Here is a 115,343-nt window from a genome sequence, read left to right on the forward strand (position 1 = left end):
TCCGGACGGAAAGACGCAGGTAACGGTCGAATACGAAGACGGCAAGCCCGTCCGCATCGACACCATCGTCATTTCGGCTCAGCACAGCCCGGAAGTTACGCGCGAACAGATTGAAAAAGATTTGCTCGAATACGTCATCAAGCCGGAACTTCCCGAAGGGTTGTTCGACGACCAGACGAAGCTGTTCATCAACCCGACAGGCCGCTTCGTCATCGGCGGTCCTCAGGGTGACTCCGGCCTTACGGGCCGCAAGATCATCGTCGACACCTACGGCGGCATGGCTCGTCACGGCGGCGGCGCTTTCTCCGGCAAGGACCCCACAAAGGTAGACCGCTCGGCAGCTTATGCAGCCCGCTATGTGGCGAAGAACATCGTAGCCGCAGGCTTGGCGGATAAATGCGAAATCCAGCTGGCCTATGCCATCGGCGTAGCCCATCCCGTTTCTATCCACGTAGAAACCTTCGGCACGGGCAAAGTCGAAAACGAAAAGATTGTCGAATTGATCCGCAAACACTTCGACCTCCGTCCGGCCGGCATCATCGAAATGCTCGACTTGCAGCGCCCGATTTACAAACAGACGGCCGCTTACGGTCATTTCGGCCGCAACGATCTGAACCTGCCTTGGGAACAGCTTGATAAAGCCGACGTTCTCCGTCAGGAAGCCGGCTTATAAGACTGGACCATCTCAGAGGAATCATGCCTTCCAGGTGGCATGGCTGAATTAAATATGATACAATGTATAGGGGCTTGCTTCGTCAAGTCCCTATCTTTATGTTATACAAACGCAGGAGCAGGGCTATGGTAGCAGACATCATCATCAATACGACGGCCAAACGGCTGCAGCAGACCTTTTCCTATATCGTCCCGGACGGCATGGCTGTGCACGTCGGCAGCCGCGTGCAGGTTCCCTTTGGACGACGGCAGGAAGAAGGAATCGTCGTCGCCGTCAGCGAGAGAAATGCAGGCGAATATGCATACGAGCTCAAGCCGATCAGCGCCGTGCTGTCGGCGCAGGCGGGGTTTCAGGAAGAAATGATCGAAACGGCTTCCTGGATCAGCCGGTATTATCTCTGCAACCTTGCCGACGCCCTCCGCCTGTTCATGATAGAAAAGAAAGGGCTGGAAGTCCGTCTGTATGTTACGGTTGGAACGAAGGCCCCCACGTCGGCGGAAGACGCCGATGTCGCCGCGTACGTCCAAGCGAAGGGCCAGGTGGAAAAAGCGGCGCTGGCGCGGAAATTCGGCGCCAGGCGAGTAGACGCTCTGCTTGAGGCAGGCGTACTGCAGGTAGAGAAGGGCTGGAAAAATAAAATATCCGATAAAACGGAAAAGTGGCTGTCCTTTGTGCGGGACGACGCCGACGGCCTGCTGGCGAACCGGCGGCGGCAGGCGGCCTTGCTGGCTGAATTGAAGCAAGCAGGCAGCGCGCCCGTATCTGCTTTTATTGGAAAAGGATACAGTGCCGACGTCATCCGCCGCCTCTGCGGCACGGGACTGGCGGCTATCAGTGAAAGAAATGTCCGGACGAGGCAGCTGCTGCCGACGTTGGAACAGAGCCGTCCTCTGACGCTGACAGACGAGCAGGCCCGGGCCGTACAGGCTGTCCGCGGCGACACGACGGGACGCACTTATGTGCTGCACGGCGTTACGGGGAGCGGCAAGACCGAAGTGTATATGCAGCTGGCCGAAGACGTATTGCGGCAGGGAAAGCAGGTCATCGTCCTCGTGCCGGAAATCGCCCTGACCGGCCAAATCGTAAGGCAGTTTGTCCGCCGCTTTGGAAACGACGTCGTCGTCATGCACAGCCAGCTCTCGAAGGGCGAACGGAAAAACAACTGGCTCCGCATGCTCCGCGGCGAAAGCCACATCTGCATCGGAGCCCGCTCGGCCGTCTTTACGGCGGCGCAGCATCTCGGCCTCGTCATCGTCGATGAAGCTCACGACAGCTCGTACAAGCAGGAAGAATCGCCGCGCTATCATGCCGTCGCCGTAGCGCAGAAGCGCGCCGCCTATTACTGCTGCCCGGTCATATTGGGCACCGCCACGCCGTCGGTCAGCGATTACTACGCAGCCCTGCAGGGAGAATATACGCTGCTGGAGCTGAAAGAACGCATCCACGGCCGGCCTTTGCCGACTGTAACCATTGCCGACATGCGCGACGAACTGGCCAGGGGCAACTACCGCGTCGTGTCGGACGCCATGGTTTCCCTGCTGGAAGAAACGCTGGTAGCCGGTCAGCAGGCTATAATCCTGCTGAACCGCCGCGGATTTGCCACCTTCGTCATGTGCCGCAAGTGCGGCTACGTCGTCAAATGCGACACCTGCGACGTGCCCATGGTCTACCACAAGCAGAGCGACCACCTGCAGTGCCACTACTGCGAGGCGTCCCAGCCGATTCCGACGGTATGTCCGGCCTGCGGCAGCAAGTATATCAAGTTTTTCGGAACGGGAACAGAAAAGGTCGAAGAACAGCTGGGCGAGCTGTTTCCCAGCAGCCGCGTCGTCCGCCTGGACCAGGATACGGCCAGCCGCAAGTACAGCGGCGAGCAGATATTGGAACGGTTCCGGCGGCATGAATATGATATCCTCTTAGGGACGCAGATGGTAGCGAAAGGCCATGACTTTGCCAACGTCAGCGCCGTCGGCATTTTATCTGCCGACAGCCTGCTCAACCTGCCGGCCTATTGGGCTGGCGAACGGACCTTTCAGCTCCTGACGCAGGCCGCCGGACGGGCCGGACGGGGAGACGCGCCGGGCAGGGTCGTCATGCAGACCTATGCGCCGGAGCACTACGTCATTCAGTGCGCCCAGAAGCAGGATTATCACGCCTTCTACGAGCAGGAAATCGAATTTCGCCGCGCCCTGCAGTACCCGCCCTTCCATCGCATCATAAAAATCATCCTCACAGACGAAGAGGAGCAGCCCCTGTGGCGGCGGGGAAACGATTTGGCGGCGTCACTGCAAAGCTGGGCGCGCCGGGAACACAGTCCCGTCGAAGTCATTGGCCCCTTTGCCGACATCATCAAGAGGATACGCGGCAAATACCGCCTGGTCATCTTGATAAAAGGCGAATCCTTGGATGATATCAAAGACTATATGCGTCGTGAGCCCCAGTGCTGGGCCTCCGGCGTCGTCATCGACGTGGACCCGTCCTTCTAAAACGGAAAAGGCCATATCTGTAGAGATATGAAAAAATATGATATAATAAAGAGAAAAATGTAAATATACTATAGTAAGCTATGAGGTGAGAGAATGGCAACGCTAAAAATCATTGAAGCCGGCGCGCCTATTTTGAAAGAAACAGCAAAACCGGTTGAACATATTACGAAACACATTAAAAAACTGCTCGATGACATGGCTGAAACCATGTACGCTGCCGAAGGCGTCGGCCTCGCAGGCCCGCAGGTCAACGAATCGTTGCAGCTCGTCGTCCTCGACGACGGCAACGGCTTAATCGAGCTGATCAATCCGGAAATCATCGAGCGTTCGGAAGAAACGGACGACGGAGATGAAGGCTGCCTGAGCGTTCCCGGCTATTACGGCACGGTAAAACGGCATCACCGCATCAAGGTCAAGGCCCTGAACCGCCGCGGCAAAACGGTGATCTACGAGCCTGAAGGATTCCTGGCTCGTATTTTCCAGCATGAAATCGATCATTTATACGGTACGCTTTTTATTGAAAAAGCAGAAAATTTACGGAGAATAGGCTAATGGCATCGTTACGAATCGTATTTATGGGGACGCCCGATTTTTCCGTGCCGTCCCTGCAAGCACTGCACGATCAGGGCTTTGACATCGCCGCAGTGTACAGCCAGCCCGATAAGCAGCGGGGCCGCGGGAAAAAGGTTTCCTTTTCACCCGTAAAGGAAAAGGCTCTGGAATTGGGGATTCCCGTGCTGCAGCCGGATACGCTGCGGGACGAACAGGTCGTAGCCGAATTGGCGGCATTTCAGCCCGATGTCATCATCGTCATTGCCTACGGCAAGATTTTGCCCAAGGCCGTACTGGATATTCCTAAGTACGGTTGCCTGAACGTGCATGGCTCGCTCCTTCCGAAGTATCGGGGAGCCGCGCCGATCCAGTATGCCGTCAAGGACGGCGAGGCCGTAAGCGGCGTGACGATCATGCTTCTCGACGAAGGCATGGATACGGGGGCTATCCTGAAGAAAGCGGAAATAAAGCTGGACCCGAAGGAAACGACGGGATCGCTCTTCGATAAGCTGTCCGTATTGGGCGCACAGGCGCTGACGGACGTATTGGCCCATATTGAAGAGTATGAACGAAATGCCTGCCCCCAAGACGAATCTCAGGCTACGTATACGGCAAAAATCGACAAGGAAACGGCGCAAATCGACTGGACGCAGGACGCTATTGTCATCGAGCGGCTTATCCGCACCCTTGATCCTCATCCCGGCGCTTATACATGGCTCGACGGCAAACGCCTCAAGGTGTGGAGCGCCGACGTCGTTGACGGAGCCGACGCTGAACCGGGGACGATCATCGCCGTTACTAAGAAGACCTTTACGGTACAAACCGGCAGCGGCGCGCTGTGCGTGCGTGAAGTACAGCCGGAAAGCCGGAAGCGCATGCAGACGGCCCAGTTTCTCCAAGGCATTTCCTTGCAGCCTGGCGACGTCTTAACGAGGGAGTAAACTCGTGAAGGCAGCGTGCAGGCAGACGATTTTATTTTTTAGCGGCGGCGGTATCGCTGCCGCCGTCTTTTTAGCTGGATTTGCCGCCGTCTGCGCGCTGGTCAAACCGGGACTGTCCCTGTATGTGCCGTCCGCAGCGGCTTGGTGGGACTGGGCCGTCCGGCTGTGCTTGGCGGCGGCCGCTGCAGCTTATGGGTTTACGTGGGTCTGTGTACTGGCCGGAACGCCTTCAAACAAGCGGCTTCGCCAGTTGTTATTTGCCTGCCTTCGCGTCCTCTTTTCCCTCGTGCGCTGTATCGGCAGGATGCTGCATGCGGAAAGCGCTATAAGCCGGGCCTATATCCAGGTCCTGAATCACTTGGTTTTGCGCCGTCCGCTCTGCCTGCCGCCGCGGCAAGTCCTGCTGCTGGCGCCGCACTGTCTGCAGTGGGACCAATGCCCGCATAAAATCACGCGGAACGTGCAGAACTGCCGGCGGTGCGGCCGCTGTCCCATCGGCGAGATGACAGCCCTGTCGGAACGCTTGGGCATTTCTTTCGCTGTCGTTCCCGGCGGAACGCTGGCCCGGCAAGTCGTCGCGGCCTGTCATCCGAAAGCGGTAGTAGCCGTCGCCTGCGAGCGCGACTTGATCAGCGGCATGCAGGACGTAGCGCCTTTGCCGACTGTCGGCTTGCTGAACAAGCGGCCGAACGGCCCTTGCTTCAATACTGACGTCGATATACGGGCCTTAACAGAAATTTTATCTGCAATGATAGGAGAAGATGCATGAACGTACGTGAAATAGCCCTGCGCAGCCTGCTGGCTATCTGCAAAGACGAAGGATACAGCAATATCGTTGTGTCGCAGGCTATCCAAAAATATAAAATGGAAGACCGGGACCGCCGGTTTTACACGGAATTAGTATACGGCACGCTGCGGTATATCAATTACTTAGACTGGATCGTATCAAAAATCAGCACGCGCAAGCTCAATAAGCTCGATCCCCTGTGTCTGGCCATCGTCCGCTTAGGCTTGTACCAGATATTCGGCATGACCAAGGTGCCCGAGTCGGCGGCATGCAACGAATCGGTCAAGCTGGCGACGCGCCTCGGCAATAAAGGCATGGCCGGTTTCGTCAACGCCATGCTGCGCAGCAGCCTTCGCCGCCGGCAGGAATTTTCTATTCCGACGATGGAAGAAAATCCGCTGCTACATCTGACGATGACGTATCATCAGCAGGATTGGCTGGTAAAAGCGTGGATTAAAGAGTACGGCCTGGCTGAGACAGAAGCGCTGTGCCGGTATTTCGACAGTATACCAGTACTTTGCCTGCGGACAAATACGGCCCGCGTCAGCCGCGACGAGCTCATTGCCCAACTGGCGGAAGAAGGAATTCAGGCTGAAAAAGCCGCCTATGCGCCTGAAGGCGTATATTTGCCGGAAATCCCTAACATCGGCAGCGTTAAAGCCCTGAAAAAAGGACTGGCTATCATTCAGGATGAGCCGTCTCAGCTCGTCGCCCATGTGCTGGACCCTCAGCCTCACGAACTCATTTTCGACGTCTGCGCCGCGCCGGGAGGAAAGACGACGCACATCGCCGCCCTGGGCGGATCGACCTGTACGGTCTACGGCGGAGATATTTACGAGCATAAGCTGCGCCTCATCGAAAGCAACGCCAAGCATCTGGGCTTGGCCAACGTGCGCACGATTTTGCAGAACGCCTGCACTATCGGCCAGTCCTACGCCGGCCGTGCCGACCGGGTACTCGTCGACGCGCCGTGCTCCGGCTTGGGCGTGCTGCGTCATAAAATCGACTTGCGGTGGCGCAAGAAGCCCAGCGACTTACGGACCCTGCCGGTACTGCAGAAGCGCATCCTGGACAGCGCATCCCAATGCGTCAAGCCCGGCGGCGTCCTCGTGTACAGCACCTGCACGATGCACGATGAAGAAAATATCCAGATCGTACGGCAATTTTTGCAGGATCACGGCGACTTCCACTTGGAAAACGCCGCAGATTTCTGCCGCCTGCCGAATCACGACGGGCCGTGCATCCAGCTGCTGCCGCAGCGCGACCACCTGGACGGCTTTTTCATCGCCCGCATGAGAAGAGGAGAGTAATATGGCCGATATATTCGATATGACCAAAACGGAGCTGCAGGAGTTCCTCGTAGCCCGGGGCATGAAAAAATTCCGGGCAGACCAAATCTTTCACTACATCTATAAGCAGCATATTTTTTCCTGGGACGACATGGTCCTGCTGCCCAAGGGCGACAGGGAGAAGCTAAAGGCCGAGCTGCCCATCTGTTTCCCCGAAATCCTGTCTAAGCTGGAGTCGCCGGACGGTCAGACGGTCAAGCTGCTTTTGAGCCTGCACGACGGCAACACCGTCGAAACAGTCCTCATGATGCACGACTACGGCAATTCTATCTGCTTGTCGTCGCAAGTGGGCTGCGCCGTAAACTGCGCCTTCTGCGCTTCGGCTAAAAACGGCTTCGTCCGCAATTTGACAGCCGGCGAAATGGTAGCCCAGCTCATGGCGTTCCGCAAATACGTAACGCCGGAGCTTCACTCTATCGTCATCATGGGGACAGGCGAACCCCTGCTGAACTATGACAACGTCGTCCGTTTTATGAAGATGATCCATGAAAAGGACACGCTGTATCTGGGATACCGCAACATGGCCCTGTCGACGTCGGGCATCGTGCCGCGCATGTATGACCTAGCCGACGAAGGCATCCCTATTACGCTGGCCGTGTCGCTCCACGCGCCGAACGACGAGCTGCGCCGCCGCATCATGCCGATTACGGACACCTATCCCGTCGCCGACGTGCTGAAGGCGGCAGACCATTATTTTCAGAAAACAGGCCGCAAGGTGACTTTTGAATACATCCTGATACAGGGCGTAAACTGCAGCACGGCCTGCGCCCGCGAGCTCGCAGAGCTGTTTGGCGGAAAAAATATCCTGATTAACGCCATTCCCATAAATGATAATTACGACGTCGGCCTGTATCGTCCGTCAGCAGGAGAAATCAATTCCTTTATTGCGTATTTGCAGAAACGCGGCATAAACGTCACGCTGCGCCGCGAAATGGGAAGCCAGATCCAGGCCGCCTGCGGGCAGCTGCGTATCAAGCGTGAAAACATTTGACATGTCCTAGGGAATATGATATGAATTATGTGTATGTAATAACAACGCACCGCGAGAGGACGTGAGACTTTGGGCACATACGGCGAATCACGAATCGGTCTGGTGCGCAAGGTAAATGAAGATTCTTTTTATATAAGCCGCGAACGAAACGTCTTGGCCGTCGCCGACGGCATGGGCGGGTACGTCGGCGGCGAAATAGCCAGCAAGACGGCCGTAGAAGCCATCGCCTATTATTTTAAGAACTTTACCTTTGCCGCGCCGGTACAACTGGAAAAAGCTATTCAATACGCAAATTCCTGCATTATCAGCAAGACGATGATCGACCCGTCGCTGGAAGGCATGGGAACGACTATATCTCTCGTAACCCTGGCCAAGCAGCACGCCTTTTGGGGTCACGTCGGCGACAGCCGCATTTACTTGTACCGCGGCGGCCGGCTGCAGCAAATATCCGTAGACCATACGATCGTCCAGGAGCTGCTGGAACGGCATAAAATCACGTCAGAAGAGCTGCAGAACCACCCGCAGCGCCACGTCCTGACCCGCGCCGTCGGCGTCGATAAGACGCTGCTTGTAGACAGCGGCGCCTTTGCCGTAGAGCGGGGAGACCGGATACTCATTTGCTCCGACGGCCTGACGTCGTTTTTGGACGAGCAGGTCCTGCGCGACGCCGTCGGCGATTACAGCCGCAGTGAACGCGATATTATCAACGATCTTTTTGCCCAGGTATACGATAACGGCGCAAAAGACAATGTTACTGCAATTTTAACAACCATATAATCGGGATTGACTACTATGAAAGTGGTGGAGAATCTAAAAATGATTGGTCATATATTAGACAACAGATACAAGATATTGGAGGAAGTAGGCACCGGCGGCATGGCCGTCGTCTACAAGGCCCAGGATATTTTGCTGGACCGTATCGTCGCCGTCAAGATCCTTCTCGCAAAATACGGAGACGACCACGATTTCGTCGTCCGGTTCCGTCAGGAAGCGCAGGCGGCGGCCAAGCTGTCCCATCCCAATATCGTAAATATATATGATGTTGGTTATGACGAAAATGTGCATTACATCGTCATGGAATACGTCCGCGGCGAAACGCTGAAGGAATATATTGAAAAGCACGGCCATCTGCCGATCAATACGTCCATACAGATTACCTTCGATATCGGCGAGGCTTTGGAAAATGCCCATAAAAACGGCATCGTCCACTGCGACATCAAGCCCCATAACATCCTGGTGACTGAAACGGGACGCATCAAAGTCGCCGACTTTGGCATCGCCAGAGCTATAAATTCCAGCGCGACCAACAAGGATGACCACGCCGTGCTGGGCTCCGTCCATTATTTTTCGCCGGAACAGGCCAGCGGCGGCCCCGTAGACGAACGGACGGATATCTATTCCTTGGGCGTCGTCATGTACGAGATGATGACCGGCGTCGTGCCCTTCGAAGGCGAGACGGCAATCAGCGTCGCCCTGCAGCACGTGCAGGATGATATTCCCTTGCCGACGAAGTATAACCGCCGCATTCCCCGACTGGTGGAACAGTGTATTTTAAAGGCCATGGCCAAGAATCCCGACGACCGGTTCCAGTCGATTGCCGAAATGATGTCGGAGCTTCGCTTGTCCCAAGGATTCGTCAATACCAATAAAGGAGCCATGCCGATTATCAAAAATAATTTTGCGACTCAGAAGATTCCGCCGCTGAAATCGCCGGAAGAGGAGCAGAAGAAAAATATCTTTTCCCGCATGCTCGATTCCATCAGCAGCCATTCGAAAAAATCCATTATCATCGGTATGCTCGGCGTCTTTGTCGTCGCGTTTATGTGGGCATTCTTTTCCTTCGGCAATTTCTGGAGCACTCAGGATATTACCGTTCCCGACGTAACAGGCAAGCAGGTGGAAATCGCCAAGGAAATACTGTCCAAGGAACACCTCAACGTTTCGGTCAACGAAATAGAAAGCGATGAAGTGCCTGTCGGCGAGGTCATTACCCAGACGCCGTCGGGAGGGGCCGTCGTCAAGGAAAACCGGACTATTTACCTGACCGTCAGCAAGGGCAATCAAGGCTCGGAAGTCCTCATGCCCGACCTGCGGGACCTGACGCTGGATGAAGCGAAGAAAAAGCTGTCTGAAATCGGCCTGACCATCGGCTCCGTCCATTACGCCGAAAGCGAAAAATATGAAAACGGCAAGATCATCAGCCAGAGCCCGGCCTCGCCGCGCAAAGTAGCGAAGGGCTCGTCGGTCGACGTCATTATCTGCCGCAAGGCCGAAAAGAAGAATGACGCTAAAAACGGACAGGATGCGCCGACCGTCAGCGGCATGACCTTGGATACGGCCATGAAGACCTTGGAAAACGCCGGATATATCGTCGGCAACGTGACCAATCTGGATGCGTCCAAGGACAACGCCCTGGCTAAGGTTGTCAAACAAAGTCCGCGCAGCGGCAACGTCGTCGATTTGACTGTCGAATACGGCGCAGCGGCGGCTGTTCCCGACGGCAGCGCCAATAATCAGGAACCGGCCGGCACGCCTCATTACGGCACGGTGAATATCAGCGTTCCTTCCGGCGCGTCGAGTCAGCACGTGCAGATCGTCGTGACGGACGACAACGGCACCCGTGTCGTCTATGACAAGAACCAGTCCGGCGGCGACAGCATTACTAAAAATATCAGCGGCGTAGGCAAGACCCGCGTCAAGGTATATATCAACAATTCGTTAGTACAGGATCAGTACATTTAATTGAAGGAGGATCATGACTACAGGCCGCGTTATAAAAAATTACAACGGATATTACTACGTAGATATCGGCGCCGGACAGCTCGTCGAATGCCGTCGCCGGGGAAAGGTCAAGGCGAAGATACTCGTCGGAGATGAGCTGGAAATTACGGAATTAGGCGGCGGAAAGGGCGTTGTCGAAAAGCAGCTGCCGCGGCGGAACAGCCTCCGCCGCCCGGCCGTAGCCAACATCGATCAGATGTTTGTCATCATGGCGGCGCAATCGCCGGACCCCAATCAGTTTCTCGTCGACAAGCTGCTCATGACCTGCGAATACGGCGGCGTTCATCCGAAGCTGTGCTTTAACAAGTGCGATTTAGACCGTGAGACGGCGGAAGCCTATAAAGCCTTTTATGAAACCTGCGGCTATGATGTCTATCTTGTGTCTGCCGTTACCGGCGAAGGGCTGGACGCCATCAAGGCTTTGCTTCCTCATAAGATGACCGTATTTGCCGGGCCGTCCGGCGTCGGGAAGTCGAGCCTGTTGTCCCAGATTTTAGGGCGGGACCTGTCTGTCGGCTCGGTCAGCGAAAAAATAAAACGGGGCCGCCATACGACGAGGCACTCGGAAATCATGCAGCTGGAAGGCGATACGTATGTCATCGATACGCCGGGATTCAGCTCACTGGAATTCGAGCACCTCGACAAAGGGGAAGTCTTCGCCTTATTTCCCGACATGACGCCTTACGGCGGACGCTGCCGCTTTTCGTCGTGCCTCCACTTGTCGGAGCCAGACTGCCCCGTAAAGGATGCCGTTGCCGAAGGCAAGATACAGAAAGAACGGTATGAAACGTACTGCAAAATCGTCAATTCTATTCTCGAAAGGAACCGATAGGTATGATACACATTTGTCCTTCTATTTTGTCCGCCGATTTTTCCCGGCTGGCTGAAGAAATTAAAGACGTAGAATCAAAGGGAGCAGACTGCATCCATCTCGATATGATGGACGGCCATTTCGTGCCGAACCTGACGTTCGGCGTGCCGATCATCGCCGCCTTGCGGAAGCACGTTTCCATTCCCTTCGACGCCCATTTGATGGTCGAACATCCCGACGTATACGTAGACGGCCTGGCAAAAGCCGGCGTGCAGTACGTTACAGTCCATCAGGAAGCGTGTCCTCACCTGGACAGCACGCTGCAGCATATCCGCAGCGCCGGCATGAACTGCGGTGTCGCCTTGAATCCGGCTACGCCTGTATCGTCTTTATCCTGCGTGGCGGCGCAGCTCGATATGATCCTCATCATGAGCGTCAATCCCGGCTTCGGCGGTCAGAAATTCATTCCCTATTCGCCGGATAAAATCCGCGAAGCCAGGGCGCTGCTCGATTCCGTCGGCAACACGGAAGCCGTCGTAGAAGTAGACGGCGGCGTCAACGCCGATACAGTACAGTCCGTCAAGGAAGCCGGCGCTACCTTCCTCGTCGCCGGCAGCGCCGTATTTGGAGCGGCAGACCGGGCTGCAGCCATCGCCGCGCTGCGGTAAGAAGTCTGTACTTGTATTTCTATCCCTTATGTGCTAAAATCATAGGTGGATATGAATAATAGTCTTTGGGGCAAGGTGAGAAAGGGCAGCTTTCAATTCCTGACCGGCGGTATAGTCCGCTAGCCTGGCGTAAGCGGGGCTGAACCGATGCGATTTCGGTACCGACAGTATAGTCTGGATGGGAAAAGACGACATTTCGTTTATTTTTGTTGTGCGCAAAAGGCTATTGGGTTTCCATACCCGTAGCCTTTTTATTTTTTATAATAAAATCTATCAGGAAAGGAATGACAGATTTGGAACCGGTAGATTATATGAGAAAAGCCCTGGAGCTGGCAAAGCTGGCTTTAGGGTATACAACGCCGAATCCGGCCGTCGGCTGCGTCATCGTAAAAGACGGCGAAATCGTCGGCACGGGCTATCATCGCCAGGCCGGCACGCCCCATGCGGAAGTATGGGCCCTGCGCGAAGCCGGCGACAAGGCGAAGGGCGCGACGGTATACGTTACGCTGGAACCCTGCGCGCATTACGGGCGGACGCCGCCCTGCGCCCGCACGCTCGTGGAAAAGGGAGTCGGCAAGGTCGTCATCGCCATGCTGGACCCCAACCCCCTCGTAGCGGGAAAGGGAGCGGCCATCCTCCGGCAGGCCGGCATACCTGTCGAAATCGGGCTGCTTTCCAAGGAAGCCGCTCAGCTGAACGAAGTATTCATTAAAAATATGATGGTGCAGAAGCCGTTTATCGCCGTCAAAATAGCGCAGAGCCTCGACGGCTGCATCGCCTCGCGGACGGGAAAATCCCAGTGGATTACAAATCAATGGGCCCGCAATTACGGCCACTACCTGCGCTCTATCTACGACGGCATCCTCGTCGGCATCAATACGGTCAAGCTTGACAATCCGCTGCTGACCTGCCGCATCCGCCGCGAAGCCCATGACGAGCCTCACCAGCCGGTGCGCATCATCATGGATTCGCAGGGCCACATTCCCCTCAATTCCCTCGTCCTGACGGATAAGACGTCGCCGACCATCGTCGTGACGACGTCCCTCTGCCCGGTAGAAAAAATGAGAGAATTGAAAAACATGGGCGTCACCGTCCTGCTGGCTCCGCTGAACAAGGATCGTCACATCGATTTGCCGGCTGCTCTGGACTTGCTGTACAAGCAGGGCCTGCAGAGCATCCTCGTCGAAGGGGGCAGCAAGATTCAGGGGACCTTCTTCGACCACAAGCTCGTCGATAAGATATACGCCTTTATCGGCGACAAAGTCATCGGCGGCGAACAGGCCCTGTCGTCAGTCGGCGGCCACGGCGTCGATTCCCTCGACGAATGCCTGCCCCTGGCTTACGATTCGGTCGAGCTGCACGACGGCAATATTTTGATTACAGCGTATAATGCGAACAGGGAGGGAGCTTATGTTCACTGGCATCATTGAGGAACTGGGCACCGTCGGCCAGATGGACCGCCGTCCCGACTCGATAAAGCTGACGATTCAGGCCCGTAAGGTACTGGAAGGGACGCAGCTCGGAGACAGCATCGCCGTCAACGGCGTCTGCCTGACGGTGACCTCCATGACGGATTCGTCCTTCACGGCCGACGTCATGCACGAAACGATGCGCCGTTCGTCCCTGAGCGATATCAAGAGCGGCTCTAAGGTCAACCTGGAACGGGCTATGCAGGTCGGCGGCAGGCTGGGCGGCCACATTGTCAGCGGTCATATCGACGGCGTCGGCCATATTGCCCGCATCGCCGCCGACGGCATCGCCCGGGTCATTACGATTTCCATTCCCAAGGACATGGAGCCGTTCATCGTCGAAAAAGGTTCTATCGCTATCGACGGCATCAGCCTGACCGTCGTTTCCGTAGGCAACAGCCAATTTTCCGTTTCCATCATTCCCCATACGATGGCCAATACGACGCTCATCGACAAGCATCCCGGCGCCGTCGTCAATTTGGAAACCGACGTAATTGGGAAATATGTCCATAGCTTTACAACAGCCCATACGGGCAAACGTTCCGGCATCACAATGGAAACGCTGTTGGAAAATGGATTTTAAAATACTATTTCAGAATAGGAGAGTGTTCTACTATGGCACACATTAAAGAAGGTCAATTAATTGGTTCTGGTTCTAAGTTTGGTATCGTCGTAGCGCGTTTCAACGAATTTATCTGCAGCAAGCTCCTCGGCGGCGCATACGACGCCCTCCATCGTCACGGCGTAAGCGACGACGACATCACGACGGCCTGGGTTCCCGGCTCCTTTGAAATTCCCCTCATCGCCCAGAAAATGGCCGAATCGGGCAAATACGACGCCGTTATCTGCCTCGGCGCAGTCATCCGCGGCGCGACGAGCCACTACGACCTGGTCTGCAATGAAGCAGCCAAGGGCATTGCTCAGGCGTCCCTGAAGACAGGCGTGCCTATCATGTTCGGCGTCATTACGACGGAAAATATCGAACAGGCTATCGAACGGGCCGGCACGAAAGCGGGCAACAAGGGCTTCGACGTAGCGACAGCGGCTATCGAAATGGTCAACCTCATAAAAGAACTGTAAGAAAACGCAAGAGGCTGATGCCGAAGAATTTCTTCGCGCACCAGCCTCTTTTATACGCCGTATGCAGTTATTCTGCCGCAGGCTCCGTATCAGGCTCGTCTTTCGTCGTAAAGCCGATAATCCGCCGCGGCTTATCCGTATCGTCGGTCCGCTTGACGGCGACGAGAAGCAGGTTCAGCTGAGACAAGTGCTGAACCAATTCGACATGAGAGCCGTCAGATAGTTCGCCGTAGAAGACGATCATGTTCGGGTCCCAAAAGCCTACGTCCTGAATGCTGAAGGTAATGTTGCCGGCCGATACGAGGCGGCCGCCGGCCTGCATGTCGTCGGGCATGTCCGATTCAAAATTGTTGATGAGCGCGACGATGCGCCGGTACATATCCGAAGCCAGGTAGGGCGTTTCCGGATCTTCGTCTTCTGCCGTATCCAGCGGTGCCGACGGCGGAATGATCAGGATATCCCGGCCGTCTGCCGCCGTATATTCCTTCTTTTCGTCTGCCATAGTAATGCCCCCTTTTTCCGTTTCTTATATACATAATTCCATGCGGAAGGGAGAAATCCTGCCGGCACGGCGAAAGAGTCCGGCAGCGGGCAGCACAGTTTTTCCGACCTGCCAAATTAGTAGTGAAAAATACTCGCAGGTGTAGTATAATTAGATTCAGATTTTATGTAGAAAGGATATCAGAACAGGATGCATATTGAAGACCAGATCGTCCATTATACATCAGACGAGTTAATTCGCGTTTCTATCGCCCAGACGCGCCGCATAACAGAAACGGCGCGGCAGCGGCATCATTTGTCGCCTGTGGCCTGCGCCGCCTTGGGCCGGGCCATGACGGGAGCGCTCCTCCTGGCCGGAGACTATAAAAATCATGAAGGCGTTTCCCTTAAATTTGCCGGCGACGGCCCATTAGGAGCCGTTCACGTCGACGCCTTCGATTCCAATAAAGTACGGGGCTATATCGACAATCCCACAGTTGATTTGCCCCTCAAAGCAAACGGAAAATTAGATGTAGGAGCCGCTGTAGGCCAGCACGGCCAGCTGACGGTAACGCGCTTTACGCCGGAGCAGATGACCTATACGAGCCAAGCCGACCTCGTATCCGGCGAAATTGCCGAAGATTTGGCTTATTACTTATACACGTCGGAGCAGATTCCCTCGACGATCAGCTTAGGCGTCCTCGTCGACCGGGACTATACGATTGCCGCGTCAGGCGGCTTTCTCGTCCAGGCGCTGCCGGGAGCGAAAGAAGAAGACTTAGCGCGGGTCGAGGCCAACATTACGCAGATCGGGCCGATTACGACGTATTTGAAGAATCATCCCGATGGAGAAGGGCTGATCGACATTATTTTAAGCGGCATGCATTTTAAAGAATTATTCCGCAAGCCTGCCTGGTGGCAGTGCACGTGCTCGCGCCAGCGCATTGAAAACGTCCTCCTGTCCCTGAGAGCCCAGGATAAGGAGGAACTGCTGCAGGACCCGCAGGTAGAGATGACCTGCCATTACTGCGGTGAAAAATACGTCATCAGCCACGACGAATTAGTTACTTTATTCGAAAACGCACATAAGGAGTGATAGTATGGGCTTAATTGCCATCATCGGCGGTACGGGCGTCTGCGATATCAAGATGCTGAAAAACGCCAAAGAGCATCACATGGACACCTTTTATGGTACGATCCATTATGTCCGCGGCACGTATGAGGGAAAAGAACTGATTTTCCTTCCCCGTCATGGTAAAACCCATTCCATACCGCCTCATCTGATCAACTACCGGGGCAACATGCTGGGCTTAAAGCGGTTAGGCGTTACAGCCGTTATTTCGACGACGGCCGTCGGATCCCTGAACCGCGACTTTAAGCCGAACGAATTTGTCCTGCCCGACCAGTTCCTCGATTTTACGAAGTCGCGCCATACGTCTTTCTTTGACGGCGGGGAAAACGGCGTCGTCCACGTCGATATGACCGAGCCGTACTGCCCGACCCTGCGCCGTACTCTCATGGCAGCGGCTGACGAACTGGGAGGATACGCCCTGCACAACGGCGGCACCTACGTATGCACGGAAGGACCGCGGTTTGAGACGCCGGCGGAAATCAAGATGTACGAAAAGCTGGGCGGCGACCTCGTCGGCATGACCAACGTGCCGGAAGTCTGCCTGGCCCGGGAAGCTGAAATCTGCTACGCTACGGTTTCCATGGTTACGAACTTCGCCGCCGGCATTTCTCCGTCCGCCCTGACTCATTCGGAAGTCGTAGACTGCATGGCGGAAAACTCCCTCCGCCTGCGTACCCTGATCATGAAAGCCGTCGAACTGTACGGCGACGACGATTGCCTGTGCCGCCACGCCCTGCAGGAATACGGCGGCTTTACGGTGTAATATGGATACGCTGCGCTGGCAGAACGGCCAGCTGGTCCTGCTGGACCAAACGAAGCTTCCCATGGAAGAAGCCTATATTACCTGTACAAAATGGCAGGACGTATACGACGCCATTTCCATCCTCGCCGTACGGGGCGCGCCGGCTATCGGCGTAGCTGCGGCTTACGGCTCGGTCCTGGCGGCCCGCATGCTGGCCGATACGCGCGACTATGAGTCGACTGCGGAGTTCCTTGCCGATTTCTCCGAATGCTGCCGCCGCCTCGACGAAGCCCGGCCTACGGCGGTCAACCTGCACTGGGCCCTGGAAACGATGAAAGCCGCGGCGTATGGAGCAGAGGAACAGCCGGTCTCGTCTATTCTCCAGCTGCTGGAAGACAAGGCGAAATCCATGCAGGCCGAAGACGTGGCAATCAACACGGCCATGTCGGAATACGGCGCCGAAGAATTATCCGCGGCAGGTAAGCCTCTGACGATATTGACGCACTGCAACGCCGGGGCGCTGGCTACGGCCGGCATCGGCACGGCCCTGGGCGTCATCCGCTCCCTTCACAAGCGGGGGCTGATCCGCATGGTTTATGCCGATGAAACGCGGCCTCTCCTGCAGGGAGCGCGCCTTACCGTATCGGAGCTCATGGCCGACGGCATTCCCGTGACGCTCATTACGGACAACATGGCCGCCTGGGTCATGAAGACGAAGGGCGTCGACGCCGTCATCGTCGGGGCCGACCGCATTACGGCCAATGGCGACACGGCCAACAAAATCGGCACCTACGGCGTGTCGATTTTGGCGAAGGAACACGGCGTTCCCTTTTACGTCGCCGCCCCGATTTCGACCTTCGACCTGTCCCTGGACAAGGGGGAACAAATTCCCATTGAGGAGCGAAATCATGGCGAAGTGCGTTCCATTCAGGGAGTACCGACGGCGCTGCCAGAAGCCGCCGTCTTTAATCCGGCCTTCGACGTAACGCCTCACGAGAATATCGCGGCTATTTTTACGGAAAAAGGGGTTATCCGCAAGCCTGACACTGCGCAGGTTCATGCATTTTTCAATATATAGAAAGGAAGTCTTATCGTATGGAATCTATTATTCGCGACATCAAATTGGCTAAGAGCGGTCATGAAAAAATCAGCTGGGTCGACCACTACATGCCGGCGCTGAACGCTATCGGCGACGAATTAGCTAAGGAACAGACCTTTAAAGGCAAGACGGTCTGCGTCAGCGTCCATTTGGAAGCTAAAACGGCGTACTTGGCCGAAGTCCTGCACCGGGCCGGCGCCAACGTCATCGTCACGGGAAGCAATCCCCTGTCGACGCAGGACGACGTCGCCGCAGCTCTCGTAGAAGACGGCCTGACAGTCTATGCCTGGTATGGCGCGATAGAGGAAGAATATTTCAATTTCCTCAACAAATCGCTGGACCATCATCCGGATATCATCATCGACGACGGCGGCGATCAGGTTCATCTGCTCCATACGACGCGGACCGACGCCCTGGAAAACCTTCTCGGCGGCACGGAAGAAACGACGACAGGCGTCAACCGCCTTCATGGCCTCGATAAAGCGGGCCAGCTGAAATTCCCCATGATTGCGGCAAACGATTCGTACTGCAAATACCTTTTCGATAACCGCTACGGCACAGGCCAGTCCACGTGGGACGGCATCATGCGCACGACGAACCTCACCGTCGTCGGCAAGAAAGTCGTCATCGCCGGCTACGGCTGGTGCGGCCGCGGCTGCGCTATGCGGGCTAAGGGCCTGGGCGCTCACGTCATCGTCACGGAAGTAGACCCCATCAAGGCTATCGAAGCCGTATTCGACGGCTTTGAAGTGCTGCCGATGGCCGAAGCCGCCAAGGTAGGCGATATCTTCGTCACCCTGACAGGGGACAAGGACGTCATCCGCGGCGAACACATGAAAAACATGAAGGACGGCGTCATCTTGGCCAACGCCGGTCATTTTGACGTAGAAATCAACCGTCCCGAACTGGAAGCATTGGCCGTACGCCATTTTGAAGCCCGTCATAATATCGAAGGCTACGAGCTGCCCGACGGACGCATTATCAATTTGCTGGCTGAAGGCCGCCTGGTAAACCTCGCTGCCGGCGACGGCCATCCGGCGGAAATCATGGACTTGTCCTTCGCCGTACAGGCATTGGCAGCTAAATATATTCTGGAACATCACGCTGAACTGGGAAATCACGTATACGTCCTGCCCCGCGATATCGACATGGAAATCGCTAAGATCAAGCTGCGCTCCATGGGCTACAGCATTGACACCCTGACGGAAGAACAGCGCAAATACTTAAATCTGGACTGATTGGGCAGGGAGGACAGCCGATGAAAACGTTGATCAAAGACGTGGCCTTATACAAAGACCACGTCATTACAGAGCATCAGAACATTGAAGTGACGGACAGCGTCATTACGGGATTTCCGACGTCGCCCCAGGCAGGGGATTACGATGAAGTCCTCGAAGGCCGTTCCATGCTGGCCCTGCCTGGTTTCGTCAATACGCATACGCACATCGCCATGACGGTATTCCGCAGCTATGCCGACGACATGCAGCTTATGGACTGGCTGGAAAAGAAGATCTGGCCGGCAGAGGACAAGCTGGACAGCGACGTCGTATACGCCCAGACGATGCTAGGCATCGCCGAAATGATCCGCTGCGGCACGACGAGCTTCGCCGACATGTATTTCTTCATGGACGACGTAGCCAGAGCCGTAGAAGCCTCAGGCATCCGGGCCGCCCTGAGCCGCGGCTTGACGGGCGTGACGCCCAACGCCCAGCAGGCGCTGCAGGAAAATAAGGAATTTTACAAGACGTGGCATGGAAAGGCGGACGGACGCATTACGGTCATGTTCGGCCCCCACGCCCCTTATACGTGCCCGCCCGACTACATCCGCCAGGTCGTCGAAGCCGCTGGCGAATTGGGAGCGGAAGTGCACACGCATTTGTGCGAAACGAAGGGCGAAGTAGACAATATTGTCAAACAGTACGGCAAATCGCCTATCGCCCTGATGGACGAACTGGGATTGTTTGACTGCGGCTGTTTGGCGGCTCACTGCGTGTGGGTCGACGACGCCGACATGGATATTATGGCCAAGAAGGGCGTCCGCGTCGCTCACAATCCGGGCAGCAACTTAAAGCTGGCCAGCGGCATCGCTCCCGTACAGGACATGCTGAGAAAAGGTATTGTCGTAGGACTTGGCACGGACGGAGCATCGAGCAACAACAACCTGGACATTATGGAAGAAATGCATTTGGCCGCATTTATCCATAAGGCCCATACGCTGGACCCCTTAGTCGTCCCGGCTGAATCGGCCGTCAACATGATGACCGAAGCCGGCGCAGCATGCCTCGGATATACGGATATCGGCAAATTAGAAACAGGGTATAAAGCCGATATTACCCTTGTCGACAGAGAAGGGCTCCATTGGTATCCGAAAAACGATTCCATGTCCTTGCTGGCATACTCAGCCAACAGCTTTGACGTCGATACGGTCATGGTAAACGGTAAGGTGTTGCTGAAAGGCAAGGAATTTACGACACTGGATATTGAAAAAATCAAAGCGGAAGCAGAGCGGACCAAAGAAAAGCTCTTTTCCGCTTTATAATCCCATCTCAAGACGGCCGTTCCCTGAAAGGGGGAGCGGCCGTTTTTGCATGCCTCCGGTGACAGAGGAGATAGGGCGCAGTAGTTTTTTACATATATTTCACATAATCGCCTGCATTTCTTTACACAAAAGGCCTAAAGTAAAAGCAGTTAGTATACCTTTGCTAGTTTATAGCTCAATAGGAGATGTTGCAATTATGTGTCCATTTCATGTCAAAAAGAGTAAGAAAGTTGCTGCTGCGTATGTGGCAGCAGTATTATGTATGGCTTCTTTCGGCGTATTTGCTGCGACCGAGCATTGGAACGATGCGTCCCTTACGCCGCAAGTGACGACGAGAACGACCGTTTCAGAAAATACGGATTGGCAGCAGTGGAAAGACAATTGGGATGCCATTAAGACCAATTACGAACAAGTATCCATCGCTCCCGGCGCAGACGCCTCTCAGCTGAATTTCGGCTGGTACTCCAAGGAAAAAGCCGACCGCGCGCAGGTCCGCATCGCCGATAACCAGGCAATGAAACACGCCGTAACCTTCGACGGCTCATGCCAGGATGGTACGGTAATCAGCGGCGTACCCTATTACACCAACAAGGTTACGGTAAAAGATCTGAAGCCGGAAACGACATACTGGTACCAGGTAAAACTCAATGGCAAATGGCAGGAAGCCCACCAGATAAAGACGGGCAATCCCGATGATTTCACAATCATGTACGTCGGAGACCGCAGATCGGCGCGTCGTCCGGCCAGATTCCATCAGAAGGAACGGCAAAACAGAACGGCGACATCGCGGCCCGGAACGACTCGTATAACTGGGCAAAAACCTTGAATTACGCCTTGGCTCAGCATCCGGAAATCAACTTCCTCGTATCGCCTGGCGACCAGATTAACGAACCAGCAGAAGACCAGAGCGCCGCTAAGATTCAGATGCAGGAATATCAATATGCCGGCTACTTGTCTCCTGCCGCGCTGCGCAGCCTGCCTGCCGCTACGAGCATCGGCAACCACGACTGCATGACGTCGGGCTATCAGAATCACTTCAACGTTCCGAATCCCTTTACGGAAGAAACGAATTCGACTAAAGCCGGCTACGGTTACTACTATACCTACGGCAGCGCGCTGTTCATCGTCATCAACGCCAATAACTACAACGCCGCCGACCATCAGGCCTTGATCGAAAAGGCCATCAAAGCCCATCCGGATACGAAATGGCGCATCGTCGTCATGCACCAGGATATTTACGGCAGCGGCAAAGACCATTCCGATTCGGACGGCATCCTGCTCCGCACGCAGCTCACGCCGATTTTCGACGCCAACAAGATCGACGTCGTCCTTCAGGGCCATGACCATACCTACGCCCGCACGTACCAGCTGAGCAGCGACGGCAAGGATCATGCAACCTTTGACCAGTTCAAAGTAGCCGGCCAGTGCGGCCAGAAGCATAATCTGCTAGATGCAGCCCTGAAAAATCAGGAATTTAAAAACAATTACGTATCTCAGAACATGTGCTATACCATTGCCGACATGAGCCAGGGCGTGCTCCGCAACCCGAAGGGCGTATTCTACATGTCGTCCAACTCTGCGACAGGCTCTAAGTTCTACGAACTCATTCCGCAGCAGCAGGATTACATCGCCGCCCGCAGCCAGACATGGCGTCCGACCTATTCGGTTATCCGCATTACAAACAACAGCTTTACCATCAATACCTATGACGCTGAAACAGGAACGCCCATCGACAGCTCGTACAGCATCATAAAGGACTAAGCACAGATGATACATTCTAAATGGTTTCGTTTGCTGCTCGTCATCGTCTGTATCGTCGCCGGAGGGTACTTCCTTCAATCGTACAATCAGGTCGATAAACCGCAGATGGTTAACACAGACGGCCGTACCTTTGAAAAGGCTCAGGTCATAGAAATCATTCAGGATAACGTGCAGGAAAATGGAAGCCGCGTCGGCGACCAAATCGTGTCGCTGCGCATTGAAAGCGGCGTCCATGCTGGGAAAACCGTTCAGGCAAATTGCCCGAACGGTCTTCTCTTTGGCACGGTCTGCGAACCGGGGATGGAAGTCGTCGTCATATCCAGTACGATCGGCCAGCTCGATCTGCACACGGTATATAACATCGACCGTTCCCTGCCGATTTACCTGTACATTGCAGCTTTCCTGATTTTACTGAGCGTCGTCGGCGGCAAAAAGGGCGTCAAATCAGCCGTCGCCTTAGTATTTACCTTTATCTGCTTTGTATTTCTCTTTTTCCCCATGATCTTGCGGGGCACAGGGCCTGTTGCTGCTTCGATCCTCACGTCGGGCATCGTCCTGGCGGCGACGATGTACCTCATCAACGGCTGGTCTAAAAAGAGCGTTACAGCCTTTTTAGCGACGCTGGGAGGCATTCTGACTGCCGGCATTTCAGCTATTATCTTTGGCCAGGCCGTCAATCTGTCCGGCTACAACGTATCGAATATTGAAAGCCTCATGTTTGTCGCTCAGAATACGATGATCGACATCGGCCAGATTCTCTTTGCCGGCATCTTATTCGCCAGCTTAGGAGCCGTCATGGATATTGCCATGGACGTGACGTCGGCCTGTGCGGAAATCGAAAGGCATAATCCTCAAATCAGCCGCAAGGCCCTGTTTCAGGCGGGAATGAACGTAGGCCGCGACGTCATGGGAACCATGTCGACGACGCTCATCCTGGCGTTTTTCGGCGGTTCTCTGGGAACGTGGGTATTAGATTACGTCTATGACTTGCCGTACTTGCAGCTCATCAACTCCAACTCGATCGGCATCGAAATTATGAAGGGCTTCTCAGCCAGCTTCGGCGTCATATTTACCGTGCCTATTGCAGCGGCTCTGAGCGCCTTTACCTGGCGTAAGGAAAAGGGCAAAAAACAGTTGTAAAGCTATAAAAACCAGCATCATATGTATTAAAGGCCTCATTTCAATAGGATTACAAGCCTGTGAAATGAGGCCTTTCTTCATATATACTGCAAATAATTTGCAAGTATCTTTCTACAAATATCATTCTAAAAGAAAGATATCTCCTTATGAAAAACAGGGCATGAACCTATGGCAGAGCTTTTTAAAATACGGACAAAACCGACTGGTCAGGAAGATAGTAGTCAACGCCGAAAAAATAAATGTCTTTCCGGCTCAAAGGCAAGCTGGGCCTCGTAAAATCCGTTGACTTTTACTTAGGGATGCAGTATATATAAAGAGGGGAGAAATCGCTTGTTTTAGCGGTTTATTTAATCTAATCTATATTAATTTATGTTTATTTACGTTTATTTAGGCTAAAAAATAGAGAAGGAGAAATGAAATATGCAATTTGAAGAGGTTCCAAAAAGAATCATTGACTTTTTCCCCGAAGAAAAGGAAGTGCCTCAAAAAAAGAAGAGAGGCGCCGCTAAAAAAGACGATGAGAAAAAGAAACGCCATCGAATTTCTACCTATTTGACAGATAAACAATATAAGCAATTTATGGCGTACTGCGAAGAACAAGATCTGTCTCCGGCCGAAGCCGTCAGGATGGCCATTCGCGAAACGATTGGCAAAGCTAATAAATAGATTGTTATTCTCAATTTATAAAATTCACACCAGCAGCCAGCTGTAAAACCAATTCTGATATAGTTTGTCGGGCTTATAGATATATTGCCGTTTCACGAAACGGCTGAAATGAGTTTTAGTAAAATTTACAGATACGCACGTAAATCCGTATGGAACTACATGTTTATTATAGGATAATTGCCGCGCATATGCTGTATGCCGTGCCTAAGGACTAATCACGGCAGCCGAAATACTATGTATGGATGTATATGTATGGATGTATTAGATAAAAAATTTAGGAAGGGTAATCATCCCGGGATATTGCTTCATGTATTGCTGCATAAATTTATTGCTGGTACACATTATAGCAATCAGGACATCGACGGCCGTATCGGGGGATATATTTAGTTCCGATAACGTTAAATTATCGGAACTAATTAAAAAGAGAAAAATCCGGCAAGTTATAGCTCTTTTAATTGCTTAGTATCTGTCTGCCAAGTCTGTACCTCTCTTCAAATGCAGTGCTTTTCGGCATTCTATTGTCGTTTAGTAAATTCGTTACTGATTGATATACAAACAAGCTGGATTACATGATATACATACAGATGTCGCTGCACATCAGATTCAAACTTTCAACTTGACATGATATTTCTATCATACCGGTGCTAATTTATACTTCTGTAAAATTCTCTTTGCAGTTTTCTGCAGACAATCTTCATATTTTGGCTTTTAAGCCCCGTTTTGCCCCTTCTATATAAGTTTTATAAGTTTATATATGACTTTGTCGTTTTTGCATGTAAAAACGCTTTTATAAAGGCAAAACTGTCAGGTGCTGCTGATAATTTCATAAGCAAAGACCGAAGCCTTCTTATGAGAGAAAGGCTTCGGTCTTTTGTAATCAGGTGATTTTTTTGTTGTTCAGCAATTAGAAAGTAAATACGAACTGTGCCCGTGTCTGTTCTTCCGGATCGGCATCAGGACCATCTTTCGTCTGGCTGCCAAAGGACTGCATAACGCTGAACATAGCATTTTTAGCGAATACGTAGTCGATGCCGGCACCCCAGGATTTGATATTATCCATCTGGCCAAAGCGCCAGCTGTTCGTGGAGCCGCCTAAGAACGCGCCGTCTTCAGCGTCGAGGTATTCAACCCAGAGATCCCAGGACTTCGGAGTAGCCATGCTGGTTTTGCCGTATGTAACGCGGCCAATCCATACGTTGGCATTGTCATCGCCATTAATATTTTCTTCGCCGTTGACGAAGTTTACGTTTTCATAGTTAGCGAGGACATTCCATTTGGAGCCGAAGTTTACGCTGGCATATGCGCCCCAAAGGTCATCGGCAAAGAAGTCGCCGCCTTCGACAGCCGAATTGCCGCCGCCGACGAAGTTATTGTAATAGACGCCTACAGCCGTATTGTTGCCGAAGAATCCTTCGACTTCGCCATATGCCGTTTTTACGCCTTCCATTTCAACTTCTTCGCCGTCCCATTTTTCCAAGCCGCCGGCGATATCGCCTTCTTTAAATTTACCATAGCCGCCTGTTACAGCAAATTTGCCGTTGTTAAACTGCAGCTGAGCGCGGTCGAATACATCGCCGTACTGGTAGCCATAAGAACGGGGGCCGCCGAGAATGTATGCAGAAGTACGGCCGGCGCTGACTTTCCAGTTGGAACCGAAGGCGTAGTCTACATTGATGATGTCGGCAAACACATCGTTGCTTCCGTCATGAGCCTGACCGTTAGCGCCAAAGTTCTGATTGTCTGTGCTGAGACCGACCGTAGCCGTTACGCGGTCGTTAACCTGGGCCGTGCCGCGGAGGCGAATACGGTAATCCCAGGAGTTGTCGTCTTCTTTAGATTTATTGTCGTTCTGATAACGGTAACGAAGACGAGCGTCGCCAGTAAACTTAATATTGCCGACTTTATTTTCCAAGTTCGATACGCGGACACCGAGATTGTTCAATTCATCAGCATATTCGTCAGCTAATTTGTTGATCAGGGCGCGCTGTTCTACCGTAGCGCGATCCATGTGAGCCATGGCTTTAGCTACCATTTCAGCAGCTTCGTAACGAGTAATGTTGCGGTTACCTTCGAAATATTTGCCGTCTACGCCCTGAACAATGCCCGAGTCGGCCAGTTCTACAACGGATTTGTAGGCCCAGCTGTCGGTCGGTACGTCTACAAACGGGTTGGCTGCAAACGCGCACGTTGCGCCTACAGCCATCGTTGCTGCTAATGCTGCTAATACTTTTGCTTTCATCATTAACTACCTCTCTTCTTGAATAAAATAGAAAACATCTTGCTTTGTTACAGGCAGATAGTCTATTTTCTCAAAGAGCATTTGGCGAGTCTCCCTAGTTTCCTCTCTTTTGCTGCGTTGAGAAATTCACATAGTCTATCTTAATTTCGTTGTGCCTGCGGCACTGGTTTCGATGCCGCACCTCAACTTGATGTTCATTGTACAGTATAATATATTCTAATGTCAATAAAGGCTTGCTTTGTAATTTATTAAACTTATATAGTTATAACAAATAATTATATTATGTGTTATTTGTTAATTATTTTCTAGTAAAAATAAAGATATTTCAAAATAATTATGATGTATTTTCGAGATATTTATAAAGTATTTAAGAATAGCGAGAAACCCAATTCTATTTCCTGCGTCGATATCTGAGAATTCATCCTTGTACTTACTCAATTATTTAATAATATATAATTATATATTATTAGGTGATGGCATAAACGACCCTTTTCTGCTGATTCCAGCGAAAAAGGGTCGTTTATGCGTATGTTTTTTTAGTCAGCCCTATTCAATAACCGCTATGTGTCATTACGTATCCATATCCCGATCATACAGGCGACTGTTCTCTAAAAATTCTTCGACTGTTGAAAAGCCCAATTCCTTCAGCAGCTCGATGACATAAGGATTCTCTGCCGGCGTTTTATACAGAGCTTCCTTTCCATAAGCCTGGACCTGCTTTTTGCCTTCTTCTTTAGAAATAATAGCTCGCGGGCCGCCGACACAGCCGCCCTTACAGCCCATTCCTTCGAAGAAATTGCCGCCGTGGTTTCCTGCCAGAATATCGTTGATCATGGCTTTACATTCCGGCACGCCATCGGCGCGACGGGTCTGAATGGTCACGCTGCGGTGCGGATTTAGTTGCCCTACCATTCGGGAAACGGCTTCCGATACGCCGCCGGCATAGGCGTATCCGATTCCCGCTTCAGATGCATGAGGAACCTTGTCCTCTGGCAGAGACGCCAGATCTATGTTGGAAACGGAAAATAAATCGGACAATTCCTGATAGGTCAGTACGTAATCAATAGCGCCAACTAAATCTGACTCTTTCTTTTCTGCCTTTTTAGCTAGGCAGGGGCCGATAAAGACGGTTTTCGCCGTCGGATGCAGCCTTTTAACCGTGCGGCCGCCGGCAATCATAGGCGACACTGAGCCGGGAACGTTAGGAAGCAGCTGATGATATAATTTTTTTATCATGGCAATCCACATAGGACAGCAGCAGCTCGTCAGCTGGAATTGGGTTTCGTCGCGGATATTTTTGTCAAATTCCAGCGCTTCTTTTAACGTCAGGATATCGGCAAACACGGCCACTTCCAGCATTCCCGTGAACCCAAGGCATTTTAAAGCGGTGCGCAGCTTGCCCATCGTTACATCCTTTCCGAATTGGCCCGATATGGCCGGCGCAACCAGCGCATAGACCGGTCCGTCATATTCGCGCAGTTCTTGAACGACAGGGATGATTTCTTTACTTGTTTTCAGCGCATCTAATTTGCAGGCGTCGACGCAAGCCTGACAGCCTACACATTTTTCATCGTCAATCACAACGCCCTCGTCTCCGAGCGCTACAGCGTCCCACTCGCAGGCGGTCTGACAATCCCTTGGGCTGTCTGGCGGACAGAGACAAGGCTTCACGCGCCAAATCAGCGGCTTGTCCTCAGGATGGATCAGGCAACCGATCAGTTTCGGGTCTGCATCGCCGCCGACTGCTAAGGGTTTGCCGTCGGCCCCTTGTTTCAGCAAGTGCCAGTATAGTTCTTCTAACGTCTGCATAGTCAACCTCCTTATAGCTCACAGTCAAGCATAATCTATTTTTATGTATATCATAGCAAATTTTATTGATATTGGCATCTGTTTTTTATATTTTCTTCGTATATATTCCGGCGTCGCCATGATAGCTCTATTCGTATGAACATGATACAAAATGTTTGTTCGGCTAGAAAGAAATACATCGTCCAAACAAATGTTTACGGAAGAAGCCCTTCGGGCCGCCGTTCATATGTTTGACTTTTCTATTATTTCATGATAAGGTTATCATGAACCTGTATATTTCATGCAAAGGAGGACTGCGGCTTTGAAAAAAGAATTGAAGCATTTCTACATTGGCCGGGCCGACATCATCGCCAATAATGATAAGCTGACCGATAAAGCGCGGCAAAGCATTTACACGGCGCGGGCCGACAATACGATCGACGCCTATGAGTCGGACTGGAATGATTTCTGCGATTGGTGCGAATATCATCAGCTGTCGTCCTTCCCTGCCCAGCCGGAGACGATCGTCAACTATATCAACGATTTAGCCGACAATGCCAAGGCCAATACAGTCGCCCGGCGTATCAGCGCCCTGACGGAAAATTTCGATGCCGCCGGCATAAAGGATAATCCCTGCCGATTCCCTATCGTCCGAAACGCCCTGCGCGGTATCAAGCGCATGAAAGGTACGATACAGCGCGGCAAGCTGCCGATTTTATTTGACGATATCAAGGAAATGCTGACCTATCTCGAAGGAGATGAATTGCAGCAGGCCCGCGATAAGGCCATCTTGCTTATCGGATTTTACGGAGCTATGCGCCGCTCAGAAATCGCCAATCTGGAAGTAGACGACTTGCAGTTTACCCGCCTTGGGCTCCTGCTTACACTGCGCAAATCCAAGACCGACCAGTTTGACCGCGGCCAGATGATCGCCATTCCCCTGGTACAGGATGAAGAAATCTGCGCCGTACGTGCTTTAAAGCATTGGCTGAAGCTCAGCGGCATCTCGTCGGGTCCCGTATTCCGGGGCTTTACGCGCAATCATACAATCCGCAAGACGAAGATCTCCGATAAAACCATCGCTCTCATCGTCAAGCATTATGTCGGACTCATGGGCATGGACCCGAAGGATTACGGAGCTCACAGCCTGCGGCACGGTTTTGCCACGTCGGCAGCCCAGCACCAGGTCGATGAACGGCAAATCATGAGACAAACCCGTCATAAATCGCAGGCTATCGTGCGGCGGTATATTGACGAAGCAGACCGGCTCATCGACAATCCCATTTTCAAGATAACGGAAACTAAGTGACCATACATACAAAAGAGCGGCGAATAAAGCCGCTCTTTTGTATGTATTCCTTGGCCTCAGTCGTCTCCAGACGGAACGGGGACGTTGAGAATTTGTCCGGGATAGATATCCTGCGTATCTGATAAATGGTTCGTTTCCATAATATCGCTGACGACGTAGCGAATATCCGTTTCGGCGTTCGTACTGCGAGAAGCGATTTCCCACACGGTATCGCCTTTCTCCACGCGAACCGGCGTATATTCTGTTTCTCCGCGATATACCCAGCCCAGCTGAGTGCTGGCGATGGCCAGCAGTCCGAGAAGCAATATATAGCCAAACAGGCGCTGTCTAATATTCTTTTTCTTTTTCATATGGCGTCACTCCTATGCATGCAAAAACAAATGTTTTTACAAACGTTCGTTCGTCGATGGTTATATTATATCGCCAAACAGTTGTTCTTGTCAAGATAATTATGGAACAATCGTTCTAAATCATTCTGTTGAAACGGGCTTGAACAAACGTTTGAATTACGGTATAATATAGACAAACTACTCTGGAGTGATGAAACCATGCTGATGAATGATAAAATGCTGACGACGCGTCAAAAACAAATTTTGGAATATATTCGGGAATGCGTGCATAAATTTGGCTATCCCCCGTCGGTACGGGAAATCTGCAAGGAAGTCGGATTGAGTTCTACGTCTACGGTCCACGGGTATTTAAACCGCTTGGAAGAACAGGGCTTTATTCGCCGCGACCCTTCCAAGAACCGGACGATCGAGCTTCTCGACGAAGGCTCCTGGCGTTCTAAAAAGATCATCCCCCTGCCGCTCGTAGGCCAGGTTCGGGCCGCGCGCCGGTTTTGGCAGAAGAATGCGTAGAAGACGTATACCCCTTTTCCGCAGAATTTATCGGCAGCGACGAAGATTGCTTCTTATTGACGGTAAAGGGCGACAGCATGAAAAACGCCGGCATTTTTGAAGGCGATATTCTTGTCGTACGCCAGCAGCACACGGCAGAAAACGGCGAAATCGTCGTAGCCCTTTTGGACGATGAAGCTACGGTCAAGCGGTATTTCCGCGAAGCCGACGCCATTCGCCTGCAGCCGGAAAACGACGACTATGCGCCAATTTATACGCAGAACTGCACGATTTTGGGAAAAGTAACGGGCTTATTCCGTAAATACTAGGGAAGGCGTTTTTTTCCTGATTACATACTCACTTTTAATATCCTAAAAAATTACATCCCCGCTTTACAGCAGAAATCTTCTGTCGTAAAGCGGGGATGTATTTTGTCCTGATATTCTTATTTTTTGCTGCGGACCATCGACGGAAGTATTCCGACGATGCAGAGAATCGTAAAAATGATAAAGGCGAGTTGAATATTATCGGTCAGCATAGCTTCTCCGCCCTCCCCGGTCCGCGACATGACCAGCGTAACGATGGCCACGCTGAGGACCTGGCCGACGAGCCGTACCGTGCCGATCATAGAAGAGGCCATACCGACGTATTCTTTCGGAACCGATTCCATGATAGCGTTGTTGTTGGGCGCGGTGAACAGGGAAAAACCGATGCCGATGATAATCAGGCAGGCCAGCAGAACCCACACGGACTGCAAGGGCACGTCATAAGCCAAGAATGCCAGCCCGACGGCAATGCAGCCCATGCCGGCCGAAGACAACAAGGCGGCCGATACATGGTCGGACAGCGAACCCGTGACCGGCGACAGGACGGCCATCAGTATGGGCTGAAGTAGCAGTACCAATCCGGCGTCGCGGGACGTAAAGCCCAAAATACGCTGCAGATACATGGACAGCAGAAAGCTGATAGCAAAGGTCGCACTGTAGTTCAGCATCGCCGCAAAGGATGAACAGGAAAAGGTCCTGTTGCGGAGAAACAGCTGTATGGGTATGATGGGATTGGTCTGCCTTTTTTCCCAGCAGAGAAACAGGGCGAACAGCGCCATGCCGCCTAACAGGACGTATTTGGCATATCCTAAATTCAGGATTTCCGACAGGCCGAACATCATAAGAACCAAGGCGATGGAATAGGCAATCGCTCCTGCCGTATCGAATTTTCCCTTGGCGTCGGCAATCCACTCCTCTTTCATGAAGGCTATCGTCGAAAGGACGGCGACGGCGCAGAAAAAGGCGATAAAGTAGAAAATGCTCTTCCAGCCGCAGTAGTAATTCAGGAAGCCGCCGATGACTGGCCCCAGGGACAAGCCGCAGTATACGGCGCTGACCGTAAAGCCCATGGCTTTTCCACGACGCTCCGGCGGATAGACCAGCGTGATGATAGCGAAGCTCGTAGCGAAGATACAAGCGCTGCCTATGCCCTGCAGCACGCGCAGGGCGATGAGGCCGTAAATGGACGAAATAAGGGAAACGCCTAAGGATGATATCATGAAGATAGATGCGCCCCAGAGAAATACGCGCCGCTTGCCGAACTTATCGGCTAGCTTGCCGATCGGCATGATGCATATCGTCGAGGCGATGAGAAATACTTCGATAACCCATCCCAAGTGGGATTCTGTTACCTTATACGTCAGGCCGATATCCGGCAGGGCTAAATTCAAGGCGCTGCTCGTAAAGGGATTGATAAAAGAAACAATCATGACAATTGCTAAAATGCGGTTTTCATATGAAAGATGAGGAACCATATGCTATCATCGATCCTTTGCTGTCGTTTTTTTTATTATAGCATAGGTTTGCCGCAACGCGTAAGTTTTTATCCCCTGCACAGAGACATATACGGTTCCTGCCGGCTGATTTTATCTAGCTGCTGCATCTGAAACGGCTTATATATCCCCTGTAATCCGGTTGTACTGCCGCTGATGGCTACCTGAACCATGTCCTGCAGGACGACAGCTCGCCGTACAACGCTATGACTCCACTGCCTCTCCTGCAGCTGCGCCGCCAGGTAATGCCGGGCTGCCTCGTATTCCTTGCGGATGATGAGCCAGCGAGCCTGCGATAAAAAGTGAAACTCGGCGGAAAAACCGACGAGCGGATGGTATTGCTCCCATGCGGCGTAAAACTGGTCTTCCCGGCGATGACGCTGATAAAAGGTCAGCAATGCCGTATACATGTGCTGAAAGCCGGGGACCCGTTGCTGAGCCCGGCGTCGGGCTGCGTCTATTTCACAGGCATAGCTGTAATAACGTTCTGCCAGGCGACGGGCGCTTTCTTTGTTATGGCAGAGGGAAAATTGGCCGGCGCAGTCGAACAGCTTACCTAAGAGGTAGTATATATCCCACGATTTCTCGTAGGCCTGCTTGGCCTGTATGACGGCGGCCATGTCTTCGATATGGCGCGGCAAGCCTTCTATTTCCAGCACCCGTTCCAAGCAGTCATAGATGCGGCGAAGCCGGGCCAGATGGCCGCCGCGGCTGCCGTATACGCTGCTCGGTACGGAAAATACGAGCATCAGCTCTTCCAGTACGAAGGAGTTAAGGGAAAACGATTCCAGGCCGCAGCGGGACAAGCCGTAGCAGGCGCGGCAGTACAGCCCTTTATCGGCTGGGCCCCATTTTTCCAGCAAGGATACCGTTTCGTCATACACCCTATAGGCTTGCTCCTTTTGCCGGCAGAGAGCGGCAAAATCGCCTTGTCCTTGTCCATCTTTGGCGTTTCTGTATAATATCTGCGCATAGCGGTACAGCTGCTCCGGCTGCCGCCCCTTTTCCAGCAAGAGTTCCAACGTATCCCTAGCCTTCTGAAAGCACTCTTGTTTGTCATAGGGCAAGGCGCCGAAAGGCCGGCTCGTAAATCGTACCATATAATCCCGATAGTATAACGAGGCCAATCCTTGGAGCGCGCATCTGTCGTCCCGACGGGCCGGATCTGCCAATACGGCGCAGTAGGCCTGTTCTGCCAGCTGAAGCAGACGTTTCTCTCCGCTTTCTTTACGCAGCTGCTCCGCCAGCTGCAAGCACTCATTCCAGCGCTTCTGCCGGATGTGCTGCATCAGCTGTTGTTCCTGCCGTTCTATCTTGTTCATGCTTGTCGCCTCCTTGTCGATGAAAGGTTATTCTTATCTATAGTATGACGAATAATGATTAAACTTTGACAAGAAAGGCATTAAAGTTATATTAAATTGGATTGGCCTTATCATTTTGCATTTGTCAAGAGGCAACAGAAAAGAGACGATATGCGGTAGTATCCGTTTATCGTCTCTTAGTATGTACAGGTATTACATATTGTTAGCGCGGAGTTCGTTTAAAATAGCTTGCACGCGGGCGGCGCTGTCGGCGATGGCGGCGACTTCTTCATGGCCCGTACGGCGCACCTTAATTTCTACGGTCTGATCGGCGGCGCTCTTCTTGCCTACGGTGATGCGGACGGGATATCCAATGAGGTCGGCGTCGTTGAATTTTACGCCGGCCCGTTCGTTCCTGTCGTCAAAGAGGACGTCGACGCCCATGCCTTTCAGCTGCGTATACAGCCCTTCGGCAATCTTCATCTGTTCTTCGTCCTTGCTGCTGACGGGTACGACGACGACTTCGTACGGCGCGATGGCTACGGGCCACATGATGCCCTTGTCGTCGTGGAACTGTTCGATAGCCGCGGCAATCGTCCGGGTTACGCCGATGCCGTAGCAGCCCATGACATAGGGCTTGGCCTTGCCGTTCTGGTCGAGGAAAGTCGCATTCAGGGCTTCGGAGTATTTCGTGCCCAGTTCAAATACCTGGCCGACTTCAATGCCCCGGACGATGTCGATAGGCGCGCCGCAGTGCGGGCAGACGTCGTCTTTAGTCATGAGGCGGATCGTAGCAACCGTGACGTTTTGGAAATCCCGTTTGGGATTGACGTTCTTATAATGATAGCCGTGCTTATTAGCGCCGGTCACGCCGTTCGGTACATTCATTGCCGTCGGGTCTACGATGACATAAAAGCTTTCATTATCCGGCGTATCTGCGCCCATGGGGCTCATATAGCCGGGCTGGAGGCCGTGAGCCTTCAGTTCTTCGTCTGTCGCCGGTTCAATCGTATTGCCGCCGACAAGATTCTGTACGGCTACGTCGTTTACTTCATGGTCGCCGCGAACCATGCAGAGGACCGTTTTTCCGTCTACGTCGAAGGCTACGGCTTTAATCGTCTTTTCTACGGGAATTTGCAGGAAGTTGGCCAGATCTTCGATGGTCGAGCAGTTCGGCGTTTCGATGAGCTCTACGTCGGCTGCGTCTTCAGCTGCCATGTCCAGCGTATTGGGGACGGCCTTTTCAATATCGGCGGCATACTGGCACTTCGAGCAGGAGACGACTTCGGCTTCGCCGGCTGCGGCCAGGGCCATGAATTCATGGGTGTGGCTGCCGCCAATCTGGCCGCTGTCTGCTTCTACAGGCTTGAAATTCAAGCCGCAGCGCGTAAATACACGGTCGTAAGCGTCATACATAATCTGATAGGTCTTATGGAGGCCTTCTTCGTCAACATCGAAAGAATAGGCATCCTTCATGACGAATTCGCGGCTGCGCATGAGGCCGAAGCGGGGACGGATTTCGTCGCGGTATTTATTCTGCATCTGCCAAAGGATCAGGGGCATCTGCTTATACGAACGCAGTTCGTTGCGGAGAAGCGTCGTAATCAATTCTTCATGAGTCGGCCCGAGGCAGTAGCCGTTGTCGTGGCGGTCCTGCAGCTTGAACATTTCCGGCCCGTAAGCGCTCCACCGGCCCGATTCATGCCAGATTTCGGCAGGCTGCATGATGGGCATCATGATTTCTTGGGCGCCTGTAGCGTCCATTTCTTCGCGGACGATCTGTTCTACCTTCAGCGTCACGCGGCGGCCCAAGGGCAGGAAGCTGTACAAGCCGCTGCCGTTTTTCCGCAGCATGCCCGCTTTCAGCATATATTGATGGCTAGCAATCTCAGCGTCTGCCGGAATCTCCCGCAGCGTCGGACTATATAATTTTGATGCTAACATAGACTTAAGACTCCTTTGTAATAGATTTATGTATTTCTTCCAGCAAAGCCGGTACGAGCTGATTTTCAGGCACGCTCTTCAACACCTTGCCGTGGGAAAAGACGATGCCCATTCCCTTGCCGCCGGCGATGCCGAAATCGGCTTCCCGCGCTTCGCCGGGACCGTTGACGACGCAGCCCATGACGGCGACCTTAATCGGCGCAGTGATGCCGGATAAGGCTTCCTGTACTTCCTGAGCCAGGCCGATTAAATCGACTTGCGTACGGCCGCAGGTCGGGCAAGAAATCAGCGTCGGTCCGAAGGTCCTGAGGCCCAGGGCTGTGAGAATCGTCTGCCCGGCCGCGATTTCTTCCGCCGGATCGCCCGTCAGGGACACGCGGATCGTATCGCCGATGCCGTTGTACAAGAGATGGCCGATGCCGATGGCCGACTTAATGCTGCCCTCACGGACCAGACCGGCTTCCGTCACGCCTAAATGCAGGGCGTAAGGAACCTTTTCGGCCAGGGCCGTGTAGGCTTCGATCATCAGCGGTACGTCGGACGCCTTCAGGGAAATGACCATATTGCGGTAATCCAGCCGTTCCAGAATACGGATATGGCGCAAGGCCCCTTCCACCATGGCTTCGGCCGTAGGATGGCCGCCGTTGGCTTCCAGCAGGTCTTCCGGCAGCGATCCGGCGTTGATGCCGATACGGATGGGAATCTGGCGCGAACGCACCTTTTCCACCACCTTTACGACGTTTTCATCGGCGCCGATATTGCCGGGATTGATGCGCAGGGCATGGACGCCGCTGTCTACGGCCTCCAAAGCCAGCCGATAGTCAAAGTGGATATCGGCGACGATCGGTACGGGAGACGCGGCGGTTACGGCCTTCAAGCCCTTAGCGGCAGCCATATCAGGAACAGCAAACCGCACGATTTCCGCGCCGTAAGAGGCCAGACGGCGCACGTCGGCGACGGCCCGCTCCTCATCGGCAGGAGTAATCGTCGACATCGTCTGTACCGAAATGGGAGCGTCGCCCCCTATCGTAAGATTCCCGACAGTTACGGGAAGTGAATGTCTTCGTTTCATAGTAATCCGGCCTTTCTAAAAACGGCTGATGTCCTGGAACATGGCGAATAAGAACAGCGCTCCCAGAATTACCATGCCTGTCGCCTGGATGTACTGCAACGCCTTTTTAGGCATGCGCCGGCCAGAAATTCCTTCTAAAATCAGCAGGATAATATATCCGCCGTCTAACAGCGGGATGGGCAGCAGATTTAAGATACCCAGGTTGATGCTCAGGAAGGCCGTAAAGACGAGAAGGTTTACAAAGCCTACGGACGCTACCTGCCCGGCCAGCTGGGCTACGCCGATGGGTCCGGCCAGGTCAGCCTTCGTTTCGCCGGTAATCATTTCATAAATGCCGACGAGCATGAGCTGGCAAAGCTGCCCCGTACGCTGAACGGCCATGCCGGCCGATTCAAAAAATCCATGGGACTGTTTCGTTATGACCGGCATGATGCCGAGGGTAGCGCGCTGCGACTGGCTGTCTACCTGAGGGATCATGTCCAGGCTCAGCTCCTTGCCGTCCCGTTCAACGACGACGGTGACGACAGATCGGCTGTGTTCGGCTACGGCCTGAGAAATATCGCTCCACTGCGTAATAGCCGTGCCGCCGATAGATACGATGCGGTCGCCCTCCTGCATGTCGGCCTGGCTGGCTGCGGAGTTTTCAATGACCGAGCCGACGACGGCCTGAGGCGATACGGTCATCGTGCCTACGGCAAAGGTAACGCCCCACAAGATGAGAATCGCCAGCAGAAAGTTCATGATGCCGCCGGCGGCAATGACCAGCAGCCGGGACGGAACGGGCTTATTCAAAAACGACCGTTCGTTCAGCGGCTCGTCTTCGGTCATGCCGGCGATGCGGTTAAAGCCGCCCAAGGGCACGGCCCGCAGGGAATACAGCGTCGAACCATAGGTGCAGCTGTAAATCTTGGGGCCAAAGCCGATGGCAAATTCGTCGACCTGCATGCCCGTTAATTTTGCTGTAATGAAATGTCCAAATTCATGGACAAATACGATGAGACTGAATACAAATACAGTCGCTGCAATGGTAATACCCAATGTCCCAACACCTTTCTACAGTAAAGACGCCGCGCAGCGACGGGCCCAGGCGTCGGCGCTGCGAATCGCGTCTAAGGAAACGTCGCGGCATACCGTATGGCGTTCCATGACGGTGCGTACGACGTCAAATATGCGTGTAAAAGAAATTTCCCGCCGCAAAAAGGCGTATACGGCGACTTCGTTCGCCCCGTTCAGCACGCAGGGCATCGTGCCTCCCGCCTTCCCTGCTTCATAGGCCAGGGGCAGGGATGGAAATTTTTCAGGATCCGGCGCGAAGAATTCCAGGCTGCCCAACGTTTTCCAGTCAATATCCTTAGCTCCGCGCACGGGATAGCGCTGCGGATAGGTAAAGGCATATTGAATCGGCAGCCTCATATCGGGCATTCCCAGCTGGGCCAGGACGGAGCCGTCCGTAAATTGTATCATCGAGTGGATGATGCTTTGGGGCTGGACGACGACTTCGATGCGGTCGTAGGGCATATCGAACAGCCAGTGCGCTTCGATGACTTCCAGGCCCTTATTGAACATCGTCGCCGAGTCAATCGTAATCTTGCCGCCCATATTCCACGTCGGATGCTTGAGGCACTGCTCTACCGTAATGGACGGGAATTCTTCCAATGGCCGGTGAAAATGGGGGCCGCCTGAGGCCGTAATCAGCAGCTTGTCGACTTCACTGCCGCTGCGTCCTTCCAGACATTGGAAAATCGCTCCATGCTCGCTGTCGACAGGCAGGATGCGGACGCCGCGGCGCGCAGCCTCGGCCATGACCAGCTCGCCTGCCGCCACGAGGGTTTCCTTGTTGGCCAGGGCAATATCCAGCCCCTTCTCGATGGCATGGAGCGTCGGCTCAATGCCGGCAGCCCCGACTAAGGACGTCAGCACCATATCGGCTTCGCATTCGTCAATGAGTTTGAGCAGACCTTCAGGCCCGGAAAAAACCGTGCACCTTTCGCCTACTTCCTGCCGCAGCTTTTCGGCTGCCGGCTCGTCGGTCATGCAGGCAAAGGCTGCGCCGTGGGCCTGAATCTGGCGAGCTGCCAGCTCCCAGTTCGAATGAGCGGCAACGGCGGCGAGGGTAAACAGCTGCGGATGAGCTTCAATGACGTCGACGGCCTGGGTGCCGATCGACCCCGTACTGCCGAGGATGATAATTTTCTTCAATGCAGGGCCTCCTCTCAGGCGATGAGCGTGAGATATACATATACGGCCGGAGCGGCGAACAGCAGGCTGTCAAAGCGATCCAGCACGCCGCCGTGCCCCGGAATCAGCGTCCCCGAATCCTTTACCTGGCAGACTCGTTTCAGTATCGATTCTACCAAGTCGCCGAGAGGAGCCGCCACGGCGACGATGATGCCGATAGCTAAGGCGTGGATGAGGGAAAACTGGAAAATAAGCGAAAAGACGAGAGCCGTGACGACGGTGCCGATAAAGCCTCCCAAAGCCCCTTCCTGCGTTTTGCCGGGGCTGATGGACGGGCACAATTTATTTTTCCCCTTAACTTTTCCTACGACAAAGGCAAAGGTATCGCTGGCCCACGTGGAAAAAATCAGGAGAAACATGAAAAAGCGCGCCGGCTCCAGCATGACGGACGAAAAAGCGTCGGTCATATACGATGCAATCTGCCCGTTTCGCAGCGCCAGCATAGCTAAAAAGCCTCCGCTTACGTACAGCAGGCCGTACAGCGTATAGGCGCTGTCTACAGGCTTTATCTTCCCATGAAACAGGACGGTCTGCAGCAGCAGCCACAGCATGGCGGCTACGGCCAGCAGCATCATCACCTTTACGCTGCCGAACCAATAGGCGGCAAAAAAGCAGACGATCCATCCCGCTCCCATCCGTTCCGACAGATTCGCGCCCAGTTTGCGGACTAAATTACAATACTCATGCCATCCCAAAATAGCCAGCAGGATTATCATGAAAAAAAACAGCCAGTCCCCTTCATAGATAATCCCTATCGTCAGGGCGCCGCCTATGACGCCGGTTATAATTCGTTTTGCCAACATATGTTTCGTTTACCTACCTTATTTCAAACCGCCAAAGCGGCGTTCTCTGCCCTGAAAGGCGAGAATCGCCTCTATGAGCGTCTCTTTTGTAAAATCAGGCCAGCACAAATCGGTATACCAGAATTCGGCGTAAGCCATCTGCCACAACAGGAAATTGCTGACCCGTTTGTCCGCGCCGGGCCGGATGAGCAGGTCCACGTCGTTTTCCGGCGCCGTATACAAATACGAAGCCAGGGAGTCTTCCGTAATATCCTCCGGCTCCAGACGGCCGGCCTTGGCGTCGGACGCCAGCTTCTGCATGGCCTGGGTCAGTTCCAGGCGGCCGCCGTAATTGACGGCGACGTTTAAAATCAATCCCGTGTTTCCGGCCATGTTCCGTTCCGCTTCGTCAAAGGCCTGGCGGAGCGACGGGGAAAGGCGGCTCAAATCGCCGATAAAGTGCAGGCGCACATTATGCTCGTTCAGTTCCAGAAGGTTTTTGCTCAGGTACTCCTTCATGAGCTTCATAATATAGGAAACTTCCTCGTCAGGCCGTTTCCAGTTTTCCGTCGAAAAGGCGTATACCGTCAGCACCTTGATTCCTAATTCCCCGGCGGCGGCGACAATTTTCTTCAGCGTGTCCGCGCCGGCCCTGTGGCCGTAGCTGCGCGGCATGCTCCGCCGTTTAGCCCAGCGGCCGTTGCCGTCCATGATGATGGCGACGTGGCGGGGAATGTTGTTCGTATCGAGCAGTTCTATTCCTGTATGCCGTTCTTCCTTCTTCTTTTTTCCTAAAAAGTTAATCATTCTTGCACTTCTCCACCTTGCAGCATGCGAGTTACGCTTTCGCTTTTCTTCAAATTCGCGTTTACCAGAAGATATACGACGCCGTCCCGCTCGCGGGCCCGGACGACGTAGGGATCTTCTTCATCGCGGGGAAAAAAGCGGCTTCGCGCCGTCGTGCGCTCTACTTCATACGGCACGTTTTTTTCCTGTAATACAGATATGGCATACCGTAACGGCATGCCAATAAAATTTCGTATATCCATTATACTTCCATGACTTCTTTTTCTTTTTTCGCTTTGATTTCGTCGATCAGCTTGATCTTCTTGTCCGTCAGCTTCTGGATATTTTCCTGGGCTTCCTTGCTGTCGTCTTCCGTGATTTCCTTCTTCTTTTCCATCTTCTTGATGGCGTCGTTCGCGTCACGGCGGATATTGCGGATGACGACCTTAGAGTCTTCGGCGTCCTTGCTGACCTTCTTGCTTAATTCTTTACGGCGTTCTTCCGTCAGCTGGGGGATTTCCAGGCGGATCATCGTGCCGTCGTTGTTCGGGTTTAAGCCCAGATCGGATTTCAAAATAGCCCGTTCGATGTCGCCGAGCATTTTCCGTTCCCAGGGAACAATCGTAATGAGGCGCGGTTCCGGGGCGGATACGTTTGCAACCTGCTTGACCGGCGTAGGCGTACCATAGTAATCAACGCTGATACGGTCCAGGAGCGTCGTACTGGCCCGGCCAGTGCGAATCGAAGCCAAATCGCGCTTCAATGCTTCTATGGTCTTATCCATCTTTTCTTCGTTCTGCGTTAATAAGGTCTTTACGTCCATACTATTCACTTCCTTAATCGTAATAATGGTATATATGTATATAATACAGCTTTTAGCCTTCTTTGTCGACTAATGTCCCCAAATCTTTTCCGCTGGCGGCGGCGATGATATTGCCTTCGACGTCGATGTTGAATACGACGATGGGAATGTTATTGTTCATGCACAGCGTCGTAGCCGTCGCGTCCATGACTTTGAGCTCTTTATTGATGACATCCATGTAGGACAAGCGGCGGAACATCTTCGCGTCGGGATTGAGCTTCGGGTCGCTGTCGTATACGCCGTCTACGCCGTTCTTTGCCATGAGGATTGCGTCGGCTTCGATTTCTGCAGCCCGCAGTGCCGCCGTCGTATCCGTAGAGAAATAGGGATTGCCCGTACCAGCGCCGAAGATGACGACGCGGCCCTTTTCCATGTGGCGGATCGCCCGGCGGCGGATGTACGGTTCTGCAACCTGCTGCATGTTGATAGCCGTCTGTACGCGCGTCGCAACGCCGTTCTTTTCCATAGCGTCCTGCAGCGCCAGGGCGTTCATGACCGTTGCCAGCATGCCCATGTAGTCAGCTGATACGCGGTCCATGCCTTTTGCGCTGCCCGACAGGCCGCGCCAGATATTACCGCCACCTACGACGATAGCTACCTGAATGCCCAGCTTATTTACTTCTACGACTTGCTTGGCAATCGTTTCGACCGTTTCCGGGTCGATGCCGTATCCCTGGGCTCCCGCCAACGCTTCGCCGCTCAATTTCAATACAATGCGATTATATTTTTTCGTTTCCATACCAAGGCCTCCTGCTCCCGGCGCTGCCGCGCCGTATAAAGTCACATTAGAAAATAAGAGAACACGAAAATGGTGTTCTCTTATATGCAATCTTATTTAGCTTGTGCCATAACTTCGGAAACGAAATCGTCGTTGCGCTTCTGGAGGCCTTCGCCCAATTCGTAGCGGGTGTAACGGCGGATGTCGATTTTTTCACCGATTTTAGCGATATTTTCAGTAATAACCTGCTGAATCGTCTTGTCGGAATCTTTGATGAATTCCTGGTCGAGCAAGCAGTTTTCTTTGTAGAATTTTTCGATACGGCCGACGATCATCTTTTCGACGATTTTTTCCGGTTTGCCTTCGTTCAGAGCCTGCTGGCGGAGAACTTCTTTTTCATGTTCGAGAACGTCTTCCGGAACGTCTTCTCTCTTGAGGTATGCCGGGTTAGCTGCGGCAATCTGCATTGCAATGTCTTTGCAGAGGTCTTTGAAGTTGTCCGTCTGGGCTACGAAGTCCGTTTCGCAGTTGATTTCTACGAGAACGCCGATGCGGCCGTTGCCGTGGATATAGGAGTAAACCAAGCCTTCAGCTGCGATGCGGTCTGCTTTTTTAGCAGCGGCTGCCAAGCCTTTTTCGCGAAGGAAGTCGATTGCTTTTTCCATATCTCCATCCGTAGCTGCGAGCGCTTTTTTGCAGTCCATCATGCCAGCGCCAGTTTTTGTTCTTAAATCTTTTACCATGCTTGCTGTAATAGCCATCTTAGATATTCCTCCTAAACATAATATACAGTTTGAATAAAGGTAAGGAATGAAGCACTCCTTACCTTTATATAATGAGCCATGTAGTTCTCAAAGGGCCGATGTCTTAGTTTTCTTCAGCGACAGCTTCCGTTTCAACGGCTGCTTCTTCAGCGGCGCCTTCTTCAACCTGTTCGCCCTGGTTGCCTTCCAAAACGGCGTCGGCGATTTTGCCGGTCAGCAGTTTTACGGCGCGGATAGCGTCGTCGTTTGCCGGAATCGGGTAGTCGATGAGGTCGGGATCGCAGTTCGTGTCAACCGTAGCGATGATGGGGATGTTCAATTTGCGGGCTTCCGATACGGCGATTTCTTCTTTTTTCGGGTCGATAACGAAGAGAGCGTCCGGAAGTTTCTTCATGTCTTTGATGCCGCCGAGGTATTTCTGGAGTTTTTCCATTTCGTGTTTCAAAATGGTAACTTCCTTCTTCGGCAATACGTCGAACGTGCCGTCTTCAGCCTGTTTTTCCAGCGTCTTCAAGCGTTTTACGCGTTTTTCAATCGTCTGGAAGTTGGTCAGCATGCCGCCGAGCCAGCGTTCGTTTACATAGAACTGATTGCAGCGTTCGGCTTCGTTTTTAATAGATTCCTGAGCCTGTTTTTTCGTTCCGACGAAAAGGATCTTGCCGCCTTCAGCAGCCAGGTCGCGTACGAAATTGTAAGCTTCGTCCATTTTCTTTACGGTTTTCTGCAAGTCGATGATGTAGATGCCGTTGCGTTCCGTGAAGATGAAACGAGCCATTTTAGGGTTCCAGCGGCGAGTCTGGTGACCGAAGTGAACGCCTGCTTCCAATAATTGTTTCATAGATACTACTGCCATAATTGTTACTCCTCCTGTTGTTCCTCCGCCCGGTCATCGCCTGCCGTCACTGCCGAGCAGCACAGCTGCAGGCTCACCAAGCGTGCGTATTTTTAAGCATAGTACTTAAACCTTTGCTATTATATCACATTGTCTTCGACTGCACAAGCCGTTTTTACGCAAAAAAAGCCGCTCCTGCATGTACTGCCCGGAGCGGCTCCGCCTCTATTCCAAAATATATACCGGCACGGTGCGCCGTCCGAAGACCATGCAGGAATTGTAATCTTCCATGCACAAGTCGATGCGGTTTCCTAAAATATCTCCGCCCGTATCTTCGGCAATGGCTACGCCGTATCCCGGGATATACACCCGCGTTCCCAGCGGAATGACGTTGGGGTCTACGGCGACGACGCCGTAACGGGCGACGGTACCCATCTTGGTAATGCCCGCGCCGTTGCCGTCCGACGGCAGGTACGCTGTCGCTTCCATCGTAAAGACTTCCTTATACTTGGACACGTCGCCCGTATTGAGCGTTACGGTCTCCTGCGTGCCTACGCGGCGGATCAGGGGCTGCATTTCCGTCACCAGCGTCGTAGAGACGACTTCCTTCCCGACGACCTGGCCGTCGAGGCTGATGATATGAACAGTGACCTTCTTGCGGCCGTTCATCCCTTCCTGGACGATTTCTTCCTGACCCTGGCTCAGATTTTCATCAGGGATGCTTTCAATGGCAAAGGGAACGACTTCGTCTTCCGTGATGGCCTTGCGGGAAATATTCCCAATGCGTATCGTCATATCAGGAACGACCGGCGCGGACGTATCGCCGTAGGGACGATAATTCTCCGCGTCGTATCCATATTGTTCGGCTACTTCCTGTACGGTCTTTTTGGCGGACATAACAGTTTGTTGTTTACCCTTATGTTCCAATATGACGGGAACGGCCCGGCGAACCGTAACGGCAGTTCCTTCTAATAATTCGGATGTGGACATTTCAATTTCATCATATGACCCGAGCGCAATATTATTTTCGCGCATCAGCGCGTCAGCATTGACGGCGTGCGTATAGACAGAACGAGTCGCGCCGTCGGTCTGGATTGTGACGGATTTTCCTTTGTCAATAAATCCAGCTAAGGAAACTATGATTAATAAAGCGACTAAGGTTGCATACATGCGAGTAATGGGCCCTTGATATCGTTTGTTCATCAAATCCCTCCTAACTGGAAATCATTCTATCAAAGGCCTGTTACCCTGTCAATTTTTATCGGTTAACAATAACAGCAAAAATGAGGTAAATATCATATCTTCAGCACGATTGTCAACATTAAAGGGCCTGCGAAAAGGCTGTTTATACTGCGTGATAAGGGCGATTTTGAGAGAGCTTTACATGGTTTCCCACATTAAAGTAAAATTTTTTCAAAAAAGTATATTTTTGTGGTGAAAAAATCCTGTTTTTCTTGCAAAATATATCCTGTCCCCCACTTTCCTCATATGCCGTCCCTTTTATATTGGTTTTCTGCTCCATGAAAGCGCAAAAAACGTCCCCTCCGCAGGGAGGGGACGTCGAAGGCACGGCGCTTAACGGCGCTTGCTTTTCTTATGCTTTTTGTGTTTTTCTTCTGCTTCATGCTGGAGCATCATCTGGGCGTGAATCGGCGCTGCATCGGTCGGCCGTTCGTCGGCAATGTAGCGATACGTGCCGTCGGAATTCATGGCGTAGGCTTTTACATTGTCGTTGAAATACAGCGACAGGATTCCCTTGATGCGTTCCTTATGGGGACCGTATTCGACGGGAATCATCAGTTCCACCCGTTCGTTCAGGTTGCGGGGCATCCAGTCGGCCGACGAGATGAATACGTCTTCTTCCCCGTTATTGTAGAAGTAGAATAAACGGCTGTGTTCGAGGAACCGGCCGACGACGCTGTGCACTTCGATGTTTTCGCTGATTCCCGGCAGTCCCGGCCGCAGGACGCAGATCCCGCGGACGATGAGATGGATTTTAACGCCGGCAGCCGACGCTTCGTACAATTTAGCGATGACCTCCTTGTCAAGGAGGGAATTCATCTTGGCGACGATGAAGGCTTTCTTGCCCTTTTTAGCCCAGGCCGTTTCCTGTTCTATCTTTTCATAAATCCGTTCGCGCAGATTCAGCGGCGCGACGGCCAGCTTGTTCCACTGCGGCGGGTCAGAATATCCCGACAGGAGATTGAAAAAGGCTGAGGCGTCGACGCCGATGAGCGTATTGGCCGTCAGGATGCCTACGTCCGTGTAAATGCGGGCCGTCTTGCCGTTGTAGTTGCCCGTCGCCAAATGGACGTAACGGCGGATGCCTTCTTCTTCTCGGCGGACTACCAGGGTGATTTTCGAATGGGTCTTTAATCCCATGATGCCGTAAATAACGTGGCAGCCGGCCTTTTCCAGCTTGCGGGCCATGAAGATGTTGTTTTCTTCGTCAAACCGGGCCTTAACTTCCATGAGGACCGTGACCTGTTTGCCGTTTTCTGCAGCTTCCGCCAATGCGGCGATGATGGGAGACCGGCTGCTGACGCGGTACAGGGTCTGCTTGATAGCCAGCACATCCGGGTCTGTAGCAGCTAATTTGATAAAGTTCTCTACAGTATCAAAGGTTTCGTACGGATGATGTACCATAATATCCTGCTTAGCAATGGCCGTCCACATATCAGGTGCGCCAAGTTCTTCCAATTCATACGACGGCTGAGGCGACGCGGCAGGATAACGGAGATGATCATACCCCTCGATTCCCGTAAAGGAGAAAAATACCTTGCAGTCCAAGGGGCCGGGTATCATATACAAGTCCTTGTCTTCCAGCTGCAGCTCGCCGCGCAGGAATTCCCGGACCATACGGCTCGCCGACTGGGCCAGTTCCAAGCGGACGGCTGCGCCCTTGCGGCGTTTTTTCAGGGATTTTTCCACTTCTACGAGCAAATCTTCCGCTTCGTCGTCAATATCTAGGTCGGCGTCGCGGGTTATGCGGAATGGCACGGCTTCGAGGATATCGCAGCCCAGGAAGAAACGGTTGGCATAGGCGCCGAGGATGTCCTCCAGAAAGAGGAACTGCTTCGCGTCGCCGGCAGCTACGGGCACCTTGATGATGCGGGGAATGATCGGCGACGGCACGGGCAAAATGGCCGTCTTTACCGACGTATCGCCCTGTTTCTTGCGCAGCAGGACGGCCAGATTCAGATTCAGGCTGGCGAGGAAGGGAAAGGGATGGCTCGAGTCGACGGCCATAGGCGTGACGACGGGGTAAATTTCCCGCTCGAAATAGCTGTCCAGCCAGATGCGCTGCTCTTCATTCAGCTCGTCGACGCTGACAAAATGAAGGCCTTCCTGCTGCAGCTTGTCCTGAATGACCGAATAATATTCGTACTGCTGGTCCACCAGCGTGTGTACCATAGACTGGATGGCTTCAAACTGCTCTTGCGGCGTCATGCCGGCAATGTCGATATGCTTAACGCCGCTTTCGATGAGGTGTTTGACGCCGGCCACGCGGATCATAAAGAATTCGTCCAGATTTGACGCGGCAATAGCTACGAAATTCAGCTGTTCCAGCAAGGGATTGGACGGCACGATGGCTTCCCGCAGAACCCGTTCGTTAAACTTGATCCACGTACATTCCCGGTTTAAATAATTTTCTGGTTCTGTATACTTCAAAATAGTCACTTATCCTTTCAGTAATTTAGGCGAAATGCCGAAGACTTCGGCGAAATTGACGGCCGTCTTCATGAACGTCCACCGTTCCAGGGAAATATCCAAATCGGAATGGTAGCGGACGATGAGTTCGTTGCCGACCAATTCGGCCTGTATGCGCTTTATCTTTCCTAAATGGCTCTTGTCGAGGGAGTCGGCCAGGCTGAAAATCGCCGCGAGCTTGGCCGCCGTAATCTTCTGCTCCGGCGACAGGACGTCGTACATGTCCGACGAATCCTGTATCACGCCGCCGTCGGCGTAATAGGCAATGTTGGCCAGCACTTCCTTTTCTTCGTCTGTAATGCCGAATAAGTCCGTTTCCATGATAAGGTGATACGTGCAGAGATTGTGCTTGCGGATGTTGACGTATTTGCCCGTTTCATGAAGGATCGACGCCAGCTGCAGCAAGTAGCCGCACGAGAATTTCAAGCCGATTTCCTTATACACGGCGTTGAACAAAATACCGCAGAACTCGCCTACGCAGGCGGCATGTTCCGGCGCGTACCAATACTTGCCGGCAATGCGGCGCGTCAAGTTGAGCAGCAGCCCCCGCTGATGGGCTACGTAAGAATTATCGGTCTGCTCGGCTACGTAATGCATGGAATAGCCCTCCGTAAAGGTCGTGCTCATCATGACCAGCAGGTCGACGTCGATGATGCGCAGGAGCTCGTAATACAGGAGCAGCGTCGGCATGATGACGTTGGCCAGATTTTCCGAAAGCTTGCAGCGCTGCATGAGCTTAAAGGGCGTAATGCCGTGGAAGGAATTGACGAACTGGCGCAGCTCGTCGGCCTTGATGAGGCGGACGCCGTTCGTTTCTTCCTTATGCATGAGCTTGCCGATGAGCGTTGCCGCCCGGCCCGACAGGACGATGTATTTAATATCGTGATGGCGCACGCTGGCCCACAGGGGGGACAAGGCGCCGTAGATGTATTCGCGGGCTGCCGTCGGAAAGGTCAGCTCTTCCCGCTGCTTAGGCGTGAAGTTTTCCAAAATGCGCAGCGAGCCGATGTGGACGTTTTGCTGAAACAGGAGCTCGTCCGATTTCCAGCAGGTCAGCCCTACGCCGCCGGACGTAATATCCAGCAGGAGGACGGCCTTGTCGGCAAAGTTGAATTTCCCCTTCAGCACGTGATAATACAAGCCGAAGAATTTATAGTAAATTTCCTTGGCCATGCGCACGACAGTGACGCGGAAGCCCGTGCGGAAATAAATTTGATCGATGACATTGAGCAGGTTGTCGGCTTCGCGGATAGCCGTCGTCGACAAGACGCGCACGTCCGTGACGTCGTAGTCCCGCAGGAGCTGCTTGAATTTATTTAAAATCGTGCAGATTTCGTTGAGAGACTGGAAGCTGACGTGATGGCGCGTAAAGACTTCCCCGCCATACTGGACTTCCCGCGATACATTTTCAATGACCTCCATATCGTCCAGCGACGAATACGCGATGATTTTCAAGGTCATATTGACCGTGCCGATATGTATGATGCCAAATTGCCGCTTGGCCTGATATTCCATAGTAGTTCCTCGCCTTCCTTGCTGATGACGCGAAGACTCTCTCCCCGCCGTCTCTTCATATATTATACATGAAATACCGGCGATGGTGGCGACCTTTTTTGTATAATTTGTGTAAAAAATGAAAAAAGCTTGTATAATAGGCGGCTCTGCAAAAAATACGGAAGAATCCTCCCCATTTTCTTTAGTCATACGAATTATTTCCATTTCGTTTTAACGGCAAATTTTGCAAAATCGTTTCATCGTCTCGGCAAGATGTAGTATAATAACAGAAGATTATGGATTACAAAGAAAAGAGGTATACAATGGAAAAATTAGCCATCATCGATATGGGCTCCAACTCCATCCGGTTTGTCGTCCTCCAGATAAACGACAACAAATCGTATTCCTTCCTGTATCAGGAAAAAGAATCCATACGCCTCGGACAAGGCCTTACCCAGACGGGCGAACTGAGCGACGCCGGCATGGAACGGGCCATGAAATGCTTAAAGGTATATAAGCACATCATGGAGGTTATGGAAATCCAAAACTGCATCGCCGTCGCCACCGCCGCCGTGCGCAACGCCTCGAACGGCGACGAGTTCCTGAAGCGGATTTACGCGGAAACGGGCGTAGCCATGACTGTCATTACAGGCGAACGGGAAGCCTATCTCGGCTATTTGGGTGTCATCAACACCATCGCCATGAAGGACTTTCTCCTGTTCGACTTGGGCGGCGCCAGCGTCGAGCTGACCCTGGTGCAAGAAGGCGAACCAGTTCATTCCGTTTCCATCCCCATCGGCGCCGTAACGGTTACGGAAAAATTCAATCTCCAGGGCAACGTAGACGCAATCGCCCTGCAGGACTGCCTGAAATTCGTACGGAAAAAGCTCCTCGCTGCCGACTGGATTAAAAATCTGCGCCTCCCCCTCGTCGGCATTGGCGGCACGGCCCGTACTTTTGCCAAGATGGATCAGCGGACAACGAATTACGAGCTGACGAAGGTACATAACTACATCCTGCCGGCAGAGCACTTCGACGCCCTGTATACGGAAATTACGACGCGGACCAGCGCCAACCGCAAGAAGATCCCCGGCCTGTCGAGCGAACGGGCCGACCTCATCGTCGCCGGCGCCGCCGTCATTAAGACCCTGTTCGATACGGCAGGCAGCCCGGAACTGGTCGTCAGTGGCTGCGGCCTGCGTGAAGGGCTGTTCTTTGAATACTATACCTCTTACTTCCACCTGCCTGCGCCTCGCTTCGACGATATCCTGAAATTCAGCATCCGCAACTTCGTCGGCACCCTAGGCGGCATCGTCAACGAATCCCACTGCCAGCAGGTCACCCATACGGCAGGCCTTCTCTTCGACCAGCTGAAAGACCTGCACGGCTACGGCGAGCGGGAACGGCTGTACCTCACGACGGCGGCCCAGCTTCACGACGTAGGCAAAATCATCAATTTCTACGATCACGCCCGCCATTCGGCCTTCATGATCGGCCACGCGCCCCTGTACGGCCTGACGCAGCGCGAGCAGCTCATCGTCAGCTTCATCGCCGGCTTCCACCACGGCATCAGCCGCAAGACCCTGCGGGCCTACCGCTACGCCAACATGGTCACGGCAGAAGACTGGGCGATGGTCCGCAAGCTCTCCACCTTCCTGGCCTTGGCCGAAGCATCGGACATTACGTACGAGCAAGTCGTCCAGGATATTCACGTCACCACTGCGGAAAACGTCGCCGTCGCCGTCATTACGACGGCTCCCGGCGTAGCCTACAACGCGGCGGACTACGAAATGAACCAGCTGACCAAGCAATTCAAAAAGGAATTCGGCATCTCCCTGCTCCTCGTCTGGAAGTGAGCCTGTAAGGAGGCCATGTAATAGTATAAAGAAAGACACTTTCCAACGACATGTCAGAAAGTGTCTTTTTTTATGTCTGTATATCAGATAGTTTCAGGTTAGCGGATCGATACGTCTTCTCCGGCGAGGATTTTCTTCATCGTCCGGGCCGGGCACATTTTGCCGCACATCGTGCAGGTGCCTTCGCATTCGGGCTTGCTCGATTCATAGTAGCGGCGAGCCTTTTCCGGGTCGATGGACAAGGAAATCATCGTTTCAAAATCTACTTCCACGCGGGCCTTGCTCATAGCGTCGTCCCATTCCTGCGCGCCGGGGATGCCCTTGGCCAGGTCGGCGGCGTGCGCAGCGATGCGGGCGGCGATGATGCCTTCCTTAACGTCGTTTACGTCGGGCAGGCGAAGGTGTTCGGCTGGCGTAACATAGCACAGGAAGTCGGCTCCGGATGCGCCGGCAATGGCCCCGCCGATAGCGCTTGTAATGTGGTCGTAGCCCGGAGCGATATCCGTGACGATGGGGCCCAATACGTAGAAGGGCGCGCCGTGGCACAGGCGTTTTTCAATCTTCATGTTGGCGGCGATTTCCGTCAGGACCATGTGGCCCGGGCCTTCGATCATGACCTGGACGTTGTGTTCCCAAGCCCGTTTCGTCAATTCGCCGAGGGTAATGAGTTCTTCGATCTGGGCTGCGTCCGTCGCGTCGTGGGTGCAGCCGGGACGGCAGGCGTCGCCCAAGCTCAGGGTAACGTCGTATTTTTCACAGATGTCGAGGAGACGATCATAGTATTCATAGAAGGGGTTTTCCTGATTGTTCATTTCCATCCAGGCAAACAGCAGCGAGCCGCCGCGGGATACGATATTGGTCAGGCGGGGGTTCTTCTTGATACGTTCAGCCGTCTTGCGGTTCATGCCGCAGTGGATGGTCATGAAGTCTACGCCGTCTTCTGCGTGCTGTTCGACGACGGAGAAGAATTCATCTACAGTAATATCCTTCAAGTCTTTTTCCAGCATGCCGACGGCGTCATACATGGGAACGGTACCGATCATAGCCGTAGACATATCGACGAGCTTGCGGCGGAATTCGCGGGTCTTGCCGAAGTTGCTCAAGTCCATGATGGCTTCAGCCTTCATGTTGATGGCATTCTGGACCTTCTGCAGCTCCAATTCATGATCGTTGTGTTCCGGCGATACGCCGAGGTTGACGTTGATTTTCGTGCGGCAGTCCTGGCCGACGGCTTCCGGCGAAAGGCTGGTGTGAAGCTTATTGGCCGGGATAGCGACCTTGCCTTCAGCTACGAGCTTCATGAGCTTTTCCATCGGCATTTTTTCTTTTTCCGCAACGATTTTCATCTGCGGCGTAACGATGCCTTTGCGGGCTGCGTCCATCTGAGTTGTGTAAGTCATAAAACGTACCTCCTGCTAATGAGTTTAACCTAAATATAGAAAGAAATGATAGAAACAGGTAAATAAAAAAGCTCACCTCCGCAGGTGAGCTTTATAATCCCGTAAAGCTTCCCTACGTCGGCATTATCCGAATCAGGTACATGAGGGACAAGCGCGAATCCAAACGCTTTCTCAGCCTTGCGGCGCCCCTAGCTTTTTTAGTTATCTCGTCTTATTATAATATACTTGCGCAGGGAATGCAAATATAAATTGCCATACCCCCATTTCGATAGGCCCTGAGCTTTCCGGCACATCTATTTAATGAATCCTGTTTCTTTTCCCGCAAGGAGGATGCACAGCCGGCCACAGGCTGTCGCCTTTTATCTTCGTCTTGACCTTATCGACTGCCTGTCCGACGATTTTGCACGCCTGAGACGTTGACAGGCCGTGAAGCGCGCCGATCGTGTCGAAGGTATAGTCCTTTACGTACCGCAAATACAAGAAGCGCCGTTCCTGTTCGGTCAGACACTGCAAATAAGGCGCCAACTCGTCTTGCAGCTCTATACGCTGTACAGCCGTCTCAAATGCGCAGACCGAATGACGGAATAAAGCAATCTCTGCCCTCTCCTCCTGCGGGAACAGCATCCGTTCGACAGCCTGCCAATAAGCCTTGAAATGCCGGTTTTCCCGCCGAAACGCCGTCTGTACGGCTCGCCGCAACGCCGCTGGCCCTTCCTCCTTTCCGTCCAGCTCAAAGGAATAAATACATTCCAGTACGGCCAGATGGGCCGTCGAAAGAGCCTCGTCCAGCGAATCGTAGCAATAGCGGTATTTCCGGGCATATTTGTACAGCAAGGGCCGGAAGACCTGCAGAATGGCCAACACAGCCTCTCCGTCTCCTGTCTGCGCCTGCCGTATCCACTGCCGAATGATGTTGTTCATGGGTGTCGCCTCCTTAAAATATATGTTCTGTTATAAAACATAAAGAGCCGAAGGAACTCCCCCTCGGCTCTTCTTGCCATACTTATATGTATATATTATACTTTCCAGTTCATCCCGACATTAAATTGGTACGTGTCTTCATTGTCGTTGCCGAAAGATTTTTCCACATCGAAGAACATATACGTCCCCTTGCTGAATTCATGGGAAAATCCAAGGCCGACGTCGTACCACGTGCCTTCGTTCTCATACGTCGTGTGCAAAAGCCCGGTGTTATCTTTGGCGCTGATATCTTGATCGCCTAAGAATTCATGCAGGATATCCGCTTTGATGTAGAAATTATTGTTTTCGCCTATATCCCGTCCCAGCCGGAAGCCTACGCGGCCGATAAGGCTGTCGATAGCGTCGAGATCAACCTGCGTATCCTGACTCGTCGTATAATCAGCATCGGTAACATGAGCGTACTGAATCTGCGCCTGCGGTTCGATATACCAGTCGTTGCCCAAATCCTTCTTGCGGCCGTATTCCGCGCTGGCCGAGTACACGAAGTTGCTGTAATCGCCGGTAATCTTTTCTCCGGTGCTTCTGGCATAGATTTCAAAATCATTGGACAAGCGGCCAATCTTGAGGACATAATCCGTATAATGACCTTTGTCTCCCAACCATGTATCGTACAGCCAAATGCCCCCTCGCCGTACGTCGCCGTCTCCGGCCACATTATGATAATCGGCTGTACCGCGCATGTAATCCAGTACAAAGCCCTGCCGGTGCTCGCCGTCTTCCCGGTCGCCTACTTTGCGGTCATAGCCCAGCTCGAACATGGTATTCTTGCTGCGGAAGGCGTCGGATTTGCCGATGCGGTCGTGACGGATGCGTACCCAAAGGCCTTCGTCGCCGTCGATATACCGCGCCTCTCCCATACGCTTGTTCAGGCGGTCCATGTACACGGCGTTGGAGTAGTTGATTTTCGACATATCTATGATGGTCTTGCCGGCATCAGACGGCTTGGCTTCTTTTGCACCGGTAATAATCCAGTTCACGGCATTGCGGTCACCGACCAATTCATTTTCTACGAAATCATTACCCGGTTTATCTACGCCTTGTCCATTACCGCTGCCGTTATATTTCTCATTTTCTATATCGTTTTTATTAAAATCTTCTTTTGCTACAACGTATTCCAAGTTTAATGCGCCAGCATCACGAGTATACGCGCGAATGCCGCTGTTGTTTACTTCCGGCACGTCGCTGTCCGTATCGATACCGACCGTGGCGAACCGCAGGGGATTGTCCTTGCTGATATTTTCCAGACCACCCGTAATGCCGCCGACAATATTAATAGTTTGATTCCCCTCATTTTTCCCTATATACAGCATGTCGCTCTTGGAATGGTCTTCCGAATTCAAAAGCATGTTGAACGTGCCGTCGCCTTTCAAATTTCGAATCGTCACAGAATTGTTCTCATCCTTCGAAAGGTCAACTAAGCCGCCTTCATCCCCAAAAGCGAGGGTTGTAACGAAGTTTTGTCCGCGCGCCGTCCATGTCGAATGATTCAGCGTCATGTTCACGGTACCACCGTCAGTAACCTCTACATCAAATTCTTCCGAACGGAATACCATATTTTTCAATGTTGCATCGGCATAATCATCTGCACGGCCTTCATAAGACCCATTGTTTAAGATAAAATTAATCGTCCCTTTATTACCAGCCAGCACGTCGCCTTTAAACTCCGCGCCGCTTACACTGTTGATCGTTACGCTGCCGCCTTTCCACTCAGCAAGCTCAGAATCCTCGTCCATCTGGCCTTTTCCAGCAATGACGTCACCATAGATACCGACAGCGTGATCCAGAGAAATCTCAGAATTGCGCAGCGCCCGGACAGCTGCAATAGTACGCACGCCCTGCTTGTCTGCATGATATTCTTCATCGCCCTGCGAATTGATAACTGTATTCGCCTGGAATCCGATCTTCGCCATGCCGCTGTCCGTACCAGCAGAAACTGCATCCCCGAAGGGCGAATACACACCAATCAGCTGGGCATCTCCCGCATCCGCGTCTTCCAGAAACCGTATTTCCGCATTATTTTCTGCCATGATCTGTCCGTTTAATTCGGCTTTTCCCGCCGTCACATCGACTTTTGTGTTCCCGCCGCCATAAACCGCTGTAATCGGGAAATCGATTGCTGAGGACGTCCCGAAAGAAAATTCATCCACATTGATGTTCACGCTCTTGCCGTTACTGGAAACGCCGTAATTATTATCGATCATGTGCAGCTTCTTACCAGTCAGCTCGACTTGGCCTTCTCCAGTAGTCGTGACGGCACAGGCATTATTCTGAAACAGGGCCATATCGCTTGTTACTGAAATGTCCCCCTGTCCCGCGCTGTAAAGGCCCACTTCACCGTTGACAGCGGAAAAATTTTGGGATTCGGCAAAAAACTTCCCCGTATTATACGCGTAAACACCATACTTATTTTCAAGGTACGTGTTGCTATTCTTAACATGAGCTTCAGAACCTTTGATTGCAAAGCCATAAGTAAAATCCTTAAACTCCAAATCTGTATCGGTGATTTTAATCTGTCCAGTAGCAGTATCCGTAATCCCCCCCCCCCCCTCCTATACCGTTGGCATCCTGTCCTTCGCCTACGGCCACAAATTTGCCTCCAGACATATTCAGATCTCGATCCTCATGCCCAAACCCATAACCCATCTCATCGATGGAAAGAGCCAATCCGCCAGCAGAACCGGATGTCGAAGTACCATCGGCAAAATTCATAGTCAGCGTCACTCCATCGTCAATTTTCACCGTGTCACCGCCATAAGGAATTACGCCCAATCCTCCGGTAAATTTTTGTGCGATATCATCCCAATTCGCATCTTCATGTACCTCATACAGTTTGGAAGGATATTCGGCCGCTAAAGCCAAATTCCCAGTCAAAGTAACTACGACACACACCGCAAGAAATTCTCTCTTTTTCATGTAAGGTTCTCCTTGTCATATACATATTTTTTACGTGTTTGTCTTATTCTATTTTCATATGCCCACCGTTCCCGACACTCACTACTGCAAAAGGCCATACGCTTGTCCTTCGGCTCCGTGACTTTTACTATCTTACCGCACTATCGACAACGAAAAGTCCGACTCACCGACTGAGCTTTTACTCCTTTTGTTTTGGAATGCTTCCAGTACAGCCGCTCGCAGTGGGGCGAGCAGAACTTCGTCCGCTTATCGGCTGAGCTTCTCACGCTGACGACTTTGCCGCAGTGCAAACAGCGAAACGTCCGCAATAACTCTCCATTAACAGAAGCAACCTCATAGTTAACAGGACGATGCCTGTACGCCTACAGCCGGCAGGCTGTACTGCAGTATTTCTGCGTCATCCGGATAGCGGTAAATTTCTTGCCGCAAACTGGACAGACTGCCGGCCGGTTCATGACGCCGCAGCACGCATCGTATCTCTGCACCATGAACGATGTTTCCAGAAAAAAGCACGCAAAAAAGACAGCCTACATCGTTCGTCTGTATGCTGTCTGCCATATGTATCTATAACAAGGTATACGTATCCCTGTGTTTGTGCTTGCAGGAAGATATTATGCTTTAATCCATACCCCCCCCCGGTATATAATTTATTCACAGCGCCGCTCCATGCGAATACTACATTGTTTCGCTTCCACTTCGCGCTCATTTTTTCACCTCCTCTCCAATCTTGAGTTCTAGTGTAACAAATATCCTGACTATTTTCAATACGCATTCATTATTTTATCGTTTAGAACTGAAAGAAAGGCTGATGCCATGAAAAATTTAATTTATCAAAGCTTGCAAGGATTCGTCTTAACAGCTCATTTCCATACAAAAAACGGAGCCTCCGTATCCTTCCTCTGCACGGCAGCTCCGTTCATATCACATATATAAGCAATCTCATAGTATGTTACACATACCCCAGCTCGCACAGGCTCGTGAAGATCCCGTCACCGATAATGATATGGTCTAGGACGGGAATTTCCATGATGTGGCCGGCCTGGGCGATTTGCCTGGTCACGGCGATGTCGTCGCTGCTGGGAGACGGGTCGCCGCTGGGATGGTTATGTACCAGTACGACGGCAGCGGCGTTGTACTGAATGGCAAATCGAAAGACCTCGCGGGACTTTGCCAGGCTGGAATTAATCGTGCCGATGGTCAATGTCCGCACGGCGATGAGCTGATTTTTCGTCGATAAGTACACGGCGCGGAGCTGCTCCTGCGGCAGGAAGCGCATGTCTTCCATGACGTATTCGGCAATGGCCTGAGGCGTGCTGAAATCGGGAGCGTTCTGCTTGACCCGCTGGCGGGCAATACGCCGTCCCAGCTCGACGGCCGCGCAGATCGTCACGGCCTTGTCGGCTCCTACGCCGCGAATAGCGCACAAGTCGGCTACGCTGGCCTCGCTGAGGTAATAGAGGTTTTCTCCCGGCAGAGAGCGCAGCAGGGATCGCGACACGTCCAAGACGGAATGGCCCTTCACGCCCGTGCGCAGCAAAATAGCCAGTAAATCCTGATCCGTCACGGCTTGCGCGCCTTGCTGGAGAAATTTTTCCCGCGGCTTTTCGCAGCAGGCCATAGGCTGGACCGGGCTCATCAGGCGTTTACCTTGGCCTTGTGAAGCATCCGGCAGACCTGGGACAAAGGCAGGCCGACGACGTTCGTGTAAGAGCCGTTGATCTTGTCTACAAAGGCTGCGGCCCGTCCCTGAATGCCGTAGGCCCCTGCCTTATCCAAGGGATCGCCGCTGGATACGTAGGTTTCGATTTCCTCATCGGTCAGCCGGCGGAACCACACCTTCGTTTCGACGACCTTCGTGTATACGTCCTTATCGCGCACCAGAGCCACGCCGGTCAGTACGGAGTGCTTCCCGTTAGAGAGGCGGTGGAGCATGGCCGACGCTTCCTTGGCATTGCGGGGCTTCCCTAAGATTTCGCCGTCTATGACGACGATCGTATCGGCTCCCAGCACCCATTGGCCGGGATATTTTTCAGCGACGTCGCAAGCTTTGCCGACGGCCTGGGCCTGTACGTATTTTTCCGGATCTTTCTTTTTCGGCGAATCTTCCTGATACGTACTGGGATTCACCATATAGGTAATACCGGCCTGAGTAAGTAATTCGCGCCGCCGCGGCGACCCTGAAGCTAAAATCAACACGGGAATGACCTCCTCTAACTGACGTGACGATAGATAAACAACGCTACGAAGATCCCAAGGATGCTCAGCAAGTTGGGAGCAAAGCGAATGCCAAAATTAATCTGCATGATATATAAGTTCAAATCGACGTTCTGAATATTAAAGATTTCATAATGCTGCGACAGCATGGGCATGAGGTCGCCCAGCTGGATTCCCGATAAAACTTCTCCAAGAATGCCGCCCAACAGGCCGCCTGCCAACAGAAACAATATGAGAAGCAGCACGCCATGAGACCCAAAGGATTTCATAACTTATAGTTCCCCCTCTACCGGTAATGGTGTGATTTCATTATACAGTGTTCCCTGCGGCACTGCAACTGAAATACAAAAACGAACCGGTATTCTCATCGAAATTTAAGACCGATGGAAAGACCGGTTCGTTTTCTCATGCTATTTTAATCTTCTTTTAAGATTTCTCTCATTTTAAGATTTCTCTCATCTTACTGCTTTTTCTGCATCTTGGCCCACGTATCGCGCAGCCCGACGATGCGGTTTACGACGAGGCGTTCCGGCGTCGAGTCCTTGTCGATGACGAAGTAGCCCTGACGGAGGAACTGGAATTTGTCGCCGGCATGGTAGGAAGCCAGAGCGGCTTCGCCCTTGCTGGCAAATGTTTCCAAGCTGTTGGGGTTGATCTGGGACAGGAAATCCTTCTTGTCGCCTTCGGCGTCGTCCGATTCATCGGTCTTAAACAGGTAGTCGTAGACCCGCGTTTCGACGTCGACAGCGTCTTCGGCGTTGACCCAGTGGAGGGTGCCCTTCACCTTGCGGCCTGCATTGGCGCCGCTGCCGCTCTTGCTTTCCGGGTCGTACGTGCAGTGCAGCTCGACGATGTTGCCGGCTTCGTCCTTGACGACGTCTTCACACTTGATGATATAGCTGTATTTCAGGCGGACTTCCTTGCCCGGAGCCAGACGGAAGAACTTCTTAACCGGTTCTTCCATAAAGTCGTTCTTTTCGATATAGATAGTCTTGCTGAAGGTAATCTGACGGGTGCCCATGGCTTCGTTTTCCTGATTGTTTTCCGCCGTTATCGTTTCCGTCTGGCCGTCGGGATAGTTGGTAATGACGACCTTCAGGGGATCGATGACCGTCATGAGACGCGGCGCTTTGAGCTTCAGGTCTTCACGGATGCAGTATTCGAGAAGGGATATGTCGACCATGCTGTCGGCTTTGGCTACGCCGATACGTTCGCAGAAGTCGCGGATGGCTTCGGGCGTGTAGCCGCGGCGGCGAATACCGGAAATGGTCGGCATGCGCGGGTCATCCCAGCCGCTGACGATGCCCTTTTCCACGAGGGTGCGCAGCTTGCGTTTGCTCGTAATCATATTGGTAACGTTCAGGCGGGCGAATTCAATCTGGCGCGGCTTCTGGCCTTCCGGGTCGTCCCAGTCTTCGAGGACCCAGTTGTACAGGGGGCGGTGGTCTTCAAATTCAAGGGTGCAGATCGAGTGGGTAATCCGTTCGATGGCGTCCGATACGGGATGGGCGAAGTCGTACATCGGATAAATGCACCATTTGTCACCTGTGCGGTGATGATGGGCATGGACGATGCGGTACAGGACGGGATCGCGCATATTGAGGTTCGGGCTGGCCATGTCGATCTTAGCACGCAGTACTTTTTCGCCGTCGCCGTATTTGCCTTCCTTCATTTCGGCAAAGAGCTTCAGGTTTTCTTCGACGCTGCGGCTGCGGTACGGGCTTTCCTTGCCCGGCGTGCTGAAGGTACCGCGGTATTCGCGGATTTCATCGCCTGACAAATCGTCGACGTAGGCCTTGCCCAATTTGATCAATTTGACGGCGTAGTTGTACAGGGTATCGAAATAATCGGAAGCGTAGAACATGCGGTCGTCCCAGGTAAAGCCCAGCCACTGGACGTCTTCCTTGATGGAATTGACGTATTCTACGTCTTCCTTGGACGGGTTTGTATCGTCGAAGCGCAGGTTCGTAATACCGCCGTACTTTTTGGCGATGCCGAAGTTCAAGCAAATCGATTTCGCGTGACCGATGTGGAGATAGCCGTTCGGTTCCGGCGGAAAACGAGTATGGATGCGCTTTCCATATGTATTTTTTTCGTTATCTTCATCGATAATATTTTCAATAAAATTCTTTGTGATTTCGTTATCCATGAACGAGTCTCCCCTTTATGCCTTATGTATGATGTTTTATTTTATCACAAATTACAGAGCCTTTCTACTTATAAATTCAGCAAACCAGCCGGTTTCTGGCATTTTCAAGATATTTTTCTACAGAATCGCAGCCAAAATTCACCTATATCACATATTGTCGGAATCGTTCTGCATATATTGGCGGCAGGCCTGTTCCAGCAGCGGGAAACAACAGCATCGCTGCATAATTTTTTTGTCAATCGATTTCAGCGTATCGCCCCCGACAAAGAACAGGTTTCGTAACGCCCTTGCAACTTTTATAATGTTCGCTTCGTCTTCTTTGATGTATTCATATTGATGCTGCAGCAGCCGCCGATACTGTTTATCTTGAATTGCGTCGAAATCAATGAGCAGTAATTCCGCGACAGGTACTGGAATCATATTGTTAAAATTAATAGCGCCGTATACGCCTTTATTAATTTTTCTAAAATCTTTTCCGTTTTTCATTTTCAAATGCTTGGGCTTAGGCGACGATAAAGGCGCGTAATACGTCACGCCCCCTACTTCTACGACAATTCCCACATACGGTCGCTTTTGATTTTTATTATCCGGCACTTTTTCATCAAACTGCTTTAGATATTGTATATACGTATCGCTGACATGATACAGACGCATAGTTTCTCCTTTTTATACAAAAATAGAGGACGTTTTCACGCCCTCCATCGTTTTTTAGGTCCTCACTTTGTGGTAGAGGCTCACCGCTTTTTTAGGTCCTCACTTTATGGTAGAGGCTCACCGCTTTTTTAGGTCCTCACTTTATGGTAGAGGCTCACCGCTTTCTTTCATTTATATTTTACAAAACATTTCTTCCGCAGTCAATACGCATTCTCGTCTCAGCGCTATATTGCTTATAACATATGTGATATAATAAAATATACATATATCTTTAAGAATTAAAGGAGACGATTGGACATGATGATAAAAAAATTAGTAACCTACGAGGATATGGGCCTGGTGCAGTGGGGCGTCCTCGACGAGACGGAAACAGGCGTATACGGTGCCATCGCCCTGGAAGAGGCCTTCTTTACGCCGCTGCCGGAAACGCTTCTCGAATTCATCCGTCAGGGAAATGAAGGCCTGCTGGCCTTAGCCGACGCGCTGGAGCAGAATGAAAAGACCTACGCCGTCGCGGCTCAGCCCCTGGATACGGTTCGCATTATGGCTCCCATTCCTCATGTAGAGCGCAATATCTTCTGCATCGGCAAGAACTATGCCGACCACATTGCCGAATTTGACAAGACCGCCGTGCCGGAGCTGCCGAAATATCCCATGATCTTCACCAAGGCCACGACGTCGGTCATCGGCCCTGACGACCTCATCGATCCCCATAAAAACGTCACCAGCGCCCTCGACTATGAAGGCGAGCTGGCCGTCATCATCGGCAAAGAAGGCTCCGATATTCCCGTCGGCGAAGCCATGGATTACGTATACGGCTTTACGATTTTAAACGACGTGACGGCCCGCGACCTCCAGGCTAATCACGGCCAATGGTTCCACGGCAAGAGCCTGGATACGTTCTGCCCTATGGGGCCCTTCCTGCTCCTGCGGGACGCTGCGCCCGATACCTTTACGGTCGTCACCAAGGTCAACGGCGAAGTGCGACAGGACGCGACGACAGGCGAATTTATCTTCACCATTCCCCAGCTCATCCAGACCCTCTCGCAGGGAACGACCCTCCTGCCCGGCGACATCATCGCTACGGGCACGCCGTCCGGCGTAGGCGTAGGCTTCAATCCGCCTAAGTTCATCCATTCCGGCGACGTCGTAGAAATCTCCATTTCCGATATTGGAACGCTGACTAACAAAGTAAAATAAAGGGCTATGCAAAAACAGCTTCTCTCTGCCAAATATCACCGGCAGGCAGAGAAGCTGTTTTTCATACAAAACGCCCCGCTCCTAAGGGAAACGGGACGTTTGCGTCATTCATATGTCGTTGTCAGGGCTATTACCCGTGCAGTTCCCGATCCAGGGCTTCTAAGCGGGCAATGCGGTTTTCCGTAGACGGATGGGTGCTGAATAAATTCATCAAATTGCCTTTGAGACCCGAGAAGGGATTGATGATGCACATGTGGGCCGTCGACTGAGTCGCACCGGGCATGACCCGGTAATGGGCGTAGTTATCGATTTTAGCCAGCGCTCTGGCCAGAGCCAGCGGGTCGTCGATCATGCGGCCCCCTTCTTCGTCGGCCATGTATTCGCGCGTACGGGAAATGGCGAACTGAATCAGCGCCGCCGCAATGGGCGCAATGATAATCGTGCCGATCAGGGCGATGGGATTAGTGCTTTCGCCGTCTTCATCACGGCCGCCGCCGAAGATAGCCGCCCACTGGGCGATGTTGGCGATCATGGAAATGACGCTGGCGAAGCAGGCGACAATCGTGCTAATCAGGATATCGCGGTGCATGATGTGGGACATTTCATGGGCCAAGACGCCGCGGATTTCGTCTTCGTCCAGCATCTCCATGATGCCCTCCGTAGCCGCGACGGCTGCATGGGAAGGGTTGCGGCCCGTAGCAAAGGCGTTGGGCACGTCCGTCGGAATGACATATACCTTCGGCATGGGAAGTTCCGCCCGCCGGGCTAGGTCTTCGACGATATGGTACAGGTAATGGCCTTGGCCTACTTCCTGGGCTTTATACATTTTTAAGACAATCGAATCGCTGAACCAATAGGAAAAGAAATTCATCCCTAAGGCGATGACCAGCATGATCATGACGCCGCCGCGGCCGCCGAAGGCTCCGCCGATGAGCATCATAATACAAGCCAGCAAAGTCATCAAAAACACTGTTTTTACACTATTCATGGTGACGTCTCCTCACTCTTCAAGGAATATAAAAGTCAAAAAGTAAAATGGTGTACTATTATTATATATGAGAATCTTTTTTATGTCAATAGAACATGGACTTTTGTCTTGTCATTCCTTTAAAACATGATTATTGTATCGGCGGATGACGACGGCATACATGCCGTCCTTATCCTTTTCCGCCTTAGCGAAGACGACGATAGTCACGTCGCCGCGGACCCACGTCGTCATGCGGCCGCTCTGCCTGACGGGAAAGTCGTCCATGGCGGCGTAAATGCTGGCGCGAAGACGCCGGTAGATGTCGCGGGCCGTCTTTTTGTCGGCCGTGCGGAAATAATTGTCGAAGGCTAATACCTTGCTGTCAGCCGCCGTATCGTCCGTCAGGATGACCAGGCCTTCCTGCACGGTCACGCCGTCGCGGGTCACAGACCGCTCCGCCCGTTCCAGCTTGGACGTCGTATTTCCGTAAAAAGTCCAGCCGGGCAACGCGGAAAAGTTAGCGTCGAAATCTGCCCGGGACATGCCCAGGTACACCGTGTCATAGGCCGTCGTCGGGCTGAGGGAAATCTCGTCGACAGACTGATCGTAGTCGAAGGCCGACGCCGTCATCGGGCCTAGCACCAAGCAGCAGGCAAAGGCGAGGGCGCAAAAAATCCGTTTCATAGTTTAAACCTGCCTTTCTCTTATAAAAAAGGAAGCAATGCCAGACTAAATACGCTGAATACGAGCCGCTGCAGGGGAATCAAAATATACGAGAAGACCGGCGTCATCATCAAGGCAATGAGGATGATAAAGCTGTACCGTTCCAGGCTCGCCAGGCGATAGTTCCATTCCGACGGCAGGAAGCACATGAGGATGCGCGAGCCGTCCAGCGGCGGCAGGGGCAGCAAGTTGAAGATGGCAAAGTTGATATTATATATGACGATCATGCTCAGGACAAGCTGCAGGGCCGTACCGGTAAATAAATCCAGCCGGCTGAAGACAACCTGGGCGATGAGGGCGACGAACGCCACGATCAGGTTGGCCGCCGGACCGGCAAAGGCTACGCACAGCTCCCCCTTCCGCCAGCTGCGGAAATTATTGGGGTTGATCATGACCGGCTTGGCCCAGCCGAAGCGGGCTACGAGGAGCATGAGCGCCCCGATGGGGTCGATATGGGCCATAGGGTTCAGCGTCAGCCGTCCCATCAGGCGCGGCGTGTCGTCGCCCATATAATCGGCCACGAGCGCATGGGCGTATTCGTGCATGACCATGGCGATGAGCAGGCCGGGAATACCGGCGACGATATGCAATATGTTGAAATCAAACATGTATGTTCCTCCATTATACGTTGTTGTAAAATATACTATTTATGTATTTTATAGTAATATACGATGCGCAAAAAGTCAACGACAACGAGCCGCTGAAGCAGCTCCAGCGTCTCGTTGTCCTTTATCGTTTACCTAAATTTTACATTCCGGCGGCCTGAATGCGGCTCTATCGCCTCTCAGCAGATTTCCCATACAAAGGTCGCCGAATCGCCGGCGTGAATATCTTCCGGTTCCATATCGATGGATTTCACGCTCTTCACGCTGCTCAGACATTCGCTTTCGTAGGAAAAACGGGTCGACGAATAGATAGACAGCTCGTCCCAGCTGTAATGTATCGACAGCAGAGCGCCCAGGGACGCCCCCGACGCTTCACACAGGATTTCAGCCCTGCGCCGCGCGTTTTCCGCAGCCGAGCGAAGGATGTCGTCTTTTAATTTCTCCGAGTCCTTTACGGAAAAGCGGATTTCTATTTCCGGAGCGGATATGCAGGCCGCCATAGCTGAAAGAGCCTGCGACAGGCGGCGCGATTCGAAATCAAACTGCAGCCTTACGTCGTGATGCACGACAAACCCTTCAAATATGCGCTTATAATTGCCGTCTCTGTCCTTTATCGTGTCATATGCCGTATCGACCCTGAACTTCGTCGTCTTAAGGTCGTCGGCTCCAAATCCGGCATGTTTCAGCGCCCGGCTGAGGCCGTCGATCTTTTCCGCCGCCCTATCCATCGCCGTATCATATTCCATGTCGCTCGTCTTCATAGACATATTGATAGTAACGAAGTCGGCTTTCGCCGTCGCTTTTCCTACGCCCCGCACGGTAATAGTTCTCGTCATGTTACATTCCTCCTATGCTAAATACAGTATTCCATATCACTTCATTTAGAAAAAAATTGACAACAAGCCGCTGCCGGTTATAATGAAAGTCATCACTACAAGTAACAACATAACTAAAAGGGACGTGACGACATGACAAAAGAAGCTTTGTGGACTAAACCGTTCTTGCTGACGGGCGGCGTCAATTTTTTCCAGCTGTTTACCCAATATATCCTGATTACGACGCTGCCCCTCTGTATCATCGACGAATTTCATGGCAGCGAGCTCGAAGCCGGCCTGGCCATGACGTTTTTTCAGATCGGCACCAGCGTCTTCCGGCCTGTCGCCGGATATTTGGTAGACGAAAAGCAGAAGAGACGCCTCCTCTTAGGCTCCCTGGTTTTATTTTTCCTGGTCATGGCCGCCTTCAACGCCGCCGACTGCGTCGAAGCGCTGTACGGCCTGCGCCTCGTCCACGGCATCGTCTTCGCTTTGGCTACGACGACGGCTGCTTCTATCGCCGTGTTAGTCATTCCGCCGTCGCGGCGCGGCGAAGGCATTGGATATTTTTCCGTCACGACCAATATGGCGATGGTCGTCGGGCCGCTGGCCGGGCTGCTGTTATACCAGACGCTCCGCATATCTGGCTTGTTTCTGGCCCTCGCAGTCCTGGCCGCTCTGATTCTCGCCGCGGCCTCGGCCATTTCCCTGCCGCCAAAGGCGGTGCAGCCATCGCCATCTGCCTCTAAAACGCCTTTTTTTGAACATTTCATCGAAAAGCGCTCTCTTTTAGCGTCATTCTTAGGCGGACTGGTATTCTTCGCCTACGGCGGCATCCTGACCTTTATTCCCCTGTACGCCGCGTCCCTGCACATGGCCGAAAGCACAGGATTATTTTTTGCCGTCTTTGCCGTCGTCATCGTCGCCAGCCGCCCCGTCGTAGGAAACGTACTGGACCGCGTCGGCCCCAGCCACGTCGTATATCCCGGCTTCGCCTTATTTATCATCGGCTTTATTCTCTTCGGTTTTGTCAGTACGAAGCTGTGGTTTCTCCTGTCGGCGGCTATCCTCGGTCTCGGCTTCGGCGCTCTCAGTCCCGTATTTCAGACACTGGCCGTTCAAAGCGTTCCTGCCAGCCGGGCCGGCGCCGCTACGGCCACGTACTTTTGGTTCCTGGATATCTTCGTCGGCCTGGCCGCCATGACCTTAGGCCTCGTCGCCCAATGGTTCGGCTACAGCCTGCTCTACGGCGTCCTCTGCCCAGCCGTCGTACTGGTCACGGCAGCCCTGTATTACGTCGAGTATACCCGCCGCTGCTTTCACTCCTAAAAGAATATCGCCTTTATGTATAGGATATTATCACAAGACGACAGATCTTGTCGCTGCCAAAAAAGTCCCAGAATATATTTCTGAGACTTTTTTTGCGCCCAGTCTAATCCAGCAGTTTTGCCACGAGCTTTACCGTCGAGATGCAACCCATCAGGCCGTCGACCTGGCGGGATTCGGAAATGCCCGTCTTGCACCACAAGGCGAAGTGTTCGCAGTTGTTTTCCAGCAAATCGTAGGATTTTTCGCCAATGCGCCGCCTGGCCCTGGCTATGGTAGACTGAGGCGTATACAGATGAAACTGCTCCTTAGGCTCTTCTTCGCCGACGATGGCCTCTAAGGCCGAGCGAAATATGTCCCACCACGAATCATCATCGTCATCGCGATGGTCGTCCTCAGAAAAGTCGCATACATAGTAGGTCTCATCGCCGTCTAAAAACTCCTCCATAGAAGCCTCATGAATACAGGCCTCGTCGGCGTCAAACTTGAATTCGCCCTTTGGCGGCGCATAGTGTATGACCCGGTCGTGTCCGACATATACGCCGAAATGGCGAAACAGCCCCCGGTCTACAAATATGACGTCGCCGGCCTTTGCCTTCTTCTTTGCCATCGTTTCTACCTTCCTGTCTGTCCATTGCGCTAGAGCCGCCGCTCAGCGCCCGCTTATATTCATTATATCATATCAATCCAAGGATAAACGCACAAAAAAAACGCGGCCCCCTTTTCGGGACAGCCGCGTTGTGCCTTGCTTATAAAATTTTCGAAAGGAAGGACTTCGTCCGTTCTTCCTGGGGATGGAAAAAGATATCGTCAGGCTTGCCTTCTTCGAGGATATAGCCGCCGTCGATGAACAAGACGCGGTCGGCTACTTCGCGGGCAAAGCCCATTTCGTGAGTGACGATAGCCATGGCCATACCTTCCTTGGCCAAGTCCTTAATGACGTCCAGTACTTCCCGGACCATTTCCGGGTCGAGAGCTGACGTCGGTTCGTCAAAGAGCATGAATTTCGGCTTCATCGCCAAGGCGCGGGCAATGGCAACACGCTGCTGCTGGCCGCCGGACAAGGTTCCCGGATAGGCGTCCTTCTTATCGGCCAAGCCGACCTTTTCCAAGAGCTTAATTGCCGTTTTTTCCGCATCTTCCCGCGATTCGCCTCTCGTCTTCATCGGCGACAGGACGATATTTTCCAATACGGTCATGTGAGGAAATAAATTAAAGCGCTGGAAGACCATGCCGACTTCCTTGCGGATACTGTTGATGCTCTTGGCATCGCTCATGCTGATGCCGTCAACGATGATTTCACCGGCAGTAGGATGTTCCAGATAGTTTATGCAGCGAAGGATAGTGCTCTTGCCGGAACCGGACGGGCCGATGATGACCACGACTTCTTTATCGTGAATGGTCAAGTCGATGCCCTTCAGGACATCGTGCTTGCCGAAGCTCTTTTTTAATCCTTTAATTTCTATCATCCGTTGCAAACCTCCGTTCCAAGAAGCTGACCAGCTGGGCAATGCTCAGGGTCATGATTAAATACAGGGCCGCGACGGTCATCCAGATTTCAAAGGAGCCGTAGGTCTTTGCGATAATGAGCTGACCGCGGCGCGTCAATTCTTCAAAGCCGATGACCGAAACCAAGGACGTTTCCTTGGTCATGGAAATGAATTCGTTGCCCAAGGGCGGGATGACATTTTTAAAAGCCTGAGGCAGGATGATGTACCGCATCGTCTGCATCCACGACAACCCCAGGGAACGGCCTGCTTCCATCTGTCCCTTATCGACAGCCTGAATGCCGGCACGGAAGATTTCCGATACGTAGGCGCCGCTGTTGATCGAGCAGGCGGCAACGGCGGCGACAAAGGGATTGATGCGCTCGCCGATAATCATAGGCAGGGCAAAGTAAATCAGGAAGATCTGTACCAGCATAGGCGTACCGCGGATGATATTTACATAGCAAATCGCAATGACCCGCAGGATCTTAATGCTCGACAGGCGGCAGACGCTGGTGATCAGGCCCAGGATAAAGCCTAAGGCCACGGCAATAGCCGTGATTTCAATCGTAACGGCAGCACCGGTGAGCAGCAAGGGCAAGGAGTCTATAATAAGACTAAAATCAAATGACATAAAAAACACTCCTATTCCGCAACAATATGCATAAAACATGCAATTACCAGATAAATTATACCTTGACCTATTATAATTGCATTTTTATGCGTTGTCAACGCATTATTCCCTTATCGGCCCAACATATGAACAAGTTGGTACATATTATCGCTGATGGGGAAATGGAAATGCGGCGCTTCGGAATACGGCGTCGCGGCGATGCGGCGGCCAATGAGTCCGATAACGCAGTTATATGTTCCCGCCAGCAGGGAATCAATGGCTTTCTGAGCGTATAAGCCAGCCATGGTAGCGTCGAGGGCGCTGGGCGCGCCGCCGCGCTGTACATATCCGAGAACGGTCAGATTCGGTTCGAGATAGGTGTGCTCTTTGATGTAATCCACGACATCCGTTCCCTTAGCCGCACCTTCCGCAACAACGACAATGCTGCTCAGCTTGCCGATGCGGTGCGATTCTGCCAAGTGCTCGCACAAGCGCGGCAGGTTTACTTCATGCTCCGGCACGAGAACCGCTTCCGCCCCGGAGGCCATGCCGGCGTACAAGGCGATGAAGCCGGCGTTGCGGCCCATAACTTCGATGACGGCAACCCGTTCATGAGATGAGGCCGTATCGCGGATTTTATTGATCGATTCGAGAACGGTATTGACCGTCGTATCGAAACCGATGGTGTACTGGGTTCCCATCATGTCGTTGTCGATAGTTCCGGGGATAACCATCGTTGGAATCCCGCAGTGGCTCAGCGCCTGGGCACCGCGCATGGAGCCGTCGCCGCCGATGACGACGAGGGCGTCGATTTCCAGGGACCGCAGGTAATCTGCCGCTTCTTTCTGCACGTCTTTTTCCATAAATTCCAGACAGCGGGCTGTGCGCAGGATCGTACCGCCGCGGTGGATGATGCCGCCGACAGTCCTGCGATCCAAGGTTATCGTTTCATGACGAAGCAGTCCTTCGTAACCGCGGATAATCCCTTCAACAGCCAAACCCTTTTCAATCGCATAGCGCGTTACGCCGCGAATAGCCGCATTCATGCCCGGGGCGTCGCCGCCGCTGGTCAATACGCCGATTTTACTAATCATAATGACATCATACTCCTTTTTCTCTGGCAATAAACTGCACTTTCTTTTCTTCTATCTTCTGGACAATCGTATCAACGATTTGCGATGCTCCGCCTCGCGTCGTGTCGACGACACAGTCGCAGTAGGGATAAATTTCTTCCCACTGGCGCATCATCTTATGAACAAATTCCCGTAAGTTGTCGTAATCGACAGTCGGCCGCTTGCCGATGTGACGGCTCACCCGCTCTTCCACGCGGAACGGCTCCGACAAAAGGGCGATAATGAAACCATGGCGGTGCAAAATCCGGTAGGTCTCTATACTCATGGGAAAATTGCCGCCAAAGGAAATAACCGCTTCATGATAGCGGCTGACCTGCTGCAGGACGTTGAGCTCCCGTTCGCGAAACCCCTTTTCGCCGGCATGGGCATAGAATTCAGCGATAGTCATGCCGACGGCCCGCTCGATGCGCCGGTCCGTGTCGACGAACTGCCAGCCCAGACGCTGGGCCAGTTTTCGTCCTATATGACTTTTGCCGCTTCCCATCATGCCTACGAGAACAATATTTCGTTTCATCGTCGCACCTCCCTTGCTTAGTATTCTCCATCTTTGGGTACGTTCTCTATTATAGCAAAATTTTTCTATCTTGCCACATGAAAATGAGAGAAAAAGGCGCATTTTACATATAATTTCTTTCAAAAATATGTAAGATGCGCCTTGTATTTCTTTTTGTTCAGATGATACTGCCCGATAACCGACGGACAAAGCGGGCTGCTCGCGCCCCTGCCGGGTATGAATCGTCTACCCTACTCCGGGTAAATGCGGAACCATGCCGCGTACATCGTCGGCAAAACCAGCAAGGTCAGCACCGTTGCGCCGAGAAGGCCGCCGGCAATAGCCACGGCCATCGGCCCCCAGAAGATGCTGGTCATGAGGGGAACCATGCCGAGAATTGCCGCCGCAGCAGTCAGCATGATCGGGCGGAACCGCAGGACAGCCGAGTCGATGACGGCGTGCCACGGGTCTTCGCCGGCAGCCAAATGCTGCTTGATCTGGTCGATGAGGATGACCGAATTGCGGATAATCATGCCGCCCAGGGCTAATATACCCAGGTAAGCCACAAATCCCAAAGACTTGCCGAGCAGCAGCATGGCAACGGCTACACCGACGATGCCCATAGGAGCCGTAATCAAGGTCAGGGCCATGAGAGAGACGCTGCGGAGCTGGATCATGAGCAGGGTCATGATGAGCAGCACCATGACCGGCACGGGCTTAAGCAGATACCCCAAGGATTTCTGGCTGTTTTCCAAATCGCCGTCTACTTCAATAGAGTACCCGAAGGGCAGACGGCTGCGAATAGCCGCTGTGTCGTCGTAGGCCTTCTGCGTTGCGTCGTTGGCCGTGCCGGAGCGTATCGTCCCTTCGACGGTAATAGTCGGCTTCAAATCGCGCCGCCAGATAAGGCCCTCTTCAGCGCCGTAGGAAATCGTCGCCACCTGCTCCAGCGGCACGTAGCCTGCCGTGCCGGCGTAGACGGGCAGGCTGCGGATACGGGATAAATCATTCCGCCCGTCCGGCGAAAGGCGAAGCTGGATGGCGATGGTCTTGTCAGGAGCCCCGTAATACTCAGCAATCGTCGCGCCGCTCAGTTCCGTATACAGCGTCTGGGCAATGGTCTGACCCGATGCGCCCATAGCCCGCAGCTTTTCCTGATCGAGGCGGACCTGGACGATTTCGCTCTTCTGTTCCCAGTTGAGGAAGACCTGACGGACATTCGGGTCCTGCCGCACCGCGTCGGCGGCCTGGGCAGCGTAGGCCTTCACCTTGTCTATGTCATAGCCGGACACGCGCAGCATGATAGGATAATCCGAAGGCGGCCCCAGGGGGATGCTCTTGATATTGCAGCGCACGCCGGGCTGTCTTTCTTCTATTTCGCGCCGTATATCCTCGGCCAGGGCTTCCCGCCCCTCTACGTCGGCCGCTACGACGACGAACTGGGCGTAATTGTCAGCCGGAAGGACGGGCTCCAGGGTCAGGACAAAGCGGGGCGCCCCTTCGCCGACATAATAAGAATAATTTTTTATCTGGCCGGTCTTCGTATCCAGATACCGGGCTAAGTGGGCCGCTTCCTTTTCCGTCGCCGCCAGCGACGAGCCTTCGGGCAGGGTCATTTCGACGATGATTTCCGGCCGCAGGGACGGCGGGAAAAATTCCTGGGGAATATACTTCATCAGTCCCGCCGCGGCAATGCACAACGCCGCCGTGCCGCCTATGACGGCCCGCCGATGAGACAGGCACCATACGAGAACGGTGCGGAACCCATCGTAAAAGCGGTTTTGGTACAGCGTCTCTTCCGTCTTAACCGCTTTCACCCGGATGAGATAGTACCCAAACAAGGGCGCAGCCATGACCGACACGAGCCACGACAGCACCAGGGCCGACAAGATGACCGGGAACAAGGCCTGACAAAATTCCGATGCCGCGCCGTCGGAAAAGGCTACGGGAATAAAACCGGCGCAGGTGACGAGGGTCCCCGTCAGCATGGGCTTGGCCGTCACCTTAAAGGCATGGCAGGCCGCGTCGAGACGGTTCATGCCCCTCTCAAGCTGGACGCTCATCATTTCCACGGCGATGATAGCGTCGTCGACGAGAAGGCCCAGGGAAATGATCAGGGCCCCTAAGGATACCTTGTGCAGGTCGATGCCGGCCACTTCCATGACGCAGAATATGCCCGTCAGGACCAAGGGAATACAGCAGGCTACGACGAGGCCCGTCCGCAGGCCCAGGCTCAGGAAGCTGACGGCCAGCACGATGAGGATAGCTTCGCGGAGGGTATCGACGAAGTCGTCGATGGATTCCTCGACGACCTTAGGCTGGTCCGACACCTGATGGAGCTCCATACCGGCTGGTAAATTTTGCTTGACGTACTGCTGCATCTTTTCCAGATTGTTTCCTAATTCCAATATATTGCCGCCGTTTTTCATGGACAAGGCAATGCCCACGGCAGGCTTGCCGTCGAAAAACATCTTCGGGTCTGCCGGCTCCGTATAGCGCCGTTCGACGGAAGCGATATCGCCGAGGCGGAACAGACGGCCGTTGGCGTTTATGGGCAGGTTGCGGATGCTTTCCAAATCGTCAAAGACGCCGCTGACGCGGAGGTATACGTTGTCTGATTCCGTATCGACCATGCCGGCCGGCGTCATGGCGTTCTGCCCGCTGACGGCGTCGGAAATAGCCGTCGGCGGAATTCCCAGCTCGGCCAATTTATCGTTGGCAACTTCTATGTAGACTGCTTCCGACTGCTCGCCGACGAGCTCTACCTTGCTCACGTCGTCGACGGTCAGCATGATGCGGCGGATTTCCTCGGCCTTCTGCCGCAGCTCTTCATAGGAGTAGTCGTCGCCGGTTACGGCGTACACCGAGCCGTATACGTCGTCGAAGCGGTCGTTGAAGAACGGCCCGACGACGCCGTCAGGCAGCTCCGATTTCATGTCTTCCGTCAAATTGCGCACCTCGTGCCACGTGTCGCGGATACTGTCCCGCGGCGCCTGGTCGGTCAGGTACACGTAAATGACCGTTTGGCCGGGGCGGGAATAGCTTTTCAGGTAGTCGAGGTTCGGCGTATCCTGGAGCTTCTTTTCGATTTTATCCGTCACCTGCTCTTCCATCTGCCGGGCCGTCGCGCCGGGCCAGGCGGCAGTGACGACCATTTGCCGCACTGTATAGGCCGGGTCTTCCATGCGGCCCAGCTTCATATAGGAAAAGACGCCGGCAATAGCGATGACGATGATGAAATACCAGACGAGGGTTCTGTTTTTAATAGCCAGTTCCGATAAGTTTCTCATGTACCCTCACCTTCCGTTCGTACCGTCTGCCCTTCGCGCAGCATATGGACGCCGGCTGTGACGACGACATCGCCGGCGGCAAGGCCCGTCACGGCGACGGTATTATCGCCGAAGCCTTCGACGGAAACAGTCTTCAAAGATAAGGTCCCGTCTTTGCCGACGACCCAGACCTGCGGCGCATCGCCTGTCTGGTACAGGGCAGATAAGGGCAAGGTATACGAGCCGCTCCCATCTGCCGCGCTGACATGCACGCTGGCCGTCATGCCCAGCTGCATGCCTTCTGGAGGTGACGGAACGGCGACGCGCACGGCGTAGGTACGGGAAGCCGCATCAGCCATGGGCGATACTTCCCGTACCGTCCCCTGAGCCGTCTGACCGGGCAGGGCCCAAAAGGAAAGGGTTACGGCCTGTCCGACGGGGAATTCAGCCAGCTTGTTTTCAGGCACGTCGATCTGCACCTCCAGTTCGCCAGAATGGACGAGGGTCAGCACAGTCTGGCCGGCGGCAACGACCTGCCCTACTTCGCCAGAAAGAGCCGATACGACGCCGTCGGCGTCAGCCGTCAAATTCGTATAGGACAGCTGGTTCTCCTGAGCCTGCTGCAGAGCGGCCGCCTGCTGGTATTGGGCTGCCGCCTGGTCGTAAGCCGTCTGATATTGGTCGAGGGCGGCGGCGCTCACGGCGTCCTGGGCAAAGAGCTGCTTGTAGCGGGCCAGATTCGCTTCGGCTAATTGAAGCTGGGCTTGGGCCGCACTGACCTGGGCCTGAGCCTGGTACACGGACTGGACGACGTCCTTAGGGTCCACCGTCATGAGGACGTCGCCGGCATGGACGACGCTGCCGAGCTGGACGTTGCGCGCCGTAATGCGTCCTCCGGCCTGAAAGGCCAGGGCGCTTTCATAACGGCCCCGCACCGTGCCGGAGTAAGCGCTGCCTTCTCTTTCGGCCTCAGCGCCTACGGTGACAGTACGGACCAGCTGCGGCGCTTCCGTCTCTGCCGGCTGCTGGCCGCATCCGGCCGCCGCCGCGGTGAACACGACGAGAGCCGCGACATACAGCCACGTTTGCGATGCCTTCATATGTCATCCCTCCATTTCTCCGTCGGCTTTGTTCCAAGTCAGGGAGGCCGAGTTATCCGCCGCCTTCGTCATCCCCTGTATCGTAGTTTCTATAAGAGCGTCATCCATATCCTTGGTCAAGGCTCGAATCCATATTTCCGACAGGCGCAGCAGTTCTTTCTGAGCTTGCCGGGCCGTTTCTGTCAAATGAATATATTTAAAGCGCTTGTCTTTTTCATCCTGCCTGCGCCGTACATAGCCTTTTTCTTCCAGCGATTTGACGCAGCGGGCAACCAAGCCCTTGTCGACGGATAATTGCCGGCTCAGCTCGTCCTGACTGCAGCCGTCGCCGCGATACAACTCGACGAGCAGCACGTATTCGCTGTAGCCGATGCGCCACGGCCGGCAGGCGTCGGTAATATAAGCCTGGGAACGGCGGTTCAGCACGCCGAAGGTATATCGAATCTGCGAGTAATCCATAGGAAAGGCCTCCTCCTTCGCCAACTATTCAGTTGACTTAATCAACTATCTACTTACAGTATAGCAGACTTGTCTTATCGGCACAAGAACAAACAAGCCTGTCCTTCCCTTTATCGGCAGTCTAAGGAAAGACAGGCTTTGCGAGTACAGATATTAATAAAGTTAAGCATTCCGCGTCAGCTTGTACAGCAGGGCGTTGCAGATCGCCGCGGCAACGTTGCTGCCGCCCTTGCGGCCTTTAGCGGCGATATAAGGCGCGCTATCGGCCATGATGAGCTCCTTGGCATAGACGACATTGACGAAGCCTACGGGGACGGCGATGACGAGTTCCGGCCGTATCTTTCCCTGCTCCATGAGTTCGTGAAGGCGGATGAGGGCCGTCGGTGCGTTGCCGACGGCGATGATGACCGGCCCCTCGAGACGGCAGGCCTTGTCCATGCAGGCAGCGGCCCGCGTCGTCCCCTTGGCCTTTGCTTCGGCAGCTACGTCGGCGTCGGCCATAAAGCAGACCTTGCGGCACCCCAGCTTGTCGAGGGCGGCCTGGCTGATGCCCGTGCAGGCCATGTTCGTATCGGTCACAATAGTACAGCCTTGCCGCAACGCAGCCAATCCCCGCTCCACAGCGGCATCGCTGAAACGCAGCGTCCGGGCGTACTCGAAATCGGCGCTGGTATGGATAACCCGCTTAATAACGTCCTTTTCCATAGGCGGCAGGCAGATTTCTCCCAGTTCTTCTTCGATAATTTCCATGCTGCGCCGTTCGATGTCAGCCGGCAAAATATGTTCAATCTTCATGATGGCGTTCCTCCCTGTACGTACGGCATGCGGCGACGAACCGGCGGGCCCAGTCCGGATTGCTCCAGAAATGAATGTGCGGATACGCCGCGACAATGCGGCCTTCGCTGCGCCCGCAGGGCCACGACCGCCTTCCCGACGCCTTTCGGGCCGTAAAGGCAGCGCCGTTGTCCGTGCTGTCGGAATAATGAAATTCGTGGGCGCAGATGGTATCGCCGCGGCGGCAGAGCATTGTATCCTCTTCGGCCGTCAGCGTGACGTAGCCGAATCGGGTCAGGTGATCCGTCATCTTCGAACTTCCCGGCAGGACGCCGCACAAGGAAACGGATTGCTCTCCTGCGGAAAATTCTTCCAACAGGTACATAAAGCCGCCGCATTCGGCAACGCAGGGCATGCAACCCGACAAGGCCCGTTTTAAATTGTCCTTCATCGCGGCGTTGTCTGCTAAGGCTTCTGCGTAGAGCTCTGGATAGCCGCCGCCAAGGTAGACGCCGTCGCAGTCAGGCAGCCCTTCGTCGTGGAGAGGGCTAAAATATACCAGCTCCGCTCCCAGCTGCTTCAGCAAGGTCAGGCTGTCTTCATAATAAAAGCAGAAGGCTTCGTCCCTGGCCACAGCGATGCGGGCAGGCCCTGCCGGCTCCAGCACAGGCACTTCGTACGGCAAAGGCTGCGCTGACCGGGCCAGGGATACGAGAGCGTCCATATCGACAGACTGCATTGCCTGCTCGGCCAGCGCGTCTATTTTACTTCGGAAATCTTCAATCTCCCCGGCTGTGACCAATCCTAAATGGCGGCTGGCAAAGGCGCAGCCGGCCATGTCGGGAAAACAGCCGAAGGCGGTCAGTCCTGTCTCTTTCTCCCACGCGTCCTTAAAGTAGGCGTACACGCCGGGCTTGACGTGATTGACGATAAACCCGGCAATCCGGCTGTCCCGCCGGAAGGCCGCCGTCCCCTTGATTTGAGCCGCCAGGGACAGTCCCGCGCCGGAGCCGTCGACGACGAGGACGACGGGCGTATTCGTGACCTTAGCCAAATCATAAGCACTGGCCTCGCTCGTCGTGCCGACGCCGTCGTAATAGCCCATGGCTCCTTCCAATACGGCGATATCTGCGCCGTCGCTGCCTGAGGCCAGCAGATAGCGGGCCGTCGCCGCCCCCTGCCCGCCTCTTCCGAATAAAAACAAATCCAGAGTATGAGACGCTGTCTGGAGGACGCGGCTGTGAAATAAGGGGTCGATGTAATCGGGGCCGCTCTTAAAAGCTGCCGCCGTCAATCCCATCTTCTGCAGGGCCCGCAGAAGCGCGCAGACGATGGTCGTTTTGCCGCCGCCGCTTTTAGGGGCGGCAATCATCAGCCGCGGCGTCCTCGTCTCCTTCATAGGCGTCCCTCCTTCGGCAGCGCCGTCAGGATATAGACGGGATTTTGCCCCGTCATCATGTGGTACGGGCCGACGCGCCGGCTCTCGGCTGCGCTGAGCTGCGTAATATCCAGCGTATACCGTTTCTTTTCTTTATAATAAGCCGTAATATCAGCCAGCGTCTCGATGGTAATAGCCGTCATGACGATGCGGCAGGCCGCGTTTTTTCCGTATATGCCGTCCAGGATATCCGTCATCTTTCCCTTCGTGCCGCCGATAAAGGCGCAGTCCGGCGCTGGAATAGGCTCCATCGTTTCGGCGGCGTCGCCCGGGACGATGGAAACGTTTTCCACGGCGAAGCGGCGGCAGTTTTCCTGCACCAGGGATAAGGCCTCTTCGTCGATTTCAAAGGCGAATACATGTCCAAAAGGAGTCTGGCGAGCCAGCTCGACCGTGCAGGACCCCGTACCGGATCCGATATCGTACACGCAGTCGCCGGCCTGCGGCGCCAGATGGGAAATGGCGACAGCCCGGACAGAACGCTTGGTCATAGGTGCGCCGCTGCGGACAAAGGCGTCGTCGGGCAGGCCGTGGACAGGCGTCGTCGTCGGCAAGGGATGATCGTTGTATATCATCATGACGGCCAGGCCGCCAATATCCTGCGCCGCCATCTCTTCCGCCGTGCCGGACAGAATTTGCTCGTCTTCATAGGATAAATTCTGTCCAACATCGACGCGGACATGGCCTAAGCCGGCCTGACACAGCTCCCGGCAAATCAGAGATACTGTATCGCTGCCGCCTGTCAGGCAGAATACCTTTTGATGGCCGTATACGGCGGCGGCGACGGACTCCCGGCGGCCATGCCGGCTGACGCAGTATGCGTCGTGCCATGGCGTCCGCACCTTGGCGGCAAAATACGCGAGGCTGCTGATGCCCGGGCAAGATATGACCGTACAGCCCGGAATGTCTGTCAGCAGCCGACCTAAACTAAAAAAGCCGACGTCGCCGGACACAACGACGGCCGCCGGCCCGTCTCCGTCTTCCATAGACGCTAGGACGCGCCGTATTTCCGACGGTTTATACGTTGAAATTATGTTCTTTCCCAAGGAGGAAAAGGCCTCAGTCATGCGCCTGTCGCCCAAGATAACCCGGCTTTCTTCGACAGCCCGTTTCCCCTGTATCGTCAAAAAATCAGGATGTCCCGGCCCCATGCCGACGATGTATACCTTCATGCCCTTTCCTCCCCGCAAGCTGCCTGCCGCAGCCGTTTTATTACGTCTTCCAATGAAATTCCCCTTTCCGCCGTCCGCTTCACGACGATAAGGACGGCGCCGGCCCGACGGGCTCCTTCTTCCTTTTCGCCATAGCCGCCGGCCTGCCCTGAGTCCTTGGTGACGACATAGGCCGCCCGGGTCTGGGCAAACATAGCGGCGTTCAGGTCAGCCGAAAAGGGGCCCTGCATGCAGATCATATGGGCCGGGTCGTAGCCCAGATTCAGCGCCCGCTCCAGAGACGACGGCAGGGGCAGAATGCGCAGATACATGCGCTCCCTGTAATCGGGAACGGCGGAGAAGATATCCAAATCCTTGCTGCCTGTCGTCAGGAATATCCTTCCCGTCGTATGGCTCAGCATGTCCGCTGCCTCTTCCATCGAGTCGACCGTGACGACGCCGTCATGTTCCGTACAGGGCCGGATGACGCGGCAATAAGGAACCCTCCCTTCCCGACAGGCGGCTTGTATGTTATCTGTCACTGCAGCAGCATAGGGATGGGTCGCGTCGACGGCCAGCCGGATATGATACGCTCTCAGAAAGGAAATCATAGCCTGCCGGTCCATGCGCCGCGTGACGACGCGGATATTATCAGCCTTAGGCAATAGGGCCGCGCCGTAAGCCGTCGCGACGGACACATATACCGTCAGGGGCAGTCCCGCCGCGTATTCCGCCAGCAGCCGACCTTCCGTCGTGCCGCCGGCAATCCAGACGGCCGTCACAGGACGTACCCGCGCGGCGTCACCATCTTCTCCTTCAGCACTTTGGTCTGGCTGTTGCCGATAAAGACAGTGGAAAACATATCCAGCACCATGTCCTGCAGCTGTGTCAGCGTCGTGATTTCCGCCGTCTCGCCGTCGCGGCCGATATGGCGGACGATGCCGGCCGGCGTATTTCCCGGCCGATAAGGCAGGATAATCTGACAGGCCTTGCGCAGGTAGCCGGCCCGTTTTTTGCTGGCCGGATTGTACAGGACGATGACGAAATCGCCTTCAGCGGCGCAGCGCAGGCGCTTTTCAATGACCTCCCAGGGCGTGAGCAAGTCGCTGAGGGAAATGAGGCAGACATCGTGTGTCAGAGGCGCGCCCAGCAGAGCCGCTCCCGAGCAGGCCGCCGTCACGCCGGCCACGACGACGACGTCGATGTCATCGCAGTCCGCCGCCATTTCATGCATGATGCCGGCCATGCCGTACACGCCGGCGTCACCGCTGGAAACGAGGGCCACCGTCTTGCCTTCGCGGGCCTTGTCTATGACCAAGCGGCAGCGGTCGGCTTCCTTCGTCATCCCCGTATCTAACAGCTCTTTATGAGAGTACTCTTCTTTTATCAGTCCAATATACGTAGTGTATCCAATAATGCAGTCGCAGCGGTCCAGCACCTGACGAGCCTCGGCCGTCATGCCGGCAGGGCCGCCCGGCCCGATACCGACGACATACACCGTATGCTTCATACCTTGTCCTCCTTCTTGCCGAACTGGACGACGTATTCTTCGCAGGCAATGGCTACAGTTACGCCGTCGCGGCCCGATTTTTCCAGCAGCAGCCGGCCGCCATGGCTGGATAAGACGGCAGCCCGTTCGCAGACGTTATCCGTACCGACGACGCGCCGCACAAAGCCTGACGAAATAAATTTTCCCGGCGCGTCGTTGAGCTGCCGCGCCGTATAGTAGCGCACCGGCAGATGGCGTGCCCGGGCAAATTCCGTAATACCTACTTCGTCCTTCTTTATATCAATCGTGCTGACATCGGCTACGGCATCCCAGCTCAGGTGGAGCTGTTCCATATCCTCGCCGACGCGGCGGGCGATGAAATCGGCGCTCGCGCCGCGGCGGCAGCCTACACCGATGTGCAGGATCGGCGGGCGGGCTACGACGGTCACGGCGAAGGGATGGCATTCGTCCTTTACCGTAACAGCTAGACCTGCCGGGCCCTGTTCGGCCTGCACCAGACTGGCCGGCACATCGCCGCCTAAGGGAAAGTCGCTGTACAAGCCAGCCTGTCCCCGTTCGAGAAGAGCCGCGGCGAAGGCCTTGGCGTCGGTCAGAGACGACAAGCGCAGTCCCTGCACTGCCGCCCATTCGTCGACGGCAAAGAGATTGTTGACGTCCGTCGCCGTCGTGATGACGGCATGGCCGCCTAATCCCTTCGCCAGATAGCGGGCGATGTTGTTCGCCCCGCCGATATGGCCGGACAGCAGGGGAACAACGTATTCCCCTTTTTCGTCGACGACCAGCACGGCCGGATCCTTCTCCTTGCCCCGCAGCTGCGGAGCGACAGAGCGCACGGCGATGCCTGCCGCGCCGACGAAGACGAGGGCCTCGGCGTTGCGGAAAGCCAGGCGGACACTTTCAGCTACATTCAGGGGAAAGGGCCGCAGCACAGCCGGGTTCATAGGAATAAATTTATTCATCGTTTCATGGGTTACGACGAATCCCAATTCAGATAATACGGGGCCGATGCGCAAGCTCAGCGCCGTCCCCGCGGCGGTAAATGAAAAAACGACTGCTTCCATACCAATCTGCCTCCTCGTACGGGCATACCTTGCCGTATCCGGGCCGCCTTATTTCCTCTTTCCTTGGCGATACCCGTGGGTAAACGCAGGATCATATAATAAGCTTCTGTCATAGGCGCTGCCGAGAAACTCGCCGACGAGGATGAGGGCCGTCTTATCGATGCCCTGCGCTTTAGCCGTCTCAGCCAGCGTGGCGACGGTGCAGCGGCAGACCCGTTCTTCCGGCCACGACGCCTTGTAGACGATCGCTGCCGGCGTCTGTCCGTCGTATCCGCCTTTCTGCAGCTCCTCCTGCAGTCCTTCCAGCAAGCCGGCGCTGAGGAAAATGACCATCGTCGCCTGGTGGGCGGCATAATCGGCGATTTTCTGCCGGTCCGGCACAGGCGTACGCCCTTCCATGCGCGTGATGACGACGGACTGGCTTACGCCGGGCAGGGTGTATTCGGCCTGCAGAGCCGCCGCCGCTGCACAGAAGGAGCTGACGCCGGGCACGACGTCGAAGGCGATTCCCTTCTCCGCCAGGATATCCATCTGCTCGCGGATCGCTCCGTATACGGACGGGTCGCCCGTATGCAGGCGGACCGTGACCTTTCCTTCCGCCTCGGCTTGTTCCATGACAGAAATGACCTCTTCCAAGGTCATGGATGCGCTGTTTTTCACGACGCATCCCTCTTTAGCATACTCCAAAAGAGCCGGATTCACCAGAGATCCGGCGTAAATAATGACATCGGCCTGTTCCAGCAGGGATTTTCCCCGCAAGGTGATCAAGTCGGGCGCGCCTGGTCCGGCGCCGACGAAATGTACCATGGCAGCCTCCTATTCCTTGACCAGAACGACGGAAAAATACGGCCCGTCTTCTGCGTCCTTCAGCGACGTATATATCTTCTCCCCAGCCATGCCGCACCGCTCGACCATAGACGCGGCATCCAGCCTGCCGGCGGCGGCCAAATCCTGTTTCAAATCAGCCAGCGGCCCCGCCGGCTTCATGACGACCTTGCTTCCGTCCATGGCCAGCAATTCCCAGCGGTCGCTCCGATTTCCGGGAATGATCGTCAGCGTTTCGTCCTTTTCGCACAAGGGCCGTCCCAATCGGGCCGCGGCGGCGCAGAAGCTGGGCACGCCGGGGATGATTTCCGTCTTGTAACCGTGTTTCTCGACGATGCGCTGGACGTACAGGCTTGACGCGTAGATCGTCGGGCAGCCCAGCGTAATGAGCGCCACGTCCAGTCCGGCCGCCAATTTTGCTTCCAGCGCCGCCGCGCCGTCTGCATGGGCTTGAGCCAGAGCGGCTTCATCACGGGTCATGGGGAAATCGATGTTCAATATGTCTTTTCCCTGCAAATCTACGTCGGCCATCGCGGCGACGGCCTGCAGCAGAATGTCCTTGGCCGTCCCTACGCCGGCCCGTCCCTGCGGAGCAGCCAGTACCGGGCAGACTTGAATTCGTTTTAACGCCTTGACCGTAATGAGCTCCGGGTCGCCCGGCCCGACGCCGATGCAATATAAGGTTCCCTTCATCATGGTATCTCCCTTGTCGTATGATGTAAAAGCAGCTTCCTCGCCCGGCTCGTACAGCCCAGAACACCGTACGTATTAGAAAATATAACGGCGCCGGTCTGCACTTCGCCATGAACGCGCTGCTCCATGTAATATTCTATCTTTTGACACGTAAAGGCCATGACGGCCTCCCGCAGCCCTTCCTGCGTCAGGATGCGCATGGCTTCGTCCGTCGTCACGGCGTCGTATACGGCCCGTCCTGTCTTTCGGGACGCACCGCACAGCATAGCCGCCAGCGCCAGGAAAGACGTGCGCCCGTCGGCATAGGACGAATGCGTGTTCATAATACCTTGGGCTACCTTGACCAGCTTGCCCAGATGGCCGATGAGCAGGATGTCCTCAAAGCCGCAGTACAGGCCGTAGTCCAGAAGCTCTCCGACGTAGTTGCTGATCGTCACCCGCCTGGACACGTCAACGCCCAGCCGGCTGCGGCTGAAATCGACGCCGTAGTTTCCGAAGAAGGCCAGCACATGCCTGTCGCCGGCAGCCTTGCGGGAATCCATTTCCAGTCGTATCGTATCGACGAGAGCTTTCTCGCTCATGGGCTCGACGATGCCCGTCGTCCCTAAGATGGATAAGCCGCCGACGATGCCCAGACGGGGATTGAAAGTCTTCTTCGCTACCTCTTCGCCGCCGGGAATGGAAATCGTCACGGCAAAGCCGCCGCCATAGCCGCAGGCTGTCCCTACATCTTCCAGAGCCTGGCAAATCATGCGGCGCGGTACGGGATTGATAGCCCATTCGCCTACAGGGCAGGCAAGGCCGGCTTTCGTCACCGTGCCGACACCCTCGCCGCCGCGAATAGCCACGCCCTGCGCCGTTAAGGCCACGTCGGCATAGACGAGCAGGCCGTTCGTGATATCCGGGTCGTCGCCGCCGTCCTTGACGACAGCGCAGCGCGCCTTGCCGGGCCGCATGGTGCTGTCTTGTATTTCCAAGGTCAGCACGACGCCCCTCGGCGTGGTAATCGATACGGCGGCTGCGGCCTCTCCCGTCAGAGCCATGCGGGCCGCCGCTTTCGCCGCCGCAGCGGCGCAGGAGCCCGTCGTATAGCCGCAGCGCAGCTTTTTGCCGCCTGTTACGGAAAATAAATCCATAGGCCCCTCCTTATCGTTCCAATCCCAGGGGGATTAAAGCCCTGCGGCCGTCTGACATCTGAACCAGCTCGGCCTGTACACCGAAGACGCGGCGCATCAGATCCGGCGTCAGCACGTCGGCTGTACGTCCTGTGCAGACGATTTCTCCGTCTTTCATGACGATGGCCTGCTGCGTGTACTGCAGAGCCTGATTCATATCGTGAAGGACGACGACGATGGTCAGTCCTAACTTTTCGTTTATATGGTTCAGCAGGCGCATCATGTGCAGCTGATGACGCATGTCCAAATACGTCGTCGGCTCATCTAAATACAAAATGGACGACCGCTGGGCCAAGAGCATAGCCAGCCAAACGCGCTGCTGCTCGCCGCCCGATAACTGCTGAACTACGGCGTCAGCCTTGTCTTCCAGCCGGACGGCGTGCAGGGCCTTTTCCACATACAATTCGTCCTTCGGCGACGCCGGGCGGTAAAACGTCCGATAGGGAAACCGCCCCATGCGCGCCAATTCGCGGACCGTCATGTCGTCGGGAGCCTGATGCAGCTGAGGCAGCACGGCGATATGACGGGCCAGCTCCCGCCTGCTGAAGGACGTGATGTCCCGTCCGAAAATGGCAATCGTCCCCTTGTCCGGCCGCAGCATGCGGCTCATGGCCTTGAGGAGCGTACTCTTGCCGCAGCCGTTGGGTCCGACGACGGCCGTGACGCTGCCCTTTTCAATAAAAACGGTAACATCGCGCAGGATATCCCTGCCTCCCAGGGAAAGGGACAGATGCTCTGCCGAAACGGCGTAATCCATCGCTGTCACACTTCCTTCCGCAGGAGAAATAAAAAGAACGGCGCGCCTATGAAAGCCATGATCAGGCCCGCCGGCAGTTCGACCGGCGCAAAGAGCACTCGGGCCAGCGTATCGCTCAGCGTCACGACGGCCATGCCCAGCAAGGCCGAGCCGGGAATGATATAGCTATAATTCGTGCCGACGAGAAGGCGCACCATGTGCGGCACGACGAGACCGACAAAGCCCAGCAGGCCGGCTACGCTGACCGAGCTGGCGGCCAATAAGGCGGCCACCGCCGTGAGCAGCACCCGGGCCAGCTCGATATTCAGTCCCAGAGCCCGGGCCATGTCGTCGCCGAGCTGCAGGACGTTGAGGTAATAAGCGCCGATCAGAGCCAGCAGCAAGCCGGCACACCAGTACGGCGCGACGACAGCCGCTTCATTCCAGCTAGCCGCCGAAAAACCGCCGACCATCCACAACAGCGCACCGTGCACCCTGTCGCTGTAAAATACGAGAATCCCCGAAATGCCGGCGCTCAAAAAGGCCGAAACGGCTACGCCGGCCAAAATAATCCGCACCGGCTTGATGCCGTTTTTCCAGGCCAGGGCATAAATCGCTCCGGCCGCCGCCATCGCCCCGAGAAACGCCACGGGCGTCATGAGATAGGTCATGGCCGGAAACAGGACGAGGACGACGATGCCCGTAATGCCTGCACCGGCAGAAATGCCGATAATATGGGGGTCTGCCAAGGGATTGCGCATAACCGCCTGCAAGATAGCTCCGGCTACGGCCAGATTCGACCCGACCATGGCCCCCGTCAGCGCCCTGGGCAGGCGCAGGTTCCACACGATTTGATCCGCCGTCTGGGCCGTCGGGTTCCATAAAATAGAAAGCACCTGACTAGGCGGAATCACCGCCGCCCCCTGGGCGACAGAAGCGACGATACCAATAAGGGCCGCCGCCGCAAAAACAACCAGCATGAACCAGCGCCAAGCCAGACGGTTGCGCGGCCTGATCATGAGAAGACCTCCGGATAGGCGAGCCTGGCCATGTAGGCTACGGCGTCGGGATAGTCGAGACCGGGATTCAGGAGGAAGTACCGTTCAGGCAAAACGTATACCTTTCCTGCCTTCACAGCCCGCAGCGTCGCCCAAGCCGGATTCGACATGACATCCTGACGAATCCGCTCTTCTATTTTTTCCGCCGGCCCCATAGAGGTGAAGAAGATAATGTCGGGATCCTTTTCCGCCAGCGCTTCCATGCTGTAGGGAACCTTTTCCATCGTTCCGCTGGTTTGGGTATCGTCGGCGACGTTGTCCAGATGAAGCATTTTGGCCGCGCAGCCGGCAATGCTGGTTTCGAGCTGTACCGTCACCGAGCTGGGCGTCGCGTGGATGATAGCGACCTTTTTATGATCCTGCGGCGCTTTGGCGACGATGGCCTCTATGGCCTCATCCATTTCCGCCGCCCGAGCCTCGGCCGCCTCTTTCTTGCCGTAAATCGTCCCGAAGACGGCTAAATTCCGCTTTACGTCGTCATAGGTCTTGCTGCGCAGGGCGATGACGGGAATGCCGTTCTGCTCCAGCAAGGACACCAGTTTTTGGTGCTGCACCTCGCTGGCTATGACTAGATCGGGCTGGAGCTCGATGATTTTCTCGACGCTCACGTTATACACGGGCCCTACGTCTGGCACCGCTGCATATCGCTCAGGCAGCTCAGCGTCTTCGGCCTTGACCGTCGCCCGGCCGGCCAGCTCACCGTCGAGGGCGTCGGCCATATTCAATAAGGACGTAGACAGGACGACGACGCGCTGCGGCTTCTCTGCCAGCCGTACGTTCCGGCCCATATCGTCCGTAATAACGGCATAGGCTCCGTCGGCCTGATCTCTTTCTTGGGCCGTCGCGGCGTTCTGCGGCGCGCAGCCGGCGGCAAACAGGGCAAACAAGTACAAACACAGACCGGCCCAAAGGAACCACCGTTTCGTATGCATCCTATCCCCTCCTGTCATTGGTTAAAAGCTGTATTTCGCCCCGGCCAGCCAGAACCGCCCGGCCGACGGGTAATCGTGGTACATGTCGTACCCTTCGTTGGTCAGGTTATTCACCTGGGCGTATACGGTAAAATCTTTCGTAACGTCATAGCTTACGCCGAGATCCCACGTTACGTAGGAGCCATGCATGTAGTAATCGTCGTCGCGGCCCGTGCCGGCGTTCATGGTCATATTGACCTTCCAAGCCTTGTTGTGGAAATGCAGGCCTGCATGGTAGCCGTTGGGGCGGTTGAACGATTCGTCTTTATGTAATCCTTTGCCTTCGTCAATTTTCGTATGAATATAAGAATATCCTAATTCATAATCCCACTTGTCGTTGATAGTCTTATTCATAGAAAATTCTATGCCGGTCTTCTTTTCTTTATCTAAATTGCGTACGTAGGATTCTATCTTTCCTCTATCCCAGCGAATCGCGTTGGTCAAGCTGCTGCGGAAGAAATTCACGTTAAATAAAGTCTTTTCATCGTATTGGTAAGAAACGCCAATATTCTGTGTATATCCTGTTTCGGCATCTAAGTCAGAATTTCCATACGAAGTTTTAATATAAGAACTACCATCTTCATTTTCTTTTAGTGTTTCTAAATAATAATACAAGTCATTCAGTTTCGGCGCAGCAAAGACACGGCTCCAGTTGGCATAGACATTCCATTTTTCATTAGGTTGATAATTCATAGCGATGCGCGGCGTCTTGTGGAAGCCGAACTCGCTGTTATCATCTAATCTAATACCCGGCGTAACATTCAATTTGCCAAAAGTCATGACATTCTCCAAGTATAAAGCTCGATTTGTTCGTTCTTTATCTACATACCCTGCTTCGGCATTGGTCCCTTCATCCTTCGTCCATTCTACGCCGGCCGTCAATACGTTATGATCGCCCAGTTTCCAGCTGTTTTCAGCCTGCACACCCTGGTAGCGGGAATGGAAATGGTAGGTCCAAAGATTTTTGGAATAGTTATTGAAATAGCGGATAAAGCCCGGTGTATCGCCGTCTTCGCCAAAGGTATACGTAAGACTGTAGTTGTTGTTCAGCCGCTCAATCCGCTTGTTGGCCGTAATCGTCTGCAAACCCGGCTGTTCATCGGAGTCGTCGAAGGTCGAGCCATGGCCCTGAAAATTCGTATGGGTGGCCCAAAAAGTCAAGGAGCTGCTGTCGTTCAGTTTCTGGTCGATGCGGGCCGTCAGGGAATCCTTATTGTAATCGCCGCGGCTTTCATCCGTATCGTATCCGTCGTCGTTGAACTGGTAATACTTCCGATGGCCCAGGCTGCCCGTGACGTACCATGACGTATTGCCGCTGGAGCCGCTCGTCGTCAAGGAGTAATTATGCGTTCCCCACGAGCCCGTATTGACGTCCAGCGTCGTCCGGTTTTGGCCGCCTCGTTTCGTAATGATGTTGACGACGCCGCCGACAGCGCCGCTACCGTAGCGGACGGACCCGCTGCCCTTGGTCACTTCAATCCGTTCGATATGATCGATGCCGGGCAAGGTCTGCAAATCAACGGTACCGCGGCCATAGGCGGCGCTTTGAGGATTCGTAATAGGCTGACCGTCGACGAGGACGAGAACCCGGTCGTCGCCGTTCAGGCGGATATAAGCCGACGTTCCCGGCACCTGTTCCGTCACGGTAACGCCGTTGACCTGTTCCAGCGCCGTCTGCACGTCGATGTATTGATTTCGTTCCAAATCTTCTGCCGTAATAACCGCCGTGTTCGACTGTTTTTCCTGCAACGCCTGAGCCGTCAGCACCGGCTGATAGCGGTCAGCCGTCACGACGATCGTATCCGTGTCTGCTTCCTCCGCCGCCGCGCCGACAGATACGCTCCCTGCCAGCGACAGACAGATCAGCGAAAGCAGTGTTTTATGTGATGTCATATATGTGCTCCTTATATACTATATAGTACCATTAACGTATTTGAAAGGGAATATTCAGCTCTCTTTCCGAAGCTACAGCCTGACCGTAGCTGTTCTGCGCCGGTTCGTACACGCAGCCGTAGGCGATCTGCACGGCCGCCTCGTCCATGGCCGCATATCCCGACGAAGCAGAAACCGACGCGCTGGCAACGGAGCCGTCCGCGCTGACGACGATGTGAACCGTCACGGTTCCGCCGATATTTTTCCGCCGCAGTTCTTCCGGATAATAGGAATTCACGTCGGGTACCGATACGAGGCGGGCTTTCGTCGCCGGCCGCAGTCCGTCGCCGCCGGGAACACCGGCAGCACTTCCGCTGGAGCCGGATTCACTCCCCGAACCGGACGTTCCCTGCCCTGCATCGCGGCCTTGTCCTTCAGACGAAGGGCCTTGCCCAGCCGCAGATTGCGTCCTATGAGCCGCCGCGATTTCCTTAGCCTGGGCAGCGTCGACGCCCGTCTCGGCCATGATCTTCTGCACTTCCCGCTGTTCCTGCACCTCTTCGGTATAGGACTCGTCGATGGCCGGCATCGGGCTGGCCGGCGCGTCATATGTCGGGCCGCCGTCTCCGCCGCCCAGTTTCGGCAGGTTGTTCATCGAATCTTCATTGTACACCGTCACGTCGATTGGCTCGGCCTGGGAACGGGTCTGGATAAAGGTGAACACGCCAGCCGCCGCCAGCACGACGAACAGCGCCCCATGGACGGCCAGCGAAACGAACAGAGCCAGCCGCTTATCCTTGTCCTCGCGCCTCACTTCGCACCGCCGCTTTCCGCAGCCAGGCCGAAATGGGTAACGCCTGCACCCTTCAGCTCATCGAGCAGGGCCATGACTTGTCCGTAATCCAATCCTTGATCGGCTCGGATGACGACGGAAAACTGCCCGCTGCGGCGCTGCGCTTCGGCAGCCTGCCGCACTAAATCACCGCGGCTGATTTTCTTATCTTCCAGCCATAGCGTCCCGTCTTTTTTCATCGTCACGACGTAGTTGACCTTCGTCTGAGCCTCGGCATGGACGGCCTGGGGCAAATCGACGCCGACGGTCTTCAAGTCGACCATGTACAGCGTGCTGATCATAAAGAAAACCAGGAGGAAAAACATGATGTCGATCATGGGGATAATCATGACCTCCGGCTTCGTAAATTGCCGTCTGTCCCGCAGTCTCATGATACTCGCTCCCGTTCCTTGCGCGGCATCAGCTCAAGAGCAGAAAAACACAGTTCCATATCCGTGATGATGCGGTCCAGGCGCTGCGTAAAATAGGCATGAACGGCCAGAGCCAAAATGGCTACGCACAACCCGAAGGCCGTCGCCACGAGAGCCTCGCCGACGCCGCCCGTAATGGCGATAGCCTGCCCCGATTCGACGTTGAAAATGCTGAACGACGTAATCATGCCGCTGATCGTCCCGAGAAGCCCCAGCAAGGGAGCCATGGTGACAATGACGCTCAAATAATACAAGCGGCTGCGCAGCTTGGCCAGCAATACGCCAGACTGCACTTCGACAAAGGCGCCGCGCCGCTCGTCGTCGCAAGCGAAGGCGTCGGACAAAATCAAAGCCAGACCGCCCCGCCCCCGACGGGCCGCTTCACAGGCTTCGTCATATTTTTTCAATTTCATGTACGTGTAAAATTGCTGGGCAAAAGCCTTCCCGGCGTCCATGCGCTGATAAAAGAGCCACCGCTCGACACCTACGTACACGACAAACAACGAACAGGCCAGCAGGGCGTACATGACGATGCCGCCCCTTTGAAACAACTGCAGGCCTTCTGCTATGGATTCCATATCTCCCTCCCCGGCAATGCCGTCACCGTTTCCTAAATAAAAAAAAGCCGCAGGGATATCCCTCACGGCTATTCGCGCACCATTGAATCTCCATTCCCATCGCTCGCAGGTCTATCGGTGATTATCAGTCAGGCAGTTCTTCTGGCTCGGATTCATCGCTCCGCTGCGCCTTCCCATACCTATGGGGTACAGTGACATATTGCAGCGTCGCTCCTCATTACAGCGGCGGGACCGCGCCGGAGTTTCACCGGACTTCTCTATTAAGTCTGCGACACCTGACCTGCATATAAATAGATTTCAATTAACTATAGCATGCCCCCTAGGGCCTGTCAATACGCGGATTTCTGTACGAACGGCTCCGTTTCGTCATAGAAGACGAAAAAAATCAATACCATGTACATTCGAAGGGGATAACGGCCTCTTCACCACCGTTATCCCGTTTTGTGCATTAAATTTCCGCATTTTTCTTAATCGAAGCGATGATTTGCGATATTTCTGTAATTTCCTGCATATCGAAAATTTCCATTATATTATTTGGCCGGTCAAAAGGCGGATCTAATAAGACCTGCGGAGAATCCATATATCCATTTACTTCAATATAGTTGATAATTTGCCGGATAAAGTTAATTTGCTTTTCATTAAGCGACCGTTCGTTAATAAGATGAGAAAAGGCCTTTTCTGCCGCATCGTGATCCATTTTAGCAATTTGACGGACCAAGAGGCCAAAGCCTAATTGTCCGTATTGTTGTTCATATTCCTGCTTCGAACCTAAATCTTCCGTGAAAATCCGTTCTAATTCCTGGTAATCTTTTACCGTCAGAGGAACATTATGAATCAATCGCTGAATGACAACGTCGTCCTTGTGTTCATTTACATAACGGTTCACTTTTTCCTTATAATCCTTAAAAGCATACGGCGTGACCGGCTCGCCTAGTTTAGTCGCAATAACCGGGTCTGTCAGCATAGTATAGACGACAGGCTTTGGCCTGGGGCCATCCAAAAACTGCATCAGGCTCCGCAGGCTGCAGCGCACATGTTCAAACGTACACAGGTCGGCATCCATCCAAAACGTTTCCGTATTAATGGACTTAATGAGGCTGAGCTGCGCCTTGACCATGACGATGCTTATCTGCTTTTCCAGCTGACTGGCAATTTGGCATAGCTGCCTTCTAGCCGACTCGTACTCCTTTTTCTTCTCCGCAAGGGCAATCATCAGGCCGTACATGAAGTTATCGAAGCGCTTGGCCATTTCATCGCGATCCTTCATCTGCACAAGAGGGGCAATTTCCCTCTCCAGCTCCGCTTTCGCTGTATCGCTGATATAGGTCAATGCGTCGTCTTTACGATATGTATCGATATACCGCAAGTGCAGACGGACCGTACTCAAATTCGTGTTCAATGCCTGAATTTGCTTTCGGCAAGTCTGAACTAATTCATTTCGCAATGCCTGATACGTATCTGCTGCAAATTTGCTGTCCTGCAAATCAGCAGCCAAAGTAATCCGTTTGATAAAAATATTTTCTGACAGCGTCCGAATATTTCCATTGCCGGCGTCGTTTTCATGTTCGCGGAAATAGGCAAAATTACTGCAATAATCGAAGATGAGGAAGTATTTCTTTCCTACGTATTCGCCCCGTCTGAAGTCATTGCACTCCAGCGTCGGACAAAGCCGCGTCCCTCTGCCAATCATCTGCCAAAACTTCGTCTTACTGCGGACCTTTTTGAAGAAGACCAAATTGACGCATTCCGGCACGTCGATACCCGTATCGAGCATGTCGACGGAAACGGCGATCTGAAGACCGCTGTCCTTCTGCTTAAACTTGTCAATGATACTTTGAACATACGAATCGGTACAAACTACGCGGGCCGCAAAATTTCCATGATACTCTGGGTAGAGCTTGTCGAACCGCTCTACAATAAGCTGCGCATGCCGTTGGTTCTGCGCAAAAATAATCGTCTTGCCCAGCATATCGCCGCCGTTTGTCCGAATCCCCTTTTCCATGACCTCCTGCAGCACGTTGTCTATTGTTTCTATGTTATATACCGTCTTATTCAGCAATGCTTCGGAAATAAAATCGGGCACCACTCCGTCGTCTTCTACGAAATCGTCTTCAAACCGTTTTTTATCTTCTGGCGATAAGTCGTCATACGTAATCCCTTCGGTTAAAAACTTCGTATACACCTCGTAGTTGTAATACGGTACCAAATACCCTTCGTCGACGGCTTCCTGATACCCATAGGCATAGGTCGGTATATTATCGTCCAGCTCGAAAAACTCATACGTATTTCTATCTACATCCATTTTAGGCGTAGCCGTTAACCCTACTAAAACTGCATCGAAATAATCAAAGATTTCCCTATATTTACGGAAAATACTGCGATGGCTTTCGTCGATAACGATGAGGTCAAAATGAGCCGGCGTAAATTCCCGCACATCTTCGGGCCGCTTCGTATCGTCAATGGCGTTGAGAATCGTCGGATATGTAGAAAAGACAATACGAGCGTCCTTTTCTTTTTTATTACTGCATAAATTGCACAAAGACATGCGGGGCAGATAATTTTTAAACGAGTCTTTCGCCTGCGTCACTAACGCCGTGCGGTCGGCAAGAAATAAAACGTTCGTCACGTAATTACCCTTCGACAGCACGTCTACCAAGCTGGCAACAGTCCGCGTCTTTCCCGTCCCCGTCGCCATGACCAGCAAATGCTTACGCACGCCGCGCTGGATTTCGGAACACACGGCGCGAATCGCTTCTTTCTGGTATACTCGGTCCGTAATGGCGTCGTCAATGGGAATCGTATGTAAATCACGATGTGATTCTGTGCGGCGGTTCATAAGCCGTTCCAAATCCTCTTCGCTAAATACGTTGCTGACATTCCGCGGCGTACTGCCTACATCATCCCAAAAATACGTTTCATAGCCGTTGGTTAAAAATATCATAGGCCGGACTTGGAAATTCTGTTCCAGACAATCGGCATACAATTTCGCCTGATACTTCCCTACGTTAGGATCTTTGCTCCACCGCTTCGCTTCTACAATCGCCAAGGGCCTGCCGTCTTTCCCAAACAGCACATAGTCTACAAAGCCATTTTTTCCCGACACGCCGCCCATATTTTCTACAGGATATTCTTCCCATACGTTTTTAGACGGGCCGCTGAGTACCCAGCCTACGAATCCCAAATTGATGTCGATATAATTCTTTCTCGTTTCGTATTCCGTCGGGTCGTCTGGCATAAACGTGCGGTTCTGCTGATTCTTTTCCTTTTCGGCTGTCAGCTGAGCCGATAATTCCCGAATCTTAGCATACAGCCGCTGTTTTTCCTTCTCGTTTTCCTGCAATAAGCAGTCCTGCTCTTTGATTTTCTTTTCATCAAGGACGACTTTTTCAGTTGGAATTTGTTTCTCGTCAAAGCGGCGTTCTTTATAGTCGGCGCCGTAGCAATAGTCAATCCATTCGATGAACTCAAACAACACGCGCAAGGCCATAATCGCATTGCTGGCCGTCACGCTGTGATTCGTATGAACGCTAAGATTTCCTAATTTGATAAGGAACGGAAATTTCTTCCACGTATCGTACGGCAGAGCTTCTTTAAACGAAGGCTCGTGAATCAAGGACTGCAAATTGTCCCGATACGGCATTTCGATATTATCGGCAGCATATACCCACTTTACGGCCAGCTCCAAGGATTTTCGGCAGCCTACGGCACACATAGCCGGAGATGTCTTGTACACCTGTTCCGCTGCTATAGCTGCGTCCGCAAAGGCACGATATTCAGTTTTAGTTTTTAAAAAGTCAAAATTAGCCATAATTACGTCCTCTTATGATGTCTTCAATACTATGATACTGCAAAAGTTGACATTTGAACAGCAATCTTGATTTGTCGACCTGAATAACAAAAGACGAAAACTCATTTTGTAATTCCAAAGGAGGTATGATAACAGGTAATTGCTTTACTTTATTTAAGAATAAATGTCCAATAGCAGAAGCATGTATATTTGCATTCATAATTTCTTGTATTGAATCAAATTTTAACAGCCATGCAATAAATATAGAAGAAATTTTTTCTTTTTGTAGCTTCAACAAGGTTATACCTCTATCCATAGAAAATGGTTCCGTATCCGGCACGATTGCAACATTTCCAATTGTTCCTGTTGTCGTCACTAAAATATCTCCTGTTTCAGGATTACATCTTCTATATATTTTTTCATGTACTTCATTGGCTACAAAAGTCGTCGTTTTCCAATCAATAGCTCCATCAGGTTTTATATGCTTTGCATTTAAAAATGGATGACCGATTTCAGATCGTGGAACACTTCCATGTTCACCATCCGTAATCCGTATACAAATAGATTGCATATTTCCCTTAATCCACTTTTTTTCATTTCTAACAGGATCACCAAACATCTCCACAAATCGGGATTTGACTAGTTCATCTAATAAATGTAATTGCCTTTTATGAGCATTAATTAATCGAGCTATAATATCTAACTCATTTGCTATAAAATTTTGTTGCTCCATACTCGGTAATTCAAATGGCAAGGCATTAAATACTGGTCTGGTTAAATGTTTCATGGTTGCGCCATGAGTTTCTGATTCTGCTCTTTTTAGAATATAAGATACCTGATAAAAAAAATACTTTTTGTTAAGAGATACTTTATCAAATACAACCTTAAATATATGCTGATTTAATACTGCTTTTTCATCTTGCCAGATATATATGCCTAAACTAGCTGACCAAGAAATTAGTACATCTCCTCGATTAACCTCATACTTTAAATCATATGTACCACTATAATAATTAGCTTCACTTGTAGGATTTGTTAAATTCTGTATACGTATAATTTTCAACCCACAAGTTGACCAATCTGTAGGCTTAAAAGCAAATCCATTAATATAAGACGCAACACTGCCTAATGTTACTTTCAATATATATCCCTCACTCCAACTTATAAATTAGAAGCTAGGAAGGAGCATTAGGGCCATTATGCAATGTATTTGCGATGAGAAGCTTTTACGTTGCTCTGATTGACCATGGCATACTGCATGGTCGTGTCGATTTGCTGATGGCCAAGAAGCTTTTGTACTTGTTCAATAGGCATTCCCTTGTCAATGGCCCTCGTCGCCATTGTACGGCGGAATTTATGGGGATGGATTTTATGCAAATTAAGCCGCCGCCCCAAGGTGCGCAAGCGGATTTCTACGCCGCTAATCTGCAAGCGATCGTATGGCGCGTCGAGGCTCACGAAGAGAGCCGGATTGCTGTCTCTGCGACTGGCAATGTAGTCCTGCAAATGTAGTTTTGTACGGGCGTCGAAGTAAACCTTTCTCTCCTTATCGCCCTTACCATAAACGACGCATTCCCGCTCTTCTAAATTGAGATCGTCAATATTAAGGCGCACCAATTCGCCTACGCGCATTCCCGTCGAATACAGCAGGTCTATCATGGCTAAATCGCGGATTTCCTTGCAGTTATCGCGAAGCAGCTCCATATTTTCATCGGAAATGACTTCTTTAACTGGCTTCTTCGTTCGGATTTTATGAATACGCCGAATGGGACTCTTCAAGATATAATCTTCTTCCTCCAGCCAGGAAAAGAAACTCGACAAATTACGGCGCACGTTATCAACGGTCACTTTGCTGCAGCCGTTGCGCTGTTGGTAGGCCTGCAAGTATTCCCGCAGCAATTCCGTCGTCATACAGCGCAAAGGCATATCCGTATAGGCTAATAAACCGGAAATCGTCATGCCGTAATATGCAATCGTTCGTTCCGAACATCCTTCAATGCGCTTTGCCGTCAAAAACATATTCATATATTCTTCATTAGAAACGGGAATCGTCTCTTCGTTTCCCTGTGCCAGCCGAGAAATCAGCACTTCCTGCAGCCGTTTCAGCTGCGCCCCGTTCAATATACCGGCCATGTCGTTGATAATATTAAAAATTTGATTTTCCATTGCTATCCACTCTCCTGTATCTATTTACCAGTAAGTATAGCAATGAAATCGTCATTACCCAAAATACTTTTGCATCAAACTGTCGAAAAGCAGCTGCGTTTCATCAAGGGATTTTTGGATTGCAAGTCTTGATTTATGGATTTCTTTAACGAAAACAATAAAGCTATCTTGTAATTCAATTGGTGGTACCATTATCTGGAGTGTTTTAATAGAATGAAAGTTCAGGCCAGCTTTAACAGCACTCTGATTTTTAGTTTGAAATTGTCTTTTTCCTGCCTCACTTTCCATGTAAAATGCTACATACAAAGGTCGTACAGCAGATCGATCGAGTCGTACACAAGTTAAGTGCTGATTGATATATCCCCCATGATCAGCAATTTCTCTGGTTACAACCCCAGTTCGTCCTAAGTCGGCAGTAATACTAATAAGAAGATCCCCTTCTTGCACTCGAGTACGCTTTGCTTCTGCATTATGAGGCGGAACAACATACTGTACGTCATTAAGTATTACTTGACAGTTCTTCACATTCTTAATAGTAATAAAATATTCACCATTATCTGTAAAATACTGGGACCATCCGCGAGAACCTGATGTAAGAAATTGAATATATTTAGACAGTTCGTAAATAGGCCACTCCTTTGGATTAAACACTGGATCTCCAAACATTTCCACAAATCGGGATTTGACTAGTTCATCTAATATTTTTAATTGATTTTTCCTGTCCATTATAATCTTATTTACCAAATTAAGCTTTCTAACAATTTCATTTTGATATTCAGATGAATCAACGTTTATCGTTACTTGAGATAGTTTAGACTTGTTTAACGTTTTCCCCATAACGGCTTTGTTACTGCCATCTTCCCAGTTCTTATGCATCAAAAGGTAATATAAATATTCCGGATTAATATAAATTTTCCCTCTATCAATAAAAGCCATAATGGCCTCATTAGAATATATGGGTTTAGAAGTAATAGCCACCTTTCCTATGCTCAATTTAAAACTCATTACCACAGTATTTGCTGGTATTACCTTTATACCACTAACTTTTACCGCATAATCAGAAATTTTTTCCTTTGTTTCATGGATATATTGTCCGCAATTACTTAAATCTGCTATTGATATCCAGTTATACACACCTTTATCCCAACATTTTATATCATTCCTGCTAGGAGTTTTACCCATTTGAAGGTCAAAAAGATCTGCCAATTTATATTCCATTCTCTGCTCCTATAAATTAGAATTCATTCTCTTTCTTCAACATATTATCCAGTTCCGCCAAATTTTTCGCGATTTCGGCTTCCAATTCATGTAGTTTCGCCATGATTTCCGACGTCGGCGGATATTCTACGGGTACGTATTCGATTTCTTTGTATTTATTAATGGACAAATCGTAATCGTTGCCGACGATTTCTTCCTTCGGCACGAAAAAGCTCTGCTCCGTCCGCTTGCGCTCCCCTTCGTTCTCTAAATGATGGAATCGTCCGATAATGTCGAGAATGTCGTTATCATCTATGGCGTTGCGCTTGTCGTCCAAGGAAAATCCATCGGCTTTCATATCGTAGAACCAAACCTTATCCGTGCCGCCGGCTCCCGTTTTCGTAAAGACTAAGACGGCCGTCGATACGCCGGCATAGGGCTTAAACACGCCGGAGGGCATAGAAATAACCGCCCGCAGCTGATGGTTTTCCACCAATTCCTTGCGAATGGATTTATGAGCTTTAGAACTGCCGAACAATACGCCGTCTGGGACAATGCAGGCACAGCGGCCGCCTTTTTTCAACATCCGCAGGAACAAGGCCAGAAAAAGCAGCTCTGTTTTCTTTGTATTGACGACGGATTTTAAGTCATCGTTAATGCTTTCGGCGTCGACAGTCCCCTTGAAAGGAGGATTGGCCAAACATACCGTATAAGCGTCGCTGATTTGGTTTTGCTTTGAAATGCTGTCTTTATAGGAAATATCGGGCTGCGTAATGGAATGAAGCATGAGGTTCATAGCGGAAATACGCAGCATCGTCGGATCTGTATCAAAGCCGCTGAACATCGTCGTTTTAAATGCATCCCAATCGGCTTTGCTCATTTTGCTTTCGTAATTCCGGCGCACATATTCTACAGCCGATACGAGGAACCCCGCCGTGCCGCAAGCAGGGTCGCAAATCGTATCCTGCGGTGTCGGCGCGACGAGTTCTACCATCATATCGCGGATATGCTTGGGCGTGCGGAACTGACCATTTTGACCAGCAGTCTGCAACTTGCCCAGCATGTATTCGTATACATCGCCTTGCATATCCAAATCGGCTATATCATGGGTATACAAATCATCTAGTCCGGTAATGATTTTCTGCAGCACTAAAGCTGTCGGAATCATAAATGTTGCATCAGCCATGTGTTTGGCAAAGGAGCTTGTTTCTGCCTTTTCCGCTCCCGATTCATCAGGAAGTTCGATTAAATTGCCATTTCTATCGAAATCAGGCAGTCTGCCATGCTTCATGTTCTTAATCGCCGGGAAGACATACCGGGATATAATCATAAAAATGTCGTTGGCATCTTTGTTTTTAAATTTGCTCCACCGCATAGATTGACCGATAGACGACTGCGGGAAAATTCGATCTCTTTTGACGTGTAATAAAAATTCAGCTTTCTCGTTCTCCTGCTCTTTTACGTCAAGAGAACGAATAAACATCAAATATGTCAGCTGCTCAATAACAGTCAGCGGATTCGTAAGGCCGCCAGCCCAAATGCTCGTCCAAATTTGGTCAATCTTGTTTTTAATTTCACCAGTAATCATACTACACCTGCCATCTTACATGATATTCATGTTATATTATTACAATTCTACGCATACATTATACCATTACAAACTTTAATTTGTACAATTTCTATGCATGACAGTATCAAGTTGTTATGGATATACGACGATTTTCTAACCTGCCTATACGTCAGCTCATGCTGTTATCACGCTAGGTATTACTTCTGCTGCCGATCACTGTAAAAAATATACTGTTACATGAGAAGCAGCCGGCCAAGTACTACAGTTCCAGCAGGTCTTCTAATATTTCAATCCATACCCTCGCACGAGAAGTGACGCTATGCGTAACGTCAAGCCAGCATTCGTCCATCCCATTTCAATCCACACCCTCGCACGAGAAGTGACATCCGTATTGGTCGTTACGACGCCGCGGGTATCCGATTTCAATCCACACCCTCGCACGAGAAGTGACCCAATGCGGAGCTAGCCGAATACATTGGCATCTCCATTTCAATCCACACCCTCGCACGAGAAGTGACTATCTTTGCCGCTCCTGCTGAATTGCAGGATAAGGATTTCAATCCACACCCTCGCAAGAGAAGTGACCTATTCGGCAGCGGCACGCTGGAGGAGTTTTGGATTTCAATCCACACCCTCGCACGAGAAGTGACTCACCTACGTTGTACGCTTTGTTGCGTTTTAGGCCATTTCAATCCACACCCTCGCACGAGAAGTGACGTTTTCCAGTCCGCCGTCAACGACGGCCTCAATGATTTCAATCCACACCCTCGCACGAGAAGTGACTTGTCGGCGTATAGATACCTACATCGACCGGCCAATTTCAATCCACACCCTCGCACGAGAAGTGACTCCTGCTCGCCATAGCGGATATGGGTCTGCGCAAGATTTCAATCCACACCCTCGCACGAGAAGTGACCTGTTTTCCCTCAAGGTGTTGCAAGCCGCCGAACATTTCAATCCACACCCTCGCACGAGAAGTGACAAGCGATACCACAGTAGTTACAAACAATCCATTTGATTTCAATCCACACCCTCGCACGAGAAGTGACACAATGTCTGGTCAGTACCCTTGTACGAATCATAAATTTCAATCCACACCCTCGCACGAGAAGTGACGAGGGCCACGGCTGACCTTACCCTGCAATTCAACGAATTTCAATCCACACCCTCGCACGAGAAGTGACTGTCGTCCCTGCCCTTGCCGGATTAGCGTCCGGATTTCAATCCACACCCTCGCACGAGAAGTGACACCGGAAAATACGGTCCGTCTGGGACGCCGAGCAGATTTCAATCCACACCCTCGCACGAGAAGTGACTGCTACATTTAGTATACTACAAAAACAACCTCAGCAAATATAGGCATCAATAACTATACTTAGTAATTTATACCGCTTTTTCGCATCACCAAACAGCATCTTTCTATGTATATTAGTGCGGAACCAAAGGAAAAATGCCGCATGCTTCTGGTTCGCACAAGCTGCATGATGATGTTTTCCTCTATCCGTATGGCTATCTTTATTATACCAGATGAATCCTTTCTACCGTTCATCTCATTATGATCGACATTGTCCCACATCTCGCTAAATCCGACAGCATTTTATCCTCCCCCATTTCCCCGCGTCTCGGCCAAACGAATTTGACATTTTGTCCTTTCCGTGCTATAGTGCAAATTAAGTATTCGTATAGAGGAGGTATATTTCATGAAAGTTGTGTTATTAAACGGCAGCCGCCGTGAAGCGGGCTGCACGTATACAGCCTTATCCGTCGTCGCCGATGTCCTGAAGGAAAACGGCGTCGACGCAGAAATTATTCATGCCGTACCGACAGACGATGTCGTCAAAGCCGTTGCTGAAAAAGTTAAGGAAGCCGACGGATTAGTCGTCGGTTCGCCCGTGTATTGGGCTTCTCCGTCGGGAGAAATTATTTCCTTTATGGATAAGCTGGCCGGCGCGGCTGGTTCTGCTCTGATCCACAAACCGGCTGCCGCTGTCGCATCGGCTCGCCGGGCTGGCACGACAGCTACGCTGGACGTACTGAATAAGTACTTCGCCTATCATCAGATGCCCATCGTTTCGTCCAACTACTGGAACGTCGTTCACGGCAACACGCCTGACGAAGTGAAGCAGGATGCCGAAGGCATGCAGATCATGCGCGTCTTAGGCCGCAACATGGCTTGGCTCCTCAAATGCATCGAAGCCGGCAAAACCGCCGGCATTACAGCTCCTGAAACAGAAGCTAAGGTCATGACCAATTTCATTCGGTAAATTGCCCGCAAAAAAGACTGGCTTGCTCTGCGCAGGTCAGTCTTTTATCGTATAATCAACAGGGTCCTTTCGTCTTCTCTTACCCATTGACAGGCCTATGCATCATACCGTACCATGAACATATATGCTTCGTTTTTTCATACCGCATCAAAGGAGGATGTATCATGGGATTTTTTAGTGAAATGATGGGCAATGCGTCGGAAATAGATATTGATGAAATCCGCGAGGACTACGCCAAGTTTCTGGCGTCAGGCGAGCGCATTGAGCACGCCTACCGGCTGATTCGCGATTTGTTCATCTTTACGGATAAGCGGCTCATTCTTGTCGACGTGCAGGGATTGACCGGAAAAAAGACGGAATACCTCTCGATTCCCTATAAGAGTATTACTCACTTTAGTATCGAGACAGCCGGCCACTTCGATTTAGACGCCGAGCTGAAAATCTGGATTTCCGGCATGGGCACGGAGCCGTTGTGCAAGCGGTTCAACAAGAGCCTGAACATCTATGCGCTGCAACAACTACTGGCGCAATACATTTTAATCTGATACGTGCAAAGAGGCCTGATCGCAGCAGGCCTCTGTTTCCTATGGGCGCATTTCAGCAATTTCCCGTATACACATGGGACAAATACGTTCCGGCAATATCCCTCAGGCGATATACGGTTTCTACCTTCGTCGGCCCCCGGTCGGTCATGCGGTACTGCGGGAAAAAGCGGGTAACGTGAAGGGGAATAGCCGCGTCCAGCGACGCAATCCACTTCGCTTCGGCTTCCATTTCGTCTTCGCCGTCGTTTTCACCGGGAACGATCAGCGTCGTCAGCTCAACGTGGCAGTCCCGGGCCGCTCTGGCGATAAACGCCTTGACCGTTTCCAGATTTCCGCCCAGCTTCTGGTAATACTCGTCGGTAAATCCCTTCAAGTCGATGTTCATAGCGTCTATATAGGGCAGCAGCTCTTCCAGTATGAGCAGTTCGGCAAAACCATTAGTCACCATGACGTTCTTCATGCCCCGCTCATGAACCAGCCGCGCCGTGTTGCGGACAAATTCATAGCCTACGAGAGGCTCGTTGTACGTAAAGGCGATACCCATATTTCCGTGGCTTCGGTACGCCTCGGCCAAGGCCGCCAGCTGTACCGGCGTAATCTCCCGCCAGGGAACGTCGGCCTGGCCGGCCATGGAGATTTCGTGGTTTTGGCAAAACGGGCAGGATAAATTGCAGCCGAAGGTGCCGACGGAAAGGATCATGCTGCCGGGATAAAACCGGCGCAAGGGCTTCTTCTCGACGGGGTCCAGCATGAGAGACGTAATCTTGCCGTAATTGACGCTGACAATACGGTTTTGTTCTCTCTTCCGGGCCCGGCAGCGGCCGTACTGGCCTTCAGCCAACGTGCAGTGATGGGGACAGACGGGACAGTGAAGCAGGCCTTCTCCCCGCGCTCTTTGGGACAGCGTAGTGTTCGTCATCAATAGTGTCTCACCACCTCGAACCGTTCCAGCTGTACGTCCTCGTCGGCGGCGATGCCGGCTTTGCGCTTGGCAATGGCCACCTGTTCCTGTACCGTATCAACGCCCTCCAGATTGGGCAGGAGCAGCCCTCTCCGGCTGCCTTTAGTCACGATGACGCCATACCGCTGCACATCCAGATCTTCTTCCGAGGCGATGCTTTCAGCAGGGTTAAGCACGTCGACGCTGTATTCCAGCCGGTCTAATTCATTTTCCCTTACAGCATGAAATCGCGGGTCCTTCGTCGACGCGCTGACGGCATTTTCGATGATTTCCTCAGCAATGCTGTTTCGTACCGGCCCAATCGTGCCGATACAGCCCCGCAGGGCTCCTTCTTCCTTCAGGGAAACGAATACGCCGGCCCGGTTGGCATACATTTCGTCAGGAAGTCCGTCAGGCACGCTGATTTTTTTGCCCGTCCGTATGTACGTTTCTATGGTCTGCCGTGCCAGGCGCACGTACGCGTCTTCCGCCTCTTTCCGCCGGGCAGCCTGCGCGCAGACTCGTTCTTCATACTGACGCAGGAAATCGCGCTGCGGCGCAGCCCCTTCCGTTTCATACACGCAGACGCCGTAGCCTACGCCGAAAGGCCCTTCATAAGACAGGCTTTCGGCTTTGACAGCCAGACAATCTAAGGCGCCGGCCATGATGACGAAGGAGCGCTGACCGCATTCCGCCGCCTTGGCGCAAAACTCCTCGGACAAATCGAAAAGACGGCCAAAGTCGCCCCTTCCCATGATGTCCATGATTTCCGCGTCGTATACAGGCCCTTCGGCCTGAAAACCGTACGGGCCGTCGTCTTTGAGCTTATGGGATAAATCGCCGCTGGCGATGACCGCAATGCGCCGCTCTAATAGCTCCGCCGTTTTTTGAATGCACTGGCCCAGCTTATAGTGCTGGGAAAAAGGCAGGCCCGACAGGCCGATGCGCACCGTTTGGTACCCTTCGTAATACTGATTCAGGAACCAAAGGGGAATCATCGTCCCGTGATCCAGACTGCTGTCCCGTTCGCCAAGGGTACCGGCCGAAACGCCGCATCCTGCCGCCTTGCGGGACAGCATATCGACAAATTCTGCATCATACTGCACTTTGATTTCTACCTGGGGAGCCCGGAAGGCCCCGAAATTCCCCTGCGCCCCGCGGCCCGGAGAAATATGAAAATAATCGGCATACATGACCGAATGAGGCGACAGGACGACGACTGTATCGGGCTTCCACGATGCCAGCCTCTTGGCCGCTTCATGATATGCCTGTATCGTCGCCTGAATCCCCCGTTCCTGTCCTCGCCCGACCTCTGGAATAATGAGGGGCGGATGGGGAACCATGATTGCACCTAACATTGCCATACTACATCCCTCCCTGCAACATTCTTGCCGTATACAATCGTCATATACAGCAAGACTTTTTTTATTTTATTATAATCCACAACACGGCCAGTCTACAACTGCCGCCCGACTGCAACGCAAAAAAGAGCCTGCGTTTCCACAAGCTCTCTGTCGATTTCCTTATAAACCGTTCGTATACACATCGTTGATCACTGCCTGCGCCCGTTCCGTTTCCTTCTTCCGAATCAGACGGTCCCTGTCGCTGACAATAGCCAACATCTCGTCGACGACCATTTCCAGACTCGGCTCGCTGACCCGATATAAATAACCGATCATCCGCGTCGCTGTAAAATCCGTGTTCAGCGTATGATAGGCAATTTCCTGACAAAAGGGCTGGGGATATCCCTTGCTCAGCAAGAGCTCGTATAATTCATCAGTCTTTGTCGCCATGAGCCGCCTCCACTTTCTCAAAACGGTATTTCTGCGACGCTGCGGGATACTTGTCATGATCTACTTCGCTCATAAACATGGCGTACGGCCGGGCGCATATCTTAAAGGGCGCATATAAGGCCTGATACACGACGAGCCGCTCGCCCGTCTCCGTATGTTGGGCAAAGGCCAGTACCTTGTACAAATATTCCGATGTGTCGGCCGGTACCCATTCTCTCTTGAAATGGCGCACGATGTCGCCAGCGCGGATATCCCGTACTGGCACATCCTCTTCCGGCGGTTCCGGCTCTGCCGTAACCTCTATATAGTCGCCGCGGCGCAGGGAAACGGTTTTTCCCGACGCAGTAACGATCGCCACGCCTTCGTCCTCCACAGCAGCAACGTCAAAGATGTCGCCAAAGGCATAACCGGCGCCAGCTTCTATGTATTTCTGTATAATTTTAATCTTCCCCATAGTTCATTCCTTTCAATGAAAATATAACGACCCGCTCCCGCTCGTTATTCCCTTCCAAGTCGCGGCAATCGATTTCATCGAACACCGTCAGCTCGTCGGCAGCCAGCAAATAGGCCATATACTCATCGGAGGGGTAATAGAAAAACAGCAGTATGTCCCGCGGCGCGGCATAATACGACGCCAGAATACGGCTCATGGCTTTCTGCAAAATTTGCAGGGAAAAGGGGTTGAAAAAATAAATACGGTCTACCTTCTCCGGCACGGCAAAGTGCTCGGCATTAGCCAAGACAAAGGACACCCGTCCCGAAGCAGCACCCGATTTTATATTATCCATAGCCTTTTCGTAAATCCGCTCGTCGTACTCGACACCAATAGAATGACAACGTGTCTGCCAAGACAGGAAGAAATCGACGCGCCCCTTGCCGCAGCCGTAATCGAGAAGGGTATTGCCCTTGCGGATATAACCGGCATTAGCCAGCCGCTCCAGTACCGAATAGGGCGTCGGCTCATAGGGGTAGCGGTACACGTCGGCGTGGGTATCATCCCGCCCCGTCGTCTTAATCTGCAATAGTTTATCCCATTCACTATCGGTCATCGTCAAATCAATATCCCTTCCAAGTGGTCCAGCTCATGCTGGCAAATCTGAGCCGGTAGGCCGCGCAGTTTCTGCCGCCGCTTCTTCCAGCTCATATCGTAAAATTCCACTTCGATATACTCATACCGCGTCGTCTTGCGGACGCCGTCCAACGACAGACACCCCTCTTCTGCCTCATAGGGTCCTTCCTTCTTCAGCACGACGGGATTAAACATAACGATATCGGCCGAGCCCATATGAACGACGATAATGGCCTTCTTCACGCCGATCATATTCGCCGCCATGCCTACGCACCGCTCGCGATTCGCCTGCAGCGTATCCAATAAATCCCGGCCAACAGCCATATCGGCTTTAACAGCCCGTTCAGCTTTCTGACTTAAAAACAACATGTCTTTTACGATTGGTTTAATCATGTGTGTTTTGTCCTAACTCTCATTATTTCATAAGTCCATTCTGAGTAAGATATTCCATAAAACTCCAAATAATATGTTGATTTCTATGTTCTATATCGACTCCCGTAAAATCTGTCGCTGTCTTTGATAATTTAAGGAGTTCTATATTTTTAGTACCTTCTTTGCGCTGATTTCTGTTGTTTATATAGCCTTGATAATATTTAATTTTATCTTCAAACCGATAATCAGATGCCCGAATGTTAATTCTTCTTTCTAAAATAGCTTTATTTCCAAGCGATTCGAGAAGCTCTGGTTTTTCCAAGCTTTTTTCTTTAGTCTGCCTATTTTTAGCATAGATATGCTCAATTTCAAACACTGTTTCTGAAGAAAGTAATTCTTGCCCTTCTTGTTGGAAACACCACCAAGCTAACATCGCTTTCGTAATAGCACGATTATTGCCAAAACGATAATTTAAAAAAGCTCTTTTCACATGGTCTCGATCAAACATATATCCTCTAAACTCAATAGTTTTATGCTTTACAATATTTATCATTTCCGCATATATTGGAGCACGTAATGCATTAACACCTGGATTGGTTATCGCATACGCCCAAACGAAAGCGATAGTCTGGTTTAAAAAAGTATATAAGTCTTCATCATTTAACTCTCCGTCAGAATTTCTATTAGCCATATAATATACAGACAGGAAATAGGTCCACATTCCATTAGGAGCATAATTCAAAATAAACAACTGGCAAAGGACCTGTGTAGAAAAACGATCTGCATTCTGCGCAATCACGTCTTTCCAGAAATTTGCAAGATCAATTATGTTTTCTAACGTCTGGTCATTTTTTAATAAAGCATATCCATCACGCTCATAAAATTTTCGCAGCGCTTCTGTCGTTGATGATTTATTTTCTTGCAGCGCCCTTTCATAGTACATATACCGTGTAAACAACTCATCCATAGGCGTACCTCTGAGCGGATGAAAAATACTATTACATAGCGTTTCCAATGCTTTCCACTTTTTTATAAAATCATCTTTCTTTCCTTTATTCGCATAATATTTATAAAATTGCGCTTTAAAAATATCTGCATCGGATAAAGGTAATCCTCTATCATTTAACGTTGAAAAAATGCGCAACGCCGTATCTTGTGATTCTGCTTCAATAGGAAGCAATATGCAGTTATTTAAAATACGAATGGGTAAAAAAGAAAAATAACTAGGGTAACTCTTCAAAAATTCACTGATTTTCACTTGAAAAAATTTAAAATTAGCAGCATATCTGCTGTGTTTTCCTTCAGCATCTCCTTCGATAAGAATATATAAAAATTCATTTTTTTCATCGTCTGTCGCTACTTCTGAATTAATTTTCAACGCATTCTTATCAGGATCTCCAAACTCATCTGTTTTCCATATGCATTGCTCTATAAGTTTGCTTGTTTTTATAGCTCGGTCATCTTGCATATGCCCATAAATGGCATAAAATGCTCGAAGCAAAAGCATCAGTGTAGTTAATCTCTGTTGTCCGTCAATAATTTCCTGCTTACCTTCTTCATTTTTGAAAGTAACAATTGGTCCAAGAAAATATTCGTCATTATCACTATCAAATTTATCGCAATCATTCTCAGGAAATGCAAACGCAAAAATATCGTCCCATAAAGTCTGACATTCCTTTTCTCCCCAAGCATAAGGTCTCTGATAGTCAGGAATCAAAAAGTCCGCTTTTTTATCAGCAAATAAATCCTTTATAGTTTTTTGATCTATATTCAATTTCGACATATATTTATTAACACCCTTTCTTATCAATTTAATCAGACAGTTTAATGAATATATTATCATTATAAGTTAATTTACTTCTTACTTCAATATAAACGCTTTTTTATACTGAAGCATTATTCAAACATTACCTAAGTCCTACTTCTTTAAATAGCCTAAAATATGGTTTGACATAAACCGTTCAAGGCAAATAAATATCAAGTAAATCTAACCTATGTTCAAAATAGTTTATTATATTTGATTAAAAAATTTAGTCAATCACGATTTACTAAATCATAAACCACTTCACATTTCACAGCACGCAAAAGAAAGCAGCCCTCATACTATAACATGGAGCTGCTTTCTTTTGCTGATATATTCTATTCTCTGGACAGCCAGTCCTGGAATTCTTCTTCGGTGATGATATGGGTTCCTAACTGACGGGCTTTTTCGTATTTACTGCCGGGATCGGCGCCGATGACGACGAGGGTCGTCTTTTTCGTAACCGACGAGGTACATTTGCCGCCGCGGGATTCTACGGCTTGTTCCGCTTCCTTCCGGGTCATGGTCTGGAGCTTGCCGGTCAGGACGACGATTTCTCCGTCGAAGGATGTGTTGATGAGCTGGCGTTTTTCCGCGGTCATGTCGACGCCGTACGACGCGAGCTTGCCGACGAGGATGCGGTTCTTTTCGTCGCTAAAGTAGGCAACGACGCTTTCAGCAATGCGCGGGCCGATTTCATCAATAGCCGTCAAGTCGTCTGCCGACGCGGCCATGAGTGCCTCGACGGAGCCGAAGCATTCAGCCAGAATGCGACCGGCTTTGGCGCCGACGAAGCGGATACCCAGGGCGAAGAGGACCCGGGCCAGGCCGACGGATTTGCTGGCCTCAATGGCTTTAAGCAGGTTGTCTGCTGATTTTTCACCGAAGCCTTCGAGCTCGACGAGATCTTCTTTTTTCAGCGTGTAAATATCGGATACGTCGTGAATCAAGTGGTTCTGCAGCAGCTGCTGCACGATGGCGTCGCCTAAACCGTCGATGTTCATGGCGTTGCGCGACACGAAGTGGGCGATTTTCTCACCGACGACAGCCGGGCAATCAGGATTGATGCAGCGCGTCGCCGCTTCCCCCTCCTTGCGCACGACGGGGCCGCCGCAGCTCGGACAGGTGCTGGGCATGACGAATTCCCGTTCGGAGCCGTCCCGGTCTGATACGACGGCCCGGACGACTTCAGGAATGATTTCGCCGGCCTTCTGGATGATGACCGTATCGCCGATGCGTATATCCTTTTCCTTGATGTAATCCTCATTGTGCAGCGTCGCCCGCTTGACCGTCGTGCCGGCCAAGTGAACGGGCTGGAGATCTGCCGCCGGCGTCAGGACGCCTGTACGGCCGAGGGAAACGGAAATTCCCAGCACCTTGGTCTTCGCTTGTTCCGGCGGGAATTTATATGCAATGGCCCAGCGGGGAATCTTGACGGTATTGCCCAGCCGTTCCTGCTGGGCGAAGGAATTGACCTTGACAACCATGCCGTCTGTCGCGTAGGGCAAGGTATCGCGCTTTTCATCCCAGCTGTGAATATAGGCGATGACTTCTTCCATGGTTTTGCATTTGCAGTATTCCGGATTGACCTGGAAGCGGAAGGCCTTTAGGTCTGCAAGCAGCTCTTCCTGGCTGTGGATTTCCACGCCGACGTTGCCGCCCAGGGCATAGGCGAAGAACGCCAGCTTGCGCTGAGCCGTAATGCGCGGATCGAGCTGGCGCAGCGAGCCGGCCGCGGCGTTGCGGGGATTGGCAAAGGGCTCCAGCTCGTCGTCGCGGCGCTGGGCATTGAGCTGAGCGAAGGACTCGATGGGCATGTACACTTCGCCGCGGATTTCAATATGGGGCGAATCGTTGTCGATGCGCAGCGGAATCGTCCGGATGGTACGGACGTTGTTCGTAATGTCTTCGCCGACCCGTCCGTCGCCGCGGGTGACGCCGCGGACAAACTGGCCGTACTCGTAAATGAGGTTGACTGCCAGCCCGTCGATTTTCAGCTCGACGACGTATTCCAGCGCTTCGCCGCCTAAATCATTGCGGACGCGCTGGTCAAATTCCATGAGCTCGGCGTCGTTGAACACGTCGCCTAAGCTGAGCATGGGCTGGTCGTGCGTGTATTTTTCAAAGCCGCCGGAAATCTTCGATCCGACGCGCTGTGTCGGCGAATCGGGCGTCACCCATTCGGGATGGGCCTTTTCAATCGTTTCCAATTCGCGGTACATCATGTCGTACTCGTAGTCTGTTACAGTCGGTTTATCCAAGGTATAATACTGATAGCTCAGTTCATCAATTATGTGACGCAGCTCTAAGAGACGTGCTTTTTGCTTTACATCATCCATACGTGCCTCCTGTAAAAATATGCGCAGCTATTTCAAGTTGCTGGCCTGGTCTATATCCGTTTCGATTTCAAAGGCGCTGTCCTCGCCGGAACGGGCAACGGCCAGCAGATGGCAGAGACGCTGGTGCTTCGACCGCTCGATAAACTGGTGGGCGATCATGTCGGGAATCGTCGCGCCCAAGGCGATGGCCAGGATAATCATAAAGGCCTGAACGCCGCTTTGTATGGCCGTGAGCAGCCCCTGCGGGTCCAGGGAGGGAATATAAAAAATGCCGATGAGCAGGCGGTACATGAAGACGCCCGGAATCATGGGAATGACGGCCGGGACGGTTACGACGGACCTGGGGGTGCGAAGGCGGCCGGCAAGCTTGAAACCGACGATGCTGATGAGGGCTGCCCCCCAAAAGGAGGCCCAAGCCATAGGAACGTCAAAGCCAATCGCCAGGATATTCCGCGTGCCGACGGCCATGACGGCGCCGATGCCGGCGACGGGCAGCAGGCGCGGCGGGATATTGAAGATAACGGAAAACCCCATGGCCGCCAGCGCTGCGGCGATAGCTTGAGAGCCATAGATGCTGTCAGGTACGATGTCGTACGTCGAATAGGCCGGAATCTGACACAGGCTGATGGCCCCGACGATGCCGAAGGTCATGGCCAGGACGACGAGCATCGTGTTCATGGCCCGGGTCATGCCCGATACGATATAATTGTTCATGAGGTCGTCAAAGGAATTGATGATGGGTACGCCCGGCACGAGAAACAGCATGCAGGCGATCATGGGAAACCACGGCGTATCCGATCCCGGCAGGACCTGCGTCCAATAGGCCGCCGCCGTCGCGATACACGCCGACGCAGCGATGCTGATGTAGGGATTGACGCCGAAGCGGTTGCAGCCGTGGCGCACCCAGAATCCGATACAGGCTGCCAGAGCCGTATAGGCAAAGGCGATCCAGTCGCAGCCAAATAGTTTGCAGAACCCGCCGCAGGCAATACCCGCTGCCAGCGACGTCGCCCACTGGGGATAATGGCGCTGCATGCTTTTTTCCTTCATGGCTTCCAAATCGGCCTTAAAAGTCCCCGTTTCATATTTCTGTTCTAAGGCCCGCCAGGACAGCTGGCTGACGTCGGCAATCGTCGTCATGTTGATGCCGTGAATGCGGCATTTCCGAAACACCGTATACGACTTCTTCTCGCTGTCGTAATTGGCCATAATCGTCGTATAGGTCATGTGGAAGTTCAAATGCTTCCAATGCAGCCCTAAATAGGCCGCCGCCCGCAGCATATCCCTGACGATGCTCTTCGAATCGCCGCCGCTCTCCATGAGCAGCTGGCCGATATCCAGCACCATTTCCATTTTATCCTTAATCGTAGCTTGTCTGGCCGAACAAATGTCGATAGACGACATGGCCGTTTCCAAGCCCTTGGTCATAGTCTGTCTCCTCGCTTCCTGCTAAGCCTTTTCCAGCGGCGCGTACTTGACGACGACCTGCCGGACGCCTTTTGTCGGAAATTGTATCTTCATCTGCATGTTCTGCCCTTCGCCGATGACTTCCAGGACGGTGCCAACGCCCCAAATCTTATGGCGCACCTTGTCCCCGGCAGCAAAGGACGTGTCGACGGCATGCTTTTTCGGCAGCGTCGTCGCCACGGGCTTGGACAGAATCGATACGCGCTGCCGCCCCGGCACGGACGCCGGCTGCTGAGGCATAGCCGTCTTGCGGCGGAATTCTTCTATGAGCTCCGCTGGGATTTCGTTTAAGAAACGGCTCGGCAAATACGCCGATATGCGGCCGTACATCGTCCGCGTCGAAGCGTTGGTCACGTACAACTGCCGTTCGGCCCGCGTAATGCCGACGTAAGCCAGGCGGCGCTCTTCTTCTACCTGCGACGAATCCATGAGGGTGCGGCTGTGCGGGAACAGTCCTTCATCGAGGCCGACGAGGAAGACGACGGGGAATTCCAGCCCCTTTGCGGCATGCAGCGTCATGAGCGTCACCTTGGACTCGCTGCCCTCAAATTCGTCGACGTCGCTGACCAGGGCGATATTTTCCAGAAAATCCTGCAAATTCCCCTGAGGATTGGAATCCATGTAATCCTTGGCGACGGAAAGGAACTCGCCGACATTTTCTTTGCGGCTTTCACCCTGCACGTCGTGTTCAGCGTCTTTATCAAGCATGGCCCCGTAGCCGGACTGCTTGATGGTCTCTTCGATAAGGGTCTGTACGTCCCATTCGTCGACGTGATTGAGCAGCTCGAAGATCATGACGGAAAACTCTTCCAGCGACGTTCTGGCCCGTTTCGTAATGGCCGGGATATCGTCTGTCGACGACAAGGCTTCAAAGAGGGAAATGCCGTTCTGCTCGGCGTAGTCGGCCAGATGTTCTATCGTCGTCGCGCCGATATTTCGCTTCGGCACGTTGATAACCCGCATGAGGCTCAGGCTGTCTTCGGGGTTGTACAGCAGGCGCAGGTAAGCGATGACGTCTTTAATTTCCTTGCGGTCGTAGAACTTCGTCCCGCCGACCATCGTGTAAGGAATGGCGTAGCGCATGAGCTTCTCTTCCAGCACGCGGGACTGGGAGTTGGTACGGAATAAAATCGCCATGTCGCCGTAGGGCTCATTTCCGATTTCGTGGCGGTTGTAAATGACGCCGGCGACGTAATCAGCTTCGTCATGCTCCGTCTGGGCATGGTAATGGATGATTTTATTGCCTGCCGGATTTTCCGTCCACAGCACCTTCTTCGGCCGGCTTTCGTTGTTGTCGATGACGGCGTTGGCGGCGTTCAAAATGGTCTTCGTCGAGCGGTAGTTCTGTTCCAGCTTGATAGACGCCGCGTCGGGATAGTCCCGCGTAAAGTCGATGATATTGCGGATGTCCGCACCGCGCCAGGCGTAAATGCTTTGGTCCGCGTCGCCGACGACACAGATGTTGCGCCATTTCTGGGCCAGCAACTTCGTCAGCGTGTACTGGGCGTGGTTCGTATCCTGGTATTCGTCGACGAGGATATACTGAAAGCGGTTCTGGTATTTTTCCCGCACGTCTTCGCATTCCTGCAGCAGGCGCACGGCCAGGCGCAGCAGGTCGTCGAAATCCATGGCGTTGTTTTCCTTCAGCTTCTTTTCATACAGCGTATATACCTCGGCGACTTTCTGGGCGTAGAAATCATCGGCCCGGCCGGTAAATTCATAGGCGTCCATCAGGGCGTTCTTCGCCGACGAAATCGTCCCCAGGACGGACCGGGGCGGAAACTGCTTGTCGTCCAGATTGACCTGCTTCAGGCAGTCCTTAATGAGCGTCATCTGGTCCGTCGTATCGTAAATCGTAAAATTGCGGGTATAGCCGAAGCGGCCGTCGATTTCAAAGCGCAGCAATTTAGCGCAGAACGAATGGAAGGTGCTGATCCACATGCTTTCCGCCCGCGGGCCGACCAGCTTTTCCACTCGTTCCCGCATTTCCTTCGCCGCCTTGTTAGTGAAGGTAATCGCCAGGATGGCATAGGGCGACACGCCCTTCTCCAGCAGGTAGGCGATGCGGCAGGTCAGTACCTTCGTCTTCCCCGACCCGGCGCCGGCCGTGATGAGCAGCGGCCCTTCGGTCAGCTGCACCGCCTCGCGCTGCCGGTCGTTCAATGTATCTAAAATAGGATTCATACAAACTCCTTGCCATAATCAGTAAAAAAGCCTCACCGGGAAGATGAGGCTTTGGTTCATATACGGTAACCGCTTATTTCAAGGCTGCCAAAATCTGCGGAACGATCTGCTTCTTGCGGCTCATGACGCCGGGCAGGTATACTTCCTTGTCGAGGACGTCCTTGGCAAAAGCCTTGCCTACGACGGCGTCCATGTTGCCGGCGAAAATGAGGTTCGTCGATTCGTCGATAATGCTCGTAATCATGAGGAACGAAGCGGCATAGTTTTTAGCCGAACGCATTTTTTCCAGGGCGTTGAGAAGGACCTGCTTCTGTTCGAGCAAATCCGTCGTGTCCATGACCTGTACCTGGGAAATCGTAAAGGTTACGCTGCCGTCGGAGAATTCCTTCATGTCGTTCTGGGCAATCTGATCCGGCGTCAAATCGGATACGTTGGCGCCGGCTTTCAGCATGTCCATGCCGTAAGCCTGCAGGTCTACGCCGGCAATAGCGGCTAGCTTTTCAGCCGTTTCCCGATCCTGCTGGGTGCAGGTCGGCGAGCGGAACAATACGGTGTCGGAAATAACGGCCGACAGGAGCAGGCCGGCGATTTCCTTCGGAATGGCGATGTTTGCCTGTTCGTACAGGGACGTTACGATCGTAGCCGTGCAGCCGACGGGCTGGAACAAAATGAAAATCGGGCCTTCCGTCGCCAAGGTGCCGCCGATGCGGTGATGGTCTACGACGCTGATGATTTCAGCTTCGTCGATGCCGTCGATGATCTGCTTCTTTTCGTTGTGGTCGACGAGCATGACTTTTCTCTTTTCTACGGCGGCTACGCAGTCTGCGCAGACCATGCCGACGTACTTGCCGTCGTCGACGACGACGTAGCGGCCTTCAGCCGGAACGTCATGGCCGTTGTCCGACGTGCTGAATATCGTAGCGGCGTCCTGCACCAGGCTCTTTACCGTGCTCAGTTCTTCGCCCAATACAGTCTTGACGAATTCGCCGGCTAAGCTGGACTTATACAATACGCCGACAAAATTGCCGTTTTCCGCAACAGGCGCTACGTCGCTGTCGTGATCGGCAAACCATTTCGCCGCGTCCTTCAGGCTGGCGCTGTACGGCAGAGCTTCGACGTCCTTGCGGACCGCTTCGCCGACCTTTACGTAAAAATCTTTGACCAGGGGCTGCGCTTCTACGTGGAAGTAATCCAGGGCGTAAGCCGTTTCTTTATTGATGTCACCGGCGCGGACAGCGACTGCGTCGACGCCTTTTAATTGCTGTAATTTTGCAAATGCAATGGAAGAACAAATCGAATCCGTATCCGGATTTTTATGTCCTGTAACAAAAATCTGTTTTGCCACAATACATCACCTCATTCATAATTATGACTTTCATTAGATTGGCACTCAATATATTATATCATATGCCGGACGCGGTATCTAGTAAAAAAACAAGGACTGGAATATATCCAATCCTTGTTTTATGTGTTCTTGCTTGGGAATTACCGACGTTCGCGAATACGGGCAGCTTTGCCTGTCAGACCGCGGAGGTAGTTCAGTTTTGCACGGCGAACGATACCGCGGCGAACGACTTCGATTTTAGCCAGACGCGGGGAATGTACCAGGAAAGTACGTTCTACGCCTACGCCATAGGAAATGCGGCGAACGGTGAAGGTTTCGCGGACACCGCCGTTCTGACGGCCGATGACGACGCCTTCAAAAATCTGGATACGTTCGCGGTTACCTTCGACAACCTTTA

The 115,343-nt window shown here is 52.7% G+C and carries 104 protein-coding genes, 1 pseudogene, 1 CRISPR repeat array and 3 riboswitches (2 of these 109 cut by a window edge); of the genes and pseudogenes, 30 read left to right on the forward strand and 75 right to left on the reverse strand.

Annotation, left to right across the window (positions count from 1 at the left end; translation table 11 throughout):
- The 14 genes from metK to ribE all read left to right on the forward strand — a co-directional run.
- Positions 1-673, forward strand: the 3' portion of a protein-coding gene (metK, locus tag CJ260_RS01200) for a methionine adenosyltransferase (RefSeq protein WP_095628854.1). Its footprint begins 518 nt before the window's first position; the window shows 673 of its 1,191 coding nt (coding positions 519-1,191); the start codon falls outside the window, past its left edge; the stop codon is at positions 671-673.
- 125 nt (positions 674-798) lie between these two features.
- Positions 799-3,159, forward strand: coding sequence for a primosomal protein N' (gene priA / locus CJ260_RS01205; RefSeq protein ID WP_095628855.1), 2,361 nt, complete (start codon positions 799-801; stop codon positions 3,157-3,159).
- Between the two features lie 93 nt (positions 3,160-3,252).
- Complete coding sequence (gene def / locus CJ260_RS01210) at positions 3,253-3,711, forward strand: peptide deformylase (RefSeq protein ID WP_087477402.1); 459 nt, start codon at positions 3,253-3,255, stop codon at positions 3,709-3,711.
- Complete coding sequence (gene fmt / locus CJ260_RS01215; protein ID WP_095628856.1) at positions 3,711-4,652, forward strand: methionyl-tRNA formyltransferase; 942 nt, start codon at positions 3,711-3,713, stop codon at positions 4,650-4,652. Before def ends, fmt begins: the two co-directional genes overlap by 1 nt.
- A 4-nt stretch (positions 4,653-4,656) precedes the next feature.
- Complete coding sequence (locus CJ260_RS01220) at positions 4,657-5,421, forward strand: DUF116 domain-containing protein (RefSeq protein WP_095628857.1); 765 nt, start codon at positions 4,657-4,659, stop codon at positions 5,419-5,421.
- A complete protein-coding gene (gene rsmB / locus CJ260_RS01225) occupies positions 5,418-6,749 on the forward strand; it encodes a 16S rRNA (cytosine(967)-C(5))-methyltransferase RsmB (protein WP_095628858.1) in 1,332 nt (443 codons plus the stop codon). Before CJ260_RS01220 ends, rsmB begins: the two co-directional genes overlap by 4 nt.
- Position 6,750: 1 nt before the next feature.
- Positions 6,751-7,779 (forward strand): 23S rRNA (adenine(2503)-C(2))-methyltransferase RlmN, encoded by a 1,029-nt coding sequence (gene rlmN / locus CJ260_RS01230; protein WP_095628859.1) that lies wholly within the window; start codon positions 6,751-6,753, stop codon positions 7,777-7,779.
- Positions 7,780-7,848: 69 nt separating this feature from the next.
- On the forward strand, positions 7,849-8,556 hold the full coding sequence (locus CJ260_RS01235) for a Stp1/IreP family PP2C-type Ser/Thr phosphatase (protein WP_087477407.1): 708 nt from the start codon (positions 7,849-7,851) through the stop codon (positions 8,554-8,556).
- Between the two features lie 39 nt (positions 8,557-8,595).
- Positions 8,596-10,521 carry a Stk1 family PASTA domain-containing Ser/Thr kinase gene (gene pknB / locus CJ260_RS01240; RefSeq protein WP_095628860.1) on the forward strand — a complete coding sequence of 642 codons (1,926 nt, stop codon included), beginning with the start codon at positions 8,596-8,598 and terminating at the stop codon, positions 10,519-10,521.
- Between the two features lie 13 nt (positions 10,522-10,534).
- Positions 10,535-11,392: a ribosome small subunit-dependent GTPase A gene (rsgA, locus tag CJ260_RS01245; RefSeq protein ID WP_095628861.1), complete on the forward strand. Its 858-nt coding sequence runs from the start codon at positions 10,535-10,537 to the stop codon at positions 11,390-11,392.
- Between the two features lie 2 nt (positions 11,393-11,394).
- Positions 11,395-12,039 carry a ribulose-phosphate 3-epimerase gene (rpe, locus tag CJ260_RS01250; RefSeq protein WP_095628862.1) on the forward strand — a complete coding sequence of 215 codons (645 nt, stop codon included), beginning with the start codon at positions 11,395-11,397 and terminating at the stop codon, positions 12,037-12,039.
- A 57-nt stretch (positions 12,040-12,096) separates the two neighbouring features.
- Positions 12,097-12,233: riboswitch (FMN riboswitch) on the forward strand.
- Positions 12,234-12,332: 99 nt separating this feature from the next.
- On the forward strand, positions 12,333-13,469 hold the full coding sequence (ribD, locus tag CJ260_RS01255; protein ID WP_095628946.1) for a bifunctional diaminohydroxyphosphoribosylaminopyrimidine deaminase/5-amino-6-(5-phosphoribosylamino)uracil reductase RibD: 1,137 nt from the start codon (positions 12,333-12,335) through the stop codon (positions 13,467-13,469).
- Entirely contained in the window at positions 13,450-14,091 is a 642-nt protein-coding gene (locus CJ260_RS01260) for a riboflavin synthase (protein WP_087477411.1), read from the forward strand. Before ribD ends, CJ260_RS01260 begins: the two co-directional genes overlap by 20 nt.
- Before the next feature lie 32 nt (positions 14,092-14,123).
- On the forward strand, positions 14,124-14,588 hold the full coding sequence (gene ribE, locus CJ260_RS01265) for a 6,7-dimethyl-8-ribityllumazine synthase (protein ID WP_087477412.1): 465 nt from the start codon (positions 14,124-14,126) through the stop codon (positions 14,586-14,588).
- 67 nt (positions 14,589-14,655) lie between these two features.
- Here the strand turns inward: ribE and CJ260_RS01270 are convergent, their stop codons facing one another.
- Complete coding sequence (locus CJ260_RS01270; protein WP_087477413.1) at positions 14,656-15,090, reverse strand: DUF6173 family protein; 435 nt, start codon at positions 15,088-15,090, stop codon at positions 14,656-14,658.
- Between the two features lie 189 nt (positions 15,091-15,279).
- Here CJ260_RS01270 and hslO point away from each other — a divergent pair, with 189 nt between their 5' ends.
- The 9 genes from hslO to CJ260_RS01310 all read left to right on the forward strand — a co-directional run bounded on the left by hslO (position 15,280) and on the right by CJ260_RS01310 (position 24,147).
- Entirely contained in the window at positions 15,280-16,164 is an 885-nt protein-coding gene (hslO, locus tag CJ260_RS01275) for an Hsp33 family molecular chaperone HslO (protein ID WP_095628863.1), read from the forward strand.
- A gap of 4 nt (positions 16,165-16,168) precedes the next feature.
- Positions 16,169-16,963 (forward strand): S-methyl-5'-thioadenosine phosphorylase, encoded by a 795-nt coding sequence (gene mtnP / locus CJ260_RS01280; protein WP_095628864.1) that lies wholly within the window; start codon positions 16,169-16,171, stop codon positions 16,961-16,963.
- Between the two features lies 1 nt (position 16,964).
- A complete protein-coding gene (gene mtnA / locus CJ260_RS01285; RefSeq protein WP_095628865.1) occupies positions 16,965-18,020 on the forward strand; it encodes an S-methyl-5-thioribose-1-phosphate isomerase in 1,056 nt (351 codons plus the stop codon).
- Between the two features lie 17 nt (positions 18,021-18,037).
- Positions 18,038-19,279, forward strand: coding sequence for an adenosylhomocysteinase (locus tag CJ260_RS01290; RefSeq protein ID WP_095628866.1), 1,242 nt, complete (start codon positions 18,038-18,040; stop codon positions 19,277-19,279).
- 20 nt (positions 19,280-19,299) lie between these two features.
- Positions 19,300-20,580, forward strand: a complete 1,281-nt coding sequence (locus CJ260_RS01295; RefSeq protein ID WP_095628867.1) for an amidohydrolase — start codon at positions 19,300-19,302, stop codon at positions 20,578-20,580.
- Between the two features lie 244 nt (positions 20,581-20,824).
- Entirely contained in the window at positions 20,825-21,406 is a 582-nt protein-coding gene (locus tag CJ260_RS12910; protein ID WP_233127852.1) for a fibronectin type III domain-containing protein, read from the forward strand.
- The gene (locus tag CJ260_RS12915; protein ID WP_198947363.1) at positions 21,403-22,341 is read left to right on the forward strand and encodes a metallophosphoesterase; all 939 of its coding nucleotides are present in this window, start codon (positions 21,403-21,405) and stop codon (positions 22,339-22,341) included. Before CJ260_RS12910 ends, CJ260_RS12915 begins: the two co-directional genes overlap by 4 nt.
- A gap of 6 nt (positions 22,342-22,347) precedes the next feature.
- Entirely contained in the window at positions 22,348-23,481 is a 1,134-nt protein-coding gene (locus tag CJ260_RS01305) for a YibE/F family protein (RefSeq protein WP_095628868.1), read from the forward strand.
- Positions 23,482-23,901: 420 nt separating this feature from the next.
- On the forward strand, positions 23,902-24,147 hold the full coding sequence (locus CJ260_RS01310) for a hypothetical protein (RefSeq protein WP_095628869.1): 246 nt from the start codon (positions 23,902-23,904) through the stop codon (positions 24,145-24,147).
- Positions 24,148-25,051: 904 nt separating this feature from the next.
- Here CJ260_RS01310 and CJ260_RS01315 read toward each other — a convergent pair.
- Positions 25,052-26,386 carry an S-layer homology domain-containing protein gene (locus tag CJ260_RS01315; RefSeq protein ID WP_095628947.1) on the reverse strand — a complete coding sequence of 445 codons (1,335 nt, stop codon included), beginning with the start codon at positions 26,384-26,386 and terminating at the stop codon, positions 25,052-25,054.
- Positions 26,387-26,956: 570 nt separating this feature from the next.
- The gene (locus CJ260_RS01320) at positions 26,957-28,195 is read right to left on the reverse strand and encodes a [Fe-Fe] hydrogenase large subunit C-terminal domain-containing protein (RefSeq protein ID WP_095628870.1); all 1,239 of its coding nucleotides are present in this window, start codon (positions 28,193-28,195) and stop codon (positions 26,957-26,959) included.
- Positions 28,196-28,496: 301 nt separating this feature from the next.
- Between CJ260_RS01320 and CJ260_RS01325 the strand changes: the two genes are divergently transcribed.
- On the forward strand, positions 28,497-29,483 hold the full coding sequence (locus CJ260_RS01325; RefSeq protein WP_232818740.1) for a site-specific integrase: 987 nt from the start codon (positions 28,497-28,499) through the stop codon (positions 29,481-29,483).
- 56 nt (positions 29,484-29,539) lie between these two features.
- Here CJ260_RS01325 and CJ260_RS01330 read toward each other — a convergent pair whose 3' ends face one another.
- Entirely contained in the window at positions 29,540-29,833 is a 294-nt protein-coding gene (locus tag CJ260_RS01330) for a LysM peptidoglycan-binding domain-containing protein (RefSeq protein ID WP_095628872.1), read from the reverse strand.
- Between the two features lie 198 nt (positions 29,834-30,031).
- On the opposite strand from CJ260_RS01330, the pseudogene lexA reads away from it, so the two are divergent.
- A pseudogene (gene lexA, locus CJ260_RS01335) lies at positions 30,032-30,651 on the forward strand (transcriptional repressor LexA).
- Between the two features lie 116 nt (positions 30,652-30,767).
- Here the strand turns inward: lexA and CJ260_RS01340 are convergent.
- From CJ260_RS01340 to CJ260_RS01415, 16 genes are all read right to left on the reverse strand, one after another.
- Complete coding sequence (locus tag CJ260_RS01340; protein WP_087477426.1) at positions 30,768-32,123, reverse strand: MFS transporter; 1,356 nt, start codon at positions 32,121-32,123, stop codon at positions 30,768-30,770.
- A gap of 68 nt (positions 32,124-32,191) precedes the next feature.
- Positions 32,192-33,463, reverse strand: coding sequence for a hypothetical protein (locus CJ260_RS01345; protein WP_087477427.1), 1,272 nt, complete (start codon positions 33,461-33,463; stop codon positions 32,192-32,194).
- Positions 33,464-33,655: 192 nt separating this feature from the next.
- On the reverse strand, positions 33,656-35,386 hold the full coding sequence (locus CJ260_RS01350) for a proline--tRNA ligase (protein ID WP_087477428.1): 1,731 nt from the start codon (positions 35,384-35,386) through the stop codon (positions 33,656-33,658).
- Between the two features lie 4 nt (positions 35,387-35,390).
- Positions 35,391-36,458 (reverse strand): flavodoxin-dependent (E)-4-hydroxy-3-methylbut-2-enyl-diphosphate synthase, encoded by a 1,068-nt coding sequence (gene ispG / locus CJ260_RS01355; protein WP_095628873.1) that lies wholly within the window; start codon positions 36,456-36,458, stop codon positions 35,391-35,393.
- Between the two features lie 15 nt (positions 36,459-36,473).
- Positions 36,474-37,496, reverse strand: a complete 1,023-nt coding sequence (gene rseP / locus CJ260_RS01360; RefSeq protein ID WP_095628874.1) for an RIP metalloprotease RseP — start codon at positions 37,494-37,496, stop codon at positions 36,474-36,476.
- A 15-nt stretch (positions 37,497-37,511) separates the two neighbouring features.
- Positions 37,512-38,657: a 1-deoxy-D-xylulose-5-phosphate reductoisomerase gene (locus tag CJ260_RS01365; protein WP_095628875.1), complete on the reverse strand. Its 1,146-nt coding sequence runs from the start codon at positions 38,655-38,657 to the stop codon at positions 37,512-37,514.
- A gap of 14 nt (positions 38,658-38,671) precedes the next feature.
- Complete coding sequence (locus tag CJ260_RS01370; protein WP_095628876.1) at positions 38,672-39,499, reverse strand: phosphatidate cytidylyltransferase; 828 nt, start codon at positions 39,497-39,499, stop codon at positions 38,672-38,674.
- A gap of 18 nt (positions 39,500-39,517) precedes the next feature.
- Positions 39,518-40,285, reverse strand: a complete 768-nt coding sequence (locus CJ260_RS01375) for an isoprenyl transferase (protein ID WP_095628877.1) — start codon at positions 40,283-40,285, stop codon at positions 39,518-39,520.
- Complete coding sequence (locus CJ260_RS01380) at positions 40,282-40,461, reverse strand: hypothetical protein (protein WP_232818738.1); 180 nt, start codon at positions 40,459-40,461, stop codon at positions 40,282-40,284. The genes CJ260_RS01375 and CJ260_RS01380 overlap by 4 nt, the downstream gene beginning before the upstream one ends.
- A 65-nt stretch (positions 40,462-40,526) precedes the next feature.
- Positions 40,527-41,087: a ribosome recycling factor gene (frr, locus tag CJ260_RS01385; protein WP_087477435.1), complete on the reverse strand. Its 561-nt coding sequence runs from the start codon at positions 41,085-41,087 to the stop codon at positions 40,527-40,529.
- 52 nt (positions 41,088-41,139) lie between these two features.
- The gene (gene pyrH / locus CJ260_RS01390; RefSeq protein WP_087477436.1) at positions 41,140-41,865 is read right to left on the reverse strand and encodes a UMP kinase; all 726 of its coding nucleotides are present in this window, start codon (positions 41,863-41,865) and stop codon (positions 41,140-41,142) included.
- A 92-nt stretch (positions 41,866-41,957) separates the two neighbouring features.
- Positions 41,958-42,605, reverse strand: a complete 648-nt coding sequence (tsf, locus tag CJ260_RS01395) for a translation elongation factor Ts (protein WP_087477437.1) — start codon at positions 42,603-42,605, stop codon at positions 41,958-41,960.
- 106 nt (positions 42,606-42,711) lie between these two features.
- Positions 42,712-43,461, reverse strand: coding sequence for a 30S ribosomal protein S2 (gene rpsB, locus CJ260_RS01400; protein WP_087477438.1), 750 nt, complete (start codon positions 43,459-43,461; stop codon positions 42,712-42,714).
- Positions 43,462-43,665: 204 nt separating this feature from the next.
- Positions 43,666-44,643, reverse strand: a complete 978-nt coding sequence (locus tag CJ260_RS01405) for a 3D domain-containing protein (RefSeq protein WP_087477439.1) — start codon at positions 44,641-44,643, stop codon at positions 43,666-43,668.
- A 372-nt stretch (positions 44,644-45,015) separates the two neighbouring features.
- Positions 45,016-47,112: a polyphosphate kinase 1 gene (gene ppk1 / locus CJ260_RS01410; protein ID WP_239477942.1), complete on the reverse strand. Its 2,097-nt coding sequence runs from the start codon at positions 47,110-47,112 to the stop codon at positions 45,016-45,018.
- Between the two features lie 9 nt (positions 47,113-47,121).
- Positions 47,122-48,666 carry a Ppx/GppA phosphatase family protein gene (locus tag CJ260_RS01415; RefSeq protein ID WP_087477440.1) on the reverse strand — a complete coding sequence of 515 codons (1,545 nt, stop codon included), beginning with the start codon at positions 48,664-48,666 and terminating at the stop codon, positions 47,122-47,124.
- A gap of 302 nt (positions 48,667-48,968) precedes the next feature.
- Between CJ260_RS01415 and ppx the strand changes: the two genes are divergently transcribed.
- Complete coding sequence (gene ppx / locus CJ260_RS01420; protein ID WP_095628879.1) at positions 48,969-50,501, forward strand: exopolyphosphatase; 1,533 nt, start codon at positions 48,969-48,971, stop codon at positions 50,499-50,501.
- 98 nt (positions 50,502-50,599) lie between these two features.
- Here ppx and thiC read toward each other — a convergent pair whose 3' ends face one another.
- From thiC to CJ260_RS01470, 10 genes are all read right to left on the reverse strand, one after another.
- Positions 50,600-51,901: a phosphomethylpyrimidine synthase ThiC gene (gene thiC / locus CJ260_RS01425; RefSeq protein WP_087477442.1), complete on the reverse strand. Its 1,302-nt coding sequence runs from the start codon at positions 51,899-51,901 to the stop codon at positions 50,600-50,602.
- Positions 51,902-51,993: 92 nt separating this feature from the next.
- Positions 51,994-52,101: riboswitch (TPP riboswitch) on the reverse strand.
- Between the two features lie 97 nt (positions 52,102-52,198).
- Positions 52,199-52,822 (reverse strand): sigma-70 family RNA polymerase sigma factor, encoded by a 624-nt coding sequence (locus CJ260_RS01430; protein WP_095628880.1) that lies wholly within the window; start codon positions 52,820-52,822, stop codon positions 52,199-52,201.
- A 95-nt stretch (positions 52,823-52,917) separates the two neighbouring features.
- Complete coding sequence (locus tag CJ260_RS01435; protein WP_095628881.1) at positions 52,918-55,164, reverse strand: autotransporter outer membrane beta-barrel domain-containing protein; 2,247 nt, start codon at positions 55,162-55,164, stop codon at positions 52,918-52,920.
- 223 nt (positions 55,165-55,387) lie between these two features.
- Positions 55,388-55,795 (reverse strand): hypothetical protein, encoded by a 408-nt coding sequence (locus tag CJ260_RS01440; protein WP_095628882.1) that lies wholly within the window; start codon positions 55,793-55,795, stop codon positions 55,388-55,390.
- Positions 55,796-56,134: 339 nt separating this feature from the next.
- Complete coding sequence (locus tag CJ260_RS12665) at positions 56,135-56,353, reverse strand: hypothetical protein (RefSeq protein ID WP_143747667.1); 219 nt, start codon at positions 56,351-56,353, stop codon at positions 56,135-56,137.
- Positions 56,354-56,744: 391 nt separating this feature from the next.
- Positions 56,745-57,431, reverse strand: coding sequence for a DNA repair protein RadC (gene radC, locus CJ260_RS01450; protein WP_369831666.1), 687 nt, complete (start codon positions 57,429-57,431; stop codon positions 56,745-56,747).
- Positions 57,431-57,991 carry a nucleoside triphosphate pyrophosphatase gene (locus tag CJ260_RS01455; RefSeq protein WP_095628885.1) on the reverse strand — a complete coding sequence of 187 codons (561 nt, stop codon included), beginning with the start codon at positions 57,989-57,991 and terminating at the stop codon, positions 57,431-57,433. Before CJ260_RS01455 ends, radC begins: the two co-directional genes overlap by 1 nt.
- A 14-nt stretch (positions 57,992-58,005) precedes the next feature.
- The gene (locus CJ260_RS01460) at positions 58,006-58,278 is read right to left on the reverse strand and encodes a DUF4321 domain-containing protein (RefSeq protein WP_095628886.1); all 273 of its coding nucleotides are present in this window, start codon (positions 58,276-58,278) and stop codon (positions 58,006-58,008) included.
- A 191-nt stretch (positions 58,279-58,469) separates the two neighbouring features.
- Positions 58,470-60,158 carry a glutamine--tRNA ligase/YqeY domain fusion protein gene (locus tag CJ260_RS01465; RefSeq protein WP_095628887.1) on the reverse strand — a complete coding sequence of 563 codons (1,689 nt, stop codon included), beginning with the start codon at positions 60,156-60,158 and terminating at the stop codon, positions 58,470-58,472.
- A 147-nt stretch (positions 60,159-60,305) separates the two neighbouring features.
- Positions 60,306-60,812: a type III toxin-antitoxin system ToxN/AbiQ family toxin gene (locus tag CJ260_RS01470; RefSeq protein WP_095628888.1), complete on the reverse strand. Its 507-nt coding sequence runs from the start codon at positions 60,810-60,812 to the stop codon at positions 60,306-60,308.
- Between the two features lie 297 nt (positions 60,813-61,109).
- Between CJ260_RS01470 and CJ260_RS01475 the strand changes: the two genes are divergently transcribed.
- On the forward strand, positions 61,110-62,012 hold the full coding sequence (locus CJ260_RS01475; protein ID WP_095628889.1) for a fumarylacetoacetate hydrolase family protein: 903 nt from the start codon (positions 61,110-61,112) through the stop codon (positions 62,010-62,012).
- Positions 62,013-62,142: 130 nt separating this feature from the next.
- On the opposite strand, the gene htpX is transcribed toward CJ260_RS01475, so the two are convergent.
- The 4 genes from htpX to CJ260_RS01495 form a co-directional block, all read right to left on the reverse strand.
- Positions 62,143-63,000 (reverse strand): zinc metalloprotease HtpX, encoded by an 858-nt coding sequence (gene htpX / locus CJ260_RS01480; RefSeq protein ID WP_087478834.1) that lies wholly within the window; start codon positions 62,998-63,000, stop codon positions 62,143-62,145.
- Between the two features lie 111 nt (positions 63,001-63,111).
- Positions 63,112-63,663: a hypothetical protein gene (locus CJ260_RS01485; protein ID WP_233127853.1), complete on the reverse strand. Its 552-nt coding sequence runs from the start codon at positions 63,661-63,663 to the stop codon at positions 63,112-63,114.
- A gap of 20 nt (positions 63,664-63,683) precedes the next feature.
- Positions 63,684-64,310: a site-2 protease family protein gene (locus tag CJ260_RS01490; protein WP_095628890.1), complete on the reverse strand. Its 627-nt coding sequence runs from the start codon at positions 64,308-64,310 to the stop codon at positions 63,684-63,686.
- A 176-nt stretch (positions 64,311-64,486) separates the two neighbouring features.
- Entirely contained in the window at positions 64,487-65,143 is a 657-nt protein-coding gene (locus CJ260_RS01495; RefSeq protein WP_087478836.1) for an SIMPL domain-containing protein, read from the reverse strand.
- A 132-nt stretch (positions 65,144-65,275) separates the two neighbouring features.
- Here CJ260_RS01495 and CJ260_RS01500 point away from each other — a divergent pair, with 132 nt between their 5' ends.
- Positions 65,276-66,451 (forward strand): MFS transporter, encoded by a 1,176-nt coding sequence (locus tag CJ260_RS01500; protein ID WP_095628891.1) that lies wholly within the window; start codon positions 65,276-65,278, stop codon positions 66,449-66,451.
- A gap of 103 nt (positions 66,452-66,554) precedes the next feature.
- Here CJ260_RS01500 and CJ260_RS01505 read toward each other — a convergent pair whose 3' ends face one another.
- The 29 genes from CJ260_RS01505 to CJ260_RS01645 form a co-directional block, all read right to left on the reverse strand.
- Positions 66,555-67,058 carry a lecithin retinol acyltransferase family protein gene (locus CJ260_RS01505; protein WP_087478691.1) on the reverse strand — a complete coding sequence of 168 codons (504 nt, stop codon included), beginning with the start codon at positions 67,056-67,058 and terminating at the stop codon, positions 66,555-66,557.
- Positions 67,059-67,197: 139 nt separating this feature from the next.
- On the reverse strand, positions 67,198-67,917 hold the full coding sequence (locus tag CJ260_RS01510) for an amino acid ABC transporter ATP-binding protein (protein ID WP_095628892.1): 720 nt from the start codon (positions 67,915-67,917) through the stop codon (positions 67,198-67,200).
- On the reverse strand, positions 67,904-68,569 hold the full coding sequence (locus CJ260_RS01515; RefSeq protein ID WP_087478689.1) for an amino acid ABC transporter permease: 666 nt from the start codon (positions 68,567-68,569) through the stop codon (positions 67,904-67,906). Before CJ260_RS01515 ends, CJ260_RS01510 begins: the two co-directional genes overlap by 14 nt.
- A 110-nt stretch (positions 68,570-68,679) precedes the next feature.
- Positions 68,680-69,642 (reverse strand): ATP-dependent 6-phosphofructokinase, encoded by a 963-nt coding sequence (locus CJ260_RS01520; protein WP_087478688.1) that lies wholly within the window; start codon positions 69,640-69,642, stop codon positions 68,680-68,682.
- Positions 69,643-69,649: 7 nt separating this feature from the next.
- Positions 69,650-70,195 carry a shikimate kinase gene (locus CJ260_RS01525; RefSeq protein WP_087478687.1) on the reverse strand — a complete coding sequence of 182 codons (546 nt, stop codon included), beginning with the start codon at positions 70,193-70,195 and terminating at the stop codon, positions 69,650-69,652.
- Positions 70,196-70,425: 230 nt separating this feature from the next.
- Positions 70,426-73,464, reverse strand: coding sequence for an efflux RND transporter permease subunit (locus tag CJ260_RS01530; protein ID WP_095628893.1), 3,039 nt, complete (start codon positions 73,462-73,464; stop codon positions 70,426-70,428).
- On the reverse strand, positions 73,461-74,543 hold the full coding sequence (locus CJ260_RS01535) for an efflux RND transporter periplasmic adaptor subunit (protein WP_087478685.1): 1,083 nt from the start codon (positions 74,541-74,543) through the stop codon (positions 73,461-73,463). Before CJ260_RS01535 ends, CJ260_RS01530 begins: the two co-directional genes overlap by 4 nt.
- Positions 74,544-74,546: 3 nt before the next feature.
- Entirely contained in the window at positions 74,547-75,002 is a 456-nt protein-coding gene (locus CJ260_RS01540) for a MarR family winged helix-turn-helix transcriptional regulator (RefSeq protein WP_095628894.1), read from the reverse strand.
- Positions 75,003-75,164: 162 nt separating this feature from the next.
- Positions 75,165-75,797 carry a precorrin-8X methylmutase gene (locus tag CJ260_RS01545; RefSeq protein ID WP_095628895.1) on the reverse strand — a complete coding sequence of 211 codons (633 nt, stop codon included), beginning with the start codon at positions 75,795-75,797 and terminating at the stop codon, positions 75,165-75,167.
- Complete coding sequence (locus CJ260_RS01550) at positions 75,787-77,175, reverse strand: cobyrinate a,c-diamide synthase (RefSeq protein ID WP_198947364.1); 1,389 nt, start codon at positions 77,173-77,175, stop codon at positions 75,787-75,789. The genes CJ260_RS01545 and CJ260_RS01550 overlap by 11 nt, the downstream gene beginning before the upstream one ends.
- Positions 77,172-78,386, reverse strand: coding sequence for a precorrin-6y C5,15-methyltransferase (decarboxylating) subunit CbiE (gene cbiE / locus CJ260_RS01555; RefSeq protein WP_095628896.1), 1,215 nt, complete (start codon positions 78,384-78,386; stop codon positions 77,172-77,174). Before cbiE ends, CJ260_RS01550 begins: the two co-directional genes overlap by 4 nt.
- Positions 78,383-79,147: a precorrin-6A reductase gene (gene cobK / locus CJ260_RS01560; RefSeq protein ID WP_095628897.1), complete on the reverse strand. Its 765-nt coding sequence runs from the start codon at positions 79,145-79,147 to the stop codon at positions 78,383-78,385. The genes cbiE and cobK overlap by 4 nt, the downstream gene beginning before the upstream one ends.
- On the reverse strand, positions 79,144-79,875 hold the full coding sequence (cobJ, locus tag CJ260_RS01565) for a precorrin-3B C(17)-methyltransferase (protein ID WP_095628898.1): 732 nt from the start codon (positions 79,873-79,875) through the stop codon (positions 79,144-79,146). Before cobJ ends, cobK begins: the two co-directional genes overlap by 4 nt.
- Positions 79,872-80,936, reverse strand: coding sequence for a cobalt-precorrin 5A hydrolase (locus tag CJ260_RS01570; protein ID WP_095628899.1), 1,065 nt, complete (start codon positions 80,934-80,936; stop codon positions 79,872-79,874). Before CJ260_RS01570 ends, cobJ begins: the two co-directional genes overlap by 4 nt.
- A gap of 48 nt (positions 80,937-80,984) precedes the next feature.
- The gene (cobM, locus tag CJ260_RS01575) at positions 80,985-81,743 is read right to left on the reverse strand and encodes a precorrin-4 C(11)-methyltransferase (protein WP_095628900.1); all 759 of its coding nucleotides are present in this window, start codon (positions 81,741-81,743) and stop codon (positions 80,985-80,987) included.
- Between the two features lie 9 nt (positions 81,744-81,752).
- Positions 81,753-82,454: a precorrin-2 C(20)-methyltransferase gene (gene cobI / locus CJ260_RS01580; protein ID WP_198947369.1), complete on the reverse strand. Its 702-nt coding sequence runs from the start codon at positions 82,452-82,454 to the stop codon at positions 81,753-81,755.
- The gene (cbiD, locus tag CJ260_RS01585) at positions 82,454-83,590 is read right to left on the reverse strand and encodes a cobalt-precorrin-5B (C(1))-methyltransferase CbiD (RefSeq protein WP_095628902.1); all 1,137 of its coding nucleotides are present in this window, start codon (positions 83,588-83,590) and stop codon (positions 82,454-82,456) included. The genes cobI and cbiD overlap by 1 nt, the downstream gene beginning before the upstream one ends.
- Before the next feature lie 10 nt (positions 83,591-83,600).
- Positions 83,601-84,386: an ABC transporter ATP-binding protein gene (locus CJ260_RS01590; protein WP_095628903.1), complete on the reverse strand. Its 786-nt coding sequence runs from the start codon at positions 84,384-84,386 to the stop codon at positions 83,601-83,603.
- A gap of 5 nt (positions 84,387-84,391) precedes the next feature.
- The gene (locus CJ260_RS01595) at positions 84,392-85,384 is read right to left on the reverse strand and encodes an iron ABC transporter permease (protein WP_095628904.1); all 993 of its coding nucleotides are present in this window, start codon (positions 85,382-85,384) and stop codon (positions 84,392-84,394) included.
- Positions 85,381-86,355: an ABC transporter substrate-binding protein gene (locus tag CJ260_RS01600; RefSeq protein WP_095628905.1), complete on the reverse strand. Its 975-nt coding sequence runs from the start codon at positions 86,353-86,355 to the stop codon at positions 85,381-85,383. Before CJ260_RS01600 ends, CJ260_RS01595 begins: the two co-directional genes overlap by 4 nt.
- A 21-nt stretch (positions 86,356-86,376) precedes the next feature.
- Positions 86,377-88,287 carry a TonB-dependent siderophore receptor gene (locus CJ260_RS01605; RefSeq protein ID WP_095628906.1) on the reverse strand — a complete coding sequence of 637 codons (1,911 nt, stop codon included), beginning with the start codon at positions 88,285-88,287 and terminating at the stop codon, positions 86,377-86,379.
- Positions 88,288-88,318: 31 nt separating this feature from the next.
- Entirely contained in the window at positions 88,319-89,080 is a 762-nt protein-coding gene (locus CJ260_RS01610; protein WP_095628907.1) for a TonB family protein, read from the reverse strand.
- The gene (locus CJ260_RS01615; RefSeq protein WP_095628908.1) at positions 89,077-89,490 is read right to left on the reverse strand and encodes a biopolymer transporter ExbD; all 414 of its coding nucleotides are present in this window, start codon (positions 89,488-89,490) and stop codon (positions 89,077-89,079) included. The genes CJ260_RS01610 and CJ260_RS01615 overlap by 4 nt, the downstream gene beginning before the upstream one ends.
- Complete coding sequence (locus CJ260_RS01620) at positions 89,487-90,107, reverse strand: MotA/TolQ/ExbB proton channel family protein (protein WP_095628909.1); 621 nt, start codon at positions 90,105-90,107, stop codon at positions 89,487-89,489. The genes CJ260_RS01615 and CJ260_RS01620 overlap by 4 nt, the downstream gene beginning before the upstream one ends.
- 113 nt (positions 90,108-90,220) lie before the next feature.
- A riboswitch (cobalamin riboswitch) is annotated at positions 90,221-90,401 on the reverse strand.
- 154 nt (positions 90,402-90,555) lie between these two features.
- Positions 90,556-93,915 carry a DEAD/DEAH box helicase family protein gene (locus tag CJ260_RS01625; RefSeq protein WP_095628910.1) on the reverse strand — a complete coding sequence of 1,120 codons (3,360 nt, stop codon included), beginning with the start codon at positions 93,913-93,915 and terminating at the stop codon, positions 90,556-90,558.
- Positions 93,908-95,035, reverse strand: a complete 1,128-nt coding sequence (locus CJ260_RS01630; protein WP_095628911.1) for a restriction endonuclease subunit S — start codon at positions 95,033-95,035, stop codon at positions 93,908-93,910. The genes CJ260_RS01625 and CJ260_RS01630 overlap by 8 nt, the downstream gene beginning before the upstream one ends.
- Positions 95,036-95,091: 56 nt before the next feature.
- Positions 95,092-96,060 (reverse strand): site-specific tyrosine recombinase/integron integrase, encoded by a 969-nt coding sequence (gene xerA, locus CJ260_RS01635; RefSeq protein WP_095628912.1) that lies wholly within the window; start codon positions 96,058-96,060, stop codon positions 95,092-95,094.
- Positions 96,061-96,114: 54 nt separating this feature from the next.
- The gene (locus tag CJ260_RS01640) at positions 96,115-97,278 is read right to left on the reverse strand and encodes a restriction endonuclease subunit S (protein WP_095628913.1); all 1,164 of its coding nucleotides are present in this window, start codon (positions 97,276-97,278) and stop codon (positions 96,115-96,117) included.
- Positions 97,279-97,294: 16 nt separating this feature from the next.
- Positions 97,295-98,845, reverse strand: coding sequence for a class I SAM-dependent DNA methyltransferase (locus CJ260_RS01645; protein WP_095628914.1), 1,551 nt, complete (start codon positions 98,843-98,845; stop codon positions 97,295-97,297).
- Between the two features lie 266 nt (positions 98,846-99,111).
- Positions 99,112-100,143: direct repeats of the CRISPR family, unit length 32 nt; unit sequence ATTTCAATCCACACCCTCGCACGAGAAGTGAC.
- A gap of 384 nt (positions 100,144-100,527) precedes the next feature.
- On the opposite strand from CJ260_RS01645, the gene CJ260_RS01655 reads away from it, so the two are divergent.
- Together CJ260_RS01655 and CJ260_RS01660 are read left to right on the forward strand one after the other, a co-directional pair.
- Positions 100,528-101,091, forward strand: coding sequence for a flavodoxin family protein (locus tag CJ260_RS01655; RefSeq protein ID WP_095628916.1), 564 nt, complete (start codon positions 100,528-100,530; stop codon positions 101,089-101,091).
- 164 nt (positions 101,092-101,255) lie between these two features.
- Positions 101,256-101,636, forward strand: a complete 381-nt coding sequence (locus CJ260_RS01660; RefSeq protein ID WP_095628917.1) for a PH domain-containing protein — start codon at positions 101,256-101,258, stop codon at positions 101,634-101,636.
- A gap of 52 nt (positions 101,637-101,688) precedes the next feature.
- On the opposite strand, the gene amrS is transcribed toward CJ260_RS01660, so the two are convergent.
- The 12 genes from amrS to rplS all read right to left on the reverse strand — a co-directional run.
- The gene (gene amrS, locus CJ260_RS01665) at positions 101,689-102,555 is read right to left on the reverse strand and encodes an AmmeMemoRadiSam system radical SAM enzyme (protein ID WP_095628918.1); all 867 of its coding nucleotides are present in this window, start codon (positions 102,553-102,555) and stop codon (positions 101,689-101,691) included.
- Entirely contained in the window at positions 102,555-103,940 is a 1,386-nt protein-coding gene (amrA, locus tag CJ260_RS01670; RefSeq protein WP_095628919.1) for an AmmeMemoRadiSam system protein A, read from the reverse strand. Before amrA ends, amrS begins: the two co-directional genes overlap by 1 nt.
- Before the next feature lie 159 nt (positions 103,941-104,099).
- Positions 104,100-104,369: a hypothetical protein gene (locus CJ260_RS01675; protein ID WP_095628920.1), complete on the reverse strand. Its 270-nt coding sequence runs from the start codon at positions 104,367-104,369 to the stop codon at positions 104,100-104,102.
- The gene (locus tag CJ260_RS13390) at positions 104,353-104,823 is read right to left on the reverse strand and encodes a DUF1653 domain-containing protein (protein ID WP_095628921.1); all 471 of its coding nucleotides are present in this window, start codon (positions 104,821-104,823) and stop codon (positions 104,353-104,355) included. Before CJ260_RS13390 ends, CJ260_RS01675 begins: the two co-directional genes overlap by 17 nt.
- Positions 104,810-105,418 (reverse strand): methyltransferase domain-containing protein, encoded by a 609-nt coding sequence (locus tag CJ260_RS01685; protein WP_095628950.1) that lies wholly within the window; start codon positions 105,416-105,418, stop codon positions 104,810-104,812. The genes CJ260_RS13390 and CJ260_RS01685 overlap by 14 nt, the downstream gene beginning before the upstream one ends.
- Before the next feature lie 2 nt (positions 105,419-105,420).
- Positions 105,421-105,831, reverse strand: coding sequence for a peptide deformylase (locus CJ260_RS01690; protein WP_095628922.1), 411 nt, complete (start codon positions 105,829-105,831; stop codon positions 105,421-105,423).
- Positions 105,832-105,853: 22 nt separating this feature from the next.
- Positions 105,854-107,584: a DUF262 domain-containing protein gene (locus CJ260_RS01695; RefSeq protein WP_233127854.1), complete on the reverse strand. Its 1,731-nt coding sequence runs from the start codon at positions 107,582-107,584 to the stop codon at positions 105,854-105,856.
- 365 nt (positions 107,585-107,949) lie between these two features.
- A complete protein-coding gene (gene ligA, locus CJ260_RS01700; protein WP_095628923.1) occupies positions 107,950-109,950 on the reverse strand; it encodes an NAD-dependent DNA ligase LigA in 2,001 nt (666 codons plus the stop codon).
- Positions 109,951-109,977: 27 nt separating this feature from the next.
- Positions 109,978-111,378, reverse strand: a complete 1,401-nt coding sequence (locus tag CJ260_RS01705; protein WP_095628924.1) for a threonine/serine exporter ThrE family protein — start codon at positions 111,376-111,378, stop codon at positions 109,978-109,980.
- Between the two features lie 21 nt (positions 111,379-111,399).
- Positions 111,400-113,601 carry a DNA helicase PcrA gene (pcrA, locus tag CJ260_RS01710; protein ID WP_095628925.1) on the reverse strand — a complete coding sequence of 734 codons (2,202 nt, stop codon included), beginning with the start codon at positions 113,599-113,601 and terminating at the stop codon, positions 111,400-111,402.
- Between the two features lie 73 nt (positions 113,602-113,674).
- Positions 113,675-114,946 carry a manganese-dependent inorganic pyrophosphatase gene (locus CJ260_RS01715; RefSeq protein WP_095628926.1) on the reverse strand — a complete coding sequence of 424 codons (1,272 nt, stop codon included), beginning with the start codon at positions 114,944-114,946 and terminating at the stop codon, positions 113,675-113,677.
- Positions 114,947-115,086: 140 nt separating this feature from the next.
- Positions 115,087-115,343, reverse strand: the 3' portion of a protein-coding gene (rplS, locus tag CJ260_RS01720; protein WP_087477012.1) for a 50S ribosomal protein L19. The gene runs 85 nt beyond the window's last position; 257 of the gene's 342 nt are visible here — the last part of the coding sequence; its start codon lies off the right edge, out of view — the gene reads right to left on this strand; the stop codon is at positions 115,087-115,089.

Source organism: Megasphaera sp. ASD88 (assembly GCF_002287425.1).
Classification (GTDB): Bacteria; Bacillota; Negativicutes; order Veillonellales; family Megasphaeraceae; genus Megasphaera; species Megasphaera stantonii.

Excerpts from the sequence above, each read along its gene's own strand:
- priA (WP_095628855.1), top strand. The coding sequence starts at position 799 with ATGGTAGCAGACATCATCATCAATACGACGGCCAAACGGCTGCAGCAG.
- def (WP_087477402.1), top strand. The coding sequence starts at position 3,253 with ATGGCAACGCTAAAAATCATTGAAGCCGGCGCGCCTATTTTGAAAGAA.
- fmt (WP_095628856.1), top strand. The coding sequence starts at position 3,711 with ATGGCATCGTTACGAATCGTATTTATGGGGACGCCCGATTTTTCCGTG.
- rsmB (WP_095628858.1), top strand. The coding sequence starts at position 5,418 with ATGAACGTACGTGAAATAGCCCTGCGCAGCCTGCTGGCTATCTGCAAA.
- rlmN (WP_095628859.1), top strand. The coding sequence starts at position 6,751 with ATGGCCGATATATTCGATATGACCAAAACGGAGCTGCAGGAGTTCCTC.
- pknB (WP_095628860.1), top strand. The coding sequence starts at position 8,596 with ATGATTGGTCATATATTAGACAACAGATACAAGATATTGGAGGAAGTA.
- rsgA (WP_095628861.1), top strand. The coding sequence starts at position 10,535 with ATGACTACAGGCCGCGTTATAAAAAATTACAACGGATATTACTACGTA.
- rpe (WP_095628862.1), top strand. The coding sequence starts at position 11,395 with ATGATACACATTTGTCCTTCTATTTTGTCCGCCGATTTTTCCCGGCTG.
- CJ260_RS01260 (WP_087477411.1), top strand. The coding sequence starts at position 13,450 with ATGTTCACTGGCATCATTGAGGAACTGGGCACCGTCGGCCAGATGGAC.
- ribE (WP_087477412.1), top strand. The coding sequence starts at position 14,124 with ATGGCACACATTAAAGAAGGTCAATTAATTGGTTCTGGTTCTAAGTTT.
- CJ260_RS01270 (WP_087477413.1), bottom strand. The coding sequence starts at position 15,090 with ATGGCAGACGAAAAGAAGGAATATACGGCGGCAGACGGCCGGGATATC.
- hslO (WP_095628863.1), top strand. The coding sequence starts at position 15,280 with ATGCATATTGAAGACCAGATCGTCCATTATACATCAGACGAGTTAATT.
- mtnP (WP_095628864.1), top strand. The coding sequence starts at position 16,169 with ATGGGCTTAATTGCCATCATCGGCGGTACGGGCGTCTGCGATATCAAG.
- mtnA (WP_095628865.1), top strand. The coding sequence starts at position 16,965 with ATGGATACGCTGCGCTGGCAGAACGGCCAGCTGGTCCTGCTGGACCAA.
- CJ260_RS01290 (WP_095628866.1), top strand. The coding sequence starts at position 18,038 with ATGGAATCTATTATTCGCGACATCAAATTGGCTAAGAGCGGTCATGAA.
- CJ260_RS01295 (WP_095628867.1), top strand. The coding sequence starts at position 19,300 with ATGAAAACGTTGATCAAAGACGTGGCCTTATACAAAGACCACGTCATT.
- CJ260_RS01305 (WP_095628868.1), top strand. The coding sequence starts at position 22,348 with ATGATACATTCTAAATGGTTTCGTTTGCTGCTCGTCATCGTCTGTATC.
- CJ260_RS01310 (WP_095628869.1), top strand. The coding sequence starts at position 23,902 with ATGCAATTTGAAGAGGTTCCAAAAAGAATCATTGACTTTTTCCCCGAA.
- CJ260_RS01315 (WP_095628947.1), bottom strand. The coding sequence starts at position 26,386 with ATGAAAGCAAAAGTATTAGCAGCATTAGCAGCAACGATGGCTGTAGGC.
- CJ260_RS01320 (WP_095628870.1), bottom strand. The coding sequence starts at position 28,195 with ATGCAGACGTTAGAAGAACTATACTGGCACTTGCTGAAACAAGGGGCC.
- CJ260_RS01330 (WP_095628872.1), bottom strand. The coding sequence starts at position 29,833 with ATGAAAAAGAAAAAGAATATTAGACAGCGCCTGTTTGGCTATATATTG.
- CJ260_RS01340 (WP_087477426.1), bottom strand. The coding sequence starts at position 32,123 with ATGGTTCCTCATCTTTCATATGAAAACCGCATTTTAGCAATTGTCATG.
- CJ260_RS01345 (WP_087477427.1), bottom strand. The coding sequence starts at position 33,463 with ATGAACAAGATAGAACGGCAGGAACAACAGCTGATGCAGCACATCCGG.
- CJ260_RS01350 (WP_087477428.1), bottom strand. The coding sequence starts at position 35,386 with ATGTTAGCATCAAAATTATATAGTCCGACGCTGCGGGAGATTCCGGCA.
- ispG (WP_095628873.1), bottom strand. The coding sequence starts at position 36,458 with ATGAAACGAAGACATTCACTTCCCGTAACTGTCGGGAATCTTACGATA.
- CJ260_RS01370 (WP_095628876.1), bottom strand. The coding sequence starts at position 39,499 with ATGTTGGCAAAACGAATTATAACCGGCGTCATAGGCGGCGCCCTGACG.
- CJ260_RS01375 (WP_095628877.1), bottom strand. The coding sequence starts at position 40,285 with ATGATTAACTTTTTAGGAAAAAAGAAGAAGGAAGAACGGCATACAGGA.
- frr (WP_087477435.1), bottom strand. The coding sequence starts at position 41,087 with ATGGACGTAAAGACCTTATTAACGCAGAACGAAGAAAAGATGGATAAG.
- pyrH (WP_087477436.1), bottom strand. The coding sequence starts at position 41,865 with ATGGAAACGAAAAAATATAATCGCATTGTATTGAAATTGAGCGGCGAA.
- tsf (WP_087477437.1), bottom strand. The coding sequence starts at position 42,605 with ATGGCTATTACAGCAAGCATGGTAAAAGATTTAAGAACAAAAACTGGC.
- rpsB (WP_087477438.1), bottom strand. The coding sequence starts at position 43,461 with ATGGCAGTAGTATCTATGAAACAATTATTGGAAGCAGGCGTTCACTTC.
- CJ260_RS01405 (WP_087477439.1), bottom strand. The coding sequence starts at position 44,643 with ATGAACAAACGATATCAAGGGCCCATTACTCGCATGTATGCAACCTTA.
- CJ260_RS01415 (WP_087477440.1), bottom strand. The coding sequence starts at position 48,666 with ATGGAATATCAGGCCAAGCGGCAATTTGGCATCATACATATCGGCACG.
- ppx (WP_095628879.1), top strand. The coding sequence starts at position 48,969 with ATGGAAAAATTAGCCATCATCGATATGGGCTCCAACTCCATCCGGTTT.
- thiC (WP_087477442.1), bottom strand. The coding sequence starts at position 51,901 with ATGACTTACACAACTCAGATGGACGCAGCCCGCAAAGGCATCGTTACG.
- CJ260_RS01430 (WP_095628880.1), bottom strand. The coding sequence starts at position 52,822 with ATGAACAACATCATTCGGCAGTGGATACGGCAGGCGCAGACAGGAGAC.
- CJ260_RS01435 (WP_095628881.1), bottom strand. The coding sequence starts at position 55,164 with ATGGCCCTGTTTCAGAATAATGCCTGTGCCGTCACGACTACTGGAGAA.
- CJ260_RS01440 (WP_095628882.1), bottom strand. The coding sequence starts at position 55,795 with ATGAAAAAGAGAGAATTTCTTGCGGTGTGTGTCGTAGTTACTTTGACT.
- CJ260_RS12665 (WP_143747667.1), bottom strand. The coding sequence starts at position 56,353 with ATGGCAGACAGCATACAGACGAACGATGTAGGCTGTCTTTTTTGCGTG.
- radC (WP_369831666.1), bottom strand. The coding sequence starts at position 57,431 with ATGAGCCCGGTCCAGCCTATGGCCTGCTGCGAAAAGCCGCGGGAAAAA.
- CJ260_RS01460 (WP_095628886.1), bottom strand. The coding sequence starts at position 58,278 with ATGAAATCCTTTGGGTCTCATGGCGTGCTGCTTCTCATATTGTTTCTG.
- CJ260_RS01465 (WP_095628887.1), bottom strand. The coding sequence starts at position 60,158 with ATGGATAACGAAATCACAAAGAATTTTATTGAAAATATTATCGATGAA.
- CJ260_RS01470 (WP_095628888.1), bottom strand. The coding sequence starts at position 60,812 with ATGCGTCTGTATCATGTCAGCGATACGTATATACAATATCTAAAGCAG.
- CJ260_RS01475 (WP_095628889.1), top strand. The coding sequence starts at position 61,110 with ATGATGATAAAAAAATTAGTAACCTACGAGGATATGGGCCTGGTGCAG.
- htpX (WP_087478834.1), bottom strand. The coding sequence starts at position 63,000 with ATGAATAGTGTAAAAACAGTGTTTTTGATGACTTTGCTGGCTTGTATT.
- CJ260_RS01485 (WP_233127853.1), bottom strand. The coding sequence starts at position 63,663 with ATGAAACGGATTTTTTGCGCCCTCGCCTTTGCCTGCTGCTTGGTGCTA.
- CJ260_RS01490 (WP_095628890.1), bottom strand. The coding sequence starts at position 64,310 with ATGTTTGATTTCAACATATTGCATATCGTCGCCGGTATTCCCGGCCTG.
- CJ260_RS01495 (WP_087478836.1), bottom strand. The coding sequence starts at position 65,143 with ATGACGAGAACTATTACCGTGCGGGGCGTAGGAAAAGCGACGGCGAAA.
- CJ260_RS01500 (WP_095628891.1), top strand. The coding sequence starts at position 65,276 with ATGACAAAAGAAGCTTTGTGGACTAAACCGTTCTTGCTGACGGGCGGC.
- CJ260_RS01505 (WP_087478691.1), bottom strand. The coding sequence starts at position 67,058 with ATGGCAAAGAAGAAGGCAAAGGCCGGCGACGTCATATTTGTAGACCGG.
- CJ260_RS01510 (WP_095628892.1), bottom strand. The coding sequence starts at position 67,917 with ATGATAGAAATTAAAGGATTAAAAAAGAGCTTCGGCAAGCACGATGTC.
- CJ260_RS01515 (WP_087478689.1), bottom strand. The coding sequence starts at position 68,569 with ATGTCATTTGATTTTAGTCTTATTATAGACTCCTTGCCCTTGCTGCTC.
- CJ260_RS01520 (WP_087478688.1), bottom strand. The coding sequence starts at position 69,642 with ATGATTAGTAAAATCGGCGTATTGACCAGCGGCGGCGACGCCCCGGGC.
- CJ260_RS01525 (WP_087478687.1), bottom strand. The coding sequence starts at position 70,195 with ATGAAACGAAATATTGTTCTCGTAGGCATGATGGGAAGCGGCAAAAGT.
- CJ260_RS01530 (WP_095628893.1), bottom strand. The coding sequence starts at position 73,464 with ATGAGAAACTTATCGGAACTGGCTATTAAAAACAGAACCCTCGTCTGG.
- CJ260_RS01535 (WP_087478685.1), bottom strand. The coding sequence starts at position 74,543 with ATGAAGGCATCGCAAACGTGGCTGTATGTCGCGGCTCTCGTCGTGTTC.
- CJ260_RS01540 (WP_095628894.1), bottom strand. The coding sequence starts at position 75,002 with ATGGATTACTCGCAGATTCGATATACCTTCGGCGTGCTGAACCGCCGT.
- CJ260_RS01545 (WP_095628895.1), bottom strand. The coding sequence starts at position 75,797 with ATGAAGATTGAACATATTTTGCCGGCTGACATCGAACGGCGCAGCATG.
- CJ260_RS01550 (WP_198947364.1), bottom strand. The coding sequence starts at position 77,175 with ATGAAGGAGACGAGGACGCCGCGGCTGATGATTGCCGCCCCTAAAAGC.
- cbiE (WP_095628896.1), bottom strand. The coding sequence starts at position 78,386 with ATGAAGGTATACATCGTCGGCATGGGGCCGGGACATCCTGATTTTTTG.
- cobJ (WP_095628898.1), bottom strand. The coding sequence starts at position 79,875 with ATGAAGCATACGGTGTATGTCGTCGGTATCGGGCCGGGCGGCCCTGCC.
- CJ260_RS01570 (WP_095628899.1), bottom strand. The coding sequence starts at position 80,936 with ATGGAAGCAGTCGTTTTTTCATTTACCGCCGCGGGGACGGCGCTGAGC.
- cobM (WP_095628900.1), bottom strand. The coding sequence starts at position 81,743 with ATGGTACATTTCGTCGGCGCCGGACCAGGCGCGCCCGACTTGATCACC.
- cobI (WP_198947369.1), bottom strand. The coding sequence starts at position 82,454 with ATGAAGGGAACCTTATATTGCATCGGCGTCGGGCCGGGCGACCCGGAG.
- cbiD (WP_095628902.1), bottom strand. The coding sequence starts at position 83,590 with ATGGATTTATTTTCCGTAACAGGCGGCAAAAAGCTGCGCTGCGGCTAT.
- CJ260_RS01590 (WP_095628903.1), bottom strand. The coding sequence starts at position 84,386 with ATGGATTACGCCGTTTCGGCAGAGCATCTGTCCCTTTCCCTGGGAGGC.
- CJ260_RS01595 (WP_095628904.1), bottom strand. The coding sequence starts at position 85,384 with ATGATCAGGCCGCGCAACCGTCTGGCTTGGCGCTGGTTCATGCTGGTT.
- CJ260_RS01600 (WP_095628905.1), bottom strand. The coding sequence starts at position 86,355 with ATGCATACGAAACGGTGGTTCCTTTGGGCCGGTCTGTGTTTGTACTTG.
- CJ260_RS01605 (WP_095628906.1), bottom strand. The coding sequence starts at position 88,287 with ATGACATCACATAAAACACTGCTTTCGCTGATCTGTCTGTCGCTGGCA.
- CJ260_RS01615 (WP_095628908.1), bottom strand. The coding sequence starts at position 89,490 with ATGAGACTGCGGGACAGACGGCAATTTACGAAGCCGGAGGTCATGATT.
- CJ260_RS01620 (WP_095628909.1), bottom strand. The coding sequence starts at position 90,107 with ATGGAATCCATAGCAGAAGGCCTGCAGTTGTTTCAAAGGGGCGGCATC.
- CJ260_RS01625 (WP_095628910.1), bottom strand. The coding sequence starts at position 93,915 with ATGGCTAATTTTGACTTTTTAAAAACTAAAACTGAATATCGTGCCTTT.
- xerA (WP_095628912.1), bottom strand. The coding sequence starts at position 96,060 with ATGGAAAATCAAATTTTTAATATTATCAACGACATGGCCGGTATATTG.
- CJ260_RS01640 (WP_095628913.1), bottom strand. The coding sequence starts at position 97,278 with ATGGAATATAAATTGGCAGATCTTTTTGACCTTCAAATGGGTAAAACT.
- CJ260_RS01645 (WP_095628914.1), bottom strand. The coding sequence starts at position 98,845 with ATGATTACTGGTGAAATTAAAAACAAGATTGACCAAATTTGGACGAGC.
- CJ260_RS01655 (WP_095628916.1), top strand. The coding sequence starts at position 100,528 with ATGAAAGTTGTGTTATTAAACGGCAGCCGCCGTGAAGCGGGCTGCACG.
- CJ260_RS01660 (WP_095628917.1), top strand. The coding sequence starts at position 101,256 with ATGGGATTTTTTAGTGAAATGATGGGCAATGCGTCGGAAATAGATATT.
- amrS (WP_095628918.1), bottom strand. The coding sequence starts at position 102,555 with ATGACGAACACTACGCTGTCCCAAAGAGCGCGGGGAGAAGGCCTGCTT.
- amrA (WP_095628919.1), bottom strand. The coding sequence starts at position 103,940 with ATGGCAATGTTAGGTGCAATCATGGTTCCCCATCCGCCCCTCATTATT.
- CJ260_RS01675 (WP_095628920.1), bottom strand. The coding sequence starts at position 104,369 with ATGGCGACAAAGACTGATGAATTATACGAGCTCTTGCTGAGCAAGGGA.
- CJ260_RS13390 (WP_095628921.1), bottom strand. The coding sequence starts at position 104,823 with ATGGGGAAGATTAAAATTATACAGAAATACATAGAAGCTGGCGCCGGT.
- CJ260_RS01685 (WP_095628950.1), bottom strand. The coding sequence starts at position 105,418 with ATGACCGATAGTGAATGGGATAAACTATTGCAGATTAAGACGACGGGG.
- CJ260_RS01690 (WP_095628922.1), bottom strand. The coding sequence starts at position 105,831 with ATGATTAAACCAATCGTAAAAGACATGTTGTTTTTAAGTCAGAAAGCT.
- ligA (WP_095628923.1), bottom strand. The coding sequence starts at position 109,950 with ATGGATGATGTAAAGCAAAAAGCACGTCTCTTAGAGCTGCGTCACATA.
- CJ260_RS01705 (WP_095628924.1), bottom strand. The coding sequence starts at position 111,378 with ATGACCAAGGGCTTGGAAACGGCCATGTCGTCTATCGACATTTGTTCG.
- pcrA (WP_095628925.1), bottom strand. The coding sequence starts at position 113,601 with ATGAATCCTATTTTAGATACATTGAACGACCGGCAGCGCGAGGCGGTG.